Here is a 114,205-nt window from a genome sequence, read left to right as displayed (position 1 = left end):
GGGAACCCGGCGCCTCTTCGGAGTCGGATGGCGTATACGCCGAACTCGTTTGGAACGATGGCGTCAATCTCACCTGCCGGTCGGAACGAACTGTCGTCGAGCAGACTCATCACGACTCGGTGTCCAGCGGCTTATCCCCGCGGCTACGGCGCAGCCTCTTCACAACTGAGCTCGACAACGTGCCCACGGTCTGAACCCGTGCTTTGCCCGCCTCGGCGGTTGCGTCGCGCGCCGCGGACGCCCCGCGCGTCTTCTCCACGTTCACACGGCCATCCTGGCGCACGTACCGCACTACTCGCCAGACATGGACGCGCGGTCGGCGCTGTCACGCCAGGCCGTGCGCGCCCGCACGGCCTCGGACCCCGCGACGGGCGCCTGGTCGAGACCACAGCCGCACTCAACTGTCACACCTTCCAGTCACGTCACCCGGGTCCGACGCGACCATCGCTTCAGTCAGTCGAGCTCGTGATACGGCCGGCCTGGGGTGGATGCCCTCGACCGGATAGAGCGCGTCGTGCGTGATCATCGCTGACACCAGCCCGCCCGAAGGTGTCGAACGCTGGCAGCAGCCACGAGCCCTGGCCGTGCACGTCGCGAAAAAACCGATCCTGGTCGCAACCGCAGCGGTAGTCATGAGAGCCATCTTCGCGGCCGTGACTGACACCCGCCTGGCCGACCACTCGAGGCCTGGTGCCTTCATGTCGCTTCTATGGGACTAGGAGATCCCGGTTGATGGACCAGCCGTGCGACCACTTCGTGGGCGGGCTCTTGAACAGGTCGTGGGCCCGATGCGGCAAGTCCTCGACCTCCTCGACGGAGCGCAGCGCGGCAGCGGCGAGCAGCGGCGCATGGAACGCGGAACGTCCGGCACCGAGCGCGTACACGACCCGGTCGTCAGCGTCGAGCATGGCGACTGCCATCAGGTACCCGTCGGTGTAGCCGGCCATCCGCACCCATGGCGCGTATAGGGGCGGTTCCGGCTCGAGCGGGAGGTCGTCGTCGAGGAGGAGGCCGCCGGCGGGTGACACGAGGGAAATCCAGCCGATGCCTGGGATGGTGATGCCGACACCGTGGTTCGCGATGATGGTGCGCTTCGCGCGTTCGTCGTCAAGGTCGGTGAGGACGAGCCCACCGGGCCACGGGTAGCCGACGGTGGCGGTCGCCTCGTCGACCATCAACGCCAGCCCTGCGTACTCGCCGAAGTCCACCCGGGCTGCTGCCTCGACACCGGCTGACACGAACGCACCAAACCAGTCCTTGAACCGTGTCACATCGAAACCTCGCGCTCAGCGTCACATGGATCCACATCTTCGTTCCAGAGGTCCAGGGGGATTGACAACGCCCTCACACGCGTGCCTCCGATGCGAGCCTGGTGCATCTTGGCCGGGCGGGTGCCGGATCCCTCCTGGGCGTACTCCTCGAGGGCTCTCTGAACGCCCTTCCATCCTGTCGGGTAGCTAAGAAGCCGTTGGGTCGCCTGAAGGCCGATGTGGAGAACCTCAACGCCGTTGAAGGTGCCCCGCTGTCCGATGCGGACCTGCCGACCGGACAATTCGCGGTTATCGATTACCGCCAAACCCGATGACACGTGTGAGCGCAACTCGTCGAGGATGCTCTCGCCGGCGGTCTGGTTGTTGTCCATGACCTCGTTCGTGTTGCGGATCAGCTGGGCGACGATGTGCTCGAAGATCGCGTCTGCGAGGCGGGTCGACTCATCCGGAGTGATCGCACCCGTCTCCTGCGCGAACCGCAGGAAGTACGACGCTCCGGCGACGAGACGGGCGGCACCGAGCACGGCGCGGTGCGTGGCGTTTACACCAGCGACCTTGCGCAGCTGCTCGTGGATCATCTCCGCGATCTCCGACGACCAGTTCTCCACCTCGATCGCGAACGTCGCACGAGCAGACTGCGTCTCCCCGCCGGCGGCGGCGTCGGGGCCGGCGCTGGCTTGCATGATGAGGTTCGCTAGCCACGCCACGTAGGCGGACGTGACGAGAGGGAACTCGCCGAGGCGAGCGTACAGCGAGTTGAGGGACGCCTGGCCGGTGTCGAACTTTCCGTCGTCCTTGGGCTCTGGCGCCATCATTCCGCCCTCGGGGGTGTTGACGATGAACATGCGGTCCAGGGCGGACTCCGCAAAGTCGCCGCCTGTGGGGATCTCCTCACCGGTGATGATGACCATCGGCGTCGACGTGTCCTTCTCGTTGACGTACACATTGCCGGTCGCATGGTCGAACCCGGCGCGGACACGGCCGCCGGAGTTGTGGGCGCGACGCAGCAGGTCGTCGACCATCTCGAGGACGGTCGCGCGCCGGCGGGCGTCCTTCTCCGGCTTCAGGTCGTCGACGTGCATGAAGCAGTCGGTGACGCCTGCCGAGACGCGGTCCATCGCGGCCTGCGTCGCGTTGAACGTCATCATCGCAGTGCCCTTGGGCCCCCATTCGGGGGTGAGGGTCGCGGCGAGCGCCTGAGCGAGCGTGGACTTGCCGGAGGACTTCCTCCCGAAGTAGGCGAGGGCGACCTGTGGGGGCACGGGCAGGAACGACAGGCCGAACGCGCCGATCGCGGCTTCCCATGCGACTTCGTAGCCGGGCTTGAGGAGGTCACGCACGCCGAGGAACTGGCGGATCGCGTTGATGCACGCGCTCTTGCCTGTGGTGTGCGGGTTGGGCAGCTTCACGGAGTCGAACCCCTTGTACTGGGGCGCGCCGGTGAGCCCGTCGTTCACGTCGGTCACGCCGATGGAGCCTGAGGGGTGCAGCCACCGCCACTGCGGGTGCTCGGGGTCGTCGGTGTCGAACACCCAGCCGAGCCGTTCGATGCGTCGGGTGATGACGCGGCCGGAGGATGCGGCGCGGATGAGGTTGGCGAACTCGGCACCTTCGGACGGCTTCACGAAGCGGGGCACGCTCGTGGTGAGGGAGCCGGCCATGTCGATCCAGTCGTTCGGTGAGTCGAACTTCTTCGAGTTGACGGTGATCTCCTTGGAGCGCACCCGTCCCTGCTCATCTTCGACGGCGATCTCCACGGTGTACGTCGTGTACTGGTGGTCGAACGAGCCGTTGTACTCGGTCTCGACGTTCTCCTCGCGGGTGATGAGCGCGGCGAGCGCGTACCTCTGGTCGGTGACGGTGTCGCCGGAGCCGAGGGTGGTGACCTCGACGGTGCGGCCCTCGTGCATGCGGATCTCGATCTCGGGCGCTTCCGGGTCGAGCGAGTTGGAGACCTTCTTGGTCGGCTTCTTCTCCGCGGGGCGCCGCCCGATGCCGTCGGTCGCCTTGGACCGCAGGGTGGCGAGGAGCTCGGCGCGCTGCGCTGAGGGGAGGGAGCCGAGGACGTCGTCGATGCCGGCTTTGGCGGAGAACCCGCCGATCTCGGACAGGCGGATGAACTTGACGTTGTCGATGCCGGCCATGACGGAGAGCTGACGCTTGAGGTTCGTGGCGGCGTCGAACACGGAGGTGTTCTTCGCGACGTCCGCATCGAACAGCACGTCGACGCGTTGGGCGCCCTTGACGGCGTCCATGAGGTCCGCGTGGATGATGCCGCTGGCGGACCAGTTCGCGCAGCCTTGCACGCCGATGACGAGGGTGTCCTCGTCGACGTACTGGCATACGGCGATGGTCTGCTTCGTGCCTTCGACGATGAGGACGGTGCGGGCTTGGCCGACGCAGCGTTCCATCATCTCGGGGATGTTGATGATGGATCCGACCTTGGCCTGCTGGATGTACTTGTGCTCGTTGTTCTGGTCGTCCTTGGGCGGGTTGTCGGCGCGTAGCTGCCACAGGACGCGGCCGTCGAGGGTGCGCAGCGGGAACAGCATGCCGGGGACGCCGGAGCGTGCGAGGGGGCTGGTCTTGAGGCCGTCGGGCAGGTCTGCGTCGTCGACGATGGAGCGGATCCCCCACGCCTGGGCGGCTTCGATGGAGATGGCGGAGTCCTCGAGCACCTTCTGGTGCCTGGAGATGAGGGGCGTCTGGGGGCCTGTCGCCGACTGTGAGTTCGTCATGTACTTGCATATGCGGTTGGAAGTTGGTCAAGCCACACGTTTCTTGAGATCAGGTGGCTGACACCCCGCCCCTCGAGTTCCCGCGTGAGGTCGACACCGGGCACTTTGCGGGCGAATTACCAGGCACTTCGTCTCTAGTGAAGTCATGTGAAGTGCAAGTGAATTAGGACAAGGATTGACCCAATGGGTCTGATAGCAGGAACAATGCTGTTTCTCGAGCCTCTAGAGAAGAGAAGAAGAACCAAGACTTCATAATTCATCTATGCACAACACTCATCAGACAAGCTCGGCATCTCTCCAGCTCCCCCCAAATCCCCAGATCCCCAGATCCCCAGATCCCCAGATCCCCAGATCCCCAACAAGCAAGACCCCCCTTGCGGGCAACATGAAGTTCTGAATCAAGCCAGCGTCTTGCCCCATGTACCAGGGACGAAGGCGTCGCGGTGACAGTTCACTGGCGTGAAGCGTGAATCGCCCATGGAACAGCGGGAAGCCTCACCCGCCTCGTCGAAGCTATCTAGCCCCGCCATGATCGGACGCCAAGGGAAGCCCGCCCTTCAGGCTGAACCAGGCACGAAGAGCGGCGGATCGCTCACCAACGCTCGGAGCTCACCCCACGACCCCGTCACGGCGCGGTCCATGTGAATCTCGAATCGGCACTCCTCGACCGACATGGCCTGTCCAGTCGCCACCAGTTCCGCACGCCGCAGCCAAGCGACGGCAACGATCAGGGGAAGCCGGTCCGCCCGGCCGACATAGATACGGCGACGCCAGATCGCCCACCGCAAGGCAGCCGCACCCATGTCGAACAGTTCCCGGCCGTACAGCTCCGGAGCCAAGAAGGATCGTGACGCCATAAACACCGCCATGACGTCTCGGAAGTCATCAGGCGCGAGCCCGAGAGCCTGCGCAGCCAAGCGCGGGAGGTTCTCTGCCAGCGCCACCAGCCCCACGTCCAACGTGTCGTCCGAGACGGTGCGCGGAACCACGTCCATACCATCCGCCGCAATCCCGAACGCGACGCCATCGAGCCACGCACCCATCATTGAGTCGGGCGGGTCGAGCCTCTCGATCACTTCACCGTGGTCCCCACGCGCCCGCACGGAAATCCTCCGCCACGGGTCGTCTTCAGGAAGCGTGGCCATGATCTGCCACAGCACGCCGGAGAACCACGCCGCGGCGACCGTGGGGTTCTTCTTGACCCACCGCACCATATCGTTCTCACGGCGCATGTGAGTCGTGGCCGACGTGAGCGGCTCGACCATCGTGAGGAACCAGCGAATCGGCGCAGTAACTTGACGGTCTGCCTCGTTAGTCACATCCACGGGACACCCCCCCAAAAGGTTCCCCATACAACTATCAGCGCCGACTGACACGCACACACACTGGCCTCCAACGTTCTCCGCAAGCATCTCGGCACAGCCCACCGGAGGTCAGTGCTCTGAACAAGAGAAGAACTCGAATCCAAGTCGACTCAGCGACAGCGCGACGAAGCTATGCGGTGACGCTCACAGACTCCCCTTGGAACATCTGCGCCAGCGTCGGACGCGGATCCGTGGGAGCTCCGCTGATCGCGGCATACAACTGCTGCCCTTCCTCAGTGGCCAGAAGGAGATCCTTGTCACGCTCAACGTGCGCCTTGAGGACGTTCCACACCACGCCTACGTTGACGCCGTTGCCCATCTGCTTGAAGGTCAGCGCATCGCGCTGGTTGCCGAACGAGAAGCCGTCGGGGAGGCCCTGAAGTCTTGCGGCCTCACGCGCAGAGAGCTTGCGACCTAGCGGCCCGATGACGGGCGTCTGCGTTATCGCGACAAGCGCCGGCAGGTGTGTCGGCCGCTTCACACGCAGACCGCTCGGACGGAAGGAGATGACGCAATCCCATATGGAAGCAGCGTCCTGCGCCTGCCACTCGAGCTTGCGTCGAGACTCAGGGAACAATCGAACAGACTTGAGCCATGCCGAGAGGTCCCTCGGGTCCATGAACTCGCGTAGCGCCGAGTAGAGATCGAAGTTCTTGCGGAGGAAGTCCGCCTTCCACGCTGGGGCACCATCGAGCTGACGCTCGTGCTCTCGCGGCGATACCCAGGCATCGGTCCAGATGGGGAACCCAGGCACGCGGCGCAGCGGCTCTCCTGTCCGCTCCGACTGCGACTTCCGCCAGGCCTTCATGATCTGAACCATCACCTCCCAGTGATCGATCCAGGCACGCTCATCGGCTGAAATCTCGGTGCCCGGCACGTCAGAGGCGTGGTCGACCGGGAGATCCTTGAGGAGGTCCCACTCACGGTGCATCTGCACGTGATCGGGCAAGAAGACCGGCGCGGGCTCTGGGTCCATCACATGGCCCTCTGGGACTAGAGTCGCGGTAATGAAGACTCGCTCCCGCACCTGCGGCGAACCGCCGAACTCCGGAGCGATTTTGTGCGGGGAGAAGATCGCCGGCGCAGAGGACACCTGATAGCCGGCATCACGCAGATGGTCGATGATGACCTCCCACTCGTGGCGATGCCGCGGGCCCACGAGGTTGCGGACGTTCTCCAGCACTACGAGGGTCGGCTTGCGCGCTCGAAGGATCTTCTCGATGTGGAAGAACAGCGTGCCGCGGACTTCGTCCATTCCTCGCTGAGCGCCAGATTTGGAGAACGGCTGACAAGGAAATCCGCCTGCGACGACCGCGTGGTCGGGCACAAGCATGACCTCGTCGTTAGCGTCCTTCGTGACGTCTCCGAGAGCTTCGTGCTGCCAGTTGAGGGAGTAAATCTGAGATGCCGCACGGTCAATCTCGACGGCGTAGGCATGCTCGCCACCCATCGCCTTCAGAACTGCCGCGAAGCCACCAATGCCCGCGAAGAGGTCAGCAAAACCGAAGGTCTGCGACTCTCGGGCGGAAGCATCTTCGGAGGACATGCCTGAAGCTTACCGTCGCGGTACGACACGCTCAAAGCAGGCTCTCCGACGTGTGCACACATGCCCGCGAGACCAGGAGGCCCCGAGCCCCGAAGCGTCCACTCGACACCGGATCCACACACCTTCCTAGCGGGCCCACGACAGGCTCGCCACGAGCAGTTCGGTCGCAGGAAACACCAGGTTGTACTTCGGCTTACGGGTGGCACCAGATTTCTCGCCTGCCTTAGGCGCTTGGCGACCGATCGCCGCGCCCTTCACGACGCCACCCGCTATCGCGGCGTCGAGCGCTGCACGGTTCGGGATCCAGAATGCATCGACGCTCAGTGGCTGAAAGGCCGCCTTGCGTTTGCGTGACCGACCTGTGTTTGAGGACGCGGAGCGGATTCCTTGTCTCGCCTTGAAGTCACGATGCCAAGCGGCGAAGGACCCGTCGGTATCGATGACTGCCCGCCCGTTCAGGACTAGGAATCCAAGCCCCTGCTCCTCGACACAGGCTTCAATAGCACGCTGGTCATTGAGCATCGCCTCTAGGCCGCGCTCGACGGCACTGGTCTCCGTAGTCCTCTCCGCCGCGTGAGCCTTCAGGTCCCACACGTGTTCGAGTGCATAGTCGAACACCGTGTGCCCGTACTGGACTCGCGGTCCCTTCAACTGGGGCGTGAACGCCGCATTGAGAATCTGCCGGCCGCGCGCCTCGAAGTAGAAGCCCGGCCACTCCGTCTGGTTCTGCTGACCAGTTCCATTCCGCTCAAGCCAACGCACACTCGTCCTGCCATCCCACACGCCAGTCGGAAGTCCGTCGACGAGCGCCGCCACCAGCGCTGCACCTTCCTGAGCTGGTCCACCAAACCCCGCCGTTGTCTGGAACCGTCCGAGACGGAGTTCTGCGCCTGCCAGGACAGTGTTGAGGCCCACCAACGAGATCGTGTAGCCAGTCGAGACGCACGCGTCCGTCCAGGGCGCTCCGAACTCTCGCGCGAGTTCCTCGGCGAGCTTTGTCTTGGACAACTCCGGACTCAGGTTTGGAGCGAGGTGGCGGGCAAGGTTCGTCAGAACCCTCTTGTGCTCCTTCGAACCTGGCCCTAGCCACTCGGGCCCAGATCCGGTGAGGCTGGAGATGCGATTCACCGCCTCAATCTTCGACCGCGCCGGCCTGAACTCGCTCCATTTCAGGTCTCCGAGGGCCTCCGGTCGGTAGCCTTGCACCCTCGTCGCACGACCAGCGGCGAACGCTTCTGTCGCGCCCTCCAACAGCGCATTGAGACCGGCGAGCGTGACCTTGTTGCGGATCTCGTAGCGCTCGCCGTGCCAGCGGACGTCGAGCGCTTCGGCGATTACCCGAGCCGAGTACGAGTTCGTACGCTCGAGATCAAGATCGAGACCAAGGGCGTCCCGCAACGCCACAATCGCTCGCTTCTCCCCACGCCCAGCCTTGGCAACTCCCGTCAGGCTGTAGATGCGCGCCAGTGCTTCATCTGTCGACATCGCTGGAATGAACAACAAGCCCTGACGTCCAAGCCCAACGGATGACTCGCGGTTCAATTCCATCCCCGGCACCCCCGAACGACATTCTTGCGCACGTCGTCAACTGGCCTGTGTGTCCGACCTCGGTGTCGCGACCTGAATAACTCACGGCGCAGTGGCAGTTCGGCGCGCTAAACGGCCCGATATTCGCAATAATGCGAAGCGACTGGGGTGTCAGCACGTTTCTGGGGGAGATATGAACAAGCAACTCGTTGTGCTCGCTGGGGGCGCGCTACTACTGGGAGCCTGCAGCGCACCGACCGCCACCGATTCACCTAGCGGTAGTCCGACTGCGGCCGCGCACGAGTTGGTAGCCGTTGATGAGGTCGCCACTGCCAGCGCCAGTCCTGCCCCTGCGGCAGTCGAAGTTGAGATCACCTTGGAAGAAGCGGGCCAGCAGTACCTCGACATCGTTCGACCAGTCAATGAGGCGATCCTCGCAAAGAAGGACGCATGGGACGCCGCGGTAGACGCTAGCGATTGGGAAACACTTACCGAGATCTCGGCGACGTGGGAAGACGCGAATCGAGCCTTCGTCGACGCGATGCTCACAGCGGAATGGCCAGATGATCTGCAGCCGTACGTCGACACGATTGTGACTGACACCGCTGACGACATCGCGTTCTACGCGGGCGTTGCCAAGGCAACCACCGTCGACGAATTCCAGACCGCTTGGCTATACCCGGTTGACTTCAGCAACGCTGCGGCACAAGACCTGCGCATCCGACTTGGCCTTGGGAATGTCGGCGAGGACGAGTAGCCGAGTTGAACCGCCGCGCTTGGACATGGCAAACCGCTTCCGAGACGACTCATCTGGTCCGCAAACTCGGCGTTGCGTCGCGACAGCGTCGTTGAACACATGGTCCTAGCAACGCATGTGCGTGTCGGCAGTTCGTGTAGAGAACGTGCAGTCCGTCTCCGGGTGATCAGCCATTTGCCTATCTACCAGGCAATAAGTGGAGCCTAGGGGACTCGAACCCCTAACCCCCTGCTTGCAAAGCAGGTGCGCTACCAATTGCGCCAAGGCCCCTGGTGGATGTGATCCCAGTTTCTCACGGGATCCGGATGGCCGGTAGGGAGCGGATCACCGCATCGTCCTTCATCCGTCGCGACCTTCCGGTCGCCTTCCGTGGGCCCAGGAGGACTTGAACCTCCGACCTCTTCGTTATCAGCGAAGCGCTCTAACCGCCTGAGCTATGGGCCCGTTCACCGCGGCTTGGCCGCGGCGATAAACCATACCGCATGCCGGGCGGCGTTTCCAAACCGGCCTCACGCCCCGACCCGCGGCGGCTGTACGACGTACGTCAGTCGTCGGTGAGGGTCACGTAGAACCCTCCGACGACGGACGAGATGACGTTGTACAGGAACGCCGAGATCGTGGACAGCGCGGTGAGGAGCACGACGTTGACGACCGCGATGAGCGTGGTGGCCGCCATGATCTTGTTCTTGTCGAAGAACGACATCAGGTCCAGCTTGGTGTCCTCGGGGAACAGCTTGAGGATCCAGTCGTTGACCAGCGTCCATACGCCCATCTGGTTGAGGACGGTCCACAGCACGAACACCGCGACGACCAGCATGATGCCGGCCGCGATCGACAGCAGGAACCCGATCTTCAACGCGGACCACGGATCGATGCGGGACACGAGGACGCGCACCTTGCGGGGCCCGCCCTTCTTGTTCGACGCGGCGATCGGGTCTGCCGACATCATGTCGTCCTTGGTGCGCACCGCGGCGGCCTTGATCTTGCCGAACGCGGACTCGACCTTCCCGGGCTCCTCAGCGGGGGCGGCGGCCGGCACGGTCCGGGTGGCGCCGGTCACCGGCGCGGCGCCGACGGTGGGGTTCGCTCCGGTGGTGGGTGCGAAGGGGCTGGTGGGAGTCACGGTGGGGTTCGCGCCGGTGGTGGGTGCGAAGACGGGAGCGGAGGTGCGTGCCGGGGCCACCGGGGTCTCGCCGGTGACGGGACGCGTGGGGATCTGACCAGAACGGAGCGAGGTGCGCTGGGGCGTGGCACCCGAGGTGGGAGCGACTGCTGGCGTGGCCCCCGTCGCCGGCTGCGGCGTGAAGGTGTTGCCGGTCGGGGCCTGCGTGGCGCGGTCGTCCGCGTTCATGAAATCTCCTCCTGGGACGGCAGAATGTCCGACCCCTCGCACAAGGTTACTTGAGGGGCGCAAGGGCGGCACGCATCCCTCCACCGCAGGCCAACCCCTGAGGGTCCAACGCGCAGGGGCTCCGCAGGGTTGCCATGCCCGGTTCACGCGGTGACGGACGCCGGCGGGGCCGGTTCGTGGCCGTCGCGTCAGGTCCCTGCGCCCAGGTGACCGGAGATCCTGCCGTGGAACCGTTGGGAGGCAGCGTTGAGGCCCACGATGTCCACCGACTTCCCGTGCATGGCGTACTTGTGCTCGATCGAGTCGAGCGCGGCCACGGTGGAGGCGTCCCACACGTGGCTGTCGGTCATGTCGATCACCACGGCGCGGGGGTCGCCCGCGTAGTCGAACTGGCTGTAGAGGTCGTTGGACGACGCGAAGAACAGCTCTCCGGTGACGGTGTAGGTGCGCACGCCGTCGACGACGTCCCCGCCGGTCACCTCCGCGACGTGCGCCACTCGCCTGGCGAACAGGACCGACGCGAGCACCACGCCGGCGACGACGCCGTAGGCGAGGTTGTGGGTCACGACGACGATCGCGACGGTCACGAGCATCACCGCGGTCTCGGAGCGAGGCATGCGCCTGAGGGTGGACGGGCGGATCGAGTGCCAGTCGAACGTGGCCCACGCCACGAAGATCATGACCGCGACGAGCGCCGCCATGGGGATGAGGGCCACCAGGTCGCCGAGCGCCAGGATCAGGATCAGGAGGAAGACCCCGGCGGCGAACGTGGACAGACGGGTGCGCGCCCGCCCCACCTTCACGTTGATCATGGTCTGCCCGATCATGGCGCAGCCACCCATGCCTCCGAACAGACCCGTGATGATGTTCGCGGCACCCTGTCCCCACGCCTCGCGGGTCTTGTCGGAGTGGGTGTCCGTCACGTCGTCCACGAGCTTGGCCGTGAGCAGCGACTCGAGCAGGCCGACGAGCGCCACTCCGAGCGCGTACGGCGCGATGATCCGCAGCGTCTCGATGCTGAACGGCACGTTCGGGAGGAGCAGGGACGGCAGTCCGTCGGGCAGCGCACCCTCGTCGCCGACGGTGGGCACCGCGATGCCCGCGCCCACGGTCAGCAGGGTGAGCACCACGATCGCGACCAGCGGCGCGGGGACGACCGTCGTGAGGCGGGGAAGGAACGTGATGATCGCCAGCGCGAGGCCGACGAGCGGGTAGACGATCCACGGCACGGACGTGAGGTGCGGCAGCTGCGCGGTGAAGATGAGGATGGCGAGCGCGTTGACGAACCCGAGCATCACGGAGCGCGGGATGAACCGCATGAGCCGCGCAACACCGAGCACCGCGAGCACCACCTGGAAGATCCCGCCGAGGATCACGGCGGCGACCAGGTAGTCGAGGCCGTGGTCGCGGGCAAGAGGGGCGACGACGAGCGCCACGGACGCGGTCGCGGCCGAGATCATGGCGGGTCGTCCGCCCAGGACCGCGATCGCGATCGCCATCGTGAAGGAGGCGAAGAGGCCGACCCTGGGGTCGACTCCCGCGATGATCGAGAACGAGATCGCCTCGGGGATCAGCGCCAGCGCGACCACCAGTCCGGACAGCAGCTCCACGCGCGCCACCCGGGGGCTCAGCCATGCCGGCCGCTGCCATGAGCGGGGGTCCCATGGAGAGCCTCCTCCAGAGGTCGCCTCGGGGACTCCCGTGGGCGTGGCGGTGCGCGGCGTGGACGGGCTCATGGGGGACTCCAAGGGGACGAGGACGGCGTCGGCCGGGCAGGAGCGGGCACACGCGGCCGCGTGTGCGAGGAAGGGGAGGCCCGCCGTGGCCGCAGCCCAGGCTACCCGACACGCTCGGAGACCACCCACGAAGGTGCCGCGCCCCACACCCCGGGCGACCGCAGCGTCGTCCCCACCGCCGCATCGTCCCCACCGCCGCATCGTCCCCACCGCCGCATCGTCCCCACCGCCGCATCGTCCCGACACTTTGAACCAATCTCAGCGGCGACACCCCGACGTGAGGCCCGGATGAAGCCTCCGGCCGGGGTGTCGGGATTCAGATTGGTTCGCACCGTCAGCGCAGGGACCCGGGCACGACGAAGGGCGGGCGCGTGGCTCTCGCCAGGCACCCGCCCTTGAGTCGGTCGCTACGCCGGGATCGGCGCGATGTTGGCGCGCAGCGCAGCGCCGAGGTCGCCGTCCACGCTGGTCCAGTACTGGATCGCGCGCTCACGGATGTCGCCGCTCTTCACGCCGCCCACGTGTCCGGTGATCGTCTCGAGGAAGGCCGCCTTCTGCGCCTCCGTGAAGACCTCGCGGTACAGCGTGCCCGCCTGACCGAAGTCGTCGTCCTCGGGGTGCAGGGTCGCGGCGGACCGCACCAGCGTGCCGTCCGACTCCCAGTTGCCCGCATCGCCTGCACGCTCGGGGTCGGCATGCGCGCCGCCCTTCGAGTTGGGCGCGTAGACCGGGGTGTCGGCCGAGGCGAAGGAGTAGCGCATGGACCCGTCCTTCGCGTAGGAGTGGCCGTGCGCGTCGGCGTTCTTGGGCTGGTTGACCGGAAGGTCGGCGTGGTTGGTGCCCACGCGGTAGCGGTGCGCGTCCGCGTAGCTGAAGATGCGGGCCATCAGCATCTTGTCAGGGGAGGCGCCGATTCCGGGCACGAAGTTGCTCGGCGCGAACGTGGCCTGCTCGATCTGCGCGAAGTAGTTCTCCGGGTTGCGGTTGAGCTCCATGATCCCCACCTCGATGAGCGGGTAGTCCGCGTGCGGCCACACCTTGGTGAGGTCGAACGGGTTGAAGCGGTAGGTCTTCGCGTCCTCGTACGGCATCACCTGGACCTTGAGGGTCCAGCGCGGGAAGTCGCCGTCCTCGATGTGCGTGTAGAGGTCACGGATGTGGACGTCGGCGTCGGAACCGGCGAGCTCGGCGGCCTTGTCGTTAGTGAGGCCGTGGACGCCCTGCTGGGAGATGAAGTGGTACTTCACCCAGAACCGCTCGCCGGCGGCGTTGATCCACTGGTAGGTGTGCGAGCCGTAGCCGTTCATCTCGCGCCACGAGTTCGGCAGGCCGCGCTCGCCCATGAGCCAGGTCACCTGGTGTGCCGACTCCGGCTGCAGCGACCAGAAGTCCCACTGCATGTCGTTGTCGCGCAGGTGCGTACCGGGAAGGCGCTTCTGGGAGCGGATGAAGTCGGGGAACTTGATGCCGTCGCGGATGAAGAAGACCGGGGTGTTGTTGCCGACCAGGTCGTAGTTGCCCTCGGTGGTGTAGAACTTCAGCGCGAAGCCGCGCGGGTCGCGCCACGTGTCGGGTGACCCGGACTCGCCCGCGACCGTCGAGAAGCGCGCGAGCATCTCGGTCTGGACGCCCTGCTGGAACAGCGCGGCGCGGGTGTACCTGGCGATCTCGGGGTTCGTCGTGGTGAACGTGCCGAACGCGCCGCCGCCCTTGGCGTGGACCACGCGCTCGGGGACGCGCTCACGGTTGAACTGTGCGAGCTTCTCGACCAGGTAGTGGTCGGTGAGCGCGGTGACGCCGTTGTTCCCGACGGTCTGCGAGTGCTGGTCCGACGCGACCGGCGCGCCGGAGTTGGTCGTGGTGAACTTGTCCGTCATGGCTGGCGGACCTCCTTCATGGTTGGCGGGGACGGTGCTACGGGAGGGGGTCGGCTTCGACAGCCTGACGGCATGCCTTGCAGACGCCCCAGAAGGTGACCTCGGCCTCGACGATCGCGAAATCGTGAGTCTGGTCGGGGACCAGGCAGGGTGCATGTCCGACCACGCAGTCGACGTCCTCGACCTTGCCGCACGAGGTGCAGACGACGTGGTGGTGGTTGTCGCCGACCCTGAGCTCGTAGCGAGCGGGGGAGCCGGCAGGTTCGATGCGTCGCGCGAGGCCTCGCGTGGTGAGGTCGCCGAGGACGTTGTAGACGGCCTGCAGCGACGTGCGCGGAAGGGTCTCGGCGACCTTCGCGAAGACGGCGTCCGCGGCGGCATGGGGGTTGCCGGCGAGCACATCGATGACCGCGACGCGCGGAGCCGTGATGCGCAGACCGGCGTCAGCCAGCATAGATCGCGCGTCGGTCATCATGCATGTCAGCGTACAGGTTTCTTTTTAGTTACTCAAATCTAACGCGCGGACGCGCGACGTACCTCACGAAATACCTCGTAGCCGTGCAGTCGACCACCCCCGCTCACCGTGCGGCACGCCCCCATGCGCGGCATGCTGGACACGACGCCTCCACCCCGGGGGAGGTGCGGTGACCAAGGACCCAGGCATGCCCGTGGGGGCATGGCCTAGCCTTCTTGCAGGACAAATACCCCGGGAGGTATGGGAATCATGAAGCTTGTCGTCGTCGGCGGAGTCGCCGCCGGAGCATCCACCGCTGCCAGGGCGCGGCGGCTCGACGAGACGGCGGAGATCGTCGTCTTCGAACGGGGCCACCACGTCTCCTTCGCCAACTGCGGCCTGCCGTACCACGTGGGCGAGGTCATCTCCGAGCGCTCCAGGCTGCTGCTGCAGACACCCGAGAGCCTGCGCGAGTCGCTCAACATCGACGTGCGGATCGCCACCGAGGTGGTCTCCATCGACCGCAAGGCCAAGACGGTCTCCGTGAAGGAGGTCGACACCGGCCGCGAGTACACCGAGTCCTACGACAAGCTCGCGCTGTGCATGGGCGCCGAGGCCGTCCGCCCTCCGCTGCCCGGCATCGACCACCCCGCCGTCGAGGTCCTGCGCCGCATCGGCGACATGGACAAGATCAAGACCCGGCTCGACGCCGCGCTCGCCGCCCAGAAGGCAGGCAGGCGCGGGGTGGTCACCGCCGTCGTCGTCGGCGCCGGGTACATCGGCCTGGAGATGGCGGAGAACCTCCACCACCGCGGGGTCCGCGTGGACGTGGTCGAGCTCGCGCCGCAGATCCTTCCCCCGGTCGACGCGGACATCGCCGCCCCCGTCGAGCGTCACCTGCGCATGCGCGGCATCAACGTGCACCTGTCCACCGCGGCGGCCGCCTTCCAGCCGCTCGCCGACAGCGACGGCGACAACCGCGTCAGCGTCGAGCTGAACTCCGGCACCGTCCTGAAGGCCGACCTGGTGATCCTGGCCGCCGGAGTGAAGCCGGCCGTGGAGCTGGTCAAGGCCGCAGGGATCGAGCTCGGCGAGCGCGGCGGCATCAAGGTCGACACGCACATGCAGACGTCCGACCCTGACATCTACGCCGCAGGCGACGCGGTCGAGACCGGACACCCGGTTCTCCCCGGCGAGTACCTCGCACCGCTCGCGGGCCCCGCGAACCGCCAGGCACGAGTCGCCGCGGAGAACATCTGCGGTCGCGACACCGAGTACAAGTCCACGCAGGGCACCTCGATCGTCAAGGTGTTCGACATGGTCGCGGGCGGCACCGGCGCCACCAAGCGCCAGCTCGACGCCGCGGGCATCGAGTACCGGGTGATCCACGTGCACCCGTCCGGCCACGCCGGCTACTACCCCGGCACCGCGATGATGCACATCAAGCTGCTCTTCTCCCCGAAGGACGGCACGATCTACGGCGCGCAGGTGTGCGGCTTCGACGGTGTGGACAAGCGCATCGACGTGTTCGCGATGGCTATCCGCGCCGGCCTCACGGTCTTCGACCTCGAGAGCCAAGAGCTCGCCTACGCCCCGCCGTTCGGCTCCGCGAAGGACCCCGTGAACATGGCCGGCTTCGTAGCAGCGAACACCATCCGCGGCGACTTCGCACTCTGGTACGCCGAGGAGTGGCCGCTGGCCGACGGCACCCGCCTGGTGGACGTCCGCACCCCGGAGGAGTACGGCATCCACCACCTGCCTGGCGCCGAGAACGTGCCGCTCGCCGACTTCCGTGAGGCCGTCAAGGGCTGGACGGACAAGGACCAGCCGATCCGCCTGTACTGCGCGGTCGGCTTCCGCTCCTACCTGGCTCACCGCATCCTCGTCCAGAACGGCTTCACCGACGTGAAGACCCTGTCGGGCGGATCGACCACGTACGGCCACGTGCACGACAACCCCGCCGAGGGCTACGAGGCGCAGCCGCCCATGGAGAACTACGCGGAGAAGGTGTCCGTCGCGTCGGCCGTGGCCGCCGCCACCGGCCAGACCACCGACCTGGACTGCACGGGCCTCGCCTGCCCCGGCCCGATCATGCGCCTCTCCAGCGCGATGAAGGCGGCCAACGCGGGCGACGAGATCCGCGTCACCGTGTCCGACCCCGGCTTCGCGCTCGACGGACCGGCCTGGGCATCCAAGAACGGCCACACCCTCGTGTCGATGGACCCCAAGGGACCCGGCTTCGTCGCCACGTTCCGCAAGGGCGGCGTCGGTCCCGTCCCGGCGGGCGGCGGCAACGGCGGCAACAAGCTGTCCATGGTCGTCTTCTCCGGTGACCTCGACAAGCAGATCGCAGCGTTCATCATCGCGAACGGCGCTCTGGCCATGGGCCAGGAGGTCTCGCTGTTCTTCACGTTCTGGGGCCTCAACGCGCTGCGCAGGACGGACCCGCCCAAGCGCGACAAGTCCATGATGGACAAGATGTTCGGGATGATGATGCCTCAGGGCGCCGAGAAGCTGACCCTGTCGCAGATGCACATGGCAGGCGCCGGCACCGCGATGATCAAGAACGTCATGAAGAAGCACGACGTGCAGTCGCTTCCTGAGCTCATCACGAACGCGCAGGACGGCGGCGCCCGCCTGCTCGGCTGCACGATGACGATGGACCTGCTGGGCATGGCGCAGTCCGACCTCATCGAGGGCGTGGAGCTGGCCGGCGTCGCGACCTTCCTGGGCGAGGCCCAGGAGTCCGGCACGACGCTGTTCATCTAGCACGACGCCGCTCACCTGAGCCGCCGCACGATGCGGCGGGCACGCGAAGGGCCCCGGGACATCAGCCCCGGGGCCCTCGTCGTGGAGGACGCGTGAGATCAGCAGGCAGGCATCACCGGCATGCTCGTGCCACCGAACGTGTCAAGGTAGATCTGCTCCATCGTGCCGTCGCCCTGTGCGGTGCAGATGAAGTCGTTGAGCGCCGAGACGAGCCCCGAGTTGCCGTCCTGGACCGCCCACGAGCCGTAACCGAGCGAGAGCGGCTCGCTGAGCGCCGCCTCCTTCAGCTGACCGGGGTTCGCGGCGATGTACTGCCCGAGGATGTAGCCCTCGACCACGCCGCCGTCGGCACGACCGGTGGCCACCTCGAGCAGGGCGGCGTTCTGGTCGGCGAAGCCCGTGATGGTGGCGTTCGGGAACGTGTCCATCGCGAGCTGCTCACCCGACGAGCCCTGCAGGGCGGTGATCGTGACGTCGGCCGAGTTGTAGGTGTCGATCGAGGCGGTGCGATCGTCGTCCTCCGCGACCGCCAGGACGGTCGTGTAGGGCACGTACTCCCGCGAGAAGTCGACGACCTCATCACGCTCGGGGGTGTTGGTCAGACCCACCGACACCATGTCGAACATCTTCGACTGGAGGCCCGGGATGAGCCCGTTGAAGTCGAGGTTCTGGATGTCCAGCGTCAGCCCGAGCTCGTCCGCGAGAGCCTGCAGCAGCTCGACGTCGTAGCCGGCGGGGTTGCCGTCGGCGTCCAGGTACATCTCCGGCTCGAACTGGAGGTTCATGCCGACCGTCAGGGTGCCTGGGACCAGGAGCCCCAGGTCCGCGGAGGTCGCCGACGCGGTCGCGCCGCTGCTCGCCTCGTCCGTGGTCTCCGCCGAGCTGTCGCTGCACGCCGCGAGGGTGCCGACCAGCACCGCCGCGAGACCGACGACGCTGAGGCCGCGGACCGCCTTGGAAGTAGTAGTCATGATGAGCCATCTCCTCTGTTGCTGAGCACTGCTGGGAACGTGTGGATCAGTGATCCGCTGTACTTCCGCCTGACGCCCGTGCGCGTCAGGAAGCCTCGGTATGCCGCGCTGCGATCTCCTCGATCCGCGCCCTCTCCCGCGATCGGAGGAGCCGCGCGATCGAACCCGCGGGCGGGCTCGTCGTGGAGCTCTCCAGGGCGCGGAAGAGGAAGTCGATCGCGAAGGCCGCGAGAACGTAGATCGCGGCCGCCGCGGTGTACAGGACGAAGGGCTGGAAGGTGGTCGACACGAGGTTCTGCGTCACCCTCACCACCTCGAGCAGGCCGATGACCGTGAAGGTCGAGGTGTCCTTGACCATCCCGATGAACATGCTGCCGATGTTGGGAAGCGCGATCTTGGTCGCCTGCGGGAGGACCACCGAGACGAAGATCCGGGAACGCCGCATGCCGAGCGCCTGCCCCGCCTCGGTGAGCGCCGCCGGCACCGCGCTGAGCGACGACCGGAAGATCTCCGCGAGGAAGGCGCTGTACAGCAGCGACAGCGCGATCACGCCGGCCTGGAAGACGGTGAAGTTGATGCCGAAGGCGAGCGAGACGCCGAAGTAGACCCAGATCACGCTGACCAGGGCGGGGACGCCGCGGAAGATGTTGATGTAGGCCGCGGCGATCCAGCGCTGCGGACCCTTCGAGAGCCGCATGAGCGCCAGCAGCAGGCCCGCCACGAGGGAGATCACCAGCGCGACGATCGAGACCTGCAGCGCGACCACGAGGCCGTCGAGGAGCAGCCGCCAGTTGTCGCCGATCAGGCTCCAGTCGTAGGTGGTCATCGCCATCATCGCACCGCCTTGATGAACTCACGCGCCCGGTCCGTGCGGCACTCGTCGTAGAACTCGCGGCCGCCCGTCTCGACGACCCGCCCTTGATCCATGAAGACGTTGACGTCCCCGATCTCCTTGGCGAACCCGATCTCGTGCGTGACGACGACCATGGTCATGCCGGACTCCGCGACCACGCGCATCGTCTTCAGCACCTCTCCCACGAGTTCGGGGTCGAGCGCCGACGTCGGCTCGTCGAAGAGCAGCACCTGGGGGTCGAGCGCGAGCGCGCGTGCGATCGCGACTCGCTGCTGCTGGCCGCCGGACAGCTGCGCCGGGTAATGGCCGGCGCGCTCGATCAGGCCCACCCGCTTGAGCTCGACGGCGGCTCGCTCTCGCGCGTCCGCCTTGGAGAGCCTGCGCACCGAGCGCAGCGGGAGCGCCACGTTGTCGAGCGCGGTCATGTTCGGGAACAGGTTGAACTGCTGGAACACCATGCCGACCTTGCGGCGGAGCTCGAGCACCCGCGTGGCGGACGGCTTGCTCGGGGGCCAGAAGGCGGCGTACTCCTCGCCGTCGACCAGCAGCGAGCCGGATGTGGGGGGCTCGAGCAGGTTGATGGTGCGCAGCAGGGTGGACTTGCCCGAGCCCGACGGGCCGAGCAGCACGACGTTCTCGCCTCGGTTGACGACGAGGTCGATTCCCTTGAGCACCTCGAGCTCCCCGAACTGCTTCTTGATGTCGGTCAGCTCGACGATCGGTGTGCCCTCCTGCGAGGGCCGTCCCTCATACGAGGCTGTCGTGTGGTCGGTCATCGGCCGATGCCTCCGTTCGTCCGGTGGTACCAGCCCGCCAGCCTGGCGAGGCCCTCCTCGAGGTCGGGCCTGGCCGCGGCGAGCGAGATGCGGAGGAAGTGCCGGGCGACGTCTCCGAAGGCGGTGCCGGGCGCCGTGGCGACGCCGTGTCCGATCAGGTCGAGCGCGGCCCGGCGTGAGTCGGCCTGCTGGTGAAGCGGGACCATCATGTAGAAGGCGCCCGCGGGCATCGGCGCCGCGATCCCGGCGTCTGCCAGCAACGTGTGCGCGAGGTCGCGCCGATCGCGATAGGACGCGAGGGACGTGGCGACGAAGTCCTGCGGTCCGTTGAGCGCCTCGATCGCGGCGGCCTGCGACGCGGTCGACACGGAGGAGAGGATCGGCTCCTGGAGCTTCGCGATCGTGGGGACGAGCCACCGGGGTCCGGTGAGGTAGCCCACCCGGGAGCCGGTCATCGCGTACGTCTTCGAGAAGCTGAAGACGGAGACGACGCCCTCCGGGTTGAGCGCGGCCGCGCAGACATGGTCGCCGTCGAAGATGATCTGGTCGTAGACCTCGTCGGAGATGACCAGCAGTCCGGCCCGGGCCGCCTCCTCCACGAGCTCGGCCATGACGGCGCGGGAGAAGACGGCGCCGGTCGGGTTGGACGGGCTGTTGACCACGATCGCCTTGGTGCGCGGTCCGAGCAGCGGACGGATGTCGGCCATGTCGGGGACGAAGCCGTTCTCCGGCCGCAGGGGGTAGCGGACCGGCACGGCGCCCCGCATGAGCGTCTGCATCTCATAGTTGGGCCACGCCGGGTCCGGCACCAGGACCTCGTCACCAGGGTCGGTGACGGCGACGATGGTGGCGAGCAGCGCCTCGACAGCGCCTTGGCCCACGACGATGTCGTCCTCGGCGGCGCTCAGCCCGTACGCGCGGTGGAGCCTGCGTGCGATCGCGTCGCGCAGCGCCGGCATGCCCGCGCTGTGCGTGTAGCGGTTCGACGAGCCCATCGCACTGTGGGCAGCCTCCACCAGGTGCGCCGGAGTGCGTGCGCCGGGCTCGCCGATCTCCAGGTGGATCACGTCCTCGCGACCCATCGCGGCGTTGACCACCTCACGTATCCCTGAGCCGGGCACGTGAGCGGCTGACCTCCCTGGGTTCAGCGTGGGGACTGACATCGGGTTCCCTTCGTCCGGCAGGTGACGGGTCGCGTCCCGTCGGCGTCCCGAGGGGTCGAGGCGACGAGTGCGAACCGTCGTTGGAATTGGTCTCACACGCTATTCGTCAGTTGTTTCGTGAAAGCGCATATCGCGTTACATTCATGCAAACTGTCACTCTCAGGCGCACTTTGACTGCCAACTGAAAGGTATGGTGCGGTCATGACCTTGCATACTGAATCAGCGTCGCTCGGAGCGTGGAGCAGCCTCGGCGAGCCGCACGTGGTCCTGTCCCTGCTCGCCGCAAGCCCCGACTGGGTGGTGCTCGACGCCCAGCACGGCGCCTTCGACGCCTCGTCCCTCCGCACCGCGCTGCTGGCGAGCCGTCACGCGACCGGACGCGTCCCCGTCTGGGTGCGGACCCCGGACGGCTCCCCCTCCACGCTGGGAGCCGTGCTCGACATGGGCGCCGACGGGGTCATCGTCCCCATGGTCGAATCCGCCGAGCAGGCCCGCGCGATCACCGCGGCCTGCCTGTACCCGCCGCAGGGCAGCCGCAGCTTCGGGCCGTCGACGCTGCTCAGCGGTGAGGCGATCACCTCCATGGCCGACGCGAACGCTGCCGTGGCGGTCTCGCTCATGATCGAGACGGCCGCAGCGCTGGAGGACGTGCAACGGATCGCGGCGACCGACGGCGCCGAGTCGCTGTTCGTCGGCCCGTTCGACCTGGCTGCGAGCCTGGGCACCACCGTGGACGCGCTGCTCGCGGACGACGCCCCGGATGCGCCGCTGCCTCGCGTCGTGGATGCCGCGCACGCGGCGGGCCTGCGCGCACGCGGATTCGCGGGAGGGCTGGAGCGTGCGCTGCGGATGCGTGAGCTCGGCTTCGACGACGTGGCGGGCTTCACCGACACGAGCCTGATCCAGGCGGGCGCCGCGGCGGCCGTCGCACAGTGGCGCGAGGCTGCGACGGAGCGCTGAGCTCACGTTCGCGGCTGCCGCGCGCACCGCGGATCGCTCCCGGTCAGGCGACCGCCTCGCGGTAGGCGGCGATCTCCTGACCGGACGACGCGGGCTCGCGCGGGGTGTCCAGGATCACCTCGTCGACGCCCGCGGCCGCGAGGGCCGGGAGCGCGGCGACCGTCCTGCGCTGCGCGCCGGCGCTCCCGACCAGCCGCAGCACCACGTGGATCGCTGCGGGATCACGGTCGGCTGCGGCCGCCGCGCCGCGGATGACGGCGATCGCCCCGGCGAGCGCGCTGGGGTCGAGCTGGTCCAACGACTGCTGACCTACCCATCCGTCCGCGGATCGGCCGGCCCTCCGCAGCGCCGCTGGCGAGTGGCCACCGGTGTACAGCGGGACCATGGGGTCGGGCGCGGGGAGCGCGACGATCGGCCCTGGCAGCGTGTAGAACTCACCATCGAAGGGTCCTGCGGAGCCCGTCCAGCACTGTCGCACCAGGGTCATCCATTCCTCGGTGCGGCGCCCCCGTCGCTCGTAGGGGATCCCGAGCGCCGCGAACTCCTCGGCAAGCCAGCCCGCTCCGATCCCGATGGCGACCCTGCCGGGGGCTGCCGAGGCGATCGTCGCGATCTGCTTCGCGGCGAGCACCGGCTGACGCAGGGGAGCGAGCAGGATCGCGGTGCCCAAGCGCACGTCGCGCGTCACCGACGCCACCATCGCGAGGGTGACGAGCGCCTCGAGATCGGGATGCTGCGTGGACCAGCGCGCGACGCCGTCCGCCTCGAACGGGTACGCCGACTCGATGACGTGGGGCTGCGCGATGTGGTCGCTCACCCACAGCGACTCCAGTCCGGCAGCCTCGAGGTCGATCGCCGCCTGCACGACGGCGCGACCTGACGCCTGCGGTCCGGTGTGGGGAAGCCTGGCGCCGATGATCATGGGGGTCTCCGTCAGCCTGCGGCCAGCCAGCCGCCATCGACGGGCAGGTAGGCGCCCGTGATGTACGAGGTGCGCTCGGAGGACAGGAACTCGACCGCCTCCGCGATCTCCTCCGGCCGGGCGGGCCTGCCCATGGGGATCTTGGACATGAGGGACGCGCGCTTCGTCGGGTCGCTCAGCGACTGGGACGACATGGCGGTGTCGGTGACGCCCGGAGCGACGACGTTGACGGTCACCCCTGCGTGGGCCCAGTCGACTGCGAGCGATCGCGCCAGCATCAGGACGGCGCCCTTGGACGAGGCGTAGGCGCTCTGGCCGGGCAGGGCGACCATGGAGTTCGCTGAGCCGATGAGCACGATCCTCCCTCCTTCGCCCTGACGCTCGAACACCCGGAAGGCGGCCTGCGCCACGTCGAAGGAGCCGTGCACGTTGACCGCGTAGACCTGCTCGAAGGTCTCGCGGGAGATCTGGGCCGCAGGGGCACCTCTCTCGATGCCCGCGCATGCGACGACGGCGTCCAGGCGCCCGTAGGTCTGGAGCGCTGCGTCGACCACGATCCGACCGGATCCGGGCACGGCCACGTCGACCGCGACCGCGACGCCGCCGACCTCGTCCGCCACGGCGTTCGCGGCGCTCGGATCGCGGTCGGCGATCACCAGCGAGTCACCTCGCGCCGCGAGTCGTCGCGCGACGGATGCGCCGATGCCGGCGCCGCCTCCCGTGATCACGGTCACCGTCATGAGAGCCATCCTCCGTCCACCACGATCATCTGTCCGCACATGTACGACGATTCGGGCCCGCTCAGGAATGCGACCGCGTCGGCCACCTCCTCGGGCCTGCCGAGCCGTCCGGCCGGGATGCGCGCGGCGGCCATCTCGCTCAGCGACGCCTCATCCGCTCCGAGTCCGCGCATGAGCGGCGTGTCCATCGTTCCCGGCGCGACGCCGTTGACCCTCACGCCGGTCGGAGCGAGCTCGCGCCCGAGCGCCGCGGTCAGCATGCGGACCGCCGCCTTCGAGGTGTCGTAGGCGAACATCGGCGTGCTCGATGCGGTGTACGAGGACGTGGAGCCGACGGTGACGATCGCCCCGGCGCCGCGGGGCACCATGAGCTGGGCCGCGGCGCGGATCACGTGGTACGTCCCCTTCACGTTGACGTCGAGCGCGAGGTCCAGCTCGGAGGCTGAGGACGACAGCAGGGCGCTGGGGCGCGCGACGCCCGCGCAGGTGACGACGGTCTGCAGGGGCGCGGCCTCGTCGGCCTTGCGGACGGCGTCCGCGACGGCCTCAGCGTCGGTCACGTCGAGCGCCACCGCGCGGGCGCTGGCTCCCGCCTGAGCGATCATCTCCACGGTCTCTGCGGCGGCGAGCGCGTCTCTGTCAGCGACGACGACGCGGTCGCCGCGGGCGGCGAGCCGCAGGCACACCGCACGGCCCAGGCCGCTGCCGCCGCCCGTGACAAATGCTGTACCGTCGATCGAAGTGCTTGTCATACGCACATCAAACATCACAGATGTTGCGCGTACGTTAACTAGAAGGACGTAATCGACTGACACTTGAAACATCGATTGGCTATGGTGCTGTCGAACGTCCCACCCTCGGAGGAAGCATGGATATCGGAGTCGGGCTGTACTGCCTGCAAGCCACCGCCTCAACGCCTCGTCACCCGGCCACCGCGTACCGCGAGCTGCTCGACGAGGCCCGTCTGCTGGAGAGCCTGGGCTTCGAGAGCATGTGGCTCTCCGAGCACCACTTCTTCTACGACGGCTACTGCCCTGCACTGCTGCCCGCCGCGCAGGCCGCGCTGTCGGTGACGCAGACCTTGAGGGTCGGCACGGGCATGCTGCTGCTCCCGCTCCAGGAACCGCAGCGCCTCGCGCGCATGGCGGCCGACATCGCCGCCGGCTCCGACGGCCGGCTGGACCTGGGCGTGGGCCTGGGCTACCGCGACGTCGAGTTCGACGGCAAGGGCGTGGCCCGCAAGCAGCGCCTGGGGCGTCAGCGTGCGGGACTCGAGGCGCTCGAGCAGACCGCCGTCCCCGCGGGGACGACGCTCTGGGTCGGGTCCGCCACACCCAAGGCGGTGGCCCGCGCTGGAGCGGCGGGAAGGCCCATCATGCTGTCAGGCGCGAACCCGCTGTCGCTCGTGACCGAGCTGGCGCAGGCGCATCGCGAAGGCTGGGAGCAGGCCGGACGGCCCGGCGGGGTCAAGCCCAAGGTCGTGGCGCTCAGGAACTTCTGGCTCACCGACGACGAGGCCGAGCGTCAGGCGGTGCTCGACTGGCAGCGCGCCAGCTACGTCCTCTACGCCGGTCTCGGGTGGAGCGTGGCCGCGCAGTCGTCCACCGAGGCGATGGACTTCACCACCGACCTGGACGCCGCGCTCAAGCAGGCGGTCGACACGTCCGTCGTCGGATCGGCGCAGACCCTCATCGACGCGCTCACCGAGGTGTCGGAGGCCGGCGTCGACGGCGTGGTGCTGCGATGCATCATCGAGGGCGCTCCCAAGGAGAGGGTGGATCACATGCTCACGCGCTTCGCACACGAGGTGCTTCCCGCTGTTCGCGACCTGGAGGTGGCGGTATGAGGATCGGAATCCGTTGGACGGGCGCTGCACGTCCCCATGCGTGGGTGGACGCCGCCGAGCAGTCCGGCGCCTTCGCGCTGTGGGCGGACCTCAGCGCCGAAGGAGCCGTGCCCGCCAGCACCGTGGCGGCTCTCACCACCGATCCCCGCATCGTGGCGCGGGTGACGCTGGGCGCGGAGAACCCGGTGACTCTCGCCGAGGAGATCGCCGTGCTCGACCTGGTCAGCGGCGGACGCGTCGTCTGCGTCGTCGACACAGGGGAGCTGGACGCGGACGGCGCGGCCGAGGACCTGTGGCTGCTGCGGGCGAGCTGGGCCGCCAGGCCCCTGTCCCACCAGGGCGCGCGTTGGACCGTCCCGTCGGGCCTGAACCCGGGCGCACCGACGAGCGTCATGGTCACTCCCAAGCCGTCGCAGGTCGACGTGCCCGTCTGGCTGACCGGCGCCGTGGCACCGCAGCTGAGCAGCGCCACCGGCCTGCCCATGCTCGCCGAGGATCCGGGCGCGTGCGACGGCGCCGCGCAGGTGCAGCCCGCGACCGCGGCGCTCACAGGCGACCTCGACACCGACCGCGCGCTCGTCGTCGGCTGGGCGCAGGCCGGCGCCACCCACCTGCTCGCCACCGTGCCCGACGACGCCACCGAAGACTTCCTGGTGCGTTACGTGGCAAGGTATCTCCAGCCGGAAGTCGCGATGCCCGCGTTCCCACGCATCATGGCGGAGGCTCCGTTGCCAGCCTCCCTGGATGAGAAGTGAGATGACCGACACGCCTGAAGGAACCGAGCCCAGCGACGTCACGGACAAGGGCCACAGCCCGATGGGCGGGCTGTCGCGCCTGATCCATCCGAGCAGCCCGGCCGTGATGCTCGACGAGATCGACAGGATGCTGGTGACGCTGCTCGCGGAGGATCCGCGCGCCTCGCACCGCAAGCTCGCCCAGAGGCTCAACGTCTCGGGCCCCACGGTGGGTGACCGCATCGCGCGCCTCGAGCGGCTCGGGGTCATCCGTGGCTACACGGTCTCCGTGGACTGGGCCACGCTGGGCCTGCCCGTGGAGGTCTACATCCCCATCATCATCGCGCCCGGCGCGGACCTCGAGCGGATCGTCACCGATCTCAAGCGGATCCCCGAGCTGGCCTCGCTCGACGTGGTCACCGGCGTCTACGACCTGATGACACGGTTCAGGCTCCGCGATCACCTCCACCTGCAGCGGCTGCTGCTGGAGAGGATCTGGCCGATCGACGGCCTGCAGCGCATCGAGACGTTCCTGAGCCTCGGCGCGGTCGACACGGGATCGCTCCTGGAACGCATGATGTCCCCGGACACCGACCTCACCTGAGGGAGGACCGAGCAGACACGGTCCGCCCCCCGCGGCGGAGGCACGAAGGGCCCCGGGGCGTCACAGCCCCGGGGCCCTCGTCGCGTCGTGGGGACGCGTGGTCATGCCAGCCGCTCGAGCGCCTCCAGCATGCCCCGCACGGTCTGCTCGCCCCGGCCGGGCGCGACGAAGTCCGCGACCTTGACCATCGGCATCTGCAGCATCATCCCCGCCATCTCCTCGTCGGCCAGCATCCCCGCGCTGTCGCCGGCGGCAGCAGCCTTGCCGAACTCCTCGAGGACCCTCGCGCCGATCGGGTGCGCCAGCCAGTCGCCGAAGTTCGAGTCGACGTCGAGGGGGACGACCACCGGCGGCACGTCCAGGACGATCGACTGCGTCGCGACGATGTCACGCGACGAGCGGCCCACCTCGACGACGTACTCGCCGGGCTCCACGGTCCAGCCCTGCGTGCCCCAGTAGGCGAAGGCACGGTCATCGAGAGCGAGCTCGACCACGGTGGCCTCGCCTGGAGCGAGCGCCACCTTCTGGAAGGCGCGCAGCTCGCGGACCGGGCGGTCGACGCCTGCGACAGGGTCGCCGACATACACCTGGACGACGTCGGAGCCGGCGCGTTCCCCGGTGTTCGTGACCCGGACCCGCACCGTGGCGGCCGCGATCGTCGGGTCAGGCACATCGACGCCCAGGAGTTCGTGCGCGAAGGTCGTGTAGGACAGCCCGTGGCCGAACGGGAACGCGACGTCACGGTCCGTGGTGTCGTACCAGCGGTAGCCGATGTAGACGCGCTCGCCGTGGCGCACCACCTTGTCGCCGCCCGGCCAGTTCACGTACGCAGGCGTGTGCTCCAGACGCCACGGCACGGTCTCCGCGAGGCGACCGCCCGGCTCCGCCAGCCCGAACAGGATCTGGGCCAGCGCCGATCCACCCGCCTGTCCGGCGAGCCACATGTCGAGGATCGCGGGCGCCTTGCCCACGACATGCTCGAGCGACACGACAGCGCCGTGGGACAGCACGACGACCACGCGAGGGTTGGCCGCCGCCACAGCCGAGAGCGTGTCCAGCTGCACCTGAGGGAGGTCCATGTGCTCACGGTCCCAACCCTCGGACTCGACCGCGTCGGGCAGGCCCAGCATCAGGACCACCACGTCGGCCTGGGCCGCCGCGTCGACAGCGACGCCGAGGAGGGCGTCGTCCTTCCCACCGTCGAACCGATAGGCGGGGGCGTGGACCACGTCGCGACCCGTCGCCTCGGCGATGGCGGCGAGCGGCTCGTCGAGCCGCGTGGGGTTGACGTGCGACGAGCCTGCGCCCTGATACCTGGGCGCGGTCGCGAACGGACCGAGGACCGCGATGGTCCCGCCGTCCTGCGCGAGCGGCAGCAGACCTCCGTCGTTCTTGAGCAGCACCGCGGAGTCGGCGGCGATCTCGCGCGCGATCTCATGATGCGCCGAGGCGGCGAACGTCACCTCGGTCCGCGTCGCGCGCAGCCGCGCGTGCACGTCAAGGATGCGCTGGACCGCCTGATCCAGCACCGCCTCGTCGAGGCTGCCGTCCTTCACTGCCGCGACGACCGTCGCGGGACCGGCCTCGCCCGTGCTCGGCATGGTGAGGTCAAGGCCCGCCTTCAGCGCGGCGACGGGGTCCCAGGTGGCACCCCAGTCGGACACGACATACCCCTCGAAACCCCACTCGTCGCGCAGCACCTCGGTCAGCAGCCAATGGTTCTCGGAGGCACGCACCCCGTTGATGCGGTTGTACGAGCACATCACGGTCGCCGGCTGCGACTTCTTGACGACGCGCTCGAACGCCGGCAGGTAGATCTCGCGCAGGGTCCGCTCGTCGAGCTCGGCGCTGATGCGCATCCGGTCCGTCTCCTGGCTGTTCGCCGCGAAGTGCTTCACCGAGGCGCCGACTCCGAGCGCCTGCAGTCCGTTGATCCATGCGGCTCCCAGCTCACCCGCCAGGAGCGGATCCTCCGAGAAGTACTCGAAGTTGCGCCCGCCCAGCGGCGACCGCTTCATGTTGATGCCAGGACCGAGCAGGACGTCCACCTCCTGGACTCGGCACTCGGCCGCCAGGGCCGCACCCATGCGTTCCAGCAGCGCCGGGTTCCACGAGGACCCGGTGGTCGCTGCGGTGGGGAACGCGGTGGCGGGGACGGACGCGTTGATACCCAGATGATCGCTGCCCGCCATCTGCTTGCGCAGCCCGTGGGGACCGTCGGTCAGCATGGCCGACGGGACACCCTTGTCCTCGATGCCGACCGTTGTCCAGAAGTCGGCGCCGAACACCAGGCGCGCCTTCTCCTCGAGCGTGAGCGTGGTGGGATCGGGCATGACGGCTCCTCGGTGACAGCGTGCCGGGCCGCACTCCGCGGGCGGGCACTACGGGCTCGTCGAAACGTTACAACAGCGGTCCAGGAACCTGTGACTCCGCGCCGCACACCGTGCGCTGCAGCTGTTCCACGTGGAACATCGTCCCTGCTCGCGCGTCGAACCTCCCGGCAAGCTCCCGTGCGGCCGTGAGCACGACCGGTGCGGCGGTCGCCACGGTCCACCCCTCGCCTCGAGCCGGGAGGAGGGGCCTCACGCTCGGGACGTCCACCCCCGTCAGGCAGCGCTCTCCGAGACCTCGGCGCTGCAGGCCGGCCAGCACCGCCGCGATCTCTCGCAGCGCGCCCAGTCTCAGGTGGGTCGCCAGCGCCGAGCCGTGCACGTACGGCAGCGCGGCCTCCACATGGCCGACAGCCTCGTCCAGCCGTCCCGTCACCAGCGCGTACCGCGCCAACCGGCCCCGCACCTCCGCAGTCGTCGGCCTCGCCGCCACGCGACGCACCGCGACCCCGTACGCCGAGTCGGCATCCTCGCGACGATCCGACGCGAGCCAGGCGAACAGCCCGCGCGACAGGGCGGAGGCGGGCTGATCCAGGTCGTCGCACGGATCCGTGGCGAAGTCGTCGACCGCCATGACCACCGCGGCGGCATCGCCGGCGGCCTCCGCGATCTGCGCGGCGATGTCCCGAGTGCAGCGGACGCAGTGGGCAAGACCGTCTCCCGGCACGCGCAGCGCGGCACCGATATGCGCGCTGGCCAGCGCGACGTCGCCGAGCGCCCACGCATGCAGCGCCCCGAGCGTCCCGAGCGCATGCTCACCTGCGCCGGGACCCAGCCGACGCGCATGCTCGGCGATGAGATCCTCCACCTGCACCGGGCTCAACGCGTCGGACAACGCCAGCTGACGGAGCGTCCAGTCCTCCAGGTACAGCAGATCCTCAGTCCCCGACGCGCGACGGGGGAAGCGTGTCGGATCCGAGTCGTGGCGGACGACGCACCAGGCCAGATGCGTGACGGCCTCGGACACCTCGAACCGTATGGCCGAGTTCGGGACGAGCCGCATGCGCGCGGCGTACTCGGCGTCGAGGTCGTCGGCCTCGCGGGCGAGGCTCACCGCCTCGACGAGCAGCGAGGCCTGCTCCTCGAGCTGCCAGGTCCGATCCGCCCTGGCGATCAGGGCGAGCGAGCGGGCGGCTGTCATCGCTCCTTGGCGATCTTCCGCGCCGCAGCGACCTCATGCGTCGCGGCGACCGTCGCGGCACGCGCCGCCTTCGTGGCAGCCGCCGCTCGCGGCGGCGCGGTCCGGTCGACCTGCGGCATCGCGTCCTCGGACTCGACCTCGTCAGGACTCTCGTCCGGCTCGTTCATGCGAAGTCCTCCGGTCTCACCACGCCGAACCCGGACAGTCCGACGCTCAACGCGACGAGCTCGCTCACCGCGTCGGTGAGCTCCTGGCGGTCGCGCCCTTCCACAGGATGATGCCCCTCGAGCAGCGCAGTGACCAGCATCAGGCGGATCGCGCGCGCGAGCACCGCGTCGTCCTCGAGCCGTGCGAGCGCGCGCACCGCCTCGTTCGACCAGTCGAGGCAGAGCCGCGCGGTGGGGTGGTCCGCGCCGTCGCGCCGCTCGGCCTCATCCACCGCATCGAGCACCTGGGCCCACAGCGCGTCGCCCTCCGCGCGAGCGCGCCGTCGATCCGCTGCGCGGAGCATCGCGGAGTCCTGCACGAACACTGCGGGCATGCGACCACCCGGCATCACGCGCACGTCGACGCTCACGCCTTCGCGATCCACGAGCGTGGCGGCGGCGCGGCGCGCGAGCGCGCGCGCGGACTCGGCGTCCTCCTCGGGCGGCCGCTCGAGCGCGTCGACGATCGCGATGACGTCCACAGGCTCGGTGCGAGCGAGGCCCAAGCGGTCGACGAGCCGCATGATCGCCTCGTCGTAGGCGTGCCCGGCGTTGATCACGAGCTCCGCGCTCAGGGGAGCGACCTGCCTGAACTCGTCGACTGTCGGCGTGTAGCGCAACGGCTCTCCCGAGGCGAGCAGGTCGCCTAGCCGACGTTCGCCGTGCGAGGTCGGCACCACCAACGCAGGCAGGAGCACCCCGGCAAGCTCCGGGTCGGACAATGCGAGCTGCCGCAGCGCGAGTCCGTGGACGGCAGCGAACACGCGCAGCCGTGCGGGGTCCGCGATCGCAGTCTGTCGGATCCATTCGCGCAGGGCTGTGCCGATGCCCTCCCTGGTGACGGTCAGCGCGTCGTCGTCGACAAGCGCCTCTCGGCTCGCGGTGGGGTTCAGCCCCGTCGAGTCGAGGGCGAGCGCCGCGAAGAACGCCCAGTCGGGCAGCAGGCCGGTCACTCTGCTGCCGACGAGCATGCCGCCCAGGTGGCACAGGGCCGGGGCCGCGGTTCCGGGCGGGGGAGGCGTGGGGAGCACATAGGCGGTCCCGCGAGTCCCCGTCGCGGCAACGGTGATCGGGATCGCCGCGAGCGGCACGGCTCCCAGCAGCTCTTCGCCATACAGGCGGCGAGCCACCTCGTCACCGAGGAATCCAGGTGTCTCGTTGATGCTCACCCACCCGCCGCTCGGATCAGCGAGCAGCAGCGCCTCGGGAAGATGGCTCGCGAAGCGCGTCGCGGAGGTGCGGACGGAGGCGGAGGCTGCCAGCACGGCGGCGTCCGCGCGGGGCCGCACCGACACCATGGATCCCACCGGCACTGCGGCCGCGTCCGGCCCGTCCAGCTCGCGCACGGTGAACGTGCCGTCAGACCGGCCCACCCACAGGCACGGCGGCGCGCCGCCCAGCGAACGGGATCTGACCTGCACCTCGTCGCCGATCATGAAGGCGCTGAGCAGTCCCACCCCGAAGCGGCCGAGCCTGTCCGTGCGGGGCAGGTCGAACAGATCCCGCTTGGAGGATCGGCCGACGGTGGACAGCAGCTCGCGCGCCTCCTGCGAGGTGAGGCCGATGCCGTCGTCCTGGATCACGAGCATCCCGTCACCCACGTCTGCCGGCGTGATCGCCACGGTGCCCTGGAAGCCGTGCTCCACCTCGGTCCGCGCCCGGATCGCATCCGCCGCGTTCTGTATCAGCTCCCGCAGGTAGACGCGCGGGCTGGAGTACAGCGAACGCCCGAGCAGATCCACGACCCCTGCGAGGTCGACCTGGAACCGCTCGGGCGCCGCCATGGACTACTCCGCGCTGTCGGCGCCGGGCGCCTCGGCCTCCGCAGCCGCACCCTCGACCGCAACCGTAGCGGCTGACGTGGTGTCGACGGCTGCACCCTCGACGACTACGCCCTCGCCGGCCTCGTCATCTGCCTCGTCGTCGCCGAGGTTGCGCTCGACGTTGCGGGCGATGCCGATGATGCGGTCGTTCTTGCCGGGCTTGGCGAAGATGACGCCCATCGTGTTCTTGCCCTTGACGGGGACCTCGGACACGGGCGAGCGCATGACCTTGCCGGACTCCATGATGACGAGCACCTCGTCGGTGTCCTCGACGAGCATGGCGCCCACGAGGTCGCCGCGCTCCTCGGTGAGGGTGGCGACCTTCACGCCCAATCCGCCACGGTGCTTCGCGGACCAGGCGGACGCAGAGGTCCGCTTGGCGTAGCCGGCGGCCGTGACGACGAACGAGTACGGACCGTCGCCGAGGATCGCGTCCTCGTCGACCTCCACCTCGACGTCGGCGTCCTCCGCGGCCTCGGCCGTGCCGGCGAGGATGACGTCCATGGCGAGCAGCTCGTCGTCGTCGCGGAAGGACATGCCCTTCACGCCGGACGTGGCGCGGCCCATCGATCGGAGCTCGTCGTCGGAGGCGTGGAAGCGCAGCGACTGGCCCTTGCGGCTGACCAGCATGAGGTCGTCCTCGGGGCCGGCCAGGCGCGCGGCGATCAGCTCGTCCGGACGCGTCTCGCCGTCCTCGCCCTCGACCTCGCGCAGGTTGATGGCGATGAGTCCGCCGCTGCGGTTGGAGTCGTACGCCTCCAGGTCGGTCTTCTTGACCAGGCCGCGCTTGGTGGCGAGCACCAGATACGGCTTGTCCTGGTACGTCTTGAGCTCCATGACCTGGGCGATCTCCTCGCCGGGCTGGAACGCCAGCATGTTCGCCACGTGCTGGCCCTTCGCGTCGCGACCGCCCTCCGGCAGCTCGTACGCCTTGGCGCGGTAGACGCGGCCCAGGTTCGTGAAGAACAGCAGCCAGTGATGCGTCGTCGTGACGAAGAAGTGGTCGACGGTGTCGTCCGAGCGCAGCGAGGCGCCTCGGATGCCCTTGCCACCACGCTTCTGCGCACGGTACTGGTCGGAGCGGGTGCGCTTCGCGTAGCCACCGCGGGTGATGGTGACGACCATCTCCTCCTCGGCGATCAGATCCTCGACGTCCACGGAGCCGTCGAACGGCGACACCTCGGTGCGTCGCTCGTCGCCGAACTTGCGGACGATCTCGGTGAGCTCCTCGGAGACGATGGAACGCTGACGGTCCTCGGAGCCGAGGATGATCTGCAGCTCCTTGATCTCCTCCATGAGCTTCGCGTAGCGCTCCTCGATCGACTGGCGCTCGAGGGCGGCAAGGCGGCGCAGCTGCAGGTTGAGGATTGCATCGGCCTGGACCTCGTCCACGTCGAGCAGCTCGATCAGGCCCTGACGCGCCTCGTCGGCTGACGGGGAGCGCCGGATGAGCGCGATGACCTCGTCCAGCTTGTCGAGCGCCTTCACGTATCCGCGCTGGATGTGCGCCTCGCGCTCGGCCTCGCGGAGACGGTACGCGGTGCGGCGCTGGATCACCTCGATCTGGTGCGTGACCCAGTGCTTCACGAACTGGTCGACGGAGAGCGTGCGCGGTACGCCGTCCACCAGCGCCACCATGTTGGCGCCGAAGTTCTCCTGGAGCTGGGTGTGCTTGTACAGGTTGTTCAGCACGACCTTCGCGACCGCGTCGCGCTTGAGCACGATCACGAGTCGCTGGCCGGTGCGGCCGGACGTCTCGTCACGGATGTCGGCGATGCCGGTGACCTTGCCGTCCTTGACCAGCTCGGCGATCTTCAGGGCGAGGTTGTCGGGGTTGACCTGGTACGGCAGCTCGGTGACCACCAGGCACTGGCGGCCCTGGATCTCCTCGACGTTGACCACGGAGCGCATCGTGATGGAGCCGCGACCGGTGCGGTAGGCCTCCTCGATGCCCTTGCGTCCGAGGATCATCGCGCCCGTGGGGAAGTCCGGGCCCTTGATCCGCGCGATCAGCGCCTCCTGCAGCTCCTCGCGGGTGGCGCCCGGGTTGTCCAGGTACCACTGGACGCCGTCGGCGACCTCGCGCAGGTTGTGCGGCGGGATGTTAGTCGCCATGCCGACGGCGATGCCGGCCGAGCCGTTGACCAGCAGGTTCGGGAAGCGGGACGGCAGGACCACAGGCTCCTGCGTGCGGCCGTCGTAGTTGTCCTGGAAGTCGACGGTGTCCTTGTCGATGTCCCGGACCATCTCCATGGCGATCGGCGCCATGCGGGACTCGGTGTATCGGTGGGCGGCCGCAGGGTCGTTGCCGGGGGAGCCGAAGTTGCCCTGGCCGTCGGCCAGCGGGTACCGCAGCGACCAGTCCTGGACCATGCGGACCAAGGTGTCGTAGACCGCGGAGTCACCGTGGGGGTGATAGTTGCCCATCACCTCGCCGATGATGCGCGTGCACTTGGAGAACGCGCGGTCCGGTCGGTAGCCGCCGTCGTACATCGCGTAGACCACGCGACGGTGGACGGGCTTCATGCCATCACGGACGTCCGGAAGGGCACGGCCGACGATGACGGACATGGCGTAGTCCAGGTAGGACTGCTGCATCTCCACATTGAGATCGACCTTCTCGATCGCTCCGTGGTTGTGGACCTCAGATGTCAAGGAACCTCACGTCCTTCGCGTTGCGCTGGATGAAGCTGCGGCGTGCCTCGACGTCCTCACCCATGAGGATGGAGAACGTCTCGTCCGCCAGGGCGGCGTCGTCCATGGTGATCTGCAGGAGGGTGCGGGTCTCGGGGTCCATCGTGGTCTCCCACAGCTCCGAGTAGTCCATCTCGCCCAGACCCTTGTAGCGCTGGATGCCGTTCTCCTTGGGGAGCTTGCGGCCGGCCTCGAGCCCCGCCTTGACGAACGCGTCCCGCTCACGGTCGCTGAAGGCGTACTCGTGCTCGGCGTTCGACCACTTCACGCGGTAGAGGGGAGGCTGCGCCAGGTACACGTACCCGGCCTCGATGAGCGGACGCATGTAGCGGAACAGGACCGTGAGCAGCAGCGTGCGGATGTGCTGGCCGTCGACGTCGGCATCGGCCATCAGCACGATCTTGTGATAGCGCGCCTTGTCGATGTCGAACTCGTCGCCGATGCCCGAGCCGAAAGCCGTGAACAGCGCCTGGATCTCGGCGTTGCCGAGTGCGCGGTCCAGACGGGCGCGCTCGACGTTGAGCACCTTGCCCCGAAGCGGCAGGATCGCCTGGGTCGCAGGGTTGCGGCCGCGGACGGCGGACCCGCCTGCGGAGTCGCCCTCGACCAGGAAGATCTCGGAGATCGACGGGTCCTTCGACGAGCAGTCGCGCAGCTTGCCAGGCATGCCGCCCGACTCGAGCAGGCCCTTGCGGCGGGTCGCCTCGCGCGCCTTGCGAGCGGCCATGCGGGCGGCCGACGCCTGGATCGACTTGCGGACGATCTCGCGCGCCTCGTTCGGGTGCGCGTCGAGCCAGTCAGTGAGCTGCTCGCCGACCATGCGCTGCACGAAGGTCTTGGCCTCGGTGTTGCCCAGCTTGGTCTTGGTCTGGCCCTCGAACTGCGGCTCGCCGAGCTTGACGGAGATGACGGCGGTCAGGCCCTCGCGGACGTCGTCACCGGTGAGGTTGTCGTCCTTCTCCTTGAGCAGGTTCTTCTCACGTGCGTACTTGTTGATGAGGGTGGTGAGCGCGGCGCGGAAGCCCTCCTCATGCGTGCCGCCCTCAGTCGTCGCGATCGTGTTCGCGTACGTGAACACGGACTCGGAGTAGGCGGTGGTCCACTGCATGGCCATCTCGAGCGAGATCTTCTTCTCGGTGTCCTCGGCCTCGAGGCTGATGATCTCCGGGTGCACCTCCTCGGCCTTCTTGGTCGAGTTGAGGTGGGCCACATAGTCGACCAGGCCGCCGTCGTAGCGGTAGGTGACGGTGCGGGAGGTGGGTGCAGCCTCGTCGTCGGCGACCTCGTCGTCCTCCGCCACGATGTGCTCGGCACGCTCGTCGGTGAGGATGATGGTGAGGCCCTTGTTGAGGAAGGCCATCTGCTGGAACCGGGCGCGGAGCGTCTCGTAGTCATAGACGGTGGTCTCGAAGATCTCCGGGTCCGCCCAGAAGGTCTGGGTGGTTCCGGTCGCGTCCGTCTCCTCACCCTGGATCAGGGTGCCCTGTGGCTTGCCGCCGTCGGCGAAGCTCTGACGCCACACATGACCCTGGCGGCGCACCTCGGTCTCGACCTTGTAGGAGAGCGCGTTGACCACCGAGATGCCGACGCCGTGCAGACCACCCGACACCGCGTATCCGCCGCCGCCGAACTTCCCGCCGGCGTGGAGGATGGTCATGACGACCTCGACGGTCGGCTTGCCCTCGGTCGGGTGGACGTCCACCGGGATGCCTCGACCGTTGTCCGTGACCCGCACGCCGCCGTCGGCCATGAGCGTGACGGTGATGGTGTCGCAGTAGCCGGCGAGCGCCTCGTCCACAGAGTTGTCCACGACCTCGTACACGAGGTGGTGGAGACCGCGTTCGCCCGTGGAACCGATGTACATTCCCGGACGCTTGCGGACGGCCTCGAGGCCCTCCAGGACGGTGATGTTGCTCGCGCCGTAGTCGGACGTGCCCGACTTGACGTCGTCTTCAGCCACGTGGATCGCCTTTCAAGCCCCTGTCGCGGCCTGAGACGGCACGCGACATATCTCGGATCATTCTAGTGGCTCTACGGGCGATTTTGGGCCGATTCCGACGCTATTCGGCAGTCGCGCCCCACCGATACTTCGGCGTTCTCAGATCGTGCACGTCAGGGGCGGCGTGTCAAGGGGTCTGCGGCGGATCACCCATAGGTGTCGCGGGGGCCGCGCCCCTTGACGGTGCGGCGGCCCTTGGTCCACGAGCGAGCCGTCGGACCCAGCACCTTGAGGTCCTTCACCAGGTCGCGCCCGAACTCCTCGTTGAGCCGATGGGTCAGCTGGCCCTTCATGAGCGTGAGCTGCGTGGCCCACGCGGTGGTCGAGGCCTTGACCGTGAGCACTCCGTCCTCGAAGCCGAGCGGCTCGCAGCGGTCGGCGATCTGGTCGCCGACCACCTCGCGCCAACGCGCCGTCACCGAGGTGATCTCGATCTGCTCCGCCCATCCCATGCGACGCATGAGCGCCGCCACCGCGTCGGACATCGGCTGCGGGTCACGACCCTTGCCGTAGGGGAGCGCGTCCCGGTCGGTCTGCTCGCGCTTCAGGTGTCGGTCGCGGCGGGCGGCCCGTGGACTGCCCACCCGGGCACCGCGTTCGCGCGCGGACTCGCGTGCTCGCTGCATGGCCTCGCGCGCGATGTCCTGAGCCGACCGGAGCGGGGCATCCTCGAGATCGGCGGCGGGTTCGACCTCGTCGTCAGCCATGCTGCGGGTCCTCCCCCGGAGCGGCGCCATCCAGACCGACCTCGTCAGGCACGGCCGCGCTGAGTCCGTCCTTGGCGACGCGGATCGTCGCCGAACCGGCGGGGTGCGCCGCCAGCTCGGCCGGCACGTCGTCGGCGACCGCTGCGGTGATGAGCACCTGACGCGCAGACGAGAGCCGGTGGGCGAGCGCCGCACGCCGACCGGCGTCGAGCTCGGCGAAGACATCGTCGAGGATCAGCACGGGCTCGCCATCAGGATCGTCATCCGGGCCGCCTTCGGCGGTCAGCAGCGCATAGGTTCCCAGACGAAGAGCCAGCGCGCAGGACCAGCTCTCGCCATGGCTCGCGTAGCCTTTCGCTGGCATACCAGCGAGGATGATGTCGAGATCATCCCTGTGGGGCCCCGCCAGGTTGACACCGCGGTCGATCTCCTGCTGCCGGAGCGTACGAAGCCTGCCCAGCAGGCGTGCCTCGATGAGGTCCGCAGGTGCACCTTCAGGCAGAGGCTCCACCGGTTCGGCGTCGCGGTGGGCGGGCGCGTCCAGCGAGGTGGCGTAGGCGAGCTGGCATCGGCCACCTTCTGGCGCGACGTCCGTGTAGGCAGCCGACACGTGCGGCGCAAGCGCGGCGACCGCTCGTCGTCGCGCCGCGACGATCCGTCCACCCAGCTCGGCGAGCTTCTCGTCCCAGATGTCGAGCATCGTCAGGTCGCCGCGCGCGTTCTTGGCGGTCTTCAGCATGGATCCTCGTTGACGCAGCACCCGATCGTAGTCCGAGAGGTCGCCGGCCATGGCGGGCTGCAACGCGACGACGAGCTCGTCCATCAGCTGACGGCGCCCGGCGGGATCTCCCTTCACGAGCGCAAGATCCTCCGGCGCGAAGACGACCGTGCGGAGCACTCCGAGCAGATCGCGGGGGCGGGCCTGGCCTCGGTTGAGTCGGGCCGTGTTCGGGCGCCCGGCAGCGAGGGTCACCTCAAGCGAGAGCGCGCGACCGTTCTTCTCGATGCGCGCACCGATCACCGCCCGCTCGGAGCCGAACCTCAGCAGCGGCGCATCGGTCGCGACCCTGTGCGAGGACAGGGTGGACAGATACCGGATCGCCTCGACCAGGTTCGTCTTCCCCTGCCCGTTGCGGCCGACGAATGTCGTGACGCCAGGCGCGAGCGCCAGATCGAGGCTCCCGTAGGAACGGAAGTCGGCCAGCTGGAGGTGGGTGACGCGCATCCTCGAGGATCAGGATGCGATGCGGATGGGCACCAGAAGGTAGCGGAACTCGGATGCGAGGTCGCCACCAGGCTCGGACAGCCCGATGAACTCGACAGGCTTCGTCTCCTGCGTGAACCCGAAGCGGACATATTCGGTGCCAAGGGCACCTAGGCCGTCGAGCAGGTACTGCGGGTTGAACGCGACCGTGATGTCGCCGCCCTCAACGGTCGCCTCGAGCGCCTCGGACGCCTGTGCGTCCTCGGTCTGCCCGGCGTCGAGGGTGACCTCGCCGTCGATGAAGGCCAGCCGCACGGACGAGTTGCGCTCCGCCACGAGCGACACGCGCTTGGTCGCGTCGATGATGTCCTGCGTGCGCACGACCGCCGTGATCGGGCTCTCGTCGGGGAACAGGCGTCGGACCTGGGGGTAGTCGCCGTCCATGAGCAGGGAGGTCGTGACCAGGCCGCCGGCGGAGAAGCCGACGAGGTCGACGCCCTGGCCAGAGCTCAGTGCCACCGTGACGTCGCCGGCGCCAAGCGCCTTGGCTGTGTCGGTCAGGGTCTTCGCTCGGACGAGCGCGATAGCGGACGCGTCGGAGGCCGACGGCTTCCACGACAGCTCGCGCAACGCGAGTCGGTACCGGTCGGTCGCGAGGAGCGAGACGTGCGATCCCTCGATCTCGATACGGATTCCCGTCAGGATCGGCAGCGTCTCATCGCGGGACGCCGCCACGCTCACCTGAGCGACCGCGTGCTGGAACTCGGTGCCGTCGATGGTGCCGGACTGCTCGGGCAGCTGCGGGAGATCGGGGTACTGGTCCACCGGCATCGTCGCAAGCGTGAACCGTGAGGCGCCACAGGTCACGGAGACCTTGGTGCCGTCGAGCTCGAACTGCACCGGCTTGTGCGGCAGGGCGTTGGCGATGTCACGGAGAAGACGACCGGAGACGAGCACCTCGCCAGGGGTCTCGACGTCGGCGGCGAACTCGCCGCGCGCGGAGACCTCGTAGTCGAAGCTCGACAGACGGACGACGCCGGTGGCGTCAGCCTCGAGGTGGACGCCGGCGAGGACGGGGACTGGTGGGCGTGCCGGAACGGCGCGCGACGTCCACATCACGGCGTCGGTGAGAACGTCGCGATCGACGGAAAACTTCATGGGTCTCTCCTTGTGTCTGCGCCACAGACTACGCCAGATCGCATGCGGCGCCAGGGGTGCGGGGGAGCGTGGCGCGATGCGTCATGAAGGTCGTCTGGGGAGGAATGACAAGAAGGTACGAGTAGTGGTCATAGGGGCGGTGGATTCTGGGGATTACCGTCATCGGCGCTGGTAGTCGATCATTCGTGGCTGTGGACGTGACGTGGATCGCTCTGAGGAGGATGTGATTCCGTCAGTGGAGAGCGCATCGGAACTCACAAGAAACTTCTTGTCGTTCACAGGTTGTCCCTTGAGCATGGAGACGTCGTTCACAAGAACTCACAGGCTTTTCCCCAGGTGTGCATGAGTGGTCGATCTGTGATATCTAGAGCCCGATTTCATGTGACACGAGGTCGTGTCGGCACCTTCCCTGGGGAAGTCACAGGTCGAGCAAGCAGACCGAGCAACCGGTGGAGCGCTGGATCTCCGAGCGGGAGGCCGACGGCCTCGGCGGGAGCGTCGTCAGGTGGCGCGTCAACCGCGCGACTGCTGCTTGACCCTCGCGTGGATCTCGTTGACCTGGTTGTACATCTGGCGACGCTGCGCGATCTGGTCCTCGACCTTCTTCACCGAGTACATGACGGTGGTGTGGTCCTTGCCTCCGAAGTGCTCGCCGATCTTCGGCAGCGACAGATCCGTCAGCTCCCGGCAGAGGTACATGGCGATCTGGCGGGCCGTCACGAAGACGCGGGACCGCGACGTTCCTGTCAGCTCGTCCATCGTGATGCCGAAGTAGTCGGCCGTCGTCCCGATGATCGACGAGGCTGTGATCTCGGAGTCGTTGTCGCTGATCAGGTCCTTCAGCACCACCTGCGCGAGCGACAGGTCGACGTTCTGCTTGTTCAGCGCGGCGAACGCGGTGACGCGGATCAGCGCGCCTTCGAGCTCGCGGATGTTGCTCGTGATGTTGGAGGCGATGTACTCGAGCACATCACCCGGCGCCGCCACGTCGTCGGCCTGGGCCTTCTTGCGAAGGATCGCGATGCGCGTCTCGAGGTCCGGCGGCTGCACGTCGGTCATGAGGCCCCACTCGAACCGGGTCCGCATGCGCTCCTCGATGCCGTCGAGGTGGCGAGGGCTGACGTCCGAGGTGATGACGACGTGCTTGCCGGCGTTGTGCAGCGCGTTGAACGTGTGGAAGAACTCCTCGAGCGTCTGCTCCTTGCCCTGCAGGAACTGGATGTCGTCGATCAGCAGCACATCCACCTCGCGGTACGTGCGCTTGAAGGTGAGCGAGCGATCGTCGCGGATCGAGTTGATGAAGTCGTTGGTGAACTCCTCGGAGTTCACGTACCTGACCCTGGTCTGCGGCTTGATCTGTCGTGTGTAATGACCGATCGCGTGGAGCAGGTGCGTCTTGCCGAGCCCGGAGCCTCCGTAGATGAACAGAGGGTTGTAGGTCTTGCCCGGCGACTCGGCCACCGCCAGCGCCGCAGCGTGCGCGAAGCGGTTCGAGGATCCGATGACGAACGTGTCGAACGTGTAGCGGGGATTGAGGTGCGGGTCGGGCACCGGCTCGACAGTCCGGGAGATCGGCGTCGGCGCGGTGGGAGCCTTGCGTGCGGCCGAGGCATCCGCGTCGTCGGCGGGCTCCGGCACGACGACCTCGGGCGGGACGACGGACGCGTCGACGGTCACGGCGATGCGTATGTCACGGCCGATCACCTGGGACAACGCCTCGGTCACTCCGCCTCGAAGCGTGGACTCGATGTAGTTCTTGGTGAAGTCCTCGGCGACTGCGAGGAAGACGTTGTCCTCGACGACCGCGAGGGGCTTCACGAGCCTGAGGAAGGACCTGTGCTGGGCGCTGACCCCGCCGTCCTGCACCAGGTGCTCGAGCGCTTGGCGCCAGACCTCGTCGATCCCGGGCGCGCTCGCCTGCTCGGTCACCTGATCCCCTACCGCTCGTCATCCACAGAGTTCTACACAGGCCGTTGAGACTACGTCATGGACTCGTTACTTGGGAAGCAGCGTGTCGCTCCCGGCCCCCCGCCCTGCGATGATGGACTCTATACGTTTCGGGTCGGTACCGCTCCGAGGGCGGTGGAATTTGACCGGTCACGCGCGAGCGCGTAACGTTGGTGCGCTGATGTGACCTCATCCCCCATGATCTTTTTGGAGCATTCCCGTGAGCAAGCGGACTTTCCAGCCGAACAACCGTAAGCGCGCCAAGACGCACGGCTTCCGCCTGCGTATGCGCACCCGTGCCGGGCGCGCGATCCTCGCGTCGCGTCGCCGCAAGGGCCGCGGCGCCCTGTCGGCCTAAGTGCTGAAGGCCGACTCCCGACTCAGGGCGGCCGCGGACTTCCGGTCCGCGATGCGCCGCGGGTCGAGGAGCGGTCGCAAGACCATGGTGGTCTATGTGGAGCGAACCGGCGATGCGTCCAGCATTGCCGGTTTCGCCGTTTCTAGAGCGGTTGGAGTCGCGGTGGTGCGCAACCGGGTGAAGAGACGACTCCGCGCGATCGCCGCCGAGCTTCTCCCCACGCTGCCGGCAGGAACGCATCTGGTGGTGCGCGCACTCCCCCCGGCCGCCGGCTCCTCGTACGAGACCCTGCGGCGCGATCTGCGGGACGCCGCATCGTCCGCGCTGCGGAAGGCCTCACTGTGACCGCCTCGGTGGTCAGGTCCGGGATCGTCGCAGCACCGCGGTTGCTGCTGATCGGGATCGTGCGCGCCTACCAGCTCACGGTCTCACCATGGATCGCTCCCCGCTGCAAGTACTACCCGTCGTGCTCGCACTATGGGCTCGAGGCATTGCGCCGTCATGGTGCGATCAAGGGCACCGCTCTCGCAGTCTGGCGCGTGCTTCGCTGCAATCCCTGGAGCAACGGGGGAGTGGACGACGTTCCGGAAGTGGGAATGCCGCTGTTCCGCAAGCACGAGTCCACCGCATGCACGCACGGCGAGCCTGTAACCTCTACGCCAGTCGACCGACACGAATAGGCATCTCTTCATGGACTTCCTCTCCACGATCCTCTACCCACTTGAGTGGCTCGTCGCCAACGTCATGGTGATCTGGCACCAGGGACTCTCGTTCCTGGGCATGAACCCTGACGCGGGCATCACGTGGGCGCTCGCCATCGTCGGTCTGGTGGTGACGATCCGCATCGCCCTGATCCCGCTGTTCGTGAAGCAGATCAAGGCGTCCAGGGCCATGCAGGTCATCGCTCCCGAGCTGCGCGCGGTCCAGGACAAGTACAAGGGCAAGAAGGACCAGGCATCTCGCGAGGCGATGAGCCGCGAGACGATGGAGCTCTACGCCAAGCACAAGACGAACCCGTTCTCGTCGTGCCTTCCCCTGCTGATCCAGACGCCGATCTTCTTCGCGCTCTTCCGTGTGCTCAACTACTGGCTCGAGGGCGACCGCGGCACGATCGGTCTGCTCTCTCAGGAGCTCATCGACTCCGCGCACAATGCGACGCTCTTCGGGGCCCAGCTCTCCGAGACGTTCCTCAGCACGGGCAGCAGCACGTCGGCCAAGATCCTCTCCGCGGTGCTCATCGTCGCCATGGTTGCGACGACGTTCCTCACGCAGCACCAGCTGACGCAGAAGAACATGCCGGCCTCTGCGCTCGAAGGCCCGATGGCTCAGCAGCAGAAGATCCTGATGTACATCCTTCCCTTCATCTTCGTGCTGTCCGGGCCCAACTTCCCCGTCGGCGTGCTCATCTACTGGACCACCACGAACCTGTGGACCATGGGGCAGCAGTTCTACGTGATCCGCAACAACCCGACGCCCGGTTCCGAGGCTGAACGTCGCCTGAAGGAGCGCCGCGCCGAGAAGGCCAAGCGCAAGGGCATCACCGCCGCCACGGTGGACGGCGAGGGTACCGACGTCACCGTCGTCGAGGACGAGTCGACCACGAGCGGCCAGCGCCAGCAGCCCAAGCGCAAGAACCGCAAGAAGCGCTAGCGACCACACGGCGGCCGCATCATGCGGCCTCACGAGAAACGGCAGGAAACATGACTGACGAGAAGGACACCGCTCGCCTCGAGTCCGAGGGCGACGCGGCGGCGGACTTCCTTGAGGAGCTGCTTGACATCCTTGACATGGATGGCGACATCGACATCTCGGTCGAGGCCGGCCGCGCCAAGGTCGCTGTGGTCGCCGACGGACCCAGCCAGGACCTGAAGCGTCTGGTCGGGCCGGACGGAGAGGTGCTCGACGCGCTTCAGGATCTGGCTCGCCTTGCCGTCCAGGCGGAGACCGGCGAGATCAGCCGCCTGATGCTCGACGTGGCCGACTTCCGCGCGGGACGCCGTGAGCGCCTCGCCGAGCAGGCGCGCGAAGCGGTGGCAAAGGTTCGCGAGACTGGCACCCGCCTCGCGATGCCGCCGATGAACGCCTTCGAGCGCAAGGTGGTGCACGATGTCGTCCTGGCCGCGGGCCTTGGCTCAGAGTCCGAGGGCGAGGACCCGAACCGCTACGTCGTGGTTCTTCCCGCCTCCTGACCGTACGCTGACCAGCGCGCCGCCTCGCCCATCACGGGTGTGGCGGCGCGCTACTGTTTCACGTGAAACAAGGGAGATCGATGACCGACAGCAGCCACGAGGAGAACGACGAGGCGATCCCGCGCACGCTCGAGAACGATCCGCTCGAGGGGTCGCTCGAGGTCGCAGAGTTCTTCGGCCCTACCTATGGTCGCGTTCGCGGCTTCGCGGAGCTCCTGGCCGACCAAGGAGTGCTTCGGGGCCTGATCGGTCCGCGCGAGCTTGAACGCATCTGGGAGCGCCACATCCTGAACTCGGCTGCGATCGCTCCGTTCCTCGGTGCGGGAACCCTTGTCGACGTGGGCTCCGGGGCGGGGCTGCCCGGCATGGTCATCGCCGCGATGGAGCCGGACCGTCGCGTGATCCTGGTGGAGCCGATGGAACGTCGTGTCCAGTGGCTGCTCGAGGCCTCGCGCAACGTGGGCATCGAGAACGTGATCGTGGTGAGAGGCAGGGCTGAGGAGGTCCGCGAGAGCGTTGAGGGGGACATCATCACGGCTCGTGCTGTCGCGAGCGTCGACAAGCTGATCAAGTGGTGCGCGCCGTTGCTTGCTCCCGAGGGGCACATGGTGCTCCTGAAGGGAAGGTCTGCCGCGGACGAGCTGGAGCGCGCGAAGTACGCGCTGCGGAAGCACCGTATGACGGGCGAGGTCCTTGAGGCGGGCACCCTTGAGGGGTTGGAGCCCACCCGCGTGGTGAGGCTCTCGCGGCAGGCGAAGCACTAGACGGAACGGTCGGGCGAATCTCCTGCGCGTCGATCCGTCGGGTCGGCTCGTTGCCAGCCTCCGATGTCCGACGGCACCTGGTCGCCTCGGGGTGGGACCAGGAGGGGCACGTGAGACACCGCTTCATTGCGTCGCTCGGCAAGGCGGAGGTCGCCGGAGCATTGCCACGGCGCACCCCAGGCGGGTGACGCGTCCACCCGGCCGATCAACCCGCGCGAGTTCTCCACACCGTCTGTCCACAGCCGATTCGTGCGTGAGAGGCGTTCTCCCCAGCCGGTTGTCCACAGATCTCTCCTGAACGTGCGGATGAAACCGCGGCTGCGCGCAGGTAGTCTGGCTGATCCGGGGGTTGCTTCGCTGAGTGTTTCACGTGAAACAGCCCGCAAGACCAAGCTCGCTTCGCGCGATCAACGGCGTCACCCACGCAAGCTTCAACGAGCAGTGGTGCGCCATCACGATGTAGGCAGAACCAAGGAGGACCCGTGACAGACGGTCGTGAGACATCCATGGCCGGCGGCTCCACGCTCGGAGCCGCCGACGCATGGCGAGGTGACGTCGCACGGCCGAGCCTGCCGCGACTCCCCGCACAGCGCGCTGCGGACCTCGACTTCGCGACGATGGCGGACCACGCACGGGAGGCGAGCGATGTTTCACGTGAAACGACGCCCGACGATTTCGCGCCAGGGGAGGACAGCCCGGTCGGCAAGGAGCTATGGGAGACCGAGCTGCTGCGTCGGGAGCTGGAGGATGCGGATTTCCCGCGACCCCCTCGCACCCGCATCATCACGGTCTCGAACCAGAAGGGCGGAGTCGGCAAGACCACGACGTCAGTCAACCTCGCCGCTGCTCTGGCGAGCCGTGGCGCGAACGTGCTGGTGATCGACGCTGATCCGCAAGGAAACGCGTCCACCGCCCTGGGAGTGGATCACAGGTCGGGCACCCCGTCGATCTACGAGGTGCTGCTCGAGGAGACTCCGCTGGCTCGTGTCGCGCAGCGCTGCCCGGACATCCCGACGCTGTGGTGCGTGCCCGCGACGATCGACCTCGCGGGCGCAGACATCGAGCTCGTGTCGATGGTCCGCCGAGAGTTCCGCCTTCACGACGCGCTCAAGGAGCTTCTCAGTGGGGCGGGGAAGCAGCTCGACTACGTGATCGTCGACTGCCCACCCAGCCTTGGCCTGCTCACGCTGAACGCGATGGTCGTCGCGACAGAGGTGCTGATCCCTATCCAGTGCGAGTACTACGCACTCGAGGGTCTGACCCAGCTCATCAAGACGGTCGAGATGGTGAAGAAGCACCTCAACCCGTCGATCCATGTGTCCACCATCGTGCTGACCATGTTCGACGCACGGACCAATCTGGCTCGCGAGGTCGCCTCCGAGGTGCGAGGGCACTTCCCGAAGGAGACCTTGGAGCAGACCGTGCCACGTTCGGTGCGTGTGTCCGAGGCTCCGAGCTTCGGACAGACCGTGATGACGTACGACCCGACCTCGTCGGGAGCGGTGGCCTACCTGGCCATCGCGCGTGAGATCGCCGCCCGCGGGGCGGTAGGCGCGGCTTCTGCCGAGACCGGAGGACAGCAGTGAGCAAGCCCAAGCGGGGTCTGGGTCGAGGCCTCGGAGCGCTCATCCCGACCGAGGAGTCCTCCACGCCGCAAGGGGAACGCCCCTCGGACGTCTTCTTCGCCGGTACCGGCACCATCCCTCAGGTCACGACGGCGCAGACACGAGGAGCTTCGGCTTCCGACGATGACGAGGGTCTCGTTCCGGTACCGGGAGCACGTTTCGCTCACATCGACCCGCACTCGGTGGTTCCCAATCCGCGACAGCCGCGCGCAGTCTTCGACGAGGACGCGATGGCCGAGCTGGTCGCGTCCGTGAAGCAGATCGGCGTGCTGCAGCCGATCGTCGTGCGTCCCAACCCTGTGGGTGACGGCTACGAGCTCATCATGGGCGAGCGGCGGCTCAGGGCGTCGAAGGAGGCAGGCCTCGAGGCCGTGCCGGCGATCGTGCGGTCCACGGATGACGTGGACATGTTGCGTGACGCGCTGGTCGAGAACCTTCATCGCAGCCAGCTCAACCCGCTCGAGGAGGCTGCCGCATACCAGCAGCTCCTCGACGACTTCGGGATCACGCACGAGCAGCTCGCCTCGCGCATCAGCCGATCCCGTCCCCAGATCTCGAACACCCTGCGTCTGCTCAGGCTTCCCCCGCTCGTGCAGAGGCGCGTGGCTGCCGGCGTGCTGAGCGCTGGACATGCGCGTGCGCTGCTTGGTCTCCCCGACCCGGCCGCGATGGAGCACCTCGCTCAGAGGATCGTCGCCGAAGGTCTGTCGGTGCGCGCGACGGAGGAGGCCGTCACTCTGGGCGTGGAGGTTCCGACGCCCGCGCGGCAGGGCGCGGTGAGGGCCGGTGGGCGTACGGAGGCGCTCGACAGCCTCGCATCGAGGCTTGGGGACAGGTTCGACACCAGGGTCAAGGTTCAGCTCGGGCGTTCTCGCGGCAAGGTGACGATCGACTTCGCGACGGTCGACGATCTCAACCGCATCATCTCGATCCTCGCTCCCGACGACCCGGGGATCCTGGGCAGCGCACCGTCCACAGAGGGCTGACGCTGGCGCGTCGTCACCCGTCCGCGCTGTCCCGCACGTGGCGATGCCACCGAAGGACGAGGCACACTGGCGCCGGGGTCGCGGCCGCAGCACCGGCCGCCCGTGAGCTCAGGCGCCGCGCGCAGCAGCCGAGGCGACGATCGCGTAGTACAGCTCGCGCAGCGGCATGCCCGCGGCAGCGATCGACTGCGGCATGAGCGAGGTCTCGGTCATGCCAGGAGTGATGTTGATGTCGAGCACCTGAGCCTCACCCTCCTTGTCCAGGATGATGTCCACGCGGGAGAGGTCTCGCAGGTCCATGGTGCGGTGCACGCGCAGCGCGGTCTCCGCGACCACCTCGGCCTGCTCCTCGGTGAGGCGCGCCGGAGCGAAGTACTCGATGCGACCAGGGTTGTACCGGGCGTCGTAGTCGTAGGTGCCCTGCTCTGCGCACACCTCCACCCCGGGAAGCGCGCGGGCCTCCGCACCGCTGCCGATCACGCTCATCGCGACCTCGGTGCCCTCCACGAACTTCTCGATGAGAGCCATGTCGCCGTAGGCGAAGCAGTGGACCATGGCGCGCGCAAGATCGTCCCGGGTGCGCACGATCGAGAGTCCGAGCGCCGAGCCGCCACGCACCGGCTTCACTACGAGCGGGAGGCCCAGGCGCTCGGCGATCGAGTCGAGCATCTGCTCGGCTCCCACCTCGCGGAACAGCGACTGCGGCATGGTGATCGCGGCGGGCGTCTTGATGCCGTTGCGTGCGAGCACGGCCTTGGCCACCGACTTGTTCCACGCCACGCGGGCGGCCTGCGAGGTGGTTCCGACGTAGGGCACCTCGAGCACCTCGAGGAGTGCCTGCAACGAACCGTCCTCGCCGGAGGCGCCGTGCAGCAGCGGCCAGACGACGTCGACGGACCCCGTGGTGAGCGCGGGGATGAGGTCGTGGTCGACGTCGTGCATCGAGACCTCCACGCCCGCGTCGCGGAGCTCCTCCATGACGCGCCGACCGGAACGGATGGAGACGTCACGCTCGTGGCTGAGACCGCCGGCCAGGATCATTGCGTGCATGAGGTAGGTCCTCTCTCGTGAGCCTTGCCGTGGCTCAGTTCAGGTCGGGGGCCGGGAAGTCGACGGTGTCGGTTCCTCCCGTGCCGGAGGTGCCGAAGATGCGTACGGTCTCGAGCTCGGCGTCCACCACGGTGGCGAGGCGCCTCACGCCCTCACGGATGCGATCCGGCGTCGGATAGCAGAAGGACAGCCGCATGTGGTCGGTGCCGGACCCGTCGATGTAGAACGCGGATCCAGCCACGTAGGCGACGCGTGCGGTGATGGCTCGCGGAAGCATCGACTTGGCGTCCAGGCCCTCGGGGAGCTTGACCCACACGTAGAAGCCACCGTCGGGGACATTCCACGTCGCCTCCGGGATGTGCTCCTGCAGCGCAGAGATCGTCGCATCCCTGCGCTCCCGGTACTGCTCGCGGAAGCTCTTGATCTGTCCCTGCCAGTCGTGATGGTCCAGGTAGCTGCGGATCGCGAGCTGGCTCGCATTCGACGGAGAGAGGATGGCCGCCTCCGAGGCGAGCACGAGCTTCTCACGCACGGCGTGAGGCGCGACCGCCCACCCGACACGGAACCCCGGAGCGAACGTCTTGGAGAAAGATCCCAGGTAGATGACCCCTTCGTCGTCCATCGACCGAAGCGCAGGCATCGGCTCCCGATCGAATCCGAGAAGGCCGTAGGGGTTGTCCTCCAGCACCAGGACGCCGTGTCGCCTGCAGATCTCGAGCACCTGCGGGCGGCGTTCGAGCGACAGGGTCACGCCGGCGGGGTTGTGGAAGTTGGGCACGGTGTACAGGAACTTCACGCGCCGCCCCTCGCCCTTCAGGCGGGTGAGCGTGGCGTCGAGCTCACTGGGGATGAGTCCGTCGGCGTCCATGGGAGCGTGGACTACCGTGGCCTCCCTGGCGCGGAACACACCGAGAGCGCCGACGTAGGACGGCGCCTCCGCGACGATCACGTCGCCGGGGTCGATGAAGATGTTGGTGACCAGGTCGAGGGCCTGCTGCGAGCCGGTGGTGACCACCACATCGTCCGGGTGCGCGGAGATCCCTTCGAGCGCCATCACGTCGAGGATCCGCTCCCGCAGGCCCTCGTCGCCCTGGCCGGAGCCGTACTGCAACGCGACCTCGCCCTGCTCGACGACCAGGCGCTTCATCATCTCGCCGATCTCCTCCAGGGGGAGGCCGCCGATGTATGGCATGCCGCCCGCGAGCGAGACCACCTCGGGTCGGCTGGCGACCGCGAAGAGCGCTCGGATCTCGGACGCGCGCATCTCATGCGCGCGTGCGGCGTACGACCCGTACCAGGGGTCGAGACGAGTGCCACCGTTGTCCGAGATGCTCATGCGCGCCAGTCTCGCATGACGTGCCGGTCAGGACCGAATGGACACCGCCTGCGCGCGCGGGAGGGCTCCAATCACGGTGCCACGACGCGCAGGAGCCCGGCCACCGTGTGCGGTGACCGGGCTCCCGGAGACGGGAAGCAGGTCGTCAGGCTGACGCGGTGGCCGCGTCGAGCACCTCGTCGAACAGCGAGACGAGCGACGGCTTCGGCTTCGCGCCGACGACAGACTTCACGGCCTGCCCACCGGAGAAGAACATCATCGTGGGGATCGACGTGATGCCGTACGCCGCCGCCAGCGAGCCGTTCGCGTCGGTGTCCACCTTCACGACCTTGACCCGGCCGGCGTACTCCTCCGCGAGCTCGTCGAGGATGGGGGCCACTGCACGGCAGGGCCCGCACCAGGCGGCCCAGAAGTCGACGACCACAGGGATCGGGGACTCGAGCACCTCGGTTTGGAACGAGTCGACGGTCGCGGGCACCGGAGCGTTGTGCACGGGCACCTCGGGCGCCGTGTCCGCCGTCACATCGACGGTGGGGCCCGCCTGGTCGCCGTGCGCATCCAGCCAGTGCTGTGCGTCGAGCGCCGCAGCGCAGCCGGAGCCCGCGGCGGTGATCGCCTGGCGATACCTGTTGTCCACCAGATCGCCACAGGCGAAGACACCGTCGACGTTGGTGGCCGTCGTACGGCCCTCTACCAGGACGTATCCTGCCTCGTCAGTGTCGACGACGCCCTTGACCAGCTCGGAACGCGGCACGTGCCCGATCGCCACGAAGATGCCGGTCGCGTCGAGAGTCGACTCGACCCCGGTCTTGACGTTCTGGATTCGGACGCCGGAGACCTTTGCATCGCCGTCGAGACCCACCACCTGCGAGTCCCAGACGAACTCGATCTTCGGGTCCGCCTTGGCCCGGTCGGCCATGATCTTCGAGGCGCGCAGCTCGTCGCGACGGTGCACCAGGTACACCTTGCGTGCGAAGCGGGTGAGGAAGGTCGCCTCCTCGACGGCGGAGTCGCCGCCACCGACCACCACGACGTCCTGGTCGCGGAAGAAGAAGCCGTCGCAGGTGGCGCACCAGGACACGCCCTTGCCCGACAGGCGCTTCTCGTCGTCGAGTCCGAGCTCGCGGTAGGCGGAACCGGTGGCGAGGATGATCGCCTTCGCCTCGTACGTCTTGCCCATGCCGCTGGTGACGGTCTTGACCGAGCCTTCCAGGCTCATCTCGGTGACGTCGTCGAACAGGACCTCGGCACCGAAGCGCTCCGCCTGTGCCTGAAGGGTCTCCATCAGCTCCGGACCCTGCACGCCCTCGACGAAGCCGGGGAAGTTCTCCACCTCGGTGGTGTTCATCAGCGCGCCGCCGGCGGTGATGGAACCGGCCACGACCAGCGGCTGGAAGCCGGCGCGTGCGGCATAGATGGCGGCCGTGTAGCCGGCGGGGCCTGAGCCCACGATGATCAGATTGCGGATGTCGCTCATGAGGATCCTCGGAGTTCTGGGGAGGGACGTCTTCCGGGTGTCACAACGAATGCTAGTCGCCGTATCTTCCGTGCGGACCACGGCTCGACCCCGTGGTCGCCAGGGACGGGAGCCGAGGAGGCGCGGCGTGCCGGAGGGCCCGGCATCGTCCGGACCCGTCAACCGTTCGAAGCGGATGCCGACGCGGACGTGCCGTACGTGTAGGCCGGGTAGGTGTTCGACGGAAGGTTGTGCTGGTCCTGCTGGACGTTCAGGGGAGCCTTCAGCAGGGACACCGACGTGACGACGGCGACGATCAGCAGCAGGACCCCGATGATCAGCAGGAGCGCCCGCGTGGGGATGGGACCGGGCTGGGAGGCCTTGACGCGCGCCTGCTCCAGCAGGCGTGTCACGCGCTCCGAGTCGGGCCATCTGCGGTGGAGGCGCTCGAGCAGCGCCTCCCAGACGGACGGTGCGGGAAGCGCGTTCTGCTCCTCCACGATCTCGTCGTACGCCTCGAGATCGTCGAACATGCCTCGTTCGACGATCGGGACGCCCTGTGAGTCGACCTGGACGACGTCAGCGGCCGGTTCCGACGCGGTTGCGGGCGGCTCCTCCGGCGGAACGGCCGCCTCGAGGGCGTCCAGATGGTCCTTCGCGACATCCGGGGCGAGGTCTGGAGCGCTGAGCGCCAGCGCATCGGCGATCGCTGCCGTGTGCGCCGCCTTCTCCAGCGTGCTCACGTCGACAAGCTCCGACGGCGCCTTGCCCAGGGTGGCGAGCGCTTCGGCCTCCGCGACCTCAGGCCTTACCGGCAGCCCCTTCACGGCGCCTGAGAAGCCCCGCAGCGCCCCGTGGTCCGGCGGGAAGGCGTCGACGACCTCAGCCAGCGTGGAGGGTCCCGCGCCATCCAGCACGCCGAGGAACACCTCAAGCGCACGATCGTCGAGCCCCTCGGGTGTCGCAGGGCGGTCGGCGCCGGAACCGCCGCGCCAGCCGGAGAGCGCGAGCACGTAGAGGCGTGCGAGCGCGTCCGCATCGGCGGCCTCGGTGCGCGGCGCGCCCTCGCCGGCCTGATGGAGCAGCTCGTTGTCGATCCCGAGCCCGGACAGGATGGGAACGCCGCTGTCCGCCACGACCACCGCGCTGTCCCTGATCGACCCGTGGTGGATGCCCCGCGTGGACAAGGGCTCGAGAGCGCGCGCGAGCGAGCCGACGATGGCTGCCGCGAGTCGCGGCGGCAGGGTGTGGCGCGCCAGGACCTGTGCGAGCGCGACGCCGCGAGGCCGATCGACCACGACATAGGCCGCTGATGCCCCCTCGACATCGTCATGGCCGCTGGCGACGACCCGCACCAGTCGCGGGTCCCGCACGGACGTGACGCGCGCGACCGACGCGAGCACCGCGTTGGGATCGTCGCAGGTCAGCGTGAACACGGTCGCGTCCTTGCGGAGCCGGGAGTCCTTGGACTGCCACCGTCGCGCACCGGGGACGTCGAACGCCTCCTCGGACACGAGCGTGAAGCGGCGTGCCAGCGTCACACCGGACTGCACGTCATGACCCCCAAGAGTGAACTTCTGTCGAGGCACGGAGTGCCTTGCGAACTTTGTCTATCGTACGCGGCGAACCAGCCGCTTCACAGGCGAGAGGACCTGATCCAACTCCTGAACGTGCAGGAGCTTGAGTCCGATCCCGTACACGAGACCCATCGCCGCCACGATGCCGAGACCGGCGCCGGCCGCGACCATGAGACCGTCCCATCCGCTCAGCTGCGCGGTCGAGGGGACGAGGCGCATCAGGAGCACGCCGAGCACGATCGCGGGCAGCACGGCGATGGCAGACCGGCCGTAGACCGTCCCGATGCGTCGGCCGTCGAGGCGTCCGAGCCGGCGTCGCAGCGTGGAGGTGCGCAGCACGACGGCGACCACGTTCGAGGCGACCAGCCCAGCGGCGACGCCGACCGTCCACCACTGGGGATCCACGAGAAGTCGCGCGCCATAGGCGACCGCGATCCAGGTGATGGTCATGGGTATCTGCACCAGGAAGATCGACCGCGCGTCCTCGAGGACGAACAGCACACGCTTGACGAGCACCATCAGTCCGAGCGGGACGAGGCCGAGCGCCAGGGTCTGGAGCACGGGTGTCGTCGCGTCGACCGAGGCGGCCGACGCTGTGGGCACCAGGACGCGCACGGCGAGCGGACCGATCGTGACGAGCGTGGCGCTCGCCCAGATCGCGAAGACGCCGGTCAGGCGCGCTCCCCGTGAGATCTCCATGATCAGGCCAGGCGTGTCGCCGCGCGCCTGGGCTCGCGCCATGGAGGTGAACAGGGCCGTGAGGAGCGAGACGGTCACGAGCGAGTGGGGGACGATGTAGATCATCATCGCGTTGAAGTACGCGGCGTTTCCGGCGACCACCGCGTGGGAGCCCTGGGCGAACGTGTCGGCCGCTGCCATGACCCGCGTGGTGAGGAGCACGCCCAGCTGCTCGACGCCGACGGCGGCGAGGGCCCAGGTGACCACGGTGCGCAGCGTCGTCAGCTCGCCCCGTTCGCCACGCCAGCGCCACTGCCAGCGATAGCCGCCGCGCACCAGCGGGATGATCAGGATCAGCGCCTGGGCCGCGATGCCGATCGTGGCCACGCTGCCGAGCACGGCGATCCGCTCGGGGGTCCAGGCGGACATGGCGAGCGGCGGCGGAGGGTCGCCGATGCGTCCGAACATCGCGATGTACGCCGCGAAGCCCGCGATCGAGATCAGGTTCGAGAGCACGGGGGACCACATGAAGGGTCCGAACTGCCCTCGCGCGTTGAGGATCTCGCCGAGCAGGGTGTAGAGCCCGTAGAACGTAAGCTGCGGGATGATCCAGTACGCCAGGCCGGTGGCGAGCGCCAGCTGGTCGGAGCTCCAGTGCGACGAGTACAGGCGCACCATGATCGGGGCCGCCACCGTGAACGCGACGCCCGCGACGACGGACGCCGTGGCACCGATGGTGAGGATCCTGTCCACGATGCGCTTGCCGTTCGGCTGCTGGAAGGCGCGCACGATCTGGGGCACCAGCGCGGAGTTGAGCACACCGGCCGCGAGCAGCGCGTACAGCGTGTTCGGAAGCTTGTTCGCGAGGTCGTATGCGTCAGCGGCCGCGCCCGTCAGCCCGACGGCGGCCACCAGCATCGCTCCGCGCACGAGCCCGAGCACCCGCGACACCAGCGTGCCGGACGCCATGATGGCGGTGGATCGGCCCAGCTGCCGGCTGCTCATGCGCTGCCCGGTCGGTGGAACCGCGGGTGCGTCGTCCGGCTCGGGTGAGGTCACGTCAGGCATTGTCGCGCGGCTCGCCGCCGATCGCGTCCTCATCCACAGGTGCGGCGGGATCGGCGTCGTCGCTCGGCTCGTCGTCCTCGGGAGCGCCGGACGCCGAGTCCGAGGCGTCGGACACCATCGACCCATCGGGCAGCGACGTGAACTCGTCCGGGCTCAGGCGCGTGTCGCGCCGTCCGCGGCGAACCGTCCTGATCACGCCCGCGATGAGCAGGAGGGCCAGCAGGATCGAGAACACGAGCGTGGCGGCGTTGCCCCAGTCGGCGCGCACGCGCACCGTGAGGGTCTGCGGCGCCGACAGGTTCTCGCCGGTCTCCGCGCGCAGCACCACCCGCACCTTCACGTTCGCGGTGGACACGGCGCTCACAGGGATCTGCACCACCGTCTCGCCGCCTGCCGGGATGGTGACGGTCGGCTGCCCTGTGATCCGCAGGTTCGGCGAACCCGTGGTGGCGCTCACGACGACGGTCACGTCCTGGTCCACGAGGTTGCGCACCGTGATCGGCAGCGCGCCCTTGGCGGCGATCAGGTTGAGCTCGGCGGAGGTCGCGATGGAGAGTCCGTCGATGGCGTCATGCGCGGTGTCCACCGCGCCGGCGATGAGCGCCGCGCGCGTGCCGGTGTTCGCCCGGGACTGGAGCGACGCGGCGGTCAGGAGCTGTGAGGCGTACTCCTGGAGCGACGCGGTCGGGTCCGCCGACGAGGCTGCGATCAGCTGCACCCCGGACAGCGCGTCGTCCAGCTGAGCGATCGCGTCGGTCGGCAGGTCGTCCTCCGTGCCCGTGGAAGCGCTCGCTGCCGACGCCGAGGGGCGGTCGGGTGCGGAGAGCGCAGCGGACAGCGGCACCGCCTCCACCCAGGGAGCGTTCAGGAGGGCCCGGAGCGGCATCGACGCGTCGGTGTCCGACAGCACCCACGACTGTCCGGGAGACACGACCAGGGGAGTGTCGCGGCCTGCGAGCGCGGACACCGCGGCCTCGGCGACGAGTCGGCTGGCCGCCGCCGCCGTTCCGGGGCGGTACGTGGCGAGCACGGTGCTGAGCGTCTCGTCGGGCCTGATCACGGCGATGGAGCCGTCGCCCGCCGGAACGTCGACCACGGAGGCGTCGTCTCCACCCGTCACTCCCTGCAGATCGAACCGGCGGTCGAGGATCACCGCCGCAGCCCCGGCGCCGGCCGCTGCGTCGAGCGTGGCCTGGTCCGCGACGGCGACAGGCACGATCAGCGGTGCGGTGCGCATGACGGCGGCCGCGGCGTCGTTGGCGGCCCCGACCGCGTAGTCGACGAGCGCAGCACCGTCGTCGCGTGCCATCGACGTCAGATCGAGGCTGCCGGCCGGCACGCGGTAGATCTCGTGCGACGCGACGGCCTGCGCGTCGTTGACCGTCGGGTCCACCAGATAGGCGACCTCCGCCAGGGGCGCGGCGGCGGTCACGGCCGCGGCGCGTGCGGAGGTCCCGGTCGCGGTCGCGACGGCGGCCACCTGCAACGTGGGGAGGTCGACAGGCGCCCACGTGACCACCATCGCGTCGACGCTGACGGCTCCGTCCGCGCCCACCACCGTGACCGTGACTCCGTACACGCCGGCGGCGTCCGCCGGGAGGTCGAGCGTGGTGGCGTCGGCCGCGAGGGTGAGCGTGAGGTCGTCATGGCCGGCGAGCCCGACCGTGCCTCCCAGCGAGGACTCCACGACGGTGTGACGGCCGTACGACTCGGGCGAGTCGAGGAAGTCGGCGATCTGCTCATGGCTCGTCAACGGCGCATCGGTCACCCGAAGATGCACCTGGCTTCCGGTGACCGCGTCGTCCGCGTCGTTGACGATGTCCGCGGTCACCCGCAGCGTGGACGCCGCCGTCAGCACAGTGGGAGTGGCCGTCGTGATCGACCCGGTGATCTGAGGCGCCGCCGCAGAGGCGAGCGCCACCTGTGCCCCGGACGCGCCCAGAGCCGCGGCGGGCGCGACCGCCAGCGCCCCTGCCAGCATCAGCGCGAGCAGCGGGCGCAGCCGACGGATCACGTGGGAGCCAGCAGGGTCACGGCGACCTGCGCCATCTTCCGCTCGTTGGGGAAGGCGAGCCGCTGGACCAGGCGCGACAGGGGGACCCACTCGGCGACCTCGGCCTCGTGGTCGGGGTCGTTGTCGGTCGTGATCGACCCGCCTCGCGCCTCGAGCAGGTAGTGGTGCACCGTCTTGTGGACGCGCCGGTCGTCGCCGGTGAACCAGTAGTCGATGACGCCGATCGGCTGGATGATCTCGGCGGTGATGCCGGTCTCCTCCGCCACCTCGCGCACCGCCGCGATCTCCGGCGTCTCACCCTGCTCGATATGCCCCTTGGGAAGGCACCATTCGAGGCGCCCCGCCCTGTTGCGGCGGCCGATGCACGCGGCGTACGCGACGCCGTCCTCGACCCGGATCGCGATGCCTCCGGCGGAGACCTCGTTGCTCACGGGCAGGTGCATCGCCCTCGCCCCGCCGTCGCGTCGACGCCGCACCGACGACCCCGTGGGGGGCATCGGCGCCGGTCGCGGGCGCGGGCTGGACGGCAGAGGCATGCCGAAATCCTAACCGGGGTGTGCTCCGTCGCCGTGTCTCCCGCACGGGCGAGGACCGCCTCCGCGAGGGACCGGGACCTCCGATCTGGGATGCTTGACGGCATGACCCGTCGACCTTCCGTGCCTGATCGCGTGCCTCTGGACGTCCTGCGCCGCAGGGCGGACGGACTGTGGGCGGCGCTTCCGGCCGAGGTCTCCGAGCTGGGGACGCTCTTCGCGGAGTCGGGTCACGATCTGGCGCTCGTCGGCGGACCGGTGCGCGATGCCTTCCTGGGACGCTCCAGCGCGGACCTGGACTTCGCCACCAGCGCGTCGCCTGACGAGACGGAGCGGATCCTCAAGCGATGGACGTCGGCGACGTGGGACATGGGCCGCGCGTTCGGCACGATCGGCGGTCGGCGCGGCGGGGTGGTGGCGGAGATCACCACGTATCGGGCCGACGAGTACGACGGCGCCACCCGCAAGCCGACCGTCTCCTTCGGCGACTCGCTCGAAGGCGACCTGGCGCGCCGCGACTTCACCGTCAACGCGATGGCGGTGTCCCTGCCCTCGCTGGAGTTCGTCGATCCGTTCGGTGGTCTCGAGGACCTCGCCGGCGGCCTGCTGCGCACGCCCATCGAGCCTGCGGTGTCGTTCGGCGACGATCCGCTGCGGATGATGCGTGGCGCCCGCTTCGCGTCGCAGCTGGGCTTCGACATCGAGCCTGCGACCTTCGCGGCCATGCACGAGATGGCGGGCCGCATCGAGATCGTCAGCGCGGAGCGGGTGCGGGACGAGCTCACCAAGCTGCTCCTGGGGGCGGACGTCCGCGCCGGGCTCACCGCGCTGGTGGACTCGGGCATCGCGGACGTGATCCTGCCGGAGCTGCCTGCGCTCAAGCTCGAGGTCGATGAGCACCACCATCACAAGGACGTGTACGAGCACACCCTGACCGTCGTCGACCAGGCGATCGATCTGGAGACGGACGAGGACGGGCCGGTGCCTGGTCCCGACCTGGTGCTGCGCCTCGCGGCCCTGCTGCACGACGTCGGCAAGCCTCCGACCAAGCGCAACGAGCCGGGTGGCGCGGTCAGCTTCCATCACCATGAGATCGTGGGCGCGAAGATGACCACGCGGCGGCTGAAGGCCCTCCGGTTCGACAAGGAGACCACCAAGGCCGTCAACCTGCTCGTGTCCCTGCACCTGAGGTTCCATGGCTATGCGGACGCGCGCTGGTCGGATTCGGCGGTGCGCCGCTACGTCACCGATGCCGGCGACCAGCTCGAGCGGCTGCACCGCCTCACGCGTGCCGACGTGACCACGCGGAACCGCCGCAAGGCCGACCGCCTCTCGTTCGCCTACGACGACCTGGAGCAGCGGATCGCCGAGCTGCGCGAGCAGGAGGAGATCGACTCGATCCGCCCCGATCTGGACGGCACGCAGATCATGGAGCTCCTGGGGATCAAGCCCGGCCGCGAGGTCGGGGAGGCGTACAAGCACCTGCTCGAGCTGCGGATGGAGCACGGCCCGCTGGGCACCGACCGGGCGGAGGCCGAGCTTCGCCGATGGTGGGCGGCGCGGTCCTCGTAGGCCCGGAGTCGTCCACCGGCACGGCGTTGCGGAGGCTCATGGAACGACCCTGAGCACGCTGGCGCTGCCGCACCGCTATGGTGGCGGACGACGGTGCACCGATGACCGACGCCGTGGGCCGGGGGGCCGACGAAGGGGGATGCGATGGGTTGGTGGATAGTGCTGGCGCCGGCCTGGCCGGGTGGGATCTGGGCGATCGTCGCCGGCGTCCGTTGGTGGGTGGCGCCCGCGAGGCGGGGTGAGCTCGTGAGCAGGTACAGGCTCAGGACCGTCACGTGGCTGATCGTGACCCCGCCGTTGCTGGCGCTGGGAGCGCTGATGCTGGTCGCCGCACAGTTCGGCGGGATCTCGGTCTCACCGTATGTGATGGCTGTCGCATGCATCGCGGTGCTGGTCGCCGCCCCTCGGGTCGTGAGCAGCGGATCGATCCCGGCCGCATGGGTGATGGTCGTCGTGGCCTGCGGGGCGACGCTGGTGACGGTGGGGCCCAGCCTCCTGTCGGCGATCTCGCACCTCGACTGGCTGCTCGACGTCCTGCGCACCTCCGCGTTCGGCGTGCCGACGCTCGTCGGCGGGATCGTGAACGCCTTCTTCGCCCTGGGGAAGGCCCGCGCCGCACAAGGCGTGCGGACGGACGCGGGGCCGGCGGCGGGGACGGGGCCGTCCGACGAGATCCCTGCGCCGCTGTCCTGAGACGACGAGGCGGGCCCCTGTGGAGCAGGAGCCCGCCTCGCGTGAACGGCCTGGAGAAAAACGAAGAGGCGGCCGTGCGGGCCCGGAGGCCCTCTCCGTGCGCCGCCGGACGTGCGACGCGCGGACGTGGGGGTGTCAGACCGCGGCGGGCAGCTGCGGGAAGATCTCGGCGACGGGGCCGTGGACGATCTTGCCGCCGACGGTGGCGAGGCCGCGGGCGAGCGCCGGGTCCTTGGCGGTGGCGACCTCCCAGCCGTCGTTCGCGAGGCGGACGGCGTAGGGCAGGGTCGCGTTGGTCAGCGCGAGCGTCGAGGTGTTGCCGACGGCTCCGGGCATGTTGGCCACGCAGTAGAAGGTGGAGCTCTCGACCTCGAAGGTCGGCTCGGCGTGGGTGGTGGCGTGGGAGTCCTCGAAGCAGCCGCCCTGGTCGATCGCGATGTCGACGAGCACCGAGCCCGGCTTCATCCGCGCCACGAGGTCGTGGGAGACGAGCTTGGGGGCCTTGTCCCCGGCGACGAGCACGGCCCCGATGACGAGGTCCGCCTCGAGGCACGCCCGCTCCACCTCGTAGGCGGACGACACGACGGTCTTGATGCGGCCGGCGTAGAGCGCGTCGAGGTGGCGAAGGCGGGGGACGGAGAGGTCCAGCACGGTGACGTCGGCGCCCATGCCGACGGCCTGGGAGATGGCGTTCTGACCGGACATGCCGGCGCCGAGCACCGCGACCTTGGCGGGACGCACGCCCGGCACGCCGCCCAGCAGCACGCCGCGTCCGCCGGACGACGACTGGAGGTTGAAGGCTCCGACCATGGTGGCCATGCGTCCCGCGACCTCGGACATCGGGGCGAGCAGCGGGAGCGACCCGTCAGTCAGCTCGACGGTCTCGTAGGCGATCGCGGTGGTGCCGGCGGCGACGAGGGCGGAGGTGAGCGCCTCGTCGGCGGCGAGGTGAAGGTAGGTGAAGAGGAGCATGTCCTCGCGCAGGTACCGGTACTCGGAGGCGATGGGCTCCTTGACCTTGAGGACCATGGGCTGAGCCCAGGCCTCGTCGACGGTGCCGAGCGTGGCGCCGGCGGTGACGTACTCGTCGTCGGTGAAGGCGCTGCCGAGCCCTGCGCCGGACTCGATGGTCACGGAGTGGCCGTGCTTGACGAGCTCGTGAACGCCCGCGGGCGTGATCGCCACGCGCTTCTCGTTGTTCTTGATCTCTGCGGGGATTCCGACGTGCATGGTCCCTCTCCTTCGCCTTCGTGCTCTGAGCGGCAGGAGGCTCGGGGGGTCCGGGTCGCCTGACGCGGTCACTGGGTGACTCCCTTCAATTGTCGAAGATCCTCCGGTCCACGCAAGGAATCGTGAATACAATCGCCGAATCAGCGACAAGATCTGGAGAATCTGTGAACGAACGCATCATCGGGCCCTCCCGGCCGTCGAATCTTCGGCTGGACGAGCTGGACGAGCAGATCCTGTGGGAGCTCTCGCGGGACGCGCGCCTGTCCAACACCGCGCTCGCCGCCAGGGTCCACGTCTCGCCGTCCACCACCCACGCGAGGGTCAAGGCGCTGAAGGACGCGGGGGTCATCCGTTCCTCCCATGTGGAGCTGGACTATGAGGCGCTCGGGATGCCGGTGCAGGGCCTGGTCTCCGTGAAGCTCCAGGCGCAGGCCCGCCCGCAGATCAAGACGTACGCCCGCAAGGTGGTGCGCCTGCCGAACGTCGTGTCCGTGTTCTTCGTGGGCGGCCAGGTGGACTTCCTCATCCACATCGTCTGCACGTCCACCGGACAGCTGCGGGACTTCGTGGCCAGCTACATCTCGATGGATCCTGTCGTCGCGTCGACGGAGACGAACATCGTGTTCGAGCATCTGATCGGCGCAGAGCACCACGGGACGACGGGCGGGCTCGCCGCCATGCGCAAGCCCTTCGAGTAGGCGGGTGCCGGGGACGACCCGGGACGCGGTCGACGCAGGCGGTCGCTCAGCCGACGATCGTCGCGGCCGTCGGCACGGGGTTGGGGGTGCGAGGGCTGCGCGCGTAGGCCAGACCCACCGCGACATACGCCCCGGCGATCCCGATCATGACGGCCCGCGACCAGCCGGAGTCGGGCAGCACCAGGGCACCGATCGCGGCCGCGGACATGAAGGCCACGTTGTAGGCCATGTCGTACAGCGTGAAGGCCCGGCCGCGCACGTGATCCGCGGTGTCACGCTGGACGATGGTGTCGACGGCGATCTTGCCGCCCTGAACGGCGAAGCTGACGATGACGGCGGCGGCGAGCAGGGCCCACGGGTACGGACCGATGGCGAGCAGCGCCTGACCGACGGCGCCCACTCCGAGGCACATGAGGATCCATCGGTCCCGTGGAATGCGGTCGCCCAGCGCCGGAGTGAGGACTGCGGCCAGCCCGAAGCCGACCGCCGCGAACCCGAGCACCACGGAGAACGCGCCCAGGCCCGCTGCGGCGTCGGTGGGATCAGCGAGCACCTGCCGCGACGCGAGGATCGCGGCCACGAACATGAGCCCGTAGAGCAGCCGCTGTGCCGACATCACTCCCAGCGCATGCCAGGGCGTGCGCCGGGCGCGCAGGTACCGCTCGCCCTCGAGCAGCTCGGCGGTGAGCGCGCGCAGCTGCTCGGCGAGCTGAAGGTGCTCCAGCGGATGAACCGGTCCCAGCTCGGTGCGGCCGATCCGGGTCGCCGCGGACGACGACGCGCCGAACAGCGCGGCGGCGCCGAGCAGGGCGGTGATCGCCAACGAGCTGTCGGTCACGCTCGGAACGACGAAGGTGGCGACCGCGCCGATCGCGCCGCCGGCCGAGGCGGCGATCGTGCCGAGCGTGGGGAGCACCGCGTTCGCTGCGAGCAGCTGGTGCGGCGGCACCACCTGCGGCAGGCCTGCGGTCATCGCGGCGAGCAGGAAGCGGTTGACCGACAGCGTCACGAGCGCGCTTCCGTACAGCGCCCAGGACGGCGCGTCGGCGAGCACCAGCGCCACGATCCCGGCGGCGAGCACCAGCCGAACGAGGTTCCCGAAGAGCACGATGCGCTGCCGGTGCCACCGGTCGATCAGCGGTCCGACGAACGGTCCGACGAACGTGAACGGCGCCAGCAGTACAGCGAAGCCCACGGCGATCTGCGCGGGGGTCGTGGCATGGGTCGGGTCGAAGAAGAAGGCGGTGGCGATCCCCACCTGGAACATCCCGTCGCCCACCTGCGAGAGCAGGCGCGCCCAGGTCAGCCTGCGGAAGCCCCTCGACTCCCACAGCGCGCCGAGGTCGGCCTTGAGGGACATGTGCCCAGCGTAGAGGCAGGGTGGCGGCTAGCATCGCGCCATGGGGTCACGGGTGGGTCTGGGGGAGATGGTCGACGCGACTCCTGCGTCGAGGGACAGGTATGCGGACCTGCTGAGGGTCGGGTCGCTGCTGGGGGTGATGCTCGGCCACTTCTTCATGGCGGCGGTGACGATGGACCATGCGACGGGCACGATCGCGGTGGCGAACGTGCTGGACACGCAGGCGTGGGCGCGTCCGCTGACGCTCGTGCTCCAGGTCATGCCGGTGTTCTTCGTGGTGGGCGGCTTCGCGCACTCGACGTCGTGGCGGAGCACGCGGGCACGGGGAGGCGGGTACGCCGACTTCGTGCGCTCGCGCATCCTTCGGCTGCTCCGGCCGACCATGCTGTTCGTGGCCGTGTGGCTGCTCGTGGCGCTCGTGATCGAGCGGGTCGCGAACGATGAGACGGTGACCGGCCCGGTCCTGCAGGTCGCCGGTCAGCTGCTGTGGTTCCTCGGCATCTATCTGATCGCGGTCGGCTTCGCGCCCGCGTTGCTGACGGCGCACGAGCGGTGGGGCTGGAGGGTGCTTGTCGCGCTGGTGACGGCCGTCGTGCTCGTGGACCTGCTGCGTCTGGCGGCGGGCGTGGACGGCGTGAAGTGGCTGAACTTCGCCCTGGTCTGGCTGGCCGTGCACCAGCTGGGCTTCTTCTATGCCGACGGCGTGGCCGACCGGTTCGGTGCGCGCCGTCTCGGCTGGACGATGCTGGGCGGGGGCGTCGTCGTCCTCGCTCTCCTCGTCACGCTGGGGCCGTACTCGACGACCATGGTGTCGTATGCGGGCGAACGGCTCTCCAACCTCGCGCCGCCGACGGTCGCGCTGCTGACCTTCGCGTGCGCGCAGGCGGGCGCGCTGCTCCTGCTGCGGGCGCCGGCGAACCGCTGGCTCGAGCGACGACGCGTGTGGTCGGCGGTCATCGTGGCCGGATCCGTCGCGATGACGGCCTTCCTCTGGCATCTCACCGCGTTGATCGCGGTGCACGGCGCGCTGTGGGTGCTCGGGGTGGATCTGACGGGCGATCCGTCCACGGCGTCGTTCTGGTGGGTGAAGCTGGCGATGCTGGTGCCGTTCCTGGCTGTCGTCGTCGTGCTTGTCGTCGCGTTCCGGTTCGGCGAGCGTCCGCCGCCTCGGGTACCGCCGGCAGGGCCCTCGCGCGGGCGTGCCGTGCTCGCGTCGGTGGCGGTCGCCTCGGGGATCGTCGGGCTGCTCGGATTCGCGGTGACCGGCTTCCGTGGTGCGGGCGGGTGGTACGTGGCGCACCTGGTGGGGGTGCCGATGACGGCATGGGCGGCGTTCGCGCTCGTGAACCTCGCCTTCGCCGCTGCCGAGACGGCGGTGCAGTTCAGGACGGTGCGGGCTTACCCTGAACGGAGTTGAACACGTTCAGGAGGTTCTCATGCCCACGCTCGACAGCACGACCCGCGACCGCATCGTGGAGGCCGCCACCGCGCTGATCCTCGAGAACGGGTACGAGCGCACCACCATGCGGGCCATCGCTGAGCGCGCCGAGGTGTCGCTCGGCAGCGCGTACTACTACTTCTCCGGCAAGGAGGACCTGGTCCAAGGCTTCTACCTGCGCATCGCGCGCGAGCACGCGGACCTGAGCCGCGCGCGGATGCAGGGCGAGCGTTCGTTCAAGACGCGGCTGGCGATCGTGCTCGACACCTACCTGGAGGTGTCCGGACGGTACCGTGCGGTCGCGGAGTCGCTCGTCAGCATGGCCGTGGTCCCCACCAGCCCCCTCAGCCCGTTCAGCGCCGAGTCCAAGCCTGCGCGCGAGACCTTCATCGCGCTGTACGAGGACGCGATCGAGGGCTCGGACCTCAAGACCGACGCGCGTCTGCGCCAGTCGCTGCCCGAGCTCCTGTGGCTCGTGCAGATGGTCGTGACGCTCGGATGGGTGCAGGACCTGTCGCCGGACGGAAGGGTGTCGCGGAAGATCGTGGGTCGCCTGGCGCCCACGCTCGCGCGGCTGATCCGCGCGGCCCGCCTCAAGCCGCTCGCACCGTTCGCGGCCGAAGCGATCGACGCCCTCGACGCCATCAAGGAGGCCAGGCAGGCTCGGCTGCGTGGGGTCGAGCAGTCGTCCTGACCCGCCAGGGGAGCGTGGCGCAGGCTCAGCATTCCGAGCGAAGTCCCTGGTGAATCCGCCGAAGGCCTGTTCCGCCGCGTCTCCCGCACGCTAGTGTGTGGGTGCCGGCGAGGCACGACGCAAGGGGGAGATCATGGGCTTCATCGAGGCCATCCGCACAGGCTTCACCAAGTACGCCGACTTCGGCGGGCGCGCCCGCCGGTCCGAGTACTGGTGGTGGTCGCTGTTCACGGGGCTCGTGAGCCTCGTGATGGGCATCGTGCTCGCCATCCTCATGACGATCGCCTTCGTCCCGGTCGTGTCCCAGGCGGACTCCGACGGGAACCTCCCGTCCGACGCGCTCGACGCCGGGTTCTGGGTGCCGATGGTGATCGGCTGGGGCATCTACACCGTGGTCCTGCTCGGCCTGCTCCTCCCGTCGCTCGCGGTCTTCGTGCGACGCATGCATGACACGGATCGCTCAGGGTGGTGGTACTGGATCTCGCTCGTGCCCGGCGGCGGCATCGTCCTGCTGGTCTTCGCGGTGCAGGACTCGACTCCTGGCGCAAACCGCTACGGACCGAACCCCAAGGGGATCGACGGCTCCTGGCCGCAGGCGCCACACGGCTATGCGGCGCCCGGCGCTCCCACCGGATACCAGGCAGCTGCTCCCGGCTACCTTCCTGCACCTCAGGCGGCGTTCCCGGCGCCTCCCGCACCACCGGTGGACGCCGACCAGTCGCCCGACGACCCGTTCGCGCAGCCGCCCCGCTGATCGGCAGGCTCCGCCCACAGGCCCCGTGCGCGTGGACGCTCTCCCCATGGGAACAGTCGACCGACGCGGGGCCGTCCCATGCCGCCTACGTTCGTGGCGAAGGGGGTGGCGGATGCCAGATCTGAAGGTCGACCAGGAGGCAGCCGCGCAGGCCGCGCAGGCGCTGCGCATGCTCGCGGCGGTGGACATCGAGGCGGACCCCGCCGCCGCCGCGGACGCGACGGGCGATCGCGCTCTCGCCGACGCGGCCGCCGTGGTCGGGGCCGATCACCGCCGGGCGGCCGCTGCCATCAGCGCCGATGCCCTGACCCTTGCGGAGCACGTCGACCAGGCCGCGGCGCAGCTGCTGAGCGCCGATGCCGTGGCGGCGGACGCGATCCAGCCCGCGCCGAGCGCCGCGCCCGCGCCGAGGCCAGCTGATGCGTGACGCCGGGGACCCGCTCCTCGCATGCGCGAACGCGCTCAGGGCGGAGGCGGACCGGTGGGATGCCGCGGCGTCCGGGTTGCATGCCGACGTCGGGATCGGACTCGCGGCGGACGAGCTCGAGGCCGCGCAGGAGGAGCTCGGGCGGGACGCGCGGGACCTGGCGCGGCTGCGAAGGGCCGTCGCGGACCAGCTGCAGGTGGCCGGGCATGCGCTGAGCAGCCTGCCGCCGACCCACGCCAGAACCCCGCTGCAGGAGGAGGTGGCGCACCGCACGCTGGCCCAGGCCGCCCGCGCACTCAGCGCCCTGGACCGGCCGCGCGCCCTGCACACGTCGCGACGGGCCACGCTTCCGCTGGTCGGTGCGGCAGCGTCGCTGCTGTGGACGCCGGCAGCGCTGTTCCTCGGCTGGCGACTGGGAACGGAGGTGTTCGCGCCATCGCCGACAGTCCAGCGGCTCCGGCCGGGAGGCCCCGAGGGATCGGACGCCGCGCAGGCGCGGCTCGACGCGGCACGGCCGCGTGACGTGGCCGACCTCATCTCCGCGTGCGCGCTCGTCGACGCGATGGGCCGAGACCAGCGCGCGGTGGTCGACGTCGCCCGCGTCACGCCTGCGAGCGGCGACGAGGTCTGGATCCTCACGCTGCCGTCGACGCAGGACTGGGTGGTGCCCCACGGAGACGCCCCTGCACCCAACGACCTGGACGCGATCCTGGACCTCGCGCTCATGCCGCAGGTCGCCTCGGCATACCGCGAAGGCGTCGAGGAGGCCGTGCGCCAGGCGGGCATACCCGCGGGAGCGCCCGTCCTCGTGGTCGGCTTCTCGTTGGGTGGCATGCTGGCCGCGGACCTTGCGAGGTCAGGGTTGGGCAACGTGTCCGTGGAGGCTCTCGTCGTGGCCGGCTCCCCGATCGACACGGCCGACGACCCGCCGGGGATGCCGGTCCTGTCGCTCGTGCACGACGGGGACACCGTCCCGGCCATGGACCTCGCGCCCGAGGGCGATGGACCGCTGCGCATCACGGTGACCGACTCCGTGCCGCCCGGAGCACAGGCCCACTCGGCGACCACCTACGCCGCGACGGCCCAAGCGCATGACGGAGATGGATCGCTCAGCGCGCCCTTCGCGCGCTTCCTCGCGACCGACGAGAGCACCCAGGTGGTCCATCAGCAGTTCCAGATCGTCGAGGCGAGCCGGGAATAGTGCGTGGTCCTGCCGCGTCGCACAAGCATGGGCCAGCTCTCCGCATCCTCACGAGTCGCGATCGTCGGCGGTGCCGGCAAGATCGGTCGCCTCCTCGTCGACCGGCTCGTCGAGCAGGGCACAGCAGCGGTGCCGCTCGCGCGCCGAGACGTCCAGCTGGAGGCGCTCGCGGTCGCGGGCGGTGATCCGCGTCGCCTCGACATCGAGCACGCAGGGGTCGACGACTTCGTGGCCGCCTTCGAAGGGTGCGACGCGGTCGTCTTCACCGCCGGCGGCGGCGCGGACGGCAACGCGGGACGCAAGCAGACGGTCGACCTCGGGGGCTCGCTCAAGTCGATCGCCGCAGCGGAGCTGTCAGGGATCCGACGGTTCGTGCAGGTGTCCGCCATCGGCGTCGACGCGCCCGCCGACGCGTCCCGCGGCGAGGCCTGGGTCGCGTACGTCGAGGCCAAGCGGGAGGCGGACAGCGCCCTGAGGGCGAGCGGGCTCGCGTGGACGATCCTGCGTCCCGGGCGCCTCACCGACGACGCGCCGACGGGCCTCGTGGAGCTCGGACCCGACGTGGGACCGGGAGCGATCCCCAGGGACGACGTCGCCGCGCTGATCGCCGCCTGCATCGCCGATCCTGCGACAGCGCTCCACCAATGGGAGGTCGTGGGAGGCACCACCTCGATCGAGGACGCGATCGTCGCGCACGCTCACCGGTGACGCGCGGCGGGCGCCCCCACGTCGCCTCGCCGCGCGCACGGCGGGTCGTGCCGCTAGCGTCGGGTCAGGCCCGCCACCGTGACGGCGCCGGAAGGGGAGATCCATGGACGGATACAAGGCGGCGCTCAGCAAGTACGCGCAGTTCAGCGGGCGTTCCAGGCGGGCCTAGTACTGGAGCTTCGCGCTGACGAACGCGCTGATCGAGATCGTGCTCTACGTCCTGCTGGTCACGCTCGGCATGTCGGACTCGAGCCTCACCGCGGTCGGCGTGATCCTGCTCGCGATCATCGCCATCTATGGGCTGTTCGTGCTGATCCCTTCGCTCGCGCTCGCCTGGCGGCGCTACCAGGACATCGGCTGGGGAGGCGCGCTGTCGATCGTCGGCTGGTTCGTGCCGCTGCTGACGTTCATCGTCGCGTTCATCCCTGGCAATCCCGGGCCCAACCAGTTCAGGCCGGATCCGAAGGGCTGATCGAGCCCTCGCCCGGCGGCGGTGCATGCGAGCGGACGGCGAGCTTGCACGTCCGCCGAGACCCCGCTGAATGCGACGAAGGCCGGGACCCCTCACGGGATCCCGGCCTTCGTGCCGTCAGGGCCGCGCGGCGCGCGCCGCTGACGGATGCTGCCTAGCGCTCCACGTCGCCGCGGACGAACGCCTCGAGCGCGGCGCGGCCCTCGGTGTCCTCCATCTGGATGGGCGGGGACTTCATGAAGTAGGTCGACGCCGAGGTGATCGGGCCGCCGATGCCGCGGTCCTTCGCGATCTTCGCGGCGCGGACCGCGTCGATGATGACGCCGGCCGAGTTGGGGGAGTCCCAGACCTCGAGCTTGTACTCCAGGTTCAGGGGCACCTCGCCGAAGGCCGAGCCCTCGAGGCGCACGTACGCCCACTTGCGGTCGTCGAGCCACTCGACGTAGTCCGACGGGCCGATGTGCACGTTGCGGTCGTACTTCTTGCCTGCGATCGGGCTGTCGTGAAGGTTCGAGGTGACGGCCTGCGTCTTCGAGACCTTCTTCGACTCGAGACGACGGCGCTCCAGCATGTTCTTGAAGTCCATGTTGCCGCCGACGTTGAGCTGGTAGGTGCGGTCCAGACGGACGCCGCGGTCCTCGAACAGCTTCGCGATCACGCGGTGCGTGATGGTGGCGCCCACCTGCGACTTGATGTCGTCGCCGACGATCGGGACGCCGGCGTCGGTGAACTTCTGCGCCCACTCCGGGTCGGACGCGATGAAGACGGGCAGGGCGTTGACGAACGCCACGCCCGCGTCGATCGCGCACTGCGCGTAGTACTTGGCGGCCTCCTCGGAGCCCACGGGCAGGTAGCACACGAGCACGTCGGCCTCGGAGTCCTTGAGGACCTGGACCACGTCGACGGGAGCGTCGTCCGACTCGACGATCGTCGCCCGGTAGTACTCGCCGAGGCCGTCGAGCGTGACGCCACGCGAGACCTGGATGTCCGTCTTGGGGACCTCGCAGATCTTGATGGTGTTGTTCTCGGACGAGTTCGTCGCCTCGATGAGCTCCTTGCCCACCTTGAGCGAGTCGACGTCGAACGCCGCCACGAACTCGATGTCGGAGACGTGGTAGTCGCCGAGCTGGACGTGCATGAGGCCGGGGACCTTCTCATCGGCAGGCGTGTTCTTGTAGAACTCGACTCCCTGGATCAGCGACGTGGCGCAGTTGCCGACGCCGACGATGGCAACCTTGAGCTTCGCCATTGGTTCTTCCCTTTCAGTCGTCCCCCGCTGACGCGGCGGATCCGTTCTCTTCTCCGCGCGTGGCGGAACGTTCGTTCTCGATGAGCTGGTCCAGCCATTCGACCTCGCGCTCGACGCGCTCGAGTCCATGGCGGTGCAGCTCGGAGGTGTAGGCGTCGGCACGCTCGCGCTGCCGGCGGCGCATCTCCTGGAGCTCCTCGAGCCGTTCGGAGAGCCGCATGCGGCGGCCCTCGAGAATCCTGAGCCGGGTCGCCGAGTCGGTCTGGCCGAACAGCGAGAAGCGCAGGTCGAAGGAGTCGTCGTCGTAGGCGTGGGCGCCGGCCGACGCGAGCTCGTCCTCGAAGCGGGCGCGGCCCTGGGTCGTGAGGGCGTAGGCGATGCGCGACCGACGCGACCCCGTGGCGACCGCGTCGTCCTCGCCGACGTTCTCGATGAGCCCGGACTCGAGCATGCGCTTGAGGGCCGGGTACAGCGATCCGTAGCTGAGGGCGCGGAACGGGCCCAGCTGCGAGCCGAGCCGCTTGCGGATCTGGTAGCCGTGAAGCGGCTGCTCCGCGAGCATCCCGAGGATGCCGAGGGTGAGCACGTCGGTCTTGGCCATCGTTCTCCTTCTCGGTGCTCGGGCGGTCGAGCCGCGTTCGCCCCAGTGCAGGCGGCGCGATGTATCGACGCGATATGTAGCACCAAGTTGTATCGCATCGATACATCGCGCGCAACCTCGCCACGCCTGTGAGTACGGGAACCTGTGCGGCGCCCCGTTCGTAGACTGACTCCGTGAGCGATGATCCGAAGGCCCCTCGTCGGCAGTCCGTCCGCCCGACCTCCGCCGGTCAGGCCGCTGGGCCGCGCCCCACGCGCCAGACGACCGGCGTGACCAGGGCGTCCACCGGCGCGTCGTCGGCATCCGTGAGCACCAAGGGCGCAGGCAAGGGGTCCGGCGACGGCAAGCCGCCGAAGGCGCCCTGGAAGGTCTGGGGCAAGCGCATCGGCATCGGCGTCGTCGTCACCGGTCTGGTGCTGTTCACCGCCGCGGCGATCGGGCTCTTCGTCAAGTATCAGAGCCTCACGGTGCCCCAGCCCGACCAGTTCGCGCTCTTCCAGTCGTCCACGGTGTACTACTCCGACGGTGTCACCCCCATGGGCGCCCTGGGTCAGGCGAACCGCGAGATCATCACCTACGAGGAGATGCCGCAGTCCATCAAGGACGCGATCGTCGCCTCCGAGGACCGCACGTTCTGGACCAACAAGGGCGTCGACCTCATGGGCACTGCCCGCGCGCTCTACAAGACGGTCATCAAGGGTGAGAAGCAGGGTGGATCCACGATCACCCAGCAGTATGTCGAGCGCTACTACTCGGGCAAGACCGTCACCGACATCCCCGGCAAGATCGAGGAGGCGCTCATGGCTCTCAAGGTGAGCCAGGAGCAGTCCAAGTCGGAGGTGCTCGCCAACTACCTCAACACCATCTACTTCGGCCGCGGCGCGTACGGGATCCAGGCTGCCGCGCAGGCGTACTACGGCAAGGATGCCGCCGATCTCACGGTGTCGGAGTCGGCGATGCTCGTCGGCATCGTCCCCGCGCCGTCCGCGTGGGACCCGCGCAACAACGCGACCAAGGCGGAGGAGCGCTGGAACCACGTGCTCGACGCGATGGTGGCCACGGGCGCGCTCTCCCAGGAGGAGCGGGACGCGCAGGTGTTCCCTGACGTCATCGAGTACACGAACGACAACGTGTACGCGGGACCCACGGGATACCTGATCCGGGAGGCGCTCGACGAGGTGATCGCCACCGGGCTCTACACGCAGGAGGAGATCGAGACCTCCGGGCTGTCGATCATCACCACGATCAACAAGACCGACCAGGACTCCGTCGAGGCCGCCGTCGCGGCCATGCCTTCCGACCACTCGGACCACCTTCGGGTGGCGGCCGTCACGGTCGCGGCGGATACCGGAGCCATCACGTCGATGTACGGGGGCGCCGACTACCTCACGATCCAGCGCAACGCCGTGACCCAGGACATCGCACAGGCGGGATCGACCTTCAAGCCGTTCGCGCTCATCACCGCGCTCTCGCAGGGGATCGGCCTCGGCACCCAGTACCTGGCGAACAACAACATGACGCTCGACGGCTACGACAACCCGGTCCGCAACTTCGGCGGCGTCAGCTACGGCGTCATCGACCTCGTCAAGGCCACGCAGAACTCGGTCAACACCGCCTTCGTGCAGCTCACGAACGACGTAGGCCCCGAGAACGTGATGAACACGGCCATCACCGCAGGCGTGCCCGCGGACACCACCGACCTCAACGCCAACCCTTCGATCGTGCTCGGCGCGGCAGCCCCGCACCCGATCGACATGGCCAACGCCTACGCGACCATCGCCTCCGGCGGGGTGCGCACCGAGGCGTACATGGTGGAGACCGTGAACGACGCGACGGGCGCCCCCGTCTACCAGCACGAGGTCGTGCAGAACCGGGTCTTCGACGCCAACGTCATCGCCGACACCACCTACGCGATGCAGCAGGTGGTCAAGTACGGCTCCGGCAAGACCGCCAGCTCGCTCGGTCGTGACATCGCAGGAAAGACGGGAACCTCGAACGACAACAAGTCGGCGTGGTTCATCGGCTTCACGCCCCAGATCGTCGGCGCCGTCGCGCTCTACCAGGTCGGTGACGACGGCTCGGTCGAGCAGATCGACACGTTCGGCGGCTACAAGCAGATCACCGGCTCCACGGTGCCGTGCGACATCTGGACCGCCATGATGGGCCCCATCCTCGACGAGTACCCGGCCGAGGCATTCCCCGCGCGCGCCAACGTGGGCACCGACCGGCTCCTGGAGCCGACGGCCTCACCCACCCCGTCGGCGACGCCGACGCCCGAGGTGACGACCACCGCACCGGAGCCCTCGCCCAGCGACACGACGACCGCACCGACACCGGCGCCGACCAAGACGACGACCGCGCCGTCGCCCTCGCCGAGCCAGACCACGACCGCGCCCGCGGCCGCCGCCGCAGGCGCGGCTGGAAAGACGATCACCGCTCCCTAGCCTCGCTGACGCACGAGGGGCGGCCCCGCGCACTGCGGAGCCGCCCCTCGTGCGTCAGCGTCGCGTCATCGACGCAGCGCGCGCTTCAGCCGGAGCGCGAACGCGAGCCCGGCATACCGCGGGCCCTTGACCGGCAGGTCCCATGCGCCGTCGACCTCGACGATCTCTCCGAGCTGTTGCTTGAACTCGCGCACGCCCATGAGCTGAGGCGCTCGCTCCGAGCCCACGCCCATGAGGTCGTACTGCGTGACGCCCTCGGCCTTGAGCGTCGTGAGGATGTGCCACTTGAGGCGAAGCGCCGCGTCGGTCTGCCGTGCCTCGTGGTTCCCGGCAGCGTAGACGTCGACCCCCGCGTGGTCGTAGACGGTGGAGATGACCCACGACACCGCGCGACCGGGCGTCAGCGCGCCGTCCTCGCCGGTGTCGTGCCGGCGCGCCACGAAGAGCCGCACGTGCTCGCCGAGCGAGCGCAGCATCGTGAGGTAGACGTCGGCGTCGAAGATCCCGAACCCGTCACGCGAGGCGGTCTCCCGGTAGATCGCGTACAGCTCCGCGAACTGCTCGTCGGTGACACCCGTCTCCTCGGTCACCGTCATCGCCTCGTCCTTGAGGGTTCTGCGCGTCTTGTAGCGGCCCCGCTTGGAGAAGGACTGCATGATGGCGTCCTCGTCCCGGGTGAGGTCCACCACCACCGTGTGGTCGTACGTCACCGTCTGCAGGAGCTCTCGCAGGTCAGGCGCGGCATGCTTGGCGTGAAGGCGCAGGAAGACCGCCCAGGGCGCCTCGGCCCTGACGTATCGCACCAGCGCCTCCCGCACGGAGCGCTCCCGTTCGGGGCTCTGCTCGGCCAGCCAGATCGGACCGTGCTTGGCCCACAGGTACCGGAAGCCACGACCGTCGAACGCGCTGAAGGCGATCAGGGCGACGGGCGCACCGCCCACGGAGACCAGCAGCCGTCGCCACGGGGCGCGACCAGGGACGGCGGCATCGTACGGATCCCACGAAGGCGACTGCTCGATCGGGACCGGATGGTGCGCGCCGCGCGCCAGCTCGAGGAAGCGATCGTCGGGGACCTGGGCGACGCTGAGGGCGTCTGCGGAGGCGTTCACCCCACCAGCGTAACGGGACCGTTCCAGCCGGACGGCGTCGGGCCTGCGGACCTGTGGACCGCGCGGGCGGCTTCGCCTCCCCAGGGCGCCTGGCGAGCACCGGCGCGATGCCGTACCCTTGTTCCTCGTGGTTGCGCGCCGTCACCCGGCGCCGCGCTCCGCGGAGCATCAGCCCTCCTGCCACGGAACGTCCGTGGCCGCATGAGTCCAGAGGAGGTGGGTATTTCGATGCGTCATTACGAGATGATGGTCATCCTCGACCCTGAGGTGGATGAGCGTACGGTCACCCCGTCGCTCGAGAAGTACCTCGGCGTGATCACCGGCGACAACGGCACGATCGACAAGCTCGACGTGTGGGGCCGCCGCCGCCTTGCGTACCCCATCAAGAAGAAGAGCGACGGCATCTACGCGGTGATCGACTTCACCGCGGAGTCCGCGACGGCCAAGGAGCTCGAGCGTCAGCTCGGCCTCAACGAGACCGTCCTGCGCCTGAAGCTGCTCCGCCCGGACGCCAAGTAAGGCGACCGGGCTTGCGTCAGTAACCCTCACCCACAGCTAGCGACCCGTAGGGAGCCATACATGGCAGGCGAGACCCAGATCACCGTGATCGGAAACCTCACCGGCGACCCCGAGCTGCGATTCATCCAGTCCGGCGCCGCGGTGGTCAACTTCACGGTGGCATCTACCCCTCGTACGTTCGAACGTCAGACGAACGAGTGGAAGGACGGGGAGACCCTGTTCATGCGCTGCTCCCTGTGGCGCGAGGCCGCGGAGAACGTGGCCGAGTCGCTGACGAAGGGCATGCGCGTCATCGTGACGGGCCGCCTGGTGTCGCGCTCGTGGGAGGCCAATGGCGAGAAGCGCACCGTCAACGAGATCCAGGTCGACGAGGTCGGACCCTCGCTCCGTTACGCCACCGCCAAGGTGACGCGTACGCAGCGTGGCGGCGGCAACGGTGGCGGCGGCTTCTCGGGTGGCGGTGGCGGCTACTCCGCTCCGGCCGGCGGTTCTGACAACGACCCGTGGGCCACGGCCCCGGCGTCGGACGAGCCCCCCTTCTAAACACCCAGGAACAAGAGATATGGCTAAGAACGACATCCGCAAGCCGCGCAAGAAGGTCAATCCCCTCAAGGCGGCCAAGGTTCAGAAGATCGACTACAAGGACACCGCGCTGCTGCGCAAGTTCATCTCCGACCGCGGCAAGATCCGCTCGCGTCGCGTGACCGGTGTCTCCGTCCAGGAGCAGCGCGAGATCGCCCGTGCCATCAAGGTGGCGCGCGAGATGGCCCTGCTTCCCTACGCCGGCTCCGGCCGCTGATCGGAGGGCTCTCATGGCTAAGGTGATCCTCACCCACGAGGTCCACGGTCTCGGCATCGCCGGCGACGTCGTCGACGTCAAGGACGGCTACGCCCGCAACTACCTCGTGCCCCGCAAGCTGGCCACCCCGTGGTCGGCTGGTGCCGAGAAGCAGATCGACGGTCTGCGCAAGGCGCGTCGCGCCAAGGAGATCGAGAGCATCGAGGGCGCTCAGGCCGCTCGTGACGCTCTCCAGGCGAACGAGGTCGTCGTCGAGGCGAAGGCCGGCGAGTCCGGTCGTCTCTTCGGCGCGGTGACCCCTGCCGACATCGCGGCCGCCATCGGCGACCGCGCCAAGGTCGACAAGCGTCGCATCCACGTCGCTCAGCCGATCAAGGCGCTCGGCGAGTACACCGTCTCGGTGTCCCTGCACGACGAGGTCTCCGCGACCGTCGCCGTCAAGGTCGTCGCCGCGAAGTAGCGCGATCCCGGCCCCCGGTTCCCGGGGCGCTGACGATCCTGCGGACTCCGGTCCGCTCATGAAGGCCCGGCTCCTCCAGGAGCCGGGCCTTCGTGCGTCTGCGGCTCGATGTCCACGGGGTCGTCGCGACGCCGTCCGCGACCTGCGAGGCGGGCGCTTCCGGTGTACGTTGTCAAGGGCGGAAATCGGGGTGAATCGGACGTCCTTCGGGGGCTTGCGCGAACATGGCACGGCGCGCCGCGACACGCCGGTGCGCGACACGCCGACGACTTTTCCCACCGCTTTCTCCACAATGTTGATTGCCCCAACATGGCTGGTAGATAACGCAATTGAGCGGCTGGTGTGTCAGAACTCACAGCGTTATCCCCATGTGTCCACGGGTTCTCCCACACACCGTTCTCCACGGGATCCCCAGGTTCCTCCCAGGTTCTCCACCGACGTCGGGTCGACGCGGCATCGACCGGTTTGATATCGACGCGCGCCACGCCTAACGTCCGTTGTCAGACCTGCGCGAGAGGGTGGGAACGTGTCGTCCAGCCGGACGCCCGTGCAGCAAGGCCGACGCAGGAGAGGGAGTCCCGTATGTCCATCGACGAGCTCGAGTCGTCGTACAACGGACCGACCACATTCGACCGCCTGCCGCCGCAGAACCTCGAGGCCGAGCAGTCGGTGCTGGGAGCGATGCTGCTCTCCAAGGACGCGATGGCCGACGTCATCGAGACCGTCCGCGCCGACGACTTCTACAAGCCTGCGCATGAGCTGATCTTCGACGTCGCCACGAAGCTCTACAACGGCGGCGATCCCGTCGACGCGCTCACCGTGAGCGCAGAGCTCCAGCGCACGGGTCAGCTGTCCCGGATCGGCGGCGCCGAGTACCTCCACACCTTGATCGCGACCGTGCCCTCCGCCGCCTCAGCCGGCTACTACGCGCGGCTGGTCCGCGAGCAGTCGATCCTTCGTCGGCTGGTGGAGGCGGGGACCCGCATCGCCAACATGGGGTACGACGGCGACGGAGGCGAGGTCGACCTGATCGTCGACGGCGCCCAGGCAGAGATCTTCGCCGTCACGGAGCGACGCAACTCCGACGACTACCTGCCGATCGGCGACATCCTCGAGTCCACCCTGGGTCAGATCGACCAGGCATCGAAGCACGACGGCAGCCTCAAGGGCGTGCCGACCGGGTTCCGCGACCTCGACGACCTCACCGGCGGCCTCCAGGGCGGTCAGATGATCGTCATCGCCGCGCGACCCGCGATCGGCAAGTCGACGCTCGGCCTGGACATCGCCCGGTCCGCCTCGATCCACCACAACATCGCCTCCGTCATCTTCTCGCTGGAGATGAGCAAGGAGGAGATCACCAAGCGCATGCTCTCCTCCGAGGGCAACGTGAAGCTGACCCAGCTCAACAAGGGTCCGCTGGGACCGAGCGACTGGGACCGCCTTGCAAGGGCATCGTCCCGCGTGTCCACGGCACCGCTGTTCATCGACGACTCTCCGAACATGACGCTCATGGAGATCCGCGCGAAGTGCCGGCGCCTCAAGCAGCAGCACAACCTAGGGCTCGTGGTGCTCGACTACCTGCAGCTGATGAGCTCGGGCCGCAAGGTCGAGTCTCGTCAGCAGGAGGTCTCGGAGTTCTCCCGTGCGCTCAAGCTGCTCGCCAAGGAGATCGAGGTGCCGGTGATCGCCATCTCGCAGCTGAACCGTGGATCTGAGCAGCGTGGCGACAAGAAGCCGATGCTGTCCGACATGCGCGAGTCCGGTGCCATCGAGCAGGACGCGGACATCGTGATCCTGCTGCACCGCGAGGACGCGTACGACCGTGACAACCGCCCAGGCGAAGCCGACTTCATCGTCGCGAAGCATCGTGCCGGTCCCACCGACACGATCGCGGTGGCGTTCAAGAAGGACTACGCGCACTTCGCCGACATGGCGCCGGAGATGTAGCCAGCCGTCCTGGCAGGGCCGCTGCGCACGCCGGGGCAGCGGCCCGCCGCGCCGCCTACAGCGTCGCTGTATCGATCACGAAGCGGTAGCGGACGTCGCTCGACAGGACCCGCTCGTACGCCTCGTTGATGGAGTCGACCCCGATCAGCTCGGTCTCGGGCGCGATGCCGTGCAAGGCGCAGAAGTCGAGCATCTCCTGCGTCTCGGCGATCGAGCCGATGCTGGAGCCGGCGAACGAGCGGCGGTTGCCGAAGAGGGTGAACACGTGCACGGGCATCGGCTCCGGGGGCGCGCCCACGTTCACCATGGTGCCGTCGAGCCGCAGCATGCGCAGGTAGCGGTCGAGCGGCAGCGCGGCGCTGACGGTGTTCACGATCAGGTCGAACGTGTCGGCATTGTCGGTGAACGTCGCGTCGTCCATGGTGGACAGGTGGCGGGTCGCGCCGAAGGCGAGCGCGTCGTCCTTCTTGTCGAGCGTGCGAGACAGCACGGTGACCTCCGCGCCCATCTGGGCCGCGATCTTCACGGCCATGTGGCCCAGCCCGCCCATGCCGACGACGGCGACGCGCTTGCCGGGGCCCGCACCCCAGTGCGCGAGCGGGGAGTAGGTGGTGATGCCCGCGCACAGCAGGGGTGCGGCCGCCTCGAACGGGATCGCCTCGGGGACCTTCAGCACGAAGTCCTGGTCGACGACCACGTGGGTCGAGTAGCCGCCCTGCGTGATGGTCCCGTCGCGGTCGACGGAGCCGTACGTCTGCGTGTTGCCCTTGAGGCAGTAGTTCTCCATGCCTGCCAGGCAGTTCTCGCACTCGCGGCACGAGTCGACCATGCAACCGACGCCGACGCGGTCGCCGACGGCGTGCTTGGTGACGGCGTCCCCGACCTCGACGACCTCGCCGACGATCTCGTGGCCGACGACCTGGGGGTACGTGACCGGGCCCCAGTCGCCGCGCACGAGGTGGATGTCGGAGTGGCAGATGCCCGCGTAGCGGATCGCGATCAGCACGTCGGTGGCACCGACAGGTCGTCGGGTGATCTCGGTGGGGATCAGCGGTTCGGTGGCGGACGGAGCGGCATAGGCCTTGACGGTGGGCATAGGTTCCTTCGATCGAGGACTGACGGGGCCGCACCGAGGTGCGGTGGCGGCCGGACGACGGTCCGATCGTAGGCGGTGGAGGCAGCGGTGAGCCAGGTGCTGCCGGAGCCTCGGTGCGGCGCGCGCGGGCGGCGCCACGGCACGACCTTGCTCTCGCAACGGATACTGTGTGCGTCACCCGAATGGTCCAGGGGAGAGGGGCGTGCGGCATGGCTTTCGATGTGGTCGAGGCGTCGATCGCCCAGGTGCGCGCCGCGCTCGAGTCCGGCGAGGTCACCGCGGTCGAGCTCGCGCAGGCGTACCTGGACCGCATCGCCCGCCTGGACGCCGGGCCTGGGGGCCTCAACTCCGTGTGCGTGCTCGATCCCACCGCACTGGACCAGGCGCGAGCCTCCGACGAGCGCCGCGCGCGCGGCGCGACCCTGGGTCCGCTGGACGGGATCTGCTACACCGCCAAGGACTCGTACATGGTCCAAGGGCTGACGTGCGCGGCGGGTTCGCCGGCGTTCAAGGATCTGGTGGCCACGCGCGATGCGTTCACGATCGAACGGCTGCGCAAGGCGGGTGCCGTGCACCTGGGCAGGACCACGATGCCGCCGATGGCGAACGGCGGCATGCAGAGGGGGCTGTACGGGCGGGCGGAGAGCCCGTACGACCGCGCCTACCTGACGTCGGCGTTCGGCTCCGGATCGTCCAACGGGTCGGGCACGGCGACGGCGGCCAGCCTCGCGACGTTCGGGCTGGGCGAGGAGACGTGGTCGAGCGGACGTGCCCCCGCGTCGTGCAACGCTCTGGTCGCGTACACGCCGTCGCGCGGCCTCATCTCGGTGCGCGGCAACTGGCCGCTGGTGCCCACCATGGACGTCGTCGTCCCCCATACGCGCACGGTGGCGGACATGCAGGAGCTGGTGCCGCACCTCATCGCGTTCGACCCTGACACCCGGGGCGACCTGTGGCGCATGCAGCACTGGGTGGCCATGCCTAGCCCTGAGGAGATGGCCGCGAGCCGCGGCAGCATGCTCCCTGACGTGGACCTGAGCCGCGTGCGGGTCGCGATCCCGCGCATGTACATCAACGGCACCCCCGACGCGCCGCATCCGATCCGCACGCGTGATTCGGTGATCGCGCTGTGGGAGCGGGCGAGGACTGCGCTCGAGGCGGCCGGCGCCGAGGTCATGGAGACGGACCTGCCTGCCGTCGAGGAGTACGAGGCGGGGGCGTTGGTGCAGCGCGGCTGGGTGCCTGCGGAGTACTTCGAGAACGAGCTGTGGGACCTGTCGATGTGGGGCTGGGACGACTTCCTCGCCGCGAACGGTCAGCCGGGCCTCAGCAGCCTGGCCGAGGCGGATCCTGACCTCATCTTCCCCGCGCCCGCGGGAGCGTCGCCGGATCGCTACGACTCCCCGCACCTCCCCGCCCGCTATGCCGACGACGCGTTCGACCTGGGCGACCACGTGCGGAGGGCGCGTGAGGGCGTGGTCCCGTGGCACCGCGTCGGCTTCCTGCAGCAGGGTCTCGAGGGCCTGGAGCGTGCGCGCAAGGTGCTGCTCGAGGACTGGATGGATGCGCACGGCCTCGACGCGGTCGTGCTGCCCACGATGGCGGACGTCGGCCCAGCCGACTCCGACACGGACCCTGCGTCAGCGGACCTCGCGTGGCGCAACGGCGTGTGGGTGGCGAACGGGAACCTGGCGATCCGGCATCTGGGGATCCCAACGGTGACCGTCCCCATGGGGGTCATGGAGGACACGGGCATGCCCGTGGGCCTCACGATCATGGGCCGCGCCTGGGACGACGCCCACCTGCTGAGCCTGGCGGCCGCGATCGAGAAGGTGCTGCCCCCCCGCGTGCCGCCGTCGTACCTGGGAGGGGACGCATGATCTGGACCATGCCCGCCGAGTGGGAGCCTCACGAGCGCGCCTGGATGGCGTGGCCGTCCGCCGCGTACACGCTCGGGGACCGGGCCCACGAGGCGTGGGCCACGTGGGCGGCGGTGGCGAACGCGATCGTACGGTTCGAGCCGGTGACGATGGTGGTGCCCGCGCACCTCAAGGATGTCGCGACCCGCTACCTGCTGCCTGAGGTGGACACGATCGAGGGTGCACTCGACGACGGCTGGTACCGGGACATCGGGCCGACGTTCGTGCGCGGCACGAGCGGCCTGGGCGCGGTGAACTGGCAGTTCAACGGTTGGGGTGGTCAGGACTGGGCGTCGTGGGAGCACGACGCGGAGGCGAGCCTCATCGCGACCGGCGCCTCGGGGGCGACCGCCGTCGACTCGCCCCTGGTGAACGAGGGTGGCGGCATCCACACCGACGGGCAGGGCACGTTCCTGGTCACCCGCACGGTCCAGCTGGACCCTGGCCGCAACCCGGGCCTCACCGAGCAGGACGTGGAGGCCGAGCTGGCCCGCACGGTCGGCGCCCGCAAGGTGATCTGGCTGCCGCGCGGGCTCACCCGCGACTCGGACCGCTTCGGCACCCGCGGCCACGTGGACATCGTCGCGTGCTTCACCGCGCCTGGCCGGGTGCTGATCCACGACCAGCAGGACCCGGCGCACCCCGACTTCGAGGTGAGCCGTCTGATCCGCGCGACCCTCGAGGCCCAGACCGACGCCGACGGTCGCGCGCTGCAGGTCGTGTCCCTGCCCGCCCCCACGGTCCTGAGGGACGAGGAGGGGTGGGTGGACTACTCGTACGTCAACCACTTCGTGATCAACGGTGCGGTGATCCTGTGCGCGTTCGACGACCCGCACGACGCCGTGGCCCAGGACATCCTGGCAGCCGAGTACCCGGGCCGCGAGATCGTGATGGTCGACGCCCGGCCCCTGTTCGCCCGCGGGGGCGGCATCCACTGCATCACGCAGCAGCAGCCCGCCATCTGACGTCCCCGCCGACCGTTCGTGACGCGGAACCGACAGGTTGAGTCGCGTCCCGCTCCTCACGGCAGACGGTGCATTAGCGTGCATCGGGCCGCGCCCGGAGGGCGCGCTCGATGACGAGGAGACGACACATGCAGCTCACCCACGGGATCGTCGGCCGGTGGCAGCGCTTCGCCGAGAGCCACGCGCTGATCGCGGAGATGGCCAAGTTCTCCGGGCTCTCGTTCCTGGTCGCCGCGCTGCAGTACCTGCTTCTCACGTTCCTGCCGGTGCTGCTGTTCACCTACACCGGATGGGGCGAGACTCCCGCCCAGCTCCTGCACGTGACGCTGGGGCCGATCGACACCTACGTGTTCGACTACCCCGTCACGGGCGACGCGCTGGGCGGCCTCAGCTACTTCGTCGCGTTCGTGCTGATGCTGGTGATCTCGCAGGGCGTGAACTTCCCCCTGCAGCGCAACGTCACGTTCAAGTCCCACGGCAACGTCTGGTTCCAGCTGGCCTGGTACGCGGTGGCGCTCGTGCTCATCACCATGGCGTGCAGCCTGCTCATGAGCCTGTATGTGCCGTTCCTCGCGGCGCACCTGGACCCCGCGATCTACAACCTCGCGGTGACCGTCATCAACGGTGGCGTGCAGCTGGTGATCTACTTCCCGGTGTTCAAGATCATCTTCCCGGCGGACAAGGCCCGGGAGTCGGCGGACGAGCGGGAGCTCGTCGCCGCCTGACCTCCGTGCGCGGCGGAGTGCCCGGCAGGGCCCGCAGCCGCATCGGTGCTCAGAACTGGATCGTCTGCAGGAACCGCAGCCCCGCGATCGACGGGGGGAACGGATCGAACGACGAGTCGTCCAGGGGCGGGTCCCGCTCGATCACGTAGAAGTCCACGTTGTCGCCTGCGGCGGCGAACACCGCCGCGAAGTCGATGACGCCGTCGCCCGCAGTGGTGATGGACCCGTCGGCCGCCATGTCCTTCACATGCAGGAGGGCGATCCGATCCCCGTAGCGCCGCACGAGCGCGACCGGGTCCTCGCCCGCCTTGACCGCCCAGTACAGGTCGAGCTCGAAGGTGACGTTCGCCGGGTCGGTGCGCGAGACGAGGATGTCGAGCGCGCTCTCACCGCCTTCGACGGCCGCGAACTCCGTGTCATGGAGATGCACCAGGTACCGCATGCCGCGCTCGCGCGCCATCGCGCCCAGCTGGTCGATCCGGTCCGCGTACGCCTCCCACCCCTCACGGGTGGTGAGGTCCTCCGGCGTGGATCCCGCACCCACGTAGGGGGCGCCGATCGTCTGAGCGGTGTCGAGCGTCGCCTGCCACTGCTCGTCCGTGGTGGACATGGTCACCGACGTGTGCAACGAGCTCGCCTGGAGTCCGCGTGCGTCCAGGAGCGCGCGGTACTCCTGAGCGGTCAGCCCCTGGAAATGCGTGTAGTCGATCGGCTCCACGTGCGTGTATCCCGCGTCGGAGAGCGCGGTCAGCACCTGGGCCTGGCGGGCCTGCTCCTCCTCCGATTCGCCGAAGCCCACGTAGGAGAAGAAGTTGAACAGCTGCACGCTGATCCGGGAGTCCGGGATGGGGCCGCGGTCGGCGGGGTCGACGGTCGGGTACTGCGGCGTCGAGGTGCAGGCGGAGGCAAGGAGCGCGATCGCCGCGACCAGGGCGATCGACCTCAGCCTGCGGCGCCGGAGCGGTCGAGGCGGGCCGTCGACGGGCCGGCCGAGGCGGACCTCACGCATAGTCGAGGTGGCGGGGGCGGGTGCGGTCACGTGGGTGAGACTAGCCCCGGCGCAGCGTGCCACCGCGCCGGGGCTGGTGCCTCACGGCTTGAGCAGGATCTTGCCCGCGCGGCCGGGCTCGAAGTTCGCGTTCGCCGCGGCGCCGATCTCCTCGAGCGGGTAGATCGCCTCCACCGGCAGCGCGAGCGTGCCGTCGGCGACGCGCGCGAGCAGCTCGCCCATGAGCCGGCGGCGGTCCTCGGCGGCCATGGTCTGGCTGACCTTGCTTCCCCAGAAGCCCTTGACGGTCGCCTGCTTGAAGATGACGTCTCCCGACGAGATGTTCATGGTGGGCGACGCCATGGCGCCGAAGGAGATGAGGGTGCCGTTCTCGGCGAGCATCGACAGCACGTCGCCGGAGGCGTCGCCGCCCACGGAGTCGATGCCCACCTTGATCGGCGCGTCGCCGGCGAGGGCGCGGACCTGGTCCTGCCAGTCGTCGGCGTCGGTGGAGACCACGTGGTCGATGCCGGCATCGGCGAGCTCGGAGACGCCGTCGGCCCTGCGTACCAGGCCGATCACGTGGATGCCCCGCGCGGGCGCGAGCTGAGCGACCAGGCGGCCGACTGCGCCGTTCGCGGCGTTCTGGATCATCCAGTCGCCGGCGCTGAGGCCGAGCGAGTCGAGCAGGCTGATGGCGGAGAACGGCATGGACACGAGCTGGGCGGCGACCTCGTCGGCCACGCCCTCGGGCACGGGGATCAGGGCCGCGGCCTTGGCGATGAAGTGCTCGGCCCACACGCCGAACGTGCCGCCTGTGGCGACCCGCTGGCCGACGGTGAGACCTTCGACGCCGTCGCCGAGCGCGTCGACCACGCCCACGGCCTCGGTGCCGGCCTTCGCGGGCAGCGCGGGCTTGAAGCCGTACGTGCCGCGGACGGTCCACAGGTCATGGTTGTGGATGGGGGAGAGGATCAGGCGGACGCGGACCTCGCCGGAGCCGGGCTCGGGGAGGTCGGTGTCGCTGACGGACAGGACGGAGGCGGGGTCGCCGAACTCGGCGTGGAGGATGGTGCGCATGACGTGCGTCAACGTGCGCGCGCGTGGCGGCATTCCGTGACGTGGGCCGACCGTGCGGGGCTGCCGGCCGGGTGCGGCGCGTCGCCGCGTGCGCCAGGTCCGACGCTCGACCACAATGGCCGGTGTCGCCGCAGCGCGCACGATGTCGATCACGCATCGTGCGAGCGGCGCATCGTTCGAGGTGAGGAAGCCATGACGGAGACCACGCGCGCCCGGGTCGTCGAGCACGACCGCTGCGTGGTGTTGGCCGCGCCGGGCGTGGAGCTGGTGCTGGACCTGGCCGACGGATATCCGATCGTGCGTCATTGGGGCGAGCCGCTCTGTGGTGCCGGCCCGGACGCGGTGCGGCTGCTCGCGACCGCCGCGGTGCCGCACAGCGACCTCGACGACCCGGTGGAGCCGGGGATGCTGCGCGAGTCCGCACGCGGCTTCACCGGCAGGCCGGCCCTTCGCGGGCATCGGGCGGGCGCAGGGTTCTCGCCGCTGTTCCGCCTGCAGGGCGTCCGCGTGGATGGCACGACCGCGACCGTGAGCCTGGGCGACCCGGACGCGCAGCTCGAGCTGGAGCAGCGGTTCACCATGACCGACCAGGGTGTCCTGCTCGTGGATCAGGCGCTCACGAACGTCGGCGGCTCCGTCTACAGCGTCGACGAGCTCGCGACCTGGCTGCCCCTGCCGGCTCGCGCGACGCAGACCCTGGACTTCGCCGGCCGCTGGCTGCGCGAGCGTCAGCCCCACCGGCTCCCGCTGGCCCCCGGGCTGCGGATCCGCGAGGGACGCGAGGGGCGCACCGGCCACGACTCGACGATCGTGCAGTGCGCGATGACGTCCCGCACGACCACCGAGAGCGGCGAGGCGTGGGGCATCGCCGCGCTGTGGAGCGGAAACACGGTGCATCTCGTGGAGCGCGATGTGGTGGGGCGGGCCGCGCTGGGCGCCGGAGAGCTTCTCGAGCCTGGTGAGGTGGAGCTCGCGCCGCGGCAGACGTACACGACGCCGACGATCGCGGTCGTCTACTCGGCAGCCGGGCTGGACGGCATGGGCGAGTGCTTCCACCGCTGGCTGCGCGCGCGGCCCGAGCACCCCCGCGCGCCGCGACCGCTGACGCTCAACGTGTGGGAGGCCGTCTACTTCGATCACGACCTGGACACCCTGACGCGGTTGGCCGAACGCGCCGCCGCCGTCGGCGTGGAGCGCTTCGTGCTGGACGACGGCTGGTTCGGCTCGCGCAGGGACGACACGTCGGGCCTGGGGGACTGGACGGTCTCGGCCGACGCGTGGCCGGGAGGGCTCGGGCCGCTCGTGGAGCGCGTCAAGGGGCTCGGCATGCAGTTCGGGCTGTGGTTCGAGGGTGAGATGGTGAACCCCGACTCCGACCTGTACCGCGCGCATCCCGACTGGATCCTGCACGTGCCCGGCAGGCGTCCGCCGCTCGCGCGCCATCAGCTGGTGCTGGACCTGGCGAACCCCGAGGCGTATGCGCACGTGCTCGAGCGGGTGCACGCGATCGTGTCCTCCGAGGGGGTGGACTACATCAAGTGGGACCACAACCGCGTCCTGACGGACGCGGGGCACGAGGGCCGTCCGGCCGTCCACGCTCAGACCGCTGCGATCTATCGGCTCTTCGACGACCTGCGGAGTCGCAACCCTGGCCTGGAGATCGAGTCGTGCGCCTCCGGCGGCGGGCGGGTGGACCTCGGCATGGCCCTTCACGCGGACCGGTTCTGGACGTCGGACCAGAACGACCCGCTGGAGCGTCAGCAGATCCAGCGCTGGACGTCCCTGGCGATCCCGCTGGAGATGCTGGGCAGCCACGTGGGGCCCACCGTCTCCCACACCAGCGGGCGCAGGCACAGCATCCAGATGCGGGCGGTCACCGCGCTGTTCGGGCATGCAGGCATCGAGTGGAACCTGCTGGAGGCCACCGACGAGGAGCTGGCCGCGCTCCGGAGCTGGGCCGATCTCTACAAGGCGCAGCGCGGCGTGCTGCACAGCGGTCGCGTGGTGCGCGTGGATCATCCGGATCCGAGCGCGCTGGTGCATGGGGTGGTCGCCGACGACGCCTCGTCAGCCCTGTTCGCCTACGTGCAGTGCACCACGTCGCCGGGCACGCGTCCCGCGGCCTTCCGTCTGCCCGGGCTGACGCCTGACGCTCGATACCAGGTGCGGCCGGTGTGGTTCGGCGAGCCTGGAGTGGCGCAGAACCGCGGCCCCCGTTGGATGGACGACGGCGTGGTGGCCACCGGTGCGGCGCTCGCGGCGATGGGCCTGAACCCGCCGATCCTGCGCCCGGAGGAGGCCGTGCTGGTGGTGGTGACGGCGATGCCCGCCGCCACGGACCTGTAGCGGCGTCCCGCTCGCGAAGACTCAGATCCGCTTGGGCGGTGCCGTCGACTCCCGCACCACCAGGTGCGACGGCACGATCACGTTCGGCGCGTCGGAGTAGGCGTGCGAGTCGATCTGGTCGACCACCAGCCGCACCAGCTCGGTGCCCATGGTGGTGAAGTCCTGGTAGATGGTGGTCAGCGGCGGGTCGGAATGCGCGCTGAGCGCGATGCCGTCGTATCCGACCACGGACACGTCGTTCGGGACGTGCCGTCCCGCGGCGCGGAGGGCGTGAAGGACGCCGAGCGCCGTCTCGTCGTTGGCGCAGAGGATCGCGGTGACCTCAGGGTCTGCCGCGAGGAGCGTGCCCGCGCGGTATCCGGACTCCGCGGTCCAGTCGCCGACTGCCACCGGGGGGATCGGGACGCCGCGCTCGGCGAGCCGCAGCTCCCAGCCCGAGCGGCGCACGCGCGCAGGCTCCGAGTCCTCGGGGCCGGAGATGTGGTGCACGGTGCGGTGGCCCAGGTCGAGCAGATGGTCCACGGCGGCGCGCACGGCCCCGATCTCGTCGGCCACGACGGTGGGGTAGATGCCGCGCACGCGGGAGTCCGCGACCGCGACGGGCATGCCGGCGGGCAGCGACAGAGGCAGGGTCGAGGCGCCCTCCGAGCGGATGATGATGAGGCCGTCCACCGTCTGGTGCTGCATGCGACGCGCGGCGGGGCTCCAGCCGTCGGCCGTGGCGGCGTACACGCTCACGAGCGTGACGCTCAGGTCACGGACGGCAGCGGCGCGCAGCACCGCGTCCGTCATCATGGCCTCGCCGGTGCGGTCGAAGCGGTGCGCGAGCAGGCCGATCGACCCGAATCGACCGTGCCGCAAGGCCCGTGCCGCGTGGTTCGGCGAGTAGCCCAGCTGGTCCATGGCGCGCAGCACCCGGTCGCGCGTCTCGGGCCTCACCGAGTCGGCGCCGTTGGTCACGCGCGACACAGTCTGACCCGACACTCCTGCCAGGCGCGCCACATCCATGATCGAGGGACCCGTCTTGCGTCCCGCGCGTGCTCCGTTGACCGCCACATCGACACAGTAGCGGCACTGTCAACGTCGGTATGTTGACGTCACCATTGCAAGCGTCGAATAGTCCGTTTCGGATGCCAACCTTTACCGAATCGTGACTCGTTTGCCTCTTGCGGTCACGGCATCGTCCGTTATGTTGACCTTAACATTCCGAAATCACGGAGCCCGGACGACGACGATGTCGGACCACTGTGCCGTCACCGACGCCGGCCCGGGTGAGCGATGACGGTGTGTTCCACCGGCGGGCGTTCGATGGGGTTCGCCCAGCGATGCCGGGAACGACTTCAACGAAGAAGGCGGATGGACATGAAGATCCTCAGAGCAGGTGCGGCAGTGGCCGCGACAGCGGCATTCACGCTCGGCCTGGCGGCGTGCTCCAGCGGCGGCAGCGGCGACGCGACCGGCGGATCGAGCGAGTCGAGCGGCTCGGGCGGCAACACCCTCACCGTGTGGGCGTGGGACCCGACGTTCAACATCTACGCGATGCAGGAGGCGGAGAAGGTCTACCAGCAGGACCACCCCGACTTCAAGCTCGACATCCAGGAGATGACCTGGGACGACATCCAGACCAAGATGACGACGATCGCCCAGGCGCAGCAGTACGACCAGCTGCCGGACATCTTCCTGGTGCAGAACAACGCGTTCCAGAAGAACGCCATCAACTACCCGGACCTGTTCGCACCGCTGACCGACTCGGGCATCGACTTCACCGAGTTCCCGGCGGGCGTCGCCGCGTACTCCACGATCGACGGCGTCAACTACGGCGTGCCATTCGACTCGGGCACCGCGGTCAACGCGATGCGCACCGACATCCTGTCCCAGGCCGGCTACACGATCGACGACTTCACGGACGTCTCGTGGGACGACTACATCACCATGGGCAAGGACATCCTGGACAAGACGGGCTACCCGCTGCTGTCGGGCCAGGCCGGATCCTCCGACATGATCATGATGATGCTGCAGTCGGCCGGTGCGAGCCTGTTCGACGACCAGGGCAACCCGACCATCGTCGACAACGCGGCGCTCGAGGCCTCCATCAACGTGTACTCGGAGATGGTGAAGGACGGCATCTTCACCGAGGTCAACTCGTGGGACGAGTACATCAACTCGCTGGTGAACGGCAACGTCGCGAGCACCATCAACGGCATCTGGATCTCCGGCTCGCTGCAGTCCGCCACCGACCAGTCCGGTGACTGGGCGGTCACGGACCTGCCGGCGCTGTCCGGCATCGACGGTGCCACGCACTACTCGGCCAACGGCGGCTCGTCGTGGGCGATCAGCTCGAACGCCGACTACGCGCTCGCGTCCGACTTCCTGAAGTCCACGTTCGCCGGGTCCACCGACCTGTACGACACGATCCTGCCTGGTGCGGGTGCCGTGGCGAACTGGCTGCCCGCCGGCGACAGCACGGTGTACTCGCAGCCCGTCGACTTCTTCGGCGGACAGGCCATCTACGCCGACGTCCTGAAGTTCGCGGCGCAGGTGCCGTCGAACAACACGGGCGTCTACTACTACGAGGCTCGTGACGCAGTCTCGGCCGCGATCACCAAGATCATGGGCGGCGAGGACATGCAGACTGCGCTGCAGGAGGCGCAGGACACCGTCGAGTTCGCGATGAGCTGACACCTATCCGGATAGGGAGGGGGCCGGGTCTCCGGCCCCCTCCCGCACCAGCCATCGGGAGTTTCCTGTGTCAATGACGACGCCCGCCGCGCTCACCGAGCTCGGCGACACCAAGAAGAGCATGAAGAGGCCCAAGGGCCCTTCGCCCAAGCTGTCCCCTGCCGCACGCCGCCGGAGCCTGACCGGGTGGGCGTTCCTGCTGCCCGCCGCAGCGCTGATCGGCATCATGATGTTCTGGCCGATGTTCCAGGCGCTGATCCTGTCCTTCAAGACGGGGCGCGGCACCAACCTCGCGTTCGCCGACCCGCTGTGGTTCAACTACACGCGCATGCTGCACGACGAGGTGTTCATCCAGACCATCAAGACCACGATGCTGTACCTGGTGATCCAGGTGCCGATCATGCTGATCAGCGCGCTCGTGCTCGCGAACATCCTCAACAATCCGCGCTTGAGGTTCAAGGGCTTCTGGCGCACCGCGATCTTCCTGCCTGCCGCGATCTCGCTCGTGTCGTACTCGCTGGTGTTCCGCACCATCTTCGCGACCGACGGCCTGGTGAACGACTGGCTCCTCGCGCTGCACCTGATCGACGGTCCGGTCAACTGGCTGGGTCAGCCGGGCACGGCGCGGATGGTCATCATCCTGGGCCTGCTGTGGCGCTGGACCGGGTACAACATGATCTTCTACCTGGCAGGTCTGCAGAACATCGATCCGACCACGATCGAGGCCGCGAAGATCGACGGCGCTGGCCCCCTCAGGACCTTCTTCTCCGTCACCATCCCGCAGCTGAAGCCGATGATCCTGCTCACGGTGATCATGTCCATCAACGGCACGCTGCAGATGTTCGACGAGTCCTTCAACCTCACGCAGGGCGGGCCGGCGAACACGTCGATGACGATGTCGCACTACCTGTACAAGGTGTCGTTCCAGAACAACCCGAACTTCGGCTACGGTGCCGCGCTGTCCTACGTGATCCTCATCATGGTCGCGATCCTGGCAGCCATTCAGATGAAGGTGGGTGACAAGCGTGACTAGCGCACAAGTCTTCCGGGGTCTCCGCGAGGTTCCCAAGTATGCGTTCCTCACCATCGTCGCCGCGGTGTCGATCGGCCCCCTGTACTTCATGGCGGTCTCGGCCACGAACACCAGCAACGACGTGCTCGCGTCACGGATGCTGCCCGGCAGCTCCCTGATCCAGAACTGGCAGACGCTGCTGGGCCAGCAGGACGTGTACGCCGCCATGTACCACTCGACGGTCAACGCGGTGGCGACCACGGTGCTCGCGCTGGTGGTCAGCTCGATCGCCGGCTACGGCTTCGAGGTCTACCACTCGCGCAACAAGGACCGCCTCATGTGGGTCCTCATGCTGGCCATGATGATCCCGTTCGCGGCCACGATGATCCCGCTGTTCCGGCTGTTCGCCAACTTCGGCCTCATCAACTCGGTGTGGGCGGTGGTGCTGCCCGCGATCGCGACCCCGCTGCTGATCCTCATGTTCCGGCAGTCGGCGCGCAGCTTCCCGCACGAGATCATCGAGGCTGCCCGCATGGACGGCCTTGGCGAGCTGTCCATCTTCTTCCGCATGTTCGTCCCCACCATGCGGCCGACGTACGCGGCGGCTGCGGTCATCACCTTCATGGCGGCGTGGAACAACTTCCTGTGGCCCAAGGTGATCCTGGTCAACGCCGACTATCAGACCATGCCGATGCTGATCTCCAACTTCACCGGCGGCTACGTGATCGACTACGGCGCGCTCATGCTCGCGGTGCTGATCGCCTCGCTGCCCACCATCGTCATCTTCTTCGTACTGCAGCGGTCCTTCGTGGCCGGTTTCACGGGAGTCGTCAAGTGAGCTTCAAGATCGACCGGATCACCGATCCGGAGTACGTGTCCGAGAACCGCATGGCAGCCAGGTCGGATCATCGTTGGTTCCGGGACGCCGAGGAGGCGCTCACCGGGGACAGCGGCTACGAGCAGTGCCTGAACGGGCTGTGGAAGCTTCATCACGCGAAGAACCCGTCGATGACGCTTCCCGGCTTCGAGCAGCCGGGCATGAACGTGGACGGATGGGACGACATCCCCGTCCCGGCCCACGTGCAGATGCACGGGTACGACCGTCCGCAGTACGCGAACGTGCAGTACCCGTGGGACGGGCTCGAGGACCTGGAGCCGGGCCAGACTCCCCGGGACTGGAATCCGGTCGCGAGCTACGTCAAGGAGTTCACCCTCGAGCGACCGCTGGCGGCGGGCGAACGGCTGTCGGTCCGGTTCCACGGGGCCGAGAGCGGCATCGCGGTGTGGCTGAACGGCGCGTACGTGGGGTGGGCGACGGACTCGTTCACCCCGTCGGAGTTCGACCTCACCGAGCATGTGGTGGACGGCGTCAACAGGCTGGCCGCGCAGGTCTTCAAGTGGACCGCCGCGTCGTGGCTGGAGGACCAGGACTTCTACCGCTTCCACGGGATCTTCCGCGACGTGGTGCTGCACCGCCGTCCGGCCGCGCACGTGGAGGACGTGGAGCTGTCCGCCACGGTGGCGCGCGGTCTGGCCGTTGGTGAGATCGCGCTCACCGCGACCCTCGAGGGACCGGGCTCCGTCCGTGCGACCGTGGTGGGCGTCGGCCCGATGGCGCAGGAGGACGGCCGCCTGGTGGTCCGGCTCGACAGCCCGAGGCTGTGGAGCGCCGAGGACCCGTACCTGTACGAGGTGCTGATCGAGGTGCTCGACGCGGACGGTGCGGTCACCGAGGTCATCCCGCAGCGCGTGGGCCTGCGGCGGGTCGACATCGAGGACGCGATCCTCAAGATCAACGGCAAGCGGGTGGTGTTCCACGGCACCAACCGTCACGAGTTCGGTGCGCGCGGCCGCGCCATGACCGCGCAGGAGATCGAGCGGGACGTCCAGCTCATGAAGCGCGCCGGCGTCGACTCGGTGCGCACCAGCCACTACCCGAACTCGTCGGTGTTCTACGAGCTGTGCGACCGCTACGGCCTGTACGTGATCGATGAGATGAACCTGGAGACCCACGCGATGTGGGACAAGGTCGTCGCGGGCGAGCTGACGGTGGAGCAGGCGCTGCCCGGCGACCGCCAGGAGTGGAAGCCCGCGCTGCTGGACCGTGCGAACAGCATGTACCGGCGGGACAGGAACCACCCGAGCATCGTCATGTGGTCGCTGGGCAACGAGTCGTTCGGCGGCTCGGTGCTGCGCGACATGACCGAGTGGTTCCATGCGACGGACCCCACGCGCCCTGTGCATTACGAGGGCGTCCACTGGGATCCGCGCTACCCGGAGACCACCGACGTGACGAGCCAGATGTACACGCCGGCCGCAGAGATCGAGGCGCACCTGAAGGAGCACCGCGACAAGCCGTTCGTGCTGTGCGAGTACGCCCACTCGATGGGCAACTCGTTCGGCGCGGTGGACAAGTACCTGGATCTCGCGGACCGGGAGCCGCTGTTCCAGGGCGGGTTCATCTGGGACTTCGTGGACCAGACGCTGCCGCTGGTGGACCGCTACGGCGTGGGCTTCAAGGGCTATGGAGGCGATTCAGGAGAGACGCCGCACGACGCGGAGTTCAGCGCCAACGGCATCGTCTTCTCCGACCGCACGCCGACGCCCGCATACCAGGAGGTCCGCTACCTGTACCAGCCGTTCCGGACCGCCATCGGCGCGGGCGAGGTGCGGATCGCGAACAGGCGTCTGTTCACCGACCTCGGCGACGTGGACGTGGTCGTCGCGCTGGGCCGGGAGGGTCGCACGCTCCGCGAGGTCGTGCTCGAGGTCGACGTGCCCGCCGGCGAGGCGCGCACGTACCCGCTGCCGTTCGAGGTGCCCTCCGCGCCGGGCGAGTACACGGTCGACGTGTCCTACCGGCTCAAGGCCCGGACGGAGTGGGCCGATGCCGGCTACGAGCTCGGCTGGGAGCAGGCGGTCGTGAACGTGGCGGTCCCGGCCGACGCGCCCGCGCCTCGTCGTGCCCCAGCGCCGCGCGTCGTGGAGAGCACCCACAACGTCGGCGTCCACGGATCCCACTTCTCGGTGACGTTCTCCCGTCTCTACGGCTACCTGGTGTCCTACCGGTACGGACGCACGTCCGACGGCGGGCGTGAGCTGTTGCGCGACGTCCCGTACCCCAGCTTCTGGCATGCGCCCACCTCGAACGAGCGCGGCTGGGGCATGCCGTTCCGCGACGGCCAGTGGGAGGTGGCGAGCCAGGCTCGCAGGCCGCGAGCAGGGTTCGAGAAGCCGAAGGTGGTGCGCCACGAGCACACGGTCGAGGTGCAGTTCGGGTACGAGCTGCCCACCGTGCCGCCCTCCGAGGTGGACGTGACCTACGTGGTGGACGGTGACGGCCATGTGGACGTGACGACCACGCTCCGGCCGGGCGAGGGCCTGCCGGACATGCCCGAGCTCGCGTTCACGCTCACCGTCGACGCGGACCTGCACCGTTACCGCTGGTACGGCGACGGGCCGGCCGAATGCTACGTGGACCGTCGCGGCGGCTCACGCCTGGGCGTGTGGGACGGCGACGTGCGCGAGCAGCTCACGCCGTACATGCGCCCGCAGGAGTCGGGCAGCCGCACTGGCGTCCGATGGGCGGAGGTGCTGGACGACGCGGGCTTCGGCATCCGGCTCGACGCGGCGGACCCCGTGGAGCTGTCGGCGCTGCCGTGGACTCCGTTCGAGATCCAGAACGCCAGGCATCCGAACGAGCTGCCGCCGATCCATCGGACCATCCTGCGTCCCGCCCTGAAGCGGCGCGGCGTGGGCGGCGACAACTCGTGGGGCGCCATGACGCACCCCGAGCACCGGGTGCCGACGGGCGAGCTGAGCTTCACCTTCGGGTTCCAGGGGGTGCTCAGGTAGGCGCCTCCTACGCCTCGTCCCTCGGGTAGTCGACGTAGGCGAAGCGCTGGGAGTCCGGCGCCCAGCTGTTGACATTGATGGTGCCCTGGCCGCCCTGCAGCGACACGATCGTCGCAGGGCGGTCCCAGGCGTCGGCCTCGACCAGGCGCAGCTCGACGGGCCGGTCGGCAGGGTGGCCCACCGTCCCGCTGGGGTAGCTGAGGTAGACCGCGCGGGCGCCGTCGGGTGACGGGTGAGGGAACCAGTCGACGCGGTCGCTGTACGTCAACCGCTCGACGTCGCGTCCGTCGGGTCGCATGCGTGCGATCTGAGCGTGGCCGGGCGTCTCGGTGAAGAGCTCGGTGTTGAAGTAGATCCAGGCGCCGTCAGGGGAGTACTCGCTGCCGTCTGCGGGCGAGCCACCCTGGGGGAGCCGCGTGTCCCCGGTGCCGTCGGTGGACACGGTGAACACCTCCGCGCGGGCCCACCACTCGTCACCCTCGGGCTGCAGTCCGATGTACGCGAGCGTGGTCCCGTCGGGACTGATGCCGTGCAGGAAGTGCAGGCGGCCGTGGTCGTCGCCCGTGACGCGTCGGGCCTCGCCGCCCGCGAGAGGTGCGGCGTAGAGGTGGAAGTCGTTCGCGGACACGTAGACGGTGACGCCGTCGGGCGCGAGCACGTGGTCGTTGTTGAGGTCAGGGACGCCGTCGATCGCGATCTGCGCGAGCGCGCCCGACTCCACGTCCAGAGTCCACAGCGAGCCGTCACCGTTCAGCACGAGCCGACCATGCCTGTGCCAGTTGGGGGCCTCGAGCAGCAGCTCCCACGTCTCGAGCACCGTGGTCGACTCGTGGGTGCGCAGGTCGTGGATCCTCACGCGGCATCGCTGACCCTCCGCGAGCGTGCGGGGTGCGGGGGCGGAGGGGGTGGCGCTCATCCCTGGTGCTCCCGGAGCGCCTCGAGGGCTGCGACCGCGACGTCGTGGTCGTCGTCCGACGACAGTCCGGACACGGTGACGGCCGCGACCGTGCCCGCGCCCGTGACCTTGATGGGCACGGAGCCGCCCGCGGCGAGCGCGCCCTCGGGGAGCCATCCTCGCAACGGGTCCAGGCCCATGGCCTCGAACTGGAGGGATACCAGGGAAGACGCGCGTTCCATGCGCAGGCAGGTGGCTGACTTCTGAGCGATCCAGTGCTCGTTGTCGGGGGTTGCTCCTGGCAGCGCGGCGTGGAACAGCACCTGGTTCACCCGGCGGATGTCGACCGCTACCCGGTACGAGTGCTCGCGGGAGTGGGCGACGATCCAGGAGCCCAGCCACCACGCGTCGTCCAGGTCGAAGCGGGCGAGCGTGAGCTCGGCGTCCTGGAGCTCGAGCTGGGTCCGCCTGTCGACGGCGGGCTGCGGTTCGGCCGGGGCGGCGCTCATGGTGGTCTCCTTCGACACGTGAAACTTATCGCTGATAGATTATCGGCAGTTCGGCACCGCGGCCACAGAGAGGACGACGATGTTCACCACAGTCTTTCCCGCCCCCCGGCTCTTCGCTCCCGGACAGGGCGAGCCGTCACTGCGCTGGGGAGTGATCGGCCCGGGCAGCATCGCCGGCTGGTTCGTCAGCGCCATGCGCACCCGCACCGCGCAGACCGTCGCCGCCGTGTCCTCCCGCTCGCTCGAGCGAGCCGAGGAATTCGCGGCCCGGCACGGCATCGCGCGCGCCTACGGGTCCACCGAGCAGCTGCTCGCCGACCCTGAGATCGACGTCATCTACATCGCCGCCACCCAGAACGAGCACGTCAACCTGGGCCTCGCGGCCATCGCCGCCGGCAAGCACGTGCTCGTGGAGAAGCCGCTCGCGATGACGGCCGCCGAGGCCCAGACCATGGTCGACGCCGCTCGTGCGCAGGGCGTCCTCCTCATGGAGGCCATGTGGAGCCGCTACCAGCCCAAGGCGTCCGTGATCCGCCAGCTGCTCGCGGACGGCGTGCTCGGCGAGATCCGGCACGTGCACGCCGACCACGGCCAGTCGTTGCCCGCGGGCCACCGCCTCTACCGCGCCGACCTGGGCGGCGGAGCGCTGTTCGACCTGGGCATCTACCCCGTGCAGCTCGACTCGATGGTGCTCGGCGCGCCGCAGTCGATCCACGTCACCGGGGCGATGACCGACAGCGGCGTCGACGCTCACGCCACCCTGGTGCTGGGCCACGGCACGGCGCAGTCGACTCTCACCACGTCGATGATCGCGCGCACGCCCACCACCGCGGTGATCGCCGGCTCCGAGGCGTGCCTCGCTCTCGACGGTCCCTTCCACGTGCCTGCCGACATGGTGCTCACCGGCAACCAGTTCCTGGGCGAGCGTCACGTGTGGAGCGACCCCACCGGCGTCGGCCTCATGGATGCGCTGTGCTGGGAGGCGACAGCGCTCGCCACCTACGTGGGCGAGCAACGCCTCGAGTCGCCGCTGCACACCCACCAGGAGACGGTGTCCATCATCGGCACGCTCGAGGAGGCGCTGCGTCAGATCCGCGCGTCAGCCTGAGCCGCGCAGACGCGCCACCGCGGCCTCGATCGCCGCGGGCGCGTCCACCCTCGGGTCGACCAGCGCCTGCAGCTGCATGCCGTCAGCCAATGCGATCAGCTCGCGCGCGGCGGCGTCGGCATCCACGCCGGGAGCGATGCGGCCCGCCCGCTGCTCGGCGCGGATCGCGTCCCCGAGCTGCGCGTGCACCGCGTCGAAGCGTCGCCGGAAGTACTCGTGCGAACGGTGGGACCGCTCAGCGGCCTCGGCCGCGAAGGCGAGGTACAGGTGGACGATGCCAGGGATCGTCAGGTTCGCGCGGATCGCGTCCGCGTACCGGTCGAGCGCGGTCAGCGGGGCCGACGTGTCTCCCAGCCGCGCCACGGGGCGAGCGTCCCAACGGTCCACCAGCGCCTCCAGCAGCGCCTCGCGCGTCCCGAAGTAGTAGAGGATGTGCGCCGGCTCGAGGCCCATCGCGCGCGCGATCGCGCGCACCGTGGTGCCGCCGTAGCCACTCGCGGCGAGCTCTCGCATGGCTGTCTCGAGGATCTCCTCGCGCCGCGCCAGACCCTTGGGTGAGAGCCGGTGCGAGTCCACGGTCACATGCTACTGGCGCGCCCTGACGCCTTGCCTTCGCGCCCCTGGCCTCCCGCGCTTCGTCGGCCCCGGCTCCTTCCCGGCCAAGAAGCGGAAGGATGGGAGCAGGAGGTTCGCGATGGCCGCGACGGCCCTGGAACGTGCGGCGCCCGGCATCCGCCTGGCGCGACGCTACCGGCGTGCGTGGCTCTGGCCCGACGTGCGCGCCGGGCTGGTCGTGACCGCGCTGATGATCCCGGCGGGCATGGGGTACGCGACGGTCGCGGGGCTGCCGCCGGTGACGGGTCTCTACGCCTCGATCGTGCCGCTGGTCGCGTACGCCGTGTTCGGGCCGTCGCGGATCCTGGTGCTCGCGCCCGACTCCGCGCTCGCTCCGATCATCGCGGCGTCGATCCTGCCGCTCGCCGCCGGCTCGCAGACCAGGGCAGTCGCGCTCGCGGGCCTGCTCGCAGTGCTCGTCGGCGCGTTCCTCCTGGTAGGTGGACTCCTTCGCCTGGGCTTCGTCACCGATCTGCTGTCCAAGCCGGTGCGCGTGGGCTACCTGAACGCGATCGCCTTGATCGTGATCGTGTCGCAGGTGCCCAAGCTGCTCGGCTTCTCCGTAGGCCGCGACGGCGCGTGGGCCGCGCTCGAAGGCGCATGGACCGGCGTGGCCGACGGCAGCGTGGTCCCGGCCGCAGCCGCCGTGGGCGTGGGGTCGCTTGCGGTGATCCTGGTGCTGCGCCGCCGGCGGACGCCGCTGCCAGGGGTGCTCGTGGCGGTGGTGCTGGGCATGCTCGCCGTCTGGCTGGGCGGCCTGGCGCAGACCGTCCCCGTGGTCGGCGCGCTGCCGCAGGGCCTGCCCGCGCCCGCGCTGGGCGGGCTCGGCTGGGCCGACGTGGGGGAGCTGCTCGCGCCCGCAGCAGGCATCGCGCTGGTTGCCTTCACCGACAGCGCCGTGCTGTCCCGCACCCTCGCTGCCCGCCGCGGGGAGACGGTCAGCGGCAGCGCAGAGATGCGTGGCATTGGGCTCGCGAACATCGCGACAGGCGCGCTCGGCGGCTTCCCCGTGTCCGGCTCGTCGTCCAGGACGCCCGTGGCGCAGGACGCCGGCTCGCGCACCCAGCTGACCGGTGTGGTGAGCGCGCTGCTCGTGCTGCTGTTCATGCTTGTCGTCCCCGACCTCACGCGGTATCTGCCAGACGCCACGCTCGCCGCCGTCGTCATCGCCGCCGTCCTCACCTTGATCGACGTGCGCACGCTCGCGTCGCTGTGGCGCATCAACAAGGTGGATGCGCTCGTGTCCGTGGTGGCGCTCGCGGGCGTGCTCGTCTTCGGTGTTCTCGAGGGCATCGTCGTGGCGATCGTGCTGTCGCTTCTGACCTTCGTGAACCGATCGTGGAGGCCGTACCGCGCGCAGCTGGGACGCGTGCCCGGGCTGCGCGGGTACCACGACCTGTCCCGTCACCCCGATCACGGTGCCCCCGTGCCGGGAGTGGTGATCGTCCGGTTCGACGCGCCGCTGTTCTTCGCGAACGGCGCGATCTTCGACGACTGGGTGCGCGCCACCGTCGCCCACGGCGGGACCGACGTCCACACCGTGATCCTCGCCGCCGAGCCCATCACCGGCATCGACACCACCGCATTCGACGAGCTCACCGAGCTGGACGACTACCTGGCCGCCCACGGCATCCGCCTGGTGTTCGCCGAGGCGAAAGGGCCCGTCAAGGACACCCTGGTGCGCTACGGCGCCGCGGACCGCTTCCCTCCCGAACGCTTCTTCCCGACCGTGGGCGCTGCCGTCGACGAGGTGACCGGCACCCGGCGGGACGACCTGGGCGGTGCTTCGGGCGCGTCGATGCGGTAGCCGCACCCTGGCCGATGCGCACCTTCCTATGCATCGTCGCGCGCCGTCACCCCAACGTTCGTAGGTGTCGCTGCGTTGTGGCTGGTATGAAGGGCGGGGGGACACGGCTGGCATGACAGCAGGGGGATCAGGTACATGAGTGAGACACAGGCACCGGTCGAGCCGTGGGAGGCCCGACCGCGGGGCCGATGGCCAGAGTGGGCGAGGACCCTTGTCGCGCTCGCCGCGGCGGCCGCCGTGCTGTGGGCAGTGGTGCAGTTCGGCACCGGGGGAGTCCTCGTCGCCGGTTTCGGCGCGTTGATCGGCCTCGGATACGTCGCGGCAGCCCTGATCGGCGGTCCGGTGCTGCTCACGCTGATCGCGAAGAAGCTGACCGGGGTCCCTCACACGGTCGGGGCGATCGCCGGTACCGTGATCTCCGTCCTGCTGACGATCGTCGCTGCCTCGCACTACGGGCAGCTCTCCATGATGTGGGTGCCCGCGCTAGGCATCGATGTCGCGTATCCCCTCGCGGGCCTGGCAGGGGCGCTGGTGTGGAGCGCATCCGTGGGGCCGTGGCCCTTCCGAGCGCTCGGTGCGTTGGCCGGCGTCGGCGCGGTCGGCCTGGCGTTCGCGGTCCTCGGATCGGACCCGCTGATCCCTGCGGTCCGCGTGGGTGCGCCGTCCGCGGAGGAGGACTTCGAGGACTTCAGCGACAGCATCGACGACTTCCTCTCGACCGACGCGCCTGGTACGACGTCTCGCAGTCGAGACGACACGGTCGCACTTGGCGCTTCACGGCTGCAGCCGGCCCAGAGGCATCTTGCGCGTGCTCGCCGACGTACATCACGGCGCCGGGCCCGGCTTGCGACCTCTCGTGGCGGCCGTCTATGGAGGTGTGTCTTCCATTCATTCTTCGAGGGACCCCAACGTTCTCGCCTATGGTTGCGTTGTTGCTGGTGTGGCTGTGGGGGATCTGGACGCCAGCAAGACCGTCGGGGGTTGGTTGATGAGTGAGATTCAGGGCCCGTCTGAGCATGGGTCCGGCAGGCTGCGGCCGTGACCATGTTGCTCGCGGCGAGTGGGCTGCGTGTTCGGTGGACACGCCCGGGCTGGCGCACCCGCATCGTGACAAGTACATGCATCGTTGTCTCGGCGATCGCACTGTCCTCATGCGACTCGTACGACCGCGCATACAACACCGCAGAGCGGGCAGCGCTGCAGGGCTTGGGGAGGGTGCACGCCGAGGCCGTGACCTGCGTGACTTCCGGTCTCGTCTCCAACCCAGAGTTCGAGGACAGTTCGCCCCCAGAGTGGGTCACGGATTGCCTCAATCCTCGGGTTCTCGGCATCAGCGACAAGGACCTCCCCAACGAGATCACGGGCCTTCCGCGGGGGAGCTGGCTGCGAACGTTCGAAGTCGAGGGTGGCGTTGCCACGCTCACGGTGACCGACGTGTCAGAAGTGAGCGTCTCTGACGGCCTGAATCAAGTGTCGAAGTCCGCGGTCCAGTGCTGGACCGCGCAGATCAACCAACACGGTGCCTTTTCCCCGCCCGAGAGGTTGAAGTGCAGCGACGCGACGGTGGCCGTCGTCGAGAGCCACTACCCCGACGAGCCACGGTCTCTCATCACGAAGGGTCCGGACACGGCGAACGGTTAGGCAGGGCACGCCAGGCCATGGCGCGGTAGGTCGCGACCTCATGAGCAATATGCGCGGCGATCATGAACGCGTCGCGCCGTGGTGCCGGACTCTTGGCTCAGGCTCCGACAAGAGCGAGGGCGTACGCACCGAGGCGTCGCATCGACCTCGCACATAGCGCCTCGACCACTTCCCGGTCTCTCATCCATCAACTCCTGATCGCAGGGTAGAGCGAACAACCCATGTCAGAGGTTGGGGCCCTGTACGAATGCGGCGAGGTCAACCGCCCGCAACCGACCAGGGACTGAGTCGCCAGTGCAAGCCCGACGGCGCTCACCGGCGAAGAGCGAGATCGCGCGACGCCCCTGAGTTGCGGTTCGACCAGGTAAGCCCGTCTGAGTAGTTTCCCTGGCTTTGGTTCGGGCGTTAGCCCACGTGGAACTGGCCGATGATGGTGATGCCGTCGCTTTCATAGACGGGGATGTCGCCTGTGCCGTAGTTCGGGTCTTCCATCTGTGCGGCGGCCCCTGTCGGCGATGTAGGCAGGGGTCCTTGAAGGGCTTGGAGGTCTTCGCGGCGGATGTAGCCGAGTTTGCCGTTGGTCGCGTAGGCGGAGATGAGGTCGGGGTCCGCGTCGTACGCGTTGGTGCCGTATGTCTCACCGCGGGCGTTGGTGGCTAGCGGCACGGGCTCGTTGGATACGTACGCTGCGGTGATGGACCATGCGGCGTCCGGGGTTGTGGTGGTGATCGTGAGGTAGCCGTCGACCACGTCGGACAGTTCCAACTGGCCGCCGCCGGTGGTCGAGACCGAGGCGGCCTCCGCGTCGGAGTAGACGAAGTGTGTGCCGCCAGGTCCGAGTGCGAAGCTCCCGCCGGTGAGCGCCTCGAACGTGTACTCGACCGCGTCCGCGCCCTGGGGTGCCTCACCGAGGTACAGGCTGCCGTCGCCCACGCCAGTCTGGGTGACCGCCTCGCCGAGGTCAGTGCTGACCTCTCCGCCAGGCGTGCCGACAAGTCCGGCGGTAGCCGCCCCCGCGCCGGCGAGGAGCGCGAGCGAGACTCCACCGACGATCCACCCTCGACGCCACCACGCCGGACGCGGCCGCGTTGAGGCGTCGGCGGTCTCGACGAGCGTCTTGCGCAGTGCTGCGGCGAAGACGGGATCGAGCGTGTCAACCATGACGGACCTCCTTCAGTTCGTCGTCGAGCGCGGATTCGCCGAGTGAGGCGCGCACCTGGGCGCGAGCCCGTGACAGGCGCGTCCGAGCCGCCGCTGGGCTCATCCCCATCGCCTGTGCGGCGTCCACTGTCGACATGCCCTCCAACGCTGTCAGCGCCAACAGTGCCGCAGACGCTTTCGGGAGCCGCCTGATCGCAGCGGCGAGTTCAGGGTCGATGTGCTCCAGCACGTCGGATGGCACAGCGGCCAAGACGTCCGCGGCAGACGGAGACGTTTCACTCCTCGGAAGCGCGTCCAACAGCGCCCGATACCGGCGTGTCGACCGAGCCATGTTGCGACTGAGGTTCGTCGTCGCGACCAAGAGCCACGGCAGTACCGACTCTCGGACGAGCCGTACCTGACCGCGCTTGCGCCACAGCTCGAGGAATGCCGCAGCGGTGGCGTCCTCCGCGTCCTGGCGGTGAGACAGCAGGCGCAGTGCGTGGCGGAAGACCCGTGGGCTGTGACGGTCGAAGAGAATCCCGAGCGCACCGCCGTCGCCCGCGCAGGCACTCGCCCACTCGGACGCGTCACTCGCCTGCAGTTCCCTCATGCCCAGTAGTGTCCAGCAACCGCCGATGTGTGACAGGCAGGCATGACGACGAGCGGTCGCCGCCGCTGCTTGGTATTCGGATATTGGGGCCAACCCCCACGGAAGCCTCTCTTCGTGCGTCTACCCTTCGACAGGGGGTTCGATGTCCGATCAGCAGATTCTCGCCGCGCTGCACGCACAGGCGCTGCCGCGACTCGGCTCGCATGCGTACGCGCTGACGGGCTCGTATTCGGCGGCGGAGGAGCTGGTGCAGGCCGCGATCGTGAAGGCGTTCTCGCGCAAGCGCGGCTTCCGCGACGTGGCGGGCGCCGAGGCGTACGTGCGCGCCGCGATCCGCACCCTTCACCTGGACGCCCTGCGAAGGCAGGCACGATGGACCGGTGCGCTGCCGGTGCTGGCCCGCGAGGAGTCGGTGGACGACGGCACGGCGGCAGTCGACGGCGCTGACCTGGTGGCCCGCGGGATGGCGACGCTCGCGCCACGCGTGCGCACGGCCATCGCGCTCCGGTACATCGAGGACCTGACCGTCGCGGACATCGCGCATGCGATGCGGATCTCGGAGGGCACCGTGAAGGGCTATCTCAAGGAGGGGCGCGCGCGGTTGGGCAGCCTGTGGGGCGTCGAGGCCGTGGATGACGACGAGGTCGTCGAGGTTCGGGAGGTGCGGCGATGAGCGAGCTGCGAGACATGCTTCGTTCCGGGATGGACGATGCAGGTGCTCGAGTGGCCGACCGGGTCGCGTCGTCCTCGGCCGAGGACCTGGACTGGTCGCGGATCCAGCGCGGGCGTCGTACCCGCCTGGCATGGCGGGGCGGTGTTGCGGTCGGCGCCGTGGTCGCGGTCGTGGCCATCGCCGTGGCGCTGCGCCCCGCGGCACCGGAGCATTTTGAGCCGGCGGTCACGCCCTCGCCGACGTACAGCCTGACGATCGACGCGAGCACTCCTGTGGTGGACGCGGCGTTCGCGGTGGGCGACCACGCAGTGGCGTGCGGAGACCGGCTCACGCTCACGCCTGGCGTGACGGTGCAGCAGCCCGGCGTGCTTCCGGCGGGCACGACGCTCACGTCGGACTCTCACGACGTCGCCGGCGCAGACGGCGGTGCTGTGTATGTGACGGCCGTGGATGGCGGAGGCATCTACCCGATCGCAAGCACGGTTTGGGACGCGACCGTCACCCTCGGGGCAGGCGCTCAGGCGACCGAGCCCCTGCGGTTGCGGACCATGAGCGTCGCGTCCACGGGCGAGGTGGTCACCGGCCTCGTGCCGTCCATGGACTACGCCACGTCCAGTGCCACGTCCGTCCTGTCCTCGCCTCCTGCCGGGTTCGTCCAGGCGAGCTCCTACGCGGACACCGCGGGGATCGCCATCTCCGGATCCTGCGGCTCGTCGACCGACGACGGATACCTTGCGGGCGGCGACGAGTCGGTGACGCTCGTCGCGCAGCTCGTCGATGCTCAGGGAGCTCCTGTGGCGACCTGGGTGTACCAGCGCGCCGGCGACCCCGAAGCGCTGGTCGGTCCGACGACACTGGGCGACGTCTCGCTCGCCTGCGGTGCGACGCTCCCGCGCTCCATCTCGACGGGCGTCGATGTCCAGGACCTTGCGAACCTCTACGTGGGTACCTCGTTCGGCACCAACGGAACCCCGATCAGCGGCGACCCGACTGCCCGTGCCGGCTGGGACACGGTGTTCGGCCGGGTCTTCGCCGCCACCGAGACGCACAGCGAGTACACGTTCTACGCGACGGTCGTCGTCACCCGCGACGGGGTGATCGTGACGTCTGAGCCGCTCTGGGTCTTCCCAGCGACCACCGAGGACGACGTGCCGTCAGACGTCCGTGTCGGCGCATCGCCCCTGCTCCCCGGTGTGTGCCAGACAGGGGAGACCACCGCGAGCGGCTGGTCCGATGGTTCAGGCGTCGGCGAGACGGCCTACCAGGTGCATTTCGCGATGATCGCCGTCGACGCGTCGGGCCTGGTGGTCGGCAGCTGGTTCGATCCTGGCGGCGCGCCTTACGCGTTCAGCGTGGCGCATGAGGCGGGTGCTCAGGTCGACGGTGCAGGCGGCGCCTGATCGTGGCGCCCTGACCGACACTCGGTCACCCCGGAGGCGGCTACCAGGTGCCCGAGTCGGTGGCGGGGCGGATGCCGAGCACCTCGCCCGTCGTCGCGTCGAACGTGACGTACGTGTCGTCGTACGCCTCGGACACGACTCCCGACCGGTAGTGCTCGGTGAGGTGGCTGGTGATCTTCACCAGCCTGTCGCCCGTGGGGTCCGCGACCGTGGCCTCCACGCCCGCCGTCTCGACTGTGGCGGTGACGATGTCCACATCGGAGAATCCGGGCGCCGCCTGCTCCTCGAGGCTGCGACACCTCTCGATCAGCGACGCCACCTCGGCGAGGGCCGCGTCGCTCAACGGCACCACCTGCCCGATGGCGGCGGCGCGCTCGGTCGGGTCCTGCTGGCGCTCGGCGCGCGCGTCGACATCCCACGCGGCGTAGTCCGTGGTGCTCGACGTCTGCAGCGCGCTGATGCTTCCTGGCGCCGGGACCGTCCTGCCGTCGAACGACGCCAGCGTGGGCCCGTAGCTCGAGTCCAGGATCCCGGCCAGCAGGCGGGTGGCCAGCTCCTCGTACCCTGCCGATGCCATCTCGGACGCCGACACCTCGCCGCTGTGCTCGTCGGCAACTGCCTGCGTCGTGCAGCCGGACACGGATCCGGCCGCGAGGAGCGCCCCCAGCGCCCATGCAGAAGCCGTCCTCCGACGTGTGCTCGTCTTCACCTGGTCCCCCCGGACAGTGATGATGGCCCCTTCCGGGCCCCATAGTGAAGACGTTGCACGCGCCGGAAAGGTTGGGGTGCGAATCGCGCGACCTGTGCCGTGCGTCGCGGTCGCGCTCCGGCCTTAGGAGCGCGGCGCGGGTAGCGTGGACGACGGTCGAGCCGAGGAGGACCCATGACCGCGCCCCGCCGCGCACTCGTGATCATCGACGTGCAGCAGGAGTACTTCACGGGTCGCCTGCCGATCCAGTTCCCTCCGCGGGAGCATTCGCTCGCGCGGATCCTCGAAGCGGCTGACGCGGCGGAGGCCGCCGGCATCCCGATCGTCGTCGTGCAGCACGACAGCGGCCAGGGCGCGCCGGTGTTCGCCCCCGGCACGCCGGGCTATGAGCTGCATCCCGCGCTCGCGACGCGGGTCGGTGCCGACTGGAAGCGAGTCGTCAAGCACCATGCCTCGGTCCTCGCGGGCACAGGACTGGAGGAGTGGCTGCGCCAGGAGGGGATCGACACCCTCACGCTCGTGGGCTACATGACCAACAACTGCGTGCTCGGCACCTCGGTGGATGGCGCCACGCGGGGCTTGGGCATCGAGGTGCTCTCCGACGCGACAGGTGCGATCGACCTCTTCAACGCCGCCTCGAACGCAGATTCCCGTACGGTGCACACGACGCTCATGGCCTTGCTGCACTCCAACTGGGCGGCGGTGGCGGACGTGGTCACGTGGGTGGACGCGACGCAGGAGGCGGCGTCGCTGCCCAAGAGCAACCTCATCGCTTCCGCGCAGGGCATCTGACCCGCGGGCTGACCCCGCCGTCGGCCGCTTTCGTCGCCGCCGAGATGCTCGCAGATCCGCAAGCACCTGGTGTCACCGATTGCCTGATCGCAGCCACTGCGCAAGCGCACGGGGCAGCGGTCGCCACCAGGAACGTCCGTGACTTCGCGAGGACCGGCGTCCGCGTGATCGATCCGTGGGGGGCCTCCCGTCGCCCGACGGGCGTGTCTGAGAGCGGCGCGCCGGCGCGTCAGGCGCGGAACCGGCGCTGAAGGACGCCGTAGGGCACCGCGCCCTGCAGGAACCGCAGGCTCCCGGACTCGAGCAGCTCCTTGCCGGCCCGCTCCACGAGGCTCAGCGCCGCTCGGGCCAGGCTGCCGCCCACGCTCACGCGGGTGACGCCGAGCGAGAACAGGGTGCGCGCATCGATCGTGTTGGACAGCCCCGCCACGATGTTGAGCGGGCCGGGGATCGCGTGCGCGAGGTCGCGGATCGTCTCCGCCTCCACGACGCCAGGCACGAAGATGCAGTCCGCGCCCGCCTCCACATAGCGCTGCGCGCGCAGCACGGTCCGCGAGAACGCCTCGTCGTCGCGGCCCGTGAAATAGGTGTCCGTCCTCGCGTTCAGCACGAAGGTGCCCTTCGGCGCCGCCGCGCGTGCTGCCTCGAGCCGCGCCACCGCCACGTCCATGGGGAACAGCTCGCCCGCCACCGCGTCCTCGATGTTCGCCCCGACGACGCCCAGCTGGACGGCCGCCGCGACCGTCGCCGCGACCTCCTCTGGCGTGGAGCCGTAGCCGGCCTCAAGGTCCGCGGTCACGGGGACGTCGACTGCGGCGACGATCTGCGCCACATGCTCGAGCATCGTGTCCCGATCGAGCGGTCCGCCGTCCGGCAGGCCGAGCGACCAGGCGATGCCCGCGCTCGTCGTCGCGATCGCAGGGAAGCCCACCTGCTCGAGGATCCGTGCCGACCCCGCGTCCCACGCGTTCGGGAGCACGAAGCCGTCGCCGGCATGGAGGGCGAGGAACGACGCAGCCTTGACGGACCCCTCAGCACCGCCATGCGTCGCCTGTGCAGGCATGACCCCATGGTGCGGCCCCGGGTCGATTCGCGCCATTCGAGCGCTCGCCCCACCTCCCTGCCGATCCTTGGACGTTTCTTGGCGCGCTGCACTCACGCTGGTGAGTGAATCGCTCCGAGCCTGGCCGAGCCTGGGCTCGACGCGCCAACGAGAGAAGGACCGCCACGTGATCACCGAGACGACGAACGGGGCCGGCCGATGACGGGCCTGCACCTGAGCCTGCTGCCCGACACGGGCACGCTGCTGCACTCCTTCGGACCGTGGGTGCTGGTGGGCATCGCGGTGATGATCTTCATCGAGTCGGGCGTGCTGTTCCCGTTCCTGCCCGGAGACTCGCTGCTCGTGACTGCGGCGATCCTCGCAGGTGCGCTGGGCATCGCGCCGTGGCAGATCGTGCTCGTCGGCGTTCCCGCGGCGATCCTCGGCGACCAGGTGGGCTACCTGCTCGGCCGACGCGTCGGTCGCCGCCTGTTCAAGGACGACGCCCGGGTGCTCCGCACCGATCGGCTCGAGGAGGCGGAGCAGTTCTTCGCCCGCTACGGAGGATTCTCCCTGGTGCTGGGCAGGTTCGTCCCGATCGTCCGCACCTATGTGCCGCTCGCGGCCGGCACCGCCGCCATGCGCTACCGGCGCTTCCTGCTGTGGAACGTGGTGGGTGCGACGCTGTGGGTGGTCGGAATGACGACCGTCGGAGTGCTCCTGGGCGGAATCCCGTTCGTGGCGAACAACATCGACGTGCTGATGATCGTGGTGGTGGTCGTGTCGTTGCTGCCGATCGCGATCGGTGCCCTGCGGCGTATGCGCGCGGGCAAGGCCGCGCAGGCGGTCGCCGGCGCGGACCTCGTCGTCCCCATGGCCGATCGTGCGGGCGACCCGACCATCGAGAGCGCGGCCCGATGACCTCGCCTCGCGACGGCCGGCTCGGCGGCGCCCTGCTGCGCCCGACCAACGCGCCGCGTGCCGCGGTGGTGACGGTCGCCGTGATGGCGGTCCTGGTCCTCGTGCTCGGCCTGGTGGTGAGGGACCACCCGATCGATGCGGGCATGGTGCGTGCGCTCAACGACCTTCACGTGGGCGCCTGGGGCGCGGTGGCCACCGGCGTCTACCGCGCGCTCGAGCCGACGCTCGCGATCCCGCTGGTCCTTGTCCTCGCGGCGGTGCTGTGGGGCGCGACCCGTGATCTGCGCCTGGCGCTCGCGTTCGGCGGGGTGGTCGCGCTCACGTGGCTGCCCACCGAGGTGTTCAAGGTGGTCGTCGACAGGGCCCGTCCCGACCCGTCGATGCTCACCCACCCGTACGCTCCGGCGCAGACCGACGGGTCGTTCCCCAGCGGTCACACCGCGTTCGTGGTGGCGATCGTGCTCGCTGCGTACTACCTGGTGCAGGGCACCAGGTGGGCGCGCGGCGTGATCGTGGCGGGCGTCGCGGCGATCATGCTCATCGGGCTGGCCGTCGTGAGCGACGGCCTGCACTACCCGACCGACGTGATCGCATCGGTCTGCTGGGCGCTCGCCATGGCGCCCGTGGCGCGGTGGCTGACGGTGGACGTGATCCTGGCGCGCCTGGACCGGCTCCTGCCGTCAGGCCGGGGTGCCCAGCCGGTAGCCGACGCCGCGGACCGTGGTGATGAGGTCCCGGTCGGTCTTGCGTCGAAGGTAGTGGACGTACGTGTCGACCGTGGTGACGCTCGCACCATGCTCGAAGGCGGCGGTGAGCAGCTGCTCCCGTGAGAAGGTGCGCTGCGGTTGGGCTGCGAGCACCGCGAGCAGCGTGGTCTCCGCGCCCGTGAGCATGATCCGCCCCGCATAGGGCGACTCGATGCAGCTGTCGTCGGGGTAGAACACCCAGCCGCCGATGTCGATCCCTGCCGCGGCACCTGAGTAGTCGCGGGTCAGCGCGCGCAGGCGGGCGGTGAGCTCCTCGAACTCGAACGGCTTCACCAGGTAGTCGTTGGCCCCCGCCTCCAGGCCCTCGACCTTGTCATGCACCTGTCCGAGCGCCGTCAGCATGAGGATCGGCAGGCTCATGCGCCGGGACCGCAGAGTGCTCACCAGGTCCTCGCCGCTCATTCCCGGCAGACGACGGTCGCACACCATCACGTCGAAGACGCCACCGGCCGCGGCGGCGAGCCCCTCCTCGGCCGACGGGCAGAGCGTCACCTCCCATTCGGCGGTCAGCACGTCGCGCATGATCGGGCCCAGTCGAGGGTCGTCCTCGACCAGGAGCAGCCGCTTGCTCATGCGTCGTCGCCTTCCGCCGAGTCGCGCGCGGTGGCGCCCGAGTCCGACGCGAGCTCGAGCAGCTCGTCGACGACGCCCGACATGATCCGGGCGTCCTCACGAAGCGCGTCCACCACGTCGCGGCGCTCGTCGTCCTCGGGGGTCATCGCAGCGAGCTGCTGGGCGCGGGCGCTCACCACGGCGATCGGGGTGCGCAGCTCGTGGCTGGCGTCGGCGATGAATCGGCGCTGCATGCGGAACGCCTCGTCGAGCGGCCGGATCGCGCGGCGGGCGATCAGCCATGCGGCCAGGCCGGCGCACAGCACCGCCCCCGCCCCCACGATGAGCCCCGCGACCACCAGGTCCACGGGATTCATGTAGATCAGCACGTCATGCGACCCGTGCGACTCGTTGAGCTGGGCGGGCGTGGTCTGCCACCACACATAGAGAAGGGCGAGCGCGCCACCCGCGACGACGAGCCCGGCGCAGACAGCGGCGACCTGCCAGCCGATCGAGAGCACGGACGCGCGGTAGGCGTGCTCGTCCGGGGCGTCGGTCTGGGCGCGGCGCGCGGGGAGCATGGGCGTCACCGAGCCCTGGCAGGGGCCGAGGGCCGGGTCACGACGCGGCCCTGGTGCGGACGAGCGAGACGAGCGCGTCGGTGTCGAGCCCGCGGCTGCGCGCCGCCGCGATGTACGCGTCGGCGGCCTCGGTGAGCCCCGCGTCGGCCACCGTCTGGCCGACGACGCGGGTGCCGTTCCGGCCCGCCGTCACCACGAGCCCGGACGCCTCGAGCTCGGCGTACGCCTTCGCGACCGTGTTCGCGGCCAACCCCAGGGAGGTGGCCAGCGCGCGGATCGCCGGGAGCCTCGCTTGATCGGCGAGCCGACCGTCCATGATCTGCGCGGCGATCTGGTCGCGCACCTGCTCGAAGGGCGGTGCCGCCAGCGCAGGATCGACGCGGATGTCCATACCGCGAACCTAGCGCGCGCAATCGGCGTTTTGCGCATCGTTCGTTCTTCTGGGCCCAGCGAAGGGCCTTCCGTTCCTACTCTGAACGAGCCCACAACGGCGTGGACACACAAGGAACGGAACAGTCCCCATGAACCACCTTGCAGCAGATGGACGGCGCCCGCGCGGCGCACGTCGCCTTGCCCTGGCAGCGATCCCTGCAGCGGCGGTGCTCACCATCGCCGCATGCACCCCCGCAGGCACGGGAGGCACCGACACCTCCGGATCGGCTAGCGGCAGCGCGACCGACACCATCAAGATCGGCTACATCGCGCCGGCCACCGGTGTGCTCGCCGGGTTCACCGACGGCGACCCGTACATGCTCAGCTACGTGCGTCAGCAGTTCGCCGACGGCATCACGATCGACGGCAAGACCTACCAGGTGGAGATCCTGGACCGCGACTCGGGCTCGGACGCCGCGAAGGCAGGCGAGCTCGCGCAGGACCTCATCACGAACGAGCACGTGGACCTGCTGATGGCCACGTCGACGCCCGACACCGTGAACCCGGTGATCGCGCAGTGCGAGGCGAACGCGGTGCCGTGCCTCACCGCGAACGCGCCGTGGCAGGCGGTCATCTTCGGCGCCGGGTTCGGGCCGGACAACCCGATGAAGTGGTCGCATCACTTCTTCTTCGGCATCGAGGGCTTCGGCAACATCGACCCTCTCGCGTGGGACCAGGTGGAGACCAACAAGAAGGTCGGCGTGCTGTGGCCGAACGACTCCGACGGCGGCGCCTTCCGTGACCCGACCACGGGCTACACGCCGTACGCCGAGGCCGCGGGCTACACGATCGTGGACCCGGGCGCCTACGAGGACGGCACGCAGGACTTCACGTCGATCATCCAGACGTTCAAGGACAACGACGTCCAGATCATCTCCGGCATCCCGCTCCCGGCCGACTTCGTGACGTTCTGGACGCAGGCCGCGCAGCAGGGCTTCCAGCCGAAGGTCGCGACGATCGGCAAGGCGCTCTTCTTCCCGACCACCGTGCCGTCCATCCCCGACGACCTGGGCCAGGGGCTCGCCTTCGCCACGTGGTGGGGACCGACGTTCCCCTACACGTCGAGCTTCGACAACCTCACGCCGCAGCAGTGGATCGACAACTTCCAGGCCAGCCCCGAGGGCCAGGGCCTGGTGTGGAACCAGGCGACGCCGTTGAACCTCTCGCTGTTCGAGGTGGCGAAGGCCGGCTTGGAGGCCGCCGGCGACCCGCACGACGGGGCCGCGGTCAACGCCGCGTTCGACTCGATCAACATGATGACGCTCGGAGGTCAGATCGACTTCACCAGCGGACCCTTCCCGGGCATCGCCACGATCCCGACCGCGATCGGTCAGTGGCAGCTCGCCGACGACGGGAGCTGGGAATGGGTCGTCGTCGACGCCGGCGACGTCCCCGACCTCCCGGTGGACCGCTCGCTCCAGGAGCTGATCTGGAAGTGAGCACTCAGGCGGAGGCCGCGACGCCCCTGCTCGAGGTCGACTCGGTGGCCAAGTCGTACGGAGCGCTCGACGTGCTCACCTCCGTCGACCTGACCGTCCCCGCCGGGCAGGCCCTGGGCATCGTGGGTCCCAACGGCGCGGGCAAGTCGACGCTGCTGAGCGTCATCAACGGCACCGAGAAGGCGACCGCGGGGGTCGTGCGGTTCGCAGGGCGCGACGTCACCGGCGTCGGCCCCGCGGACCGGGCCAGATCCGGCATGGGCCGCACGTTCCAGATCCCACGCCCCTTCACGCACCTCACGGTGTTCGAGAACGCGCTCGCCGGAGCGTCGTACGGCGCGGGCCTGCACGGGCATGCGGCCGATCGGCGGGCGCTCGAGGCGCTGGAGATGGCCGACATGCTGCCCGACGCCAACACGCCCGCAGGCACGCTCCCGCTGCTGGGGCGCAAGCGGCTGGAGCTGGCGCGGGCGCTCGCGACGGACCCGCAGCTGCTGCTGCTCGACGAGATCGCGGGCGGCCTCACCGAGGCCGAGTGCGACAGCCTCATCCTCACGATCCGGCAGCTCCACTCCGAGGGCATCACGATCATCTGGATCGAGCACGTGGTGAAGGCGCTGCTCGCGGTCGTGGAGCGCCTGGTGTGCCTGGCCTCGGGGGTGATCGTCGCCGACGGCGAACCGAGCGCGGTGATGCGCAGCCCCGAGGTGCGCCAGGTCTACCTGGGAGGTGGGCTGTGACGCCTCTTCTGACCGCCGAGGGGATCGACGCGCGCTATGGCGACGTGCGCGCCGTGTCCGGCGTGTCCCTGCACGTCGACCAGGGAGAGCTGCTCGCGCTCGTCGGAGCGAACGGTGCCGGCAAGTCGACGCTGCTGCGCGTCCTCGCCGGCGCGCATCGTCCCGTCGCGGGGGCGGTGGGTCTGCGCGGGGACGACGTGACGGGCCTGCGGGACTTCGAGCGCAACCGCCGTGGGATCTGCCTGGTGCCGGAGGGGCGTCGGCTCTTCGCCTCGCTCACCGTGCGGGAGAACCTGCTGGTCGGCGCCGGGTCGAGGCGCCCCGGGCGCTGGGACGTCGACGCCGTCGCCGACGTCCTTCCGATGCTGAGGCCCCTGCTGGAGCGCAACGCGTCGCAGCTCTCGGGCGGGCAGCAGCAGGCGGTCGCGATCGGCCGAGCGCTGATGTCCAATCCCGACGTGCTGCTGCTCGACGAGGTGTCGCTGGGGCTCGCGCCGATCGTCATCGACGAACTGTACGAGTCGCTTGCCGCCGTCCGCGGCGGCGGGCTCGCCGTGATCCTCGTGGAGCAGGACCTGCAGCGCACGCTCGCCGTCGCCGACCGGCTGGTCTGCATGCTCGAGGGCGAGGCGGTGCTCGAAGGCACGCCCCACAGCCTCACCCACGAAGCCATCACGGACGCCTACTTCGGTCATGTGGCCACGCCCGCGGGCTCAGGCCCCGGCGGGGATGATGGCGGGCCGACGACGGGAGGTGCCGGGTGGTAGTCGTCAACGCCCTGGTGCAGGGCATCCTGCTGGGCGGGGTGTTCGCGATGGCAGCGCTGGGACTCTCGATCGCGTTCGGCGTCCTGCGAGTCGTCAACCTGGCGCACGGCGAGATCATGACCGTGGGCGCGTACATCGCCGCGATCGGGCTGTCCCGGCT

The 114,205-nt window shown here is 69.1% G+C and carries 103 protein-coding genes, 2 tRNA genes and 2 pseudogenes (2 of these 107 cut by a window edge); 51 read left to right on the top strand and 56 right to left on the bottom strand.

The window, feature by feature from the left end; genetic code table 11:
* From RN607_RS14285 to RN607_RS14260, 6 genes are all read right to left on the bottom strand, one after another.
* Positions 1-110, bottom strand: partial view of a GIY-YIG nuclease family protein gene (locus RN607_RS14285; RefSeq protein ID WP_313543334.1) — the 5' portion only. It extends 430 nt beyond the left edge of the window; only the first 110 of its 540 coding nucleotides appear in the window; its start codon is at positions 108-110; the stop codon falls past the left edge of the window.
* 597 nt (positions 111-707) lie between these two features.
* Positions 708-1,271: a hypothetical protein gene (locus RN607_RS14280; protein ID WP_313543332.1), complete on the bottom strand. Its 564-nt coding sequence runs from the start codon at positions 1,269-1,271 to the stop codon at positions 708-710.
* Positions 1,268-4,009, bottom strand: a complete 2,742-nt coding sequence (locus RN607_RS14275) for a DUF3854 domain-containing protein (protein ID WP_313543329.1) — start codon at positions 4,007-4,009, stop codon at positions 1,268-1,270. The genes RN607_RS14280 and RN607_RS14275 overlap by 4 nt, the downstream gene beginning before the upstream one ends.
* A 557-nt stretch (positions 4,010-4,566) precedes the next feature.
* Entirely contained in the window at positions 4,567-5,274 is a 708-nt protein-coding gene (locus tag RN607_RS14270) for a hypothetical protein (RefSeq protein ID WP_313543328.1), read from the bottom strand.
* A gap of 229 nt (positions 5,275-5,503) precedes the next feature.
* The gene (gene dcm / locus RN607_RS14265) at positions 5,504-6,919 is read right to left on the bottom strand and encodes a DNA (cytosine-5-)-methyltransferase (protein ID WP_313543327.1); all 1,416 of its coding nucleotides are present in this window, start codon (positions 6,917-6,919) and stop codon (positions 5,504-5,506) included.
* 126 nt (positions 6,920-7,045) lie between these two features.
* Entirely contained in the window at positions 7,046-8,467 is a 1,422-nt protein-coding gene (locus RN607_RS14260) for a hypothetical protein (RefSeq protein ID WP_313543325.1), read from the bottom strand.
* Positions 8,468-8,639: 172 nt separating this feature from the next.
* Here RN607_RS14260 and RN607_RS14255 point away from each other — a divergent pair, with 172 nt between their 5' ends.
* Positions 8,640-9,203: a hypothetical protein gene (locus tag RN607_RS14255; protein WP_313543323.1), complete on the top strand. Its 564-nt coding sequence runs from the start codon at positions 8,640-8,642 to the stop codon at positions 9,201-9,203.
* 197 nt (positions 9,204-9,400) lie between these two features.
* On the opposite strand, the gene RN607_RS14250 is transcribed toward RN607_RS14255, so the two are convergent.
* The 6 genes from RN607_RS14250 to RN607_RS14225 all read right to left on the bottom strand — a co-directional run bounded on the left by RN607_RS14250 (position 9,401) and on the right by RN607_RS14225 (position 14,642).
* A tRNA-Ala gene (locus tag RN607_RS14250) sits at positions 9,401-9,473 on the bottom strand.
* A gap of 100 nt (positions 9,474-9,573) precedes the next feature.
* Positions 9,574-9,647, bottom strand: a tRNA-Ile gene (locus tag RN607_RS14245).
* 100 nt (positions 9,648-9,747) lie between these two features.
* Positions 9,748-10,554: a DUF3566 domain-containing protein gene (locus RN607_RS14240; RefSeq protein ID WP_313543321.1), complete on the bottom strand. Its 807-nt coding sequence runs from the start codon at positions 10,552-10,554 to the stop codon at positions 9,748-9,750.
* Positions 10,555-10,742: 188 nt separating this feature from the next.
* Positions 10,743-12,290, bottom strand: coding sequence for a SulP family inorganic anion transporter (locus RN607_RS14235; protein ID WP_313543319.1), 1,548 nt, complete (start codon positions 12,288-12,290; stop codon positions 10,743-10,745).
* A gap of 407 nt (positions 12,291-12,697) precedes the next feature.
* Complete coding sequence (locus tag RN607_RS14230; RefSeq protein ID WP_313543316.1) at positions 12,698-14,167, bottom strand: catalase; 1,470 nt, start codon at positions 14,165-14,167, stop codon at positions 12,698-12,700.
* 37 nt (positions 14,168-14,204) lie between these two features.
* Entirely contained in the window at positions 14,205-14,642 is a 438-nt protein-coding gene (locus RN607_RS14225; RefSeq protein WP_376784196.1) for a Fur family transcriptional regulator, read from the bottom strand.
* A 249-nt stretch (positions 14,643-14,891) separates the two neighbouring features.
* Between RN607_RS14225 and RN607_RS14220 the strand changes: the two genes are divergently transcribed.
* Complete coding sequence (locus RN607_RS14220; RefSeq protein WP_313543314.1) at positions 14,892-17,390, top strand: FAD-dependent oxidoreductase; 2,499 nt, start codon at positions 14,892-14,894, stop codon at positions 17,388-17,390.
* Positions 17,391-17,488: 98 nt separating this feature from the next.
* Here RN607_RS14220 and RN607_RS14215 read toward each other — a convergent pair whose 3' ends face one another.
* From RN607_RS14215 to RN607_RS14200, 4 genes are all read right to left on the bottom strand, one after another.
* On the bottom strand, positions 17,489-18,361 hold the full coding sequence (locus RN607_RS14215; protein WP_313543312.1) for a substrate-binding periplasmic protein: 873 nt from the start codon (positions 18,359-18,361) through the stop codon (positions 17,489-17,491).
* Positions 18,362-18,446: 85 nt separating this feature from the next.
* Entirely contained in the window at positions 18,447-19,193 is a 747-nt protein-coding gene (locus tag RN607_RS14210) for an amino acid ABC transporter permease (protein WP_313543310.1), read from the bottom strand.
* Positions 19,193-19,990 (bottom strand): amino acid ABC transporter ATP-binding protein, encoded by a 798-nt coding sequence (locus RN607_RS14205; RefSeq protein ID WP_313543308.1) that lies wholly within the window; start codon positions 19,988-19,990, stop codon positions 19,193-19,195. Before RN607_RS14205 ends, RN607_RS14210 begins: the two co-directional genes overlap by 1 nt.
* Positions 19,987-21,153 (bottom strand): pyridoxal phosphate-dependent aminotransferase, encoded by a 1,167-nt coding sequence (locus RN607_RS14200; protein WP_313543307.1) that lies wholly within the window; start codon positions 21,151-21,153, stop codon positions 19,987-19,989. Before RN607_RS14200 ends, RN607_RS14205 begins: the two co-directional genes overlap by 4 nt.
* A gap of 201 nt (positions 21,154-21,354) precedes the next feature.
* On the opposite strand from RN607_RS14200, the gene RN607_RS14195 reads away from it, so the two are divergent.
* Positions 21,355-22,113 (top strand): HpcH/HpaI aldolase family protein, encoded by a 759-nt coding sequence (locus tag RN607_RS14195; protein WP_313543305.1) that lies wholly within the window; start codon positions 21,355-21,357, stop codon positions 22,111-22,113.
* A 43-nt stretch (positions 22,114-22,156) separates the two neighbouring features.
* Here RN607_RS14195 and RN607_RS14190 read toward each other — a convergent pair whose 3' ends face one another.
* From RN607_RS14190 to RN607_RS14180, 3 genes are read right to left on the bottom strand one after another with little or no spacing between them, the layout of a single operon-like run.
* Complete coding sequence (locus tag RN607_RS14190; RefSeq protein WP_313543303.1) at positions 22,157-23,035, bottom strand: TIGR03619 family F420-dependent LLM class oxidoreductase; 879 nt, start codon at positions 23,033-23,035, stop codon at positions 22,157-22,159.
* Between the two features lie 11 nt (positions 23,036-23,046).
* On the bottom strand, positions 23,047-23,775 hold the full coding sequence (locus RN607_RS14185; protein ID WP_313498331.1) for an SDR family NAD(P)-dependent oxidoreductase: 729 nt from the start codon (positions 23,773-23,775) through the stop codon (positions 23,047-23,049).
* Complete coding sequence (locus RN607_RS14180) at positions 23,772-24,527, bottom strand: SDR family NAD(P)-dependent oxidoreductase (protein ID WP_313543302.1); 756 nt, start codon at positions 24,525-24,527, stop codon at positions 23,772-23,774. Before RN607_RS14180 ends, RN607_RS14185 begins: the two co-directional genes overlap by 4 nt.
* Before the next feature lie 116 nt (positions 24,528-24,643).
* Between RN607_RS14180 and RN607_RS14175 the strand changes: the two genes are divergently transcribed.
* Genes RN607_RS14175 through RN607_RS14165 form a run of 3 tightly spaced genes read left to right on the top strand, consistent with a single transcriptional unit; the run spans position 24,644 to position 26,959 of the window.
* Positions 24,644-25,621, top strand: coding sequence for an LLM class flavin-dependent oxidoreductase (locus tag RN607_RS14175; protein WP_313543300.1), 978 nt, complete (start codon positions 24,644-24,646; stop codon positions 25,619-25,621).
* A complete protein-coding gene (locus tag RN607_RS14170) occupies positions 25,618-26,376 on the top strand; it encodes an LLM class flavin-dependent oxidoreductase (protein WP_313543298.1) in 759 nt (252 codons plus the stop codon). Before RN607_RS14175 ends, RN607_RS14170 begins: the two co-directional genes overlap by 4 nt.
* Before the next feature lies 1 nt (position 26,377).
* The gene (locus tag RN607_RS14165; protein ID WP_313543296.1) at positions 26,378-26,959 is read left to right on the top strand and encodes an Lrp/AsnC family transcriptional regulator; all 582 of its coding nucleotides are present in this window, start codon (positions 26,378-26,380) and stop codon (positions 26,957-26,959) included.
* Positions 26,960-27,060: 101 nt separating this feature from the next.
* Here RN607_RS14165 and RN607_RS14160 read toward each other — a convergent pair whose 3' ends face one another.
* The 10 genes from RN607_RS14160 to dnaA all read right to left on the bottom strand — a co-directional run bounded on the left by RN607_RS14160 (position 27,061) and on the right by dnaA (position 42,210).
* Positions 27,061-29,292: a glycoside hydrolase family 3 C-terminal domain-containing protein gene (locus tag RN607_RS14160; RefSeq protein ID WP_313543294.1), complete on the bottom strand. Its 2,232-nt coding sequence runs from the start codon at positions 29,290-29,292 to the stop codon at positions 27,061-27,063.
* 67 nt (positions 29,293-29,359) lie between these two features.
* Entirely contained in the window at positions 29,360-30,490 is a 1,131-nt protein-coding gene (locus RN607_RS14155; RefSeq protein WP_313543292.1) for a hypothetical protein, read from the bottom strand.
* Positions 30,487-30,657 (bottom strand): hypothetical protein, encoded by a 171-nt coding sequence (locus tag RN607_RS14150; protein WP_313498320.1) that lies wholly within the window; start codon positions 30,655-30,657, stop codon positions 30,487-30,489. The genes RN607_RS14155 and RN607_RS14150 overlap by 4 nt, the downstream gene beginning before the upstream one ends.
* A complete protein-coding gene (locus tag RN607_RS14145; protein ID WP_313543290.1) occupies positions 30,654-32,480 on the bottom strand; it encodes an HSP90 family protein in 1,827 nt (608 codons plus the stop codon). The genes RN607_RS14150 and RN607_RS14145 overlap by 4 nt, the downstream gene beginning before the upstream one ends.
* 3 nt (positions 32,481-32,483) lie before the next feature.
* A complete protein-coding gene (gene gyrA / locus RN607_RS14140) occupies positions 32,484-35,117 on the bottom strand; it encodes a DNA gyrase subunit A (RefSeq protein WP_313545447.1) in 2,634 nt (877 codons plus the stop codon).
* A gap of 46 nt (positions 35,118-35,163) precedes the next feature.
* Positions 35,164-37,173, bottom strand: a complete 2,010-nt coding sequence (gene gyrB / locus RN607_RS14135; RefSeq protein WP_313543287.1) for a DNA topoisomerase (ATP-hydrolyzing) subunit B — start codon at positions 37,171-37,173, stop codon at positions 35,164-35,166.
* Between the two features lie 185 nt (positions 37,174-37,358).
* On the bottom strand, positions 37,359-37,919 hold the full coding sequence (locus RN607_RS14130; protein WP_313543285.1) for a DciA family protein: 561 nt from the start codon (positions 37,917-37,919) through the stop codon (positions 37,359-37,361).
* Positions 37,912-39,144, bottom strand: coding sequence for a DNA replication/repair protein RecF (recF, locus tag RN607_RS14125; RefSeq protein ID WP_313543283.1), 1,233 nt, complete (start codon positions 39,142-39,144; stop codon positions 37,912-37,914). The genes RN607_RS14130 and recF overlap by 8 nt, the downstream gene beginning before the upstream one ends.
* Positions 39,145-39,153: 9 nt before the next feature.
* Positions 39,154-40,281, bottom strand: coding sequence for a DNA polymerase III subunit beta (dnaN, locus tag RN607_RS14120; RefSeq protein ID WP_313498309.1), 1,128 nt, complete (start codon positions 40,279-40,281; stop codon positions 39,154-39,156).
* 513 nt (positions 40,282-40,794) lie between these two features.
* On the bottom strand, positions 40,795-42,210 hold the full coding sequence (dnaA, locus tag RN607_RS14115; RefSeq protein WP_376784195.1) for a chromosomal replication initiator protein DnaA: 1,416 nt from the start codon (positions 42,208-42,210) through the stop codon (positions 40,795-40,797).
* 238 nt (positions 42,211-42,448) lie between these two features.
* Between dnaA and rpmH the strand changes: the two genes are divergently transcribed.
* The 8 genes from rpmH to RN607_RS14075 all read left to right on the top strand — a co-directional run bounded on the left by rpmH (position 42,449) and on the right by RN607_RS14075 (position 48,150).
* Entirely contained in the window at positions 42,449-42,586 is a 138-nt protein-coding gene (rpmH, locus tag RN607_RS14110; RefSeq protein WP_313498307.1) for a 50S ribosomal protein L34, read from the top strand.
* Positions 42,587-42,637: 51 nt separating this feature from the next.
* Complete coding sequence (gene rnpA, locus RN607_RS14105; RefSeq protein ID WP_313545444.1) at positions 42,638-42,931, top strand: ribonuclease P protein component; 294 nt, start codon at positions 42,638-42,640, stop codon at positions 42,929-42,931.
* Positions 42,928-43,266, top strand: a complete 339-nt coding sequence (gene yidD, locus RN607_RS14100) for a membrane protein insertion efficiency factor YidD (RefSeq protein WP_313498305.1) — start codon at positions 42,928-42,930, stop codon at positions 43,264-43,266. The genes rnpA and yidD overlap by 4 nt, the downstream gene beginning before the upstream one ends.
* A 10-nt stretch (positions 43,267-43,276) precedes the next feature.
* Entirely contained in the window at positions 43,277-44,236 is a 960-nt protein-coding gene (gene yidC / locus RN607_RS14095) for a membrane protein insertase YidC (RefSeq protein ID WP_313498303.1), read from the top strand.
* Positions 44,237-44,286: 50 nt separating this feature from the next.
* Positions 44,287-44,775 (top strand): Jag family protein, encoded by a 489-nt coding sequence (locus RN607_RS14090; RefSeq protein WP_313543281.1) that lies wholly within the window; start codon positions 44,287-44,289, stop codon positions 44,773-44,775.
* 80 nt (positions 44,776-44,855) lie between these two features.
* The gene (gene rsmG / locus RN607_RS14085) at positions 44,856-45,539 is read left to right on the top strand and encodes a 16S rRNA (guanine(527)-N(7))-methyltransferase RsmG (protein ID WP_313543280.1); all 684 of its coding nucleotides are present in this window, start codon (positions 44,856-44,858) and stop codon (positions 45,537-45,539) included.
* Between the two features lie 482 nt (positions 45,540-46,021).
* The gene (locus RN607_RS14080) at positions 46,022-47,125 is read left to right on the top strand and encodes a ParA family protein (RefSeq protein ID WP_313543279.1); all 1,104 of its coding nucleotides are present in this window, start codon (positions 46,022-46,024) and stop codon (positions 47,123-47,125) included.
* The gene (locus tag RN607_RS14075) at positions 47,122-48,150 is read left to right on the top strand and encodes a ParB/RepB/Spo0J family partition protein (RefSeq protein ID WP_313543278.1); all 1,029 of its coding nucleotides are present in this window, start codon (positions 47,122-47,124) and stop codon (positions 48,148-48,150) included. Before RN607_RS14080 ends, RN607_RS14075 begins: the two co-directional genes overlap by 4 nt.
* A 108-nt stretch (positions 48,151-48,258) precedes the next feature.
* Here RN607_RS14075 and RN607_RS14070 read toward each other — a convergent pair whose 3' ends face one another.
* The 8 genes and pseudogenes from RN607_RS14070 to RN607_RS14035 form a co-directional block, all read right to left on the bottom strand.
* The gene (locus RN607_RS14070) at positions 48,259-49,200 is read right to left on the bottom strand and encodes a D-alanine--D-alanine ligase family protein (protein WP_313498290.1); all 942 of its coding nucleotides are present in this window, start codon (positions 49,198-49,200) and stop codon (positions 48,259-48,261) included.
* 34 nt (positions 49,201-49,234) lie between these two features.
* Positions 49,235-50,536: an aminotransferase-like domain-containing protein gene (locus tag RN607_RS14065; protein WP_313543276.1), complete on the bottom strand. Its 1,302-nt coding sequence runs from the start codon at positions 50,534-50,536 to the stop codon at positions 49,235-49,237.
* Positions 50,537-50,681: 145 nt separating this feature from the next.
* Complete coding sequence (gene trxA / locus RN607_RS14060) at positions 50,682-50,960, bottom strand: thioredoxin (RefSeq protein WP_313501764.1); 279 nt, start codon at positions 50,958-50,960, stop codon at positions 50,682-50,684.
* Positions 50,961-51,035: 75 nt separating this feature from the next.
* Positions 51,036-52,013 (bottom strand): annotated as a pseudogene (gene trxB, locus RN607_RS14055) (thioredoxin-disulfide reductase); the annotation flags it as partial.
* Between the two features lie 158 nt (positions 52,014-52,171).
* Complete coding sequence (locus tag RN607_RS14050) at positions 52,172-53,581, bottom strand: protein kinase family protein (protein WP_313543274.1); 1,410 nt, start codon at positions 53,579-53,581, stop codon at positions 52,172-52,174.
* Positions 53,582-53,602: 21 nt separating this feature from the next.
* Positions 53,603-55,306 (bottom strand): murein biosynthesis integral membrane protein MurJ, encoded by a 1,704-nt coding sequence (murJ, locus tag RN607_RS14045; RefSeq protein WP_313543272.1) that lies wholly within the window; start codon positions 55,304-55,306, stop codon positions 53,603-53,605.
* Between the two features lies 1 nt (position 55,307).
* Positions 55,308-57,329 carry a DUF6049 family protein gene (locus tag RN607_RS14040; RefSeq protein WP_313543270.1) on the bottom strand — a complete coding sequence of 674 codons (2,022 nt, stop codon included), beginning with the start codon at positions 57,327-57,329 and terminating at the stop codon, positions 55,308-55,310.
* Positions 57,326-57,865, bottom strand: a complete 540-nt coding sequence (locus tag RN607_RS14035) for an NUDIX hydrolase (RefSeq protein ID WP_313498276.1) — start codon at positions 57,863-57,865, stop codon at positions 57,326-57,328. The genes RN607_RS14040 and RN607_RS14035 overlap by 4 nt, the downstream gene beginning before the upstream one ends.
* 102 nt (positions 57,866-57,967) lie before the next feature.
* Between RN607_RS14035 and RN607_RS14030 the strand changes: the two genes are divergently transcribed.
* Both RN607_RS14030 and RN607_RS14025 read left to right on the top strand, forming a co-directional pair.
* Positions 57,968-59,434 (top strand): CCA tRNA nucleotidyltransferase, encoded by a 1,467-nt coding sequence (locus RN607_RS14030; protein ID WP_313543268.1) that lies wholly within the window; start codon positions 57,968-57,970, stop codon positions 59,432-59,434.
* 144 nt (positions 59,435-59,578) lie between these two features.
* Positions 59,579-60,127, top strand: coding sequence for a hypothetical protein (locus RN607_RS14025; protein WP_313543266.1), 549 nt, complete (start codon positions 59,579-59,581; stop codon positions 60,125-60,127).
* 135 nt (positions 60,128-60,262) lie between these two features.
* Here the strand turns inward: RN607_RS14025 and ald are convergent, their stop codons facing one another.
* On the bottom strand, positions 60,263-61,357 hold the full coding sequence (gene ald, locus RN607_RS14020) for an alanine dehydrogenase (protein WP_313543264.1): 1,095 nt from the start codon (positions 61,355-61,357) through the stop codon (positions 60,263-60,265).
* Between the two features lie 164 nt (positions 61,358-61,521).
* Between ald and RN607_RS14015 the strand changes: the two genes are divergently transcribed.
* On the top strand, positions 61,522-62,055 hold the full coding sequence (locus RN607_RS14015; RefSeq protein WP_313498266.1) for an Lrp/AsnC family transcriptional regulator: 534 nt from the start codon (positions 61,522-61,524) through the stop codon (positions 62,053-62,055).
* A gap of 46 nt (positions 62,056-62,101) precedes the next feature.
* On the opposite strand, the gene RN607_RS14010 is transcribed toward RN607_RS14015, so the two are convergent.
* The gene (locus RN607_RS14010) at positions 62,102-63,415 is read right to left on the bottom strand and encodes an MFS transporter (RefSeq protein WP_313543261.1); all 1,314 of its coding nucleotides are present in this window, start codon (positions 63,413-63,415) and stop codon (positions 62,102-62,104) included.
* Between the two features lie 40 nt (positions 63,416-63,455).
* Here RN607_RS14010 and RN607_RS14005 point away from each other — a divergent pair, with 40 nt between their 5' ends.
* The 7 genes from RN607_RS14005 to RN607_RS13975 all read left to right on the top strand — a co-directional run bounded on the left by RN607_RS14005 (position 63,456) and on the right by RN607_RS13975 (position 69,109).
* Entirely contained in the window at positions 63,456-64,832 is a 1,377-nt protein-coding gene (locus RN607_RS14005; RefSeq protein ID WP_313543259.1) for an acyltransferase family protein, read from the top strand.
* Between the two features lie 19 nt (positions 64,833-64,851).
* Positions 64,852-65,547 (top strand): TetR/AcrR family transcriptional regulator, encoded by a 696-nt coding sequence (locus tag RN607_RS14000; protein ID WP_313498257.1) that lies wholly within the window; start codon positions 64,852-64,854, stop codon positions 65,545-65,547.
* 133 nt (positions 65,548-65,680) lie between these two features.
* Positions 65,681-66,301: a DUF805 domain-containing protein gene (locus tag RN607_RS13995; RefSeq protein ID WP_313543257.1), complete on the top strand. Its 621-nt coding sequence runs from the start codon at positions 65,681-65,683 to the stop codon at positions 66,299-66,301.
* A gap of 112 nt (positions 66,302-66,413) precedes the next feature.
* Positions 66,414-66,728, top strand: a complete 315-nt coding sequence (locus RN607_RS13990) for a hypothetical protein (RefSeq protein WP_313543256.1) — start codon at positions 66,414-66,416, stop codon at positions 66,726-66,728.
* Positions 66,721-67,929, top strand: coding sequence for a hypothetical protein (locus tag RN607_RS13985; protein ID WP_313543254.1), 1,209 nt, complete (start codon positions 66,721-66,723; stop codon positions 67,927-67,929). The genes RN607_RS13990 and RN607_RS13985 overlap by 8 nt, the downstream gene beginning before the upstream one ends.
* 27 nt (positions 67,930-67,956) lie before the next feature.
* Entirely contained in the window at positions 67,957-68,637 is a 681-nt protein-coding gene (locus RN607_RS13980) for an SDR family oxidoreductase (protein WP_313543252.1), read from the top strand.
* 208 nt (positions 68,638-68,845) lie between these two features.
* Positions 68,846-69,109, top strand: coding sequence for a DUF805 domain-containing protein (locus tag RN607_RS13975; protein ID WP_313543250.1), 264 nt, complete (start codon positions 68,846-68,848; stop codon positions 69,107-69,109).
* Positions 69,110-69,263: 154 nt separating this feature from the next.
* Here RN607_RS13975 and RN607_RS13970 read toward each other — a convergent pair whose 3' ends face one another.
* On the bottom strand, positions 69,264-70,358 hold the full coding sequence (locus RN607_RS13970) for an inositol-3-phosphate synthase (RefSeq protein ID WP_313498242.1): 1,095 nt from the start codon (positions 70,356-70,358) through the stop codon (positions 69,264-69,266).
* A gap of 13 nt (positions 70,359-70,371) precedes the next feature.
* The gene (locus RN607_RS13965; RefSeq protein WP_313498240.1) at positions 70,372-70,959 is read right to left on the bottom strand and encodes a PadR family transcriptional regulator; all 588 of its coding nucleotides are present in this window, start codon (positions 70,957-70,959) and stop codon (positions 70,372-70,374) included.
* 173 nt (positions 70,960-71,132) lie between these two features.
* Between RN607_RS13965 and RN607_RS13960 the strand changes: the two genes are divergently transcribed.
* Entirely contained in the window at positions 71,133-73,403 is a 2,271-nt protein-coding gene (locus RN607_RS13960; protein ID WP_313543248.1) for a transglycosylase domain-containing protein, read from the top strand.
* Between the two features lie 65 nt (positions 73,404-73,468).
* On the opposite strand, the gene RN607_RS13955 is transcribed toward RN607_RS13960, so the two are convergent.
* Positions 73,469-74,512, bottom strand: coding sequence for a lipid II:glycine glycyltransferase FemX (locus tag RN607_RS13955; protein WP_313543246.1), 1,044 nt, complete (start codon positions 74,510-74,512; stop codon positions 73,469-73,471).
* A 228-nt stretch (positions 74,513-74,740) separates the two neighbouring features.
* On the opposite strand from RN607_RS13955, the gene rpsF reads away from it, so the two are divergent.
* The 5 genes from rpsF (at position 74,741) to dnaB (ending at position 78,237) form a co-directional block, all read left to right on the top strand.
* Positions 74,741-75,031: a 30S ribosomal protein S6 gene (gene rpsF, locus RN607_RS13950; protein WP_313498234.1), complete on the top strand. Its 291-nt coding sequence runs from the start codon at positions 74,741-74,743 to the stop codon at positions 75,029-75,031.
* A gap of 60 nt (positions 75,032-75,091) precedes the next feature.
* Positions 75,092-75,574 carry a single-stranded DNA-binding protein gene (locus RN607_RS13945; RefSeq protein ID WP_313498232.1) on the top strand — a complete coding sequence of 161 codons (483 nt, stop codon included), beginning with the start codon at positions 75,092-75,094 and terminating at the stop codon, positions 75,572-75,574.
* A gap of 19 nt (positions 75,575-75,593) precedes the next feature.
* Complete coding sequence (gene rpsR, locus RN607_RS13940; RefSeq protein ID WP_313498230.1) at positions 75,594-75,830, top strand: 30S ribosomal protein S18; 237 nt, start codon at positions 75,594-75,596, stop codon at positions 75,828-75,830.
* 13 nt (positions 75,831-75,843) lie between these two features.
* Positions 75,844-76,290 (top strand): 50S ribosomal protein L9, encoded by a 447-nt coding sequence (rplI, locus tag RN607_RS13935; RefSeq protein WP_313498228.1) that lies wholly within the window; start codon positions 75,844-75,846, stop codon positions 76,288-76,290.
* A gap of 582 nt (positions 76,291-76,872) precedes the next feature.
* On the top strand, positions 76,873-78,237 hold the full coding sequence (dnaB, locus tag RN607_RS13930) for a replicative DNA helicase (RefSeq protein ID WP_313543244.1): 1,365 nt from the start codon (positions 76,873-76,875) through the stop codon (positions 78,235-78,237).
* Positions 78,238-78,292: 55 nt separating this feature from the next.
* On the opposite strand, the gene RN607_RS13925 is transcribed toward dnaB, so the two are convergent.
* A complete protein-coding gene (locus tag RN607_RS13925; protein ID WP_313543242.1) occupies positions 78,293-79,333 on the bottom strand; it encodes an NAD(P)-dependent alcohol dehydrogenase in 1,041 nt (346 codons plus the stop codon).
* A gap of 209 nt (positions 79,334-79,542) precedes the next feature.
* On the opposite strand from RN607_RS13925, the gene RN607_RS13920 reads away from it, so the two are divergent.
* From RN607_RS13920 to RN607_RS13910, 3 genes are all read left to right on the top strand, one after another.
* The gene (locus RN607_RS13920; RefSeq protein ID WP_313543240.1) at positions 79,543-81,213 is read left to right on the top strand and encodes an amidase; all 1,671 of its coding nucleotides are present in this window, start codon (positions 79,543-79,545) and stop codon (positions 81,211-81,213) included.
* Positions 81,210-82,217 carry an agmatine deiminase family protein gene (locus RN607_RS13915; RefSeq protein ID WP_313498215.1) on the top strand — a complete coding sequence of 336 codons (1,008 nt, stop codon included), beginning with the start codon at positions 81,210-81,212 and terminating at the stop codon, positions 82,215-82,217. Before RN607_RS13920 ends, RN607_RS13915 begins: the two co-directional genes overlap by 4 nt.
* A gap of 128 nt (positions 82,218-82,345) precedes the next feature.
* Positions 82,346-82,942: a hypothetical protein gene (locus tag RN607_RS13910; RefSeq protein ID WP_313543238.1), complete on the top strand. Its 597-nt coding sequence runs from the start codon at positions 82,346-82,348 to the stop codon at positions 82,940-82,942.
* Positions 82,943-82,991: 49 nt separating this feature from the next.
* On the opposite strand, the gene RN607_RS13905 is transcribed toward RN607_RS13910, so the two are convergent.
* Both RN607_RS13905 and RN607_RS13900 read right to left on the bottom strand, forming a co-directional pair.
* Entirely contained in the window at positions 82,992-83,981 is a 990-nt protein-coding gene (locus tag RN607_RS13905; protein WP_313543236.1) for a sugar phosphate isomerase/epimerase family protein, read from the bottom strand.
* Positions 83,982-84,032: 51 nt separating this feature from the next.
* Positions 84,033-85,010 (bottom strand): zinc-binding dehydrogenase, encoded by a 978-nt coding sequence (locus tag RN607_RS13900; protein ID WP_313543234.1) that lies wholly within the window; start codon positions 85,008-85,010, stop codon positions 84,033-84,035.
* Positions 85,011-85,202: 192 nt separating this feature from the next.
* On the opposite strand from RN607_RS13900, the gene RN607_RS13895 reads away from it, so the two are divergent.
* On the top strand, positions 85,203-87,356 hold the full coding sequence (locus RN607_RS13895; RefSeq protein WP_313543231.1) for an alpha-galactosidase: 2,154 nt from the start codon (positions 85,203-85,205) through the stop codon (positions 87,354-87,356).
* A 21-nt stretch (positions 87,357-87,377) separates the two neighbouring features.
* On the opposite strand, the gene RN607_RS13890 is transcribed toward RN607_RS13895, so the two are convergent.
* A complete protein-coding gene (locus tag RN607_RS13890) occupies positions 87,378-88,412 on the bottom strand; it encodes a LacI family DNA-binding transcriptional regulator (RefSeq protein ID WP_313543229.1) in 1,035 nt (344 codons plus the stop codon).
* Positions 88,413-88,718: 306 nt separating this feature from the next.
* Here RN607_RS13890 and RN607_RS13885 point away from each other — a divergent pair, with 306 nt between their 5' ends.
* From RN607_RS13885 to lacZ, 4 genes are all read left to right on the top strand, one after another.
* Positions 88,719-90,035 carry an ABC transporter substrate-binding protein gene (locus RN607_RS13885; RefSeq protein ID WP_313498200.1) on the top strand — a complete coding sequence of 439 codons (1,317 nt, stop codon included), beginning with the start codon at positions 88,719-88,721 and terminating at the stop codon, positions 90,033-90,035.
* A 73-nt stretch (positions 90,036-90,108) separates the two neighbouring features.
* Positions 90,109-91,068 (top strand): carbohydrate ABC transporter permease, encoded by a 960-nt coding sequence (locus tag RN607_RS13880; protein WP_313498197.1) that lies wholly within the window; start codon positions 90,109-90,111, stop codon positions 91,066-91,068.
* On the top strand, positions 91,061-91,885 hold the full coding sequence (locus RN607_RS13875; protein ID WP_313498194.1) for a carbohydrate ABC transporter permease: 825 nt from the start codon (positions 91,061-91,063) through the stop codon (positions 91,883-91,885). The genes RN607_RS13880 and RN607_RS13875 overlap by 8 nt, the downstream gene beginning before the upstream one ends.
* Entirely contained in the window at positions 91,882-94,902 is a 3,021-nt protein-coding gene (lacZ, locus tag RN607_RS13870) for a beta-galactosidase, LacZ type (RefSeq protein ID WP_313543227.1), read from the top strand. The genes RN607_RS13875 and lacZ overlap by 4 nt, the downstream gene beginning before the upstream one ends.
* Positions 94,903-94,909: 7 nt before the next feature.
* Here lacZ and RN607_RS13865 read toward each other — a convergent pair whose 3' ends face one another.
* On the bottom strand, positions 94,910-95,818 hold the full coding sequence (locus RN607_RS13865; protein ID WP_313543225.1) for a TolB family protein: 909 nt from the start codon (positions 95,816-95,818) through the stop codon (positions 94,910-94,912).
* Positions 95,815-96,306, bottom strand: a complete 492-nt coding sequence (locus RN607_RS13860) for a heme-degrading domain-containing protein (RefSeq protein ID WP_313543223.1) — start codon at positions 96,304-96,306, stop codon at positions 95,815-95,817. The genes RN607_RS13865 and RN607_RS13860 overlap by 4 nt, the downstream gene beginning before the upstream one ends.
* A gap of 79 nt (positions 96,307-96,385) precedes the next feature.
* Between RN607_RS13860 and RN607_RS13855 the strand changes: the two genes are divergently transcribed.
* Positions 96,386-97,414 carry a Gfo/Idh/MocA family protein gene (locus RN607_RS13855; RefSeq protein ID WP_313543221.1) on the top strand — a complete coding sequence of 343 codons (1,029 nt, stop codon included), beginning with the start codon at positions 96,386-96,388 and terminating at the stop codon, positions 97,412-97,414.
* On the opposite strand, the gene RN607_RS13850 is transcribed toward RN607_RS13855, so the two are convergent.
* Complete coding sequence (locus RN607_RS13850) at positions 97,406-97,990, bottom strand: TetR/AcrR family transcriptional regulator (protein ID WP_313498180.1); 585 nt, start codon at positions 97,988-97,990, stop codon at positions 97,406-97,408. The genes RN607_RS13855 and RN607_RS13850 overlap by 9 nt on opposite strands.
* Before the next feature lie 118 nt (positions 97,991-98,108).
* On the opposite strand from RN607_RS13850, the gene RN607_RS13845 reads away from it, so the two are divergent.
* From RN607_RS13845 to RN607_RS13835, 3 genes are all read left to right on the top strand, one after another.
* A complete protein-coding gene (locus RN607_RS13845) occupies positions 98,109-99,836 on the top strand; it encodes a SulP family inorganic anion transporter (protein ID WP_313543220.1) in 1,728 nt (575 codons plus the stop codon).
* A gap of 135 nt (positions 99,837-99,971) precedes the next feature.
* Positions 99,972-100,832: a hypothetical protein gene (locus tag RN607_RS13840; RefSeq protein WP_313543219.1), complete on the top strand. Its 861-nt coding sequence runs from the start codon at positions 99,972-99,974 to the stop codon at positions 100,830-100,832.
* Between the two features lie 42 nt (positions 100,833-100,874).
* Entirely contained in the window at positions 100,875-101,477 is a 603-nt protein-coding gene (locus RN607_RS13835) for a hypothetical protein (protein ID WP_313543217.1), read from the top strand.
* A 405-nt stretch (positions 101,478-101,882) separates the two neighbouring features.
* Here RN607_RS13835 and RN607_RS13830 read toward each other — a convergent pair whose 3' ends face one another.
* Together RN607_RS13830 and RN607_RS13825 are read right to left on the bottom strand one after the other, a co-directional pair.
* Positions 101,883-102,638, bottom strand: coding sequence for a hypothetical protein (locus RN607_RS13830; RefSeq protein ID WP_313543215.1), 756 nt, complete (start codon positions 102,636-102,638; stop codon positions 101,883-101,885).
* Positions 102,631-103,230: an RNA polymerase sigma factor gene (locus RN607_RS13825; RefSeq protein WP_313543213.1), complete on the bottom strand. Its 600-nt coding sequence runs from the start codon at positions 103,228-103,230 to the stop codon at positions 102,631-102,633. The genes RN607_RS13830 and RN607_RS13825 overlap by 8 nt, the downstream gene beginning before the upstream one ends.
* 142 nt (positions 103,231-103,372) lie before the next feature.
* Here RN607_RS13825 and RN607_RS13820 point away from each other — a divergent pair, with 142 nt between their 5' ends.
* Together RN607_RS13820 and RN607_RS13815 are read left to right on the top strand one after the other, a co-directional pair.
* The gene (locus RN607_RS13820) at positions 103,373-103,903 is read left to right on the top strand and encodes an RNA polymerase sigma factor (protein ID WP_313498156.1); all 531 of its coding nucleotides are present in this window, start codon (positions 103,373-103,375) and stop codon (positions 103,901-103,903) included.
* Positions 103,900-105,303: a hypothetical protein gene (locus RN607_RS13815; RefSeq protein ID WP_313543212.1), complete on the top strand. Its 1,404-nt coding sequence runs from the start codon at positions 103,900-103,902 to the stop codon at positions 105,301-105,303. The genes RN607_RS13820 and RN607_RS13815 overlap by 4 nt, the downstream gene beginning before the upstream one ends.
* A gap of 40 nt (positions 105,304-105,343) precedes the next feature.
* On the opposite strand, the gene RN607_RS13810 is transcribed toward RN607_RS13815, so the two are convergent.
* Positions 105,344-106,012: a hypothetical protein gene (locus RN607_RS13810; protein ID WP_313543210.1), complete on the bottom strand. Its 669-nt coding sequence runs from the start codon at positions 106,010-106,012 to the stop codon at positions 105,344-105,346.
* A gap of 174 nt (positions 106,013-106,186) precedes the next feature.
* On the opposite strand from RN607_RS13810, the gene RN607_RS13805 reads away from it, so the two are divergent.
* The gene (locus RN607_RS13805) at positions 106,187-106,804 is read left to right on the top strand and encodes an isochorismatase family protein (protein ID WP_313543209.1); all 618 of its coding nucleotides are present in this window, start codon (positions 106,187-106,189) and stop codon (positions 106,802-106,804) included.
* Between the two features lie 229 nt (positions 106,805-107,033).
* Here RN607_RS13805 and RN607_RS13800 read toward each other — a convergent pair whose 3' ends face one another.
* On the bottom strand, positions 107,034-107,867 hold the full coding sequence (locus tag RN607_RS13800; protein ID WP_313543208.1) for an isocitrate lyase/PEP mutase family protein: 834 nt from the start codon (positions 107,865-107,867) through the stop codon (positions 107,034-107,036).
* A gap of 198 nt (positions 107,868-108,065) precedes the next feature.
* On the opposite strand from RN607_RS13800, the gene RN607_RS13795 reads away from it, so the two are divergent.
* Positions 108,066-108,767 carry a DedA family protein gene (locus RN607_RS13795; protein WP_313543205.1) on the top strand — a complete coding sequence of 234 codons (702 nt, stop codon included), beginning with the start codon at positions 108,066-108,068 and terminating at the stop codon, positions 108,765-108,767.
* A pseudogene (locus tag RN607_RS13790) lies at positions 108,764-109,345 on the top strand (phosphatase PAP2 family protein); the annotation flags it as partial. The gene RN607_RS13795 and the pseudogene RN607_RS13790, both read left to right, overlap by 4 nt.
* Before the next feature lie 102 nt (positions 109,346-109,447).
* On the opposite strand, the gene RN607_RS13785 reads toward RN607_RS13790, so the two are convergent.
* The 3 genes from RN607_RS13785 to RN607_RS13775 are packed head-to-tail and all read right to left on the bottom strand — an operon-like array spanning position 109,448 to position 111,058.
* Entirely contained in the window at positions 109,448-110,107 is a 660-nt protein-coding gene (locus tag RN607_RS13785; protein WP_313543203.1) for a response regulator transcription factor, read from the bottom strand.
* Positions 110,104-110,667 carry a sensor histidine kinase gene (locus tag RN607_RS13780; protein ID WP_313543201.1) on the bottom strand — a complete coding sequence of 188 codons (564 nt, stop codon included), beginning with the start codon at positions 110,665-110,667 and terminating at the stop codon, positions 110,104-110,106. The genes RN607_RS13785 and RN607_RS13780 overlap by 4 nt, the downstream gene beginning before the upstream one ends.
* A gap of 37 nt (positions 110,668-110,704) precedes the next feature.
* Complete coding sequence (locus tag RN607_RS13775; RefSeq protein WP_313543199.1) at positions 110,705-111,058, bottom strand: GntR family transcriptional regulator; 354 nt, start codon at positions 111,056-111,058, stop codon at positions 110,705-110,707.
* 130 nt (positions 111,059-111,188) lie between these two features.
* Between RN607_RS13775 and RN607_RS13770 the strand changes: the two genes are divergently transcribed.
* The 4 genes in view from RN607_RS13770 to RN607_RS13755 are tightly spaced (each overlapping or abutting the next) and all read left to right on the top strand, a layout consistent with a single transcriptional unit that may run on beyond the window.
* Positions 111,189-112,538 carry an ABC transporter substrate-binding protein gene (locus tag RN607_RS13770; protein WP_313498131.1) on the top strand — a complete coding sequence of 450 codons (1,350 nt, stop codon included), beginning with the start codon at positions 111,189-111,191 and terminating at the stop codon, positions 112,536-112,538.
* Complete coding sequence (locus tag RN607_RS13765) at positions 112,535-113,278, top strand: ABC transporter ATP-binding protein (RefSeq protein WP_313498128.1); 744 nt, start codon at positions 112,535-112,537, stop codon at positions 113,276-113,278. The genes RN607_RS13770 and RN607_RS13765 overlap by 4 nt, the downstream gene beginning before the upstream one ends.
* The gene (locus tag RN607_RS13760) at positions 113,275-114,045 is read left to right on the top strand and encodes an ABC transporter ATP-binding protein (protein WP_313498126.1); all 771 of its coding nucleotides are present in this window, start codon (positions 113,275-113,277) and stop codon (positions 114,043-114,045) included. The genes RN607_RS13765 and RN607_RS13760 overlap by 4 nt, the downstream gene beginning before the upstream one ends.
* Positions 114,039-114,205 carry the start of a branched-chain amino acid ABC transporter permease gene (locus RN607_RS13755; protein WP_313498123.1) on the top strand. It continues 706 nt past the right edge of the window, so 167 of the gene's 873 nt are visible here — the first part of the coding sequence; it begins with the start codon at positions 114,039-114,041; its stop codon lies off the right edge, out of view. Before RN607_RS13760 ends, RN607_RS13755 begins: the two co-directional genes overlap by 7 nt.

The organism is Demequina capsici, from assembly GCF_032102965.1.
GTDB lineage: Bacteria > Actinomycetota > Actinomycetes > Actinomycetales > Demequinaceae > Demequina > Demequina capsici.
The sequence above is the reverse complement of the archived record's forward strand: the minus strand, read 5'-3'. Positions and strand labels throughout refer to the sequence as shown.

Excerpts from the sequence above, each read along its gene's own strand:
- RN607_RS13880 (WP_313498197.1), top strand. The coding sequence starts at position 90,109 with ATGACGACGCCCGCCGCGCTCACCGAGCTCGGCGACACCAAGAAGAGC.
- RN607_RS13900 (WP_313543234.1), bottom strand. The coding sequence starts at position 85,010 with ATGCGCACCATCCTCCACGCCGAGTTCGGCGACCCCGCCTCCGTCCTG.
- dcm (WP_313543327.1), bottom strand. The coding sequence starts at position 6,919 with ATGTCCTCCGAAGATGCTTCCGCCCGAGAGTCGCAGACCTTCGGTTTT.
- RN607_RS13840 (WP_313543219.1), top strand. The coding sequence starts at position 99,972 with ATGAGTGAGACACAGGCACCGGTCGAGCCGTGGGAGGCCCGACCGCGG.
- RN607_RS14205 (WP_313543308.1), bottom strand. The coding sequence starts at position 19,990 with ATGACCGACCACACGACAGCCTCGTATGAGGGACGGCCCTCGCAGGAG.
- dnaN (WP_313498309.1), bottom strand. The coding sequence starts at position 40,281 with ATGAAGTTTTCCGTCGATCGCGACGTTCTCACCGACGCCGTGATGTGG.
- RN607_RS14070 (WP_313498290.1), bottom strand. The coding sequence starts at position 49,200 with ATGCACGCAATGATCCTGGCCGGCGGTCTCAGCCACGAGCGTGACGTC.
- yidC (WP_313498303.1), top strand. The coding sequence starts at position 43,277 with ATGGACTTCCTCTCCACGATCCTCTACCCACTTGAGTGGCTCGTCGCC.
- RN607_RS14215 (WP_313543312.1), bottom strand. The coding sequence starts at position 18,361 with ATGACTACTACTTCCAAGGCGGTCCGCGGCCTCAGCGTCGTCGGTCTC.
- RN607_RS14150 (WP_313498320.1), bottom strand. The coding sequence starts at position 30,657 with ATGAACGAGCCGGACGAGAGTCCTGACGAGGTCGAGTCCGAGGACGCG.
- RN607_RS13885 (WP_313498200.1), top strand. The coding sequence starts at position 88,719 with ATGAAGATCCTCAGAGCAGGTGCGGCAGTGGCCGCGACAGCGGCATTC.
- RN607_RS13830 (WP_313543215.1), bottom strand. The coding sequence starts at position 102,638 with ATGGTTGACACGCTCGATCCCGTCTTCGCCGCAGCACTGCGCAAGACG.
- RN607_RS13985 (WP_313543254.1), top strand. The coding sequence starts at position 66,721 with ATGCGTGACGCCGGGGACCCGCTCCTCGCATGCGCGAACGCGCTCAGG.
- RN607_RS14000 (WP_313498257.1), top strand. The coding sequence starts at position 64,852 with ATGCCCACGCTCGACAGCACGACCCGCGACCGCATCGTGGAGGCCGCC.
- RN607_RS14005 (WP_313543259.1), top strand. The coding sequence starts at position 63,456 with ATGGGGTCACGGGTGGGTCTGGGGGAGATGGTCGACGCGACTCCTGCG.
- RN607_RS13865 (WP_313543225.1), bottom strand. The coding sequence starts at position 95,818 with ATGAGCGCCACCCCCTCCGCCCCCGCACCCCGCACGCTCGCGGAGGGT.
- RN607_RS13980 (WP_313543252.1), top strand. The coding sequence starts at position 67,957 with ATGGGCCAGCTCTCCGCATCCTCACGAGTCGCGATCGTCGGCGGTGCC.
- rpsR (WP_313498230.1), top strand. The coding sequence starts at position 75,594 with ATGGCTAAGAACGACATCCGCAAGCCGCGCAAGAAGGTCAATCCCCTC.
- RN607_RS14160 (WP_313543294.1), bottom strand. The coding sequence starts at position 29,292 with ATGCCCGATCCCACCACGCTCACGCTCGAGGAGAAGGCGCGCCTGGTG.
- RN607_RS13780 (WP_313543201.1), bottom strand. The coding sequence starts at position 110,667 with ATGCTCCCCGCGCGCCGCGCCCAGACCGACGCCCCGGACGAGCACGCC.
- RN607_RS14200 (WP_313543307.1), bottom strand. The coding sequence starts at position 21,153 with ATGTCAGTCCCCACGCTGAACCCAGGGAGGTCAGCCGCTCACGTGCCC.
- RN607_RS13965 (WP_313498240.1), bottom strand. The coding sequence starts at position 70,959 with ATGGCCAAGACCGACGTGCTCACCCTCGGCATCCTCGGGATGCTCGCG.
- RN607_RS14230 (WP_313543316.1), bottom strand. The coding sequence starts at position 14,167 with ATGACGGACAAGTTCACCACGACCAACTCCGGCGCGCCGGTCGCGTCG.
- RN607_RS13910 (WP_313543238.1), top strand. The coding sequence starts at position 82,346 with ATGCAGCTCACCCACGGGATCGTCGGCCGGTGGCAGCGCTTCGCCGAG.
- RN607_RS14035 (WP_313498276.1), bottom strand. The coding sequence starts at position 57,865 with ATGCCTCTGCCGTCCAGCCCGCGCCCGCGACCGGCGCCGATGCCCCCC.
- dnaB (WP_313543244.1), top strand. The coding sequence starts at position 76,873 with ATGTCCATCGACGAGCTCGAGTCGTCGTACAACGGACCGACCACATTC.
- RN607_RS13945 (WP_313498232.1), top strand. The coding sequence starts at position 75,092 with ATGGCAGGCGAGACCCAGATCACCGTGATCGGAAACCTCACCGGCGAC.
- RN607_RS14220 (WP_313543314.1), top strand. The coding sequence starts at position 14,892 with ATGAAGCTTGTCGTCGTCGGCGGAGTCGCCGCCGGAGCATCCACCGCT.
- RN607_RS13795 (WP_313543205.1), top strand. The coding sequence starts at position 108,066 with ATGACGGGCCTGCACCTGAGCCTGCTGCCCGACACGGGCACGCTGCTG.
- RN607_RS13995 (WP_313543257.1), top strand. The coding sequence starts at position 65,681 with ATGGGCTTCATCGAGGCCATCCGCACAGGCTTCACCAAGTACGCCGAC.
- RN607_RS14030 (WP_313543268.1), top strand. The coding sequence starts at position 57,968 with ATGACCCGTCGACCTTCCGTGCCTGATCGCGTGCCTCTGGACGTCCTG.
- RN607_RS14165 (WP_313543296.1), top strand. The coding sequence starts at position 26,378 with ATGACCGACACGCCTGAAGGAACCGAGCCCAGCGACGTCACGGACAAG.
- RN607_RS14175 (WP_313543300.1), top strand. The coding sequence starts at position 24,644 with ATGGATATCGGAGTCGGGCTGTACTGCCTGCAAGCCACCGCCTCAACG.
- RN607_RS13800 (WP_313543208.1), bottom strand. The coding sequence starts at position 107,867 with ATGCCTGCACAGGCGACGCATGGCGGTGCTGAGGGGTCCGTCAAGGCT.
- RN607_RS13860 (WP_313543223.1), bottom strand. The coding sequence starts at position 96,306 with ATGAGCGCCGCCCCGGCCGAACCGCAGCCCGCCGTCGACAGGCGGACC.
- rsmG (WP_313543280.1), top strand. The coding sequence starts at position 44,856 with ATGACCGACAGCAGCCACGAGGAGAACGACGAGGCGATCCCGCGCACG.
- recF (WP_313543283.1), bottom strand. The coding sequence starts at position 39,144 with ATGCGCGTCACCCACCTCCAGCTGGCCGACTTCCGTTCCTACGGGAGC.
- RN607_RS14185 (WP_313498331.1), bottom strand. The coding sequence starts at position 23,775 with ATGACGGTGACCGTGATCACGGGAGGCGGCGCCGGCATCGGCGCATCC.
- RN607_RS14260 (WP_313543325.1), bottom strand. The coding sequence starts at position 8,467 with ATGGAATTGAACCGCGAGTCATCCGTTGGGCTTGGACGTCAGGGCTTG.
- RN607_RS14210 (WP_313543310.1), bottom strand. The coding sequence starts at position 19,193 with ATGGCGATGACCACCTACGACTGGAGCCTGATCGGCGACAACTGGCGG.
- RN607_RS13770 (WP_313498131.1), top strand. The coding sequence starts at position 111,189 with ATGAACCACCTTGCAGCAGATGGACGGCGCCCGCGCGGCGCACGTCGC.
- RN607_RS14170 (WP_313543298.1), top strand. The coding sequence starts at position 25,618 with ATGAGGATCGGAATCCGTTGGACGGGCGCTGCACGTCCCCATGCGTGG.
- RN607_RS14270 (WP_313543328.1), bottom strand. The coding sequence starts at position 5,274 with ATGGTCGAGCCGCTCACGTCGGCCACGACTCACATGCGCCGTGAGAAC.
- RN607_RS14255 (WP_313543323.1), top strand. The coding sequence starts at position 8,640 with ATGAACAAGCAACTCGTTGTGCTCGCTGGGGGCGCGCTACTACTGGGA.
- RN607_RS14225 (WP_376784196.1), bottom strand. The coding sequence starts at position 14,642 with ATGATGACCGACGCGCGATCTATGCTGGCTGACGCCGGTCTGCGCATC.
- RN607_RS13785 (WP_313543203.1), bottom strand. The coding sequence starts at position 110,107 with ATGAGCAAGCGGCTGCTCCTGGTCGAGGACGACCCTCGACTGGGCCCG.
- RN607_RS13990 (WP_313543256.1), top strand. The coding sequence starts at position 66,414 with ATGCCAGATCTGAAGGTCGACCAGGAGGCAGCCGCGCAGGCCGCGCAG.
- gyrA (WP_313545447.1), bottom strand. The coding sequence starts at position 35,117 with ATGCAGCAGTCCTACCTGGACTACGCCATGTCCGTCATCGTCGGCCGT.
- RN607_RS14065 (WP_313543276.1), bottom strand. The coding sequence starts at position 50,536 with ATGAGCATCTCGGACAACGGTGGCACTCGTCTCGACCCCTGGTACGGG.
- RN607_RS14235 (WP_313543319.1), bottom strand. The coding sequence starts at position 12,290 with ATGAGCCCGTCCACGCCGCGCACCGCCACGCCCACGGGAGTCCCCGAG.
- RN607_RS13845 (WP_313543220.1), top strand. The coding sequence starts at position 98,109 with ATGGCCGCGACGGCCCTGGAACGTGCGGCGCCCGGCATCCGCCTGGCG.
- RN607_RS13775 (WP_313543199.1), bottom strand. The coding sequence starts at position 111,058 with ATGGACATCCGCGTCGATCCTGCGCTGGCGGCACCGCCCTTCGAGCAG.
- RN607_RS14130 (WP_313543285.1), bottom strand. The coding sequence starts at position 37,919 with ATGGCTGACGACGAGGTCGAACCCGCCGCCGATCTCGAGGATGCCCCG.
- RN607_RS13915 (WP_313498215.1), top strand. The coding sequence starts at position 81,210 with ATGATCTGGACCATGCCCGCCGAGTGGGAGCCTCACGAGCGCGCCTGG.
- RN607_RS13815 (WP_313543212.1), top strand. The coding sequence starts at position 103,900 with ATGAGCGAGCTGCGAGACATGCTTCGTTCCGGGATGGACGATGCAGGT.
- RN607_RS14010 (WP_313543261.1), bottom strand. The coding sequence starts at position 63,415 with ATGTCCCTCAAGGCCGACCTCGGCGCGCTGTGGGAGTCGAGGGGCTTC.
- RN607_RS14025 (WP_313543266.1), top strand. The coding sequence starts at position 59,579 with ATGGGTTGGTGGATAGTGCTGGCGCCGGCCTGGCCGGGTGGGATCTGG.
- RN607_RS13820 (WP_313498156.1), top strand. The coding sequence starts at position 103,373 with ATGTCCGATCAGCAGATTCTCGCCGCGCTGCACGCACAGGCGCTGCCG.
- rnpA (WP_313545444.1), top strand. The coding sequence starts at position 42,638 with ATGCGCCGCGGGTCGAGGAGCGGTCGCAAGACCATGGTGGTCTATGTG.
- RN607_RS14275 (WP_313543329.1), bottom strand. The coding sequence starts at position 4,009 with ATGACGAACTCACAGTCGGCGACAGGCCCCCAGACGCCCCTCATCTCC.
- rplI (WP_313498228.1), top strand. The coding sequence starts at position 75,844 with ATGGCTAAGGTGATCCTCACCCACGAGGTCCACGGTCTCGGCATCGCC.
- RN607_RS14180 (WP_313543302.1), bottom strand. The coding sequence starts at position 24,527 with ATGACAAGCACTTCGATCGACGGTACAGCATTTGTCACGGGCGGCGGC.
- RN607_RS13895 (WP_313543231.1), top strand. The coding sequence starts at position 85,203 with ATGACGGAGACCACGCGCGCCCGGGTCGTCGAGCACGACCGCTGCGTG.
- RN607_RS13925 (WP_313543242.1), bottom strand. The coding sequence starts at position 79,333 with ATGCCCACCGTCAAGGCCTATGCCGCTCCGTCCGCCACCGAACCGCTG.
- RN607_RS14090 (WP_313543281.1), top strand. The coding sequence starts at position 44,287 with ATGACTGACGAGAAGGACACCGCTCGCCTCGAGTCCGAGGGCGACGCG.
- RN607_RS13805 (WP_313543209.1), top strand. The coding sequence starts at position 106,187 with ATGACCGCGCCCCGCCGCGCACTCGTGATCATCGACGTGCAGCAGGAG.
- RN607_RS14190 (WP_313543303.1), bottom strand. The coding sequence starts at position 23,035 with ATGATCATCGGCGCCAGGCTTCCCCACACCGGACCGCAGGCGTCAGGT.
- RN607_RS13855 (WP_313543221.1), top strand. The coding sequence starts at position 96,386 with ATGTTCACCACAGTCTTTCCCGCCCCCCGGCTCTTCGCTCCCGGACAG.
- RN607_RS13920 (WP_313543240.1), top strand. The coding sequence starts at position 79,543 with ATGGCTTTCGATGTGGTCGAGGCGTCGATCGCCCAGGTGCGCGCCGCG.
- RN607_RS14195 (WP_313543305.1), top strand. The coding sequence starts at position 21,355 with ATGACCTTGCATACTGAATCAGCGTCGCTCGGAGCGTGGAGCAGCCTC.
- rpsF (WP_313498234.1), top strand. The coding sequence starts at position 74,741 with ATGCGTCATTACGAGATGATGGTCATCCTCGACCCTGAGGTGGATGAG.
- RN607_RS13970 (WP_313498242.1), bottom strand. The coding sequence starts at position 70,358 with ATGGCGAAGCTCAAGGTTGCCATCGTCGGCGTCGGCAACTGCGCCACG.
- RN607_RS14240 (WP_313543321.1), bottom strand. The coding sequence starts at position 10,554 with ATGAACGCGGACGACCGCGCCACGCAGGCCCCGACCGGCAACACCTTC.
- RN607_RS14145 (WP_313543290.1), bottom strand. The coding sequence starts at position 32,480 with ATGGCGGCGCCCGAGCGGTTCCAGGTCGACCTCGCAGGGGTCGTGGAT.
- RN607_RS13825 (WP_313543213.1), bottom strand. The coding sequence starts at position 103,230 with ATGAGGGAACTGCAGGCGAGTGACGCGTCCGAGTGGGCGAGTGCCTGC.
- RN607_RS14155 (WP_313543292.1), bottom strand. The coding sequence starts at position 30,490 with ATGACAGCCGCCCGCTCGCTCGCCCTGATCGCCAGGGCGGATCGGACC.
- ald (WP_313543264.1), bottom strand. The coding sequence starts at position 61,357 with ATGCACGTCGGAATCCCCGCAGAGATCAAGAACAACGAGAAGCGCGTG.